This is a genomic window from Pseudoduganella namucuonensis, assembly GCF_900116645.1.
Classification (GTDB): domain Bacteria; phylum Pseudomonadota; class Gammaproteobacteria; order Burkholderiales; family Burkholderiaceae_D; genus Rugamonas; species Rugamonas namucuonensis.
In genome coordinates, this window is the sequence record NZ_FPBO01000016.1 from 57,105 (window position 1) to 164,386 (window position 107,282).

The 107,282-nt window shown below is 65.5% G+C and carries 114 protein-coding genes and 1 tRNA gene (1 of these 115 only partly in view); 22 read left to right on the forward strand and 93 right to left on the reverse strand.

The genetic code is table 11. The annotated features are described in order from the left end of the window. On the reverse strand, nucleotides 1–68 hold the 5' end (the start) of the coding sequence (locus BM436_RS17545) for an endonuclease/exonuclease/phosphatase family protein (RefSeq protein ID WP_093556823.1). 742 nt of this gene lie to the left of the window's left edge; 68 of the gene's 810 nt are visible here — the first part of the coding sequence; the start codon lies at nucleotides 66–68; its stop codon lies off the left edge, out of view. Nucleotides 69–272: 204 nt separating this feature from the next. Between BM436_RS17545 and BM436_RS17550 the strand changes: the two genes are divergently transcribed. From BM436_RS17550 to BM436_RS17560, 3 genes are read left to right on the forward strand one after another with little or no spacing between them, the layout of a single operon-like run. Beyond that, nucleotides 273–1,289, forward strand: a complete 1,017-nt coding sequence (locus tag BM436_RS17550) for a hypothetical protein (protein ID WP_143133207.1) — start codon at nucleotides 273–275, stop codon at nucleotides 1,287–1,289. After that, nucleotides 1,286–2,647: an adenylate/guanylate cyclase domain-containing protein gene (locus BM436_RS17555; protein WP_143133209.1), complete on the forward strand. Its 1,362-nt coding sequence runs from the start codon at nucleotides 1,286–1,288 to the stop codon at nucleotides 2,645–2,647. The genes BM436_RS17550 and BM436_RS17555 overlap by 4 nt, the downstream gene beginning before the upstream one ends. 54 nt (nucleotides 2,648–2,701) lie before the next feature. After that, nucleotides 2,702–3,079: a cupin domain-containing protein gene (locus BM436_RS17560; RefSeq protein ID WP_093556826.1), complete on the forward strand. Its 378-nt coding sequence runs from the start codon at nucleotides 2,702–2,704 to the stop codon at nucleotides 3,077–3,079. 8 nt (nucleotides 3,080–3,087) lie between these two features. Here the strand turns inward: BM436_RS17560 and BM436_RS17565 are convergent, their stop codons facing one another. From BM436_RS17565 to BM436_RS17630, 14 genes are all read right to left on the reverse strand, one after another. Continuing rightward, nucleotides 3,088–3,669: an NnrU family protein gene (locus BM436_RS17565; RefSeq protein WP_093556827.1), complete on the reverse strand. Its 582-nt coding sequence runs from the start codon at nucleotides 3,667–3,669 to the stop codon at nucleotides 3,088–3,090. A gap of 73 nt (nucleotides 3,670–3,742) precedes the next feature. Further along, nucleotides 3,743–4,204 carry a dihydroneopterin triphosphate diphosphatase gene (nudB, locus tag BM436_RS17570; protein ID WP_093556828.1) on the reverse strand — a complete coding sequence of 154 codons (462 nt, stop codon included), beginning with the start codon at nucleotides 4,202–4,204 and terminating at the stop codon, nucleotides 3,743–3,745. 48 nt (nucleotides 4,205–4,252) lie between these two features. Continuing rightward, on the reverse strand, nucleotides 4,253–6,058 hold the full coding sequence (aspS, locus tag BM436_RS17575; RefSeq protein ID WP_177307295.1) for an aspartate--tRNA ligase: 1,806 nt from the start codon (nucleotides 6,056–6,058) through the stop codon (nucleotides 4,253–4,255). A 30-nt stretch (nucleotides 6,059–6,088) separates the two neighbouring features. Then, nucleotides 6,089–6,676: a DUF502 domain-containing protein gene (locus BM436_RS17580; RefSeq protein ID WP_093556830.1), complete on the reverse strand. Its 588-nt coding sequence runs from the start codon at nucleotides 6,674–6,676 to the stop codon at nucleotides 6,089–6,091. Nucleotides 6,677–6,704: 28 nt separating this feature from the next. Further along, nucleotides 6,705–7,019 carry an FmdB family zinc ribbon protein gene (locus BM436_RS17585; protein WP_093556831.1) on the reverse strand — a complete coding sequence of 105 codons (315 nt, stop codon included), beginning with the start codon at nucleotides 7,017–7,019 and terminating at the stop codon, nucleotides 6,705–6,707. A gap of 65 nt (nucleotides 7,020–7,084) precedes the next feature. Then, nucleotides 7,085–7,690 (reverse strand): methyltransferase domain-containing protein, encoded by a 606-nt coding sequence (locus BM436_RS17590; RefSeq protein WP_093556832.1) that lies wholly within the window; start codon nucleotides 7,688–7,690, stop codon nucleotides 7,085–7,087. Beyond that, a complete protein-coding gene (gene ubiB / locus BM436_RS17595) occupies nucleotides 7,687–9,255 on the reverse strand; it encodes a ubiquinone biosynthesis regulatory protein kinase UbiB (RefSeq protein ID WP_093556833.1) in 1,569 nt (522 codons plus the stop codon). Before ubiB ends, BM436_RS17590 begins: the two co-directional genes overlap by 4 nt. Then, entirely contained in the window at nucleotides 9,252–9,902 is a 651-nt protein-coding gene (locus BM436_RS17600) for a ubiquinone biosynthesis accessory factor UbiJ (protein ID WP_093556834.1), read from the reverse strand. The genes ubiB and BM436_RS17600 overlap by 4 nt, the downstream gene beginning before the upstream one ends. 84 nt (nucleotides 9,903–9,986) lie before the next feature. Further along, nucleotides 9,987–10,955 carry a Tim44 domain-containing protein gene (locus BM436_RS17605; protein WP_093556835.1) on the reverse strand — a complete coding sequence of 323 codons (969 nt, stop codon included), beginning with the start codon at nucleotides 10,953–10,955 and terminating at the stop codon, nucleotides 9,987–9,989. Between the two features lie 14 nt (nucleotides 10,956–10,969). Then, nucleotides 10,970–11,704, reverse strand: coding sequence for a bifunctional demethylmenaquinone methyltransferase/2-methoxy-6-polyprenyl-1,4-benzoquinol methylase UbiE (ubiE, locus tag BM436_RS17610; RefSeq protein WP_093556836.1), 735 nt, complete (start codon nucleotides 11,702–11,704; stop codon nucleotides 10,970–10,972). 178 nt (nucleotides 11,705–11,882) lie between these two features. After that, nucleotides 11,883–12,299, reverse strand: coding sequence for a gamma-butyrobetaine hydroxylase family protein (locus BM436_RS17615; RefSeq protein WP_093556837.1), 417 nt, complete (start codon nucleotides 12,297–12,299; stop codon nucleotides 11,883–11,885). A 1-nt stretch (nucleotide 12,300) separates the two neighbouring features. Beyond that, complete coding sequence (locus tag BM436_RS17620) at nucleotides 12,301–12,729, reverse strand: HIT family protein (protein WP_093556928.1); 429 nt, start codon at nucleotides 12,727–12,729, stop codon at nucleotides 12,301–12,303. 56 nt (nucleotides 12,730–12,785) lie between these two features. Next, nucleotides 12,786–16,787 (reverse strand): DUF3683 domain-containing protein, encoded by a 4,002-nt coding sequence (locus tag BM436_RS17625; RefSeq protein ID WP_093556838.1) that lies wholly within the window; start codon nucleotides 16,785–16,787, stop codon nucleotides 12,786–12,788. Between the two features lie 218 nt (nucleotides 16,788–17,005). Continuing rightward, complete coding sequence (locus BM436_RS17630; protein WP_093556839.1) at nucleotides 17,006–17,497, reverse strand: YqaA family protein; 492 nt, start codon at nucleotides 17,495–17,497, stop codon at nucleotides 17,006–17,008. A gap of 157 nt (nucleotides 17,498–17,654) precedes the next feature. Between BM436_RS17630 and ilvA the strand changes: the two genes are divergently transcribed. The 5 genes from ilvA to rapZ all read left to right on the forward strand — a co-directional run bounded on the left by ilvA (nucleotide 17,655) and on the right by rapZ (nucleotide 23,089). Next, nucleotides 17,655–19,214, forward strand: a complete 1,560-nt coding sequence (gene ilvA, locus BM436_RS17635) for a threonine ammonia-lyase, biosynthetic (protein WP_259741436.1) — start codon at nucleotides 17,655–17,657, stop codon at nucleotides 19,212–19,214. A 169-nt stretch (nucleotides 19,215–19,383) separates the two neighbouring features. Next, complete coding sequence (gene queF / locus BM436_RS17640) at nucleotides 19,384–20,217, forward strand: NADPH-dependent 7-cyano-7-deazaguanine reductase QueF (protein WP_093556841.1); 834 nt, start codon at nucleotides 19,384–19,386, stop codon at nucleotides 20,215–20,217. A 380-nt stretch (nucleotides 20,218–20,597) separates the two neighbouring features. Next, on the forward strand, nucleotides 20,598–21,080 hold the full coding sequence (locus BM436_RS17645) for a PTS sugar transporter subunit IIA (RefSeq protein ID WP_093556842.1): 483 nt from the start codon (nucleotides 20,598–20,600) through the stop codon (nucleotides 21,078–21,080). Nucleotides 21,081–21,114: 34 nt separating this feature from the next. Then, nucleotides 21,115–22,050 carry an HPr(Ser) kinase/phosphatase gene (hprK, locus tag BM436_RS17650; RefSeq protein ID WP_093556843.1) on the forward strand — a complete coding sequence of 312 codons (936 nt, stop codon included), beginning with the start codon at nucleotides 21,115–21,117 and terminating at the stop codon, nucleotides 22,048–22,050. A gap of 175 nt (nucleotides 22,051–22,225) precedes the next feature. Continuing rightward, nucleotides 22,226–23,089, forward strand: a complete 864-nt coding sequence (gene rapZ / locus BM436_RS17655; protein WP_093556844.1) for an RNase adapter RapZ — start codon at nucleotides 22,226–22,228, stop codon at nucleotides 23,087–23,089. A gap of 7 nt (nucleotides 23,090–23,096) precedes the next feature. Here the strand turns inward: rapZ and BM436_RS17660 are convergent, their stop codons facing one another. From BM436_RS17660 to BM436_RS17715, 12 genes are all read right to left on the reverse strand, one after another. Further along, nucleotides 23,097–23,471, reverse strand: coding sequence for a VOC family protein (locus BM436_RS17660; protein WP_177307297.1), 375 nt, complete (start codon nucleotides 23,469–23,471; stop codon nucleotides 23,097–23,099). Nucleotides 23,472–23,557: 86 nt separating this feature from the next. Further along, nucleotides 23,558–24,019: an Lrp/AsnC family transcriptional regulator gene (locus tag BM436_RS17665; RefSeq protein ID WP_093556846.1), complete on the reverse strand. Its 462-nt coding sequence runs from the start codon at nucleotides 24,017–24,019 to the stop codon at nucleotides 23,558–23,560. A 3-nt stretch (nucleotides 24,020–24,022) separates the two neighbouring features. Then, nucleotides 24,023–25,108, reverse strand: a complete 1,086-nt coding sequence (locus BM436_RS17670; RefSeq protein ID WP_093556847.1) for an enoyl-CoA hydratase/isomerase family protein — start codon at nucleotides 25,106–25,108, stop codon at nucleotides 24,023–24,025. Between the two features lie 101 nt (nucleotides 25,109–25,209). Further along, nucleotides 25,210–25,782, reverse strand: coding sequence for a PEP-CTERM sorting domain-containing protein (locus tag BM436_RS17675; RefSeq protein ID WP_093556848.1), 573 nt, complete (start codon nucleotides 25,780–25,782; stop codon nucleotides 25,210–25,212). Between the two features lie 39 nt (nucleotides 25,783–25,821). Beyond that, nucleotides 25,822–27,324, reverse strand: a complete 1,503-nt coding sequence (locus BM436_RS17680; protein WP_093556849.1) for a PhoX family protein — start codon at nucleotides 27,322–27,324, stop codon at nucleotides 25,822–25,824. Between the two features lie 195 nt (nucleotides 27,325–27,519). Next, complete coding sequence (hpf, locus tag BM436_RS17685) at nucleotides 27,520–27,876, reverse strand: ribosome hibernation-promoting factor, HPF/YfiA family (protein ID WP_093556850.1); 357 nt, start codon at nucleotides 27,874–27,876, stop codon at nucleotides 27,520–27,522. A gap of 80 nt (nucleotides 27,877–27,956) precedes the next feature. Next, the gene (locus tag BM436_RS17690) at nucleotides 27,957–29,450 is read right to left on the reverse strand and encodes an RNA polymerase factor sigma-54 (RefSeq protein ID WP_093556851.1); all 1,494 of its coding nucleotides are present in this window, start codon (nucleotides 29,448–29,450) and stop codon (nucleotides 27,957–27,959) included. A gap of 14 nt (nucleotides 29,451–29,464) precedes the next feature. Next, entirely contained in the window at nucleotides 29,465–30,283 is an 819-nt protein-coding gene (lptB, locus tag BM436_RS17695) for an LPS export ABC transporter ATP-binding protein (RefSeq protein ID WP_229490442.1), read from the reverse strand. After that, on the reverse strand, nucleotides 30,280–30,840 hold the full coding sequence (gene lptA, locus BM436_RS17700) for a lipopolysaccharide transport periplasmic protein LptA (RefSeq protein WP_093556852.1): 561 nt from the start codon (nucleotides 30,838–30,840) through the stop codon (nucleotides 30,280–30,282). Before lptA ends, lptB begins: the two co-directional genes overlap by 4 nt. A gap of 30 nt (nucleotides 30,841–30,870) precedes the next feature. Further along, the gene (lptC, locus tag BM436_RS17705; protein WP_093556853.1) at nucleotides 30,871–31,473 is read right to left on the reverse strand and encodes an LPS export ABC transporter periplasmic protein LptC; all 603 of its coding nucleotides are present in this window, start codon (nucleotides 31,471–31,473) and stop codon (nucleotides 30,871–30,873) included. A 13-nt stretch (nucleotides 31,474–31,486) separates the two neighbouring features. After that, a complete protein-coding gene (locus tag BM436_RS17710) occupies nucleotides 31,487–32,026 on the reverse strand; it encodes a KdsC family phosphatase (protein WP_093556854.1) in 540 nt (179 codons plus the stop codon). 7 nt (nucleotides 32,027–32,033) lie between these two features. Further along, nucleotides 32,034–33,032: a KpsF/GutQ family sugar-phosphate isomerase gene (locus BM436_RS17715; protein WP_093556855.1), complete on the reverse strand. Its 999-nt coding sequence runs from the start codon at nucleotides 33,030–33,032 to the stop codon at nucleotides 32,034–32,036. Nucleotides 33,033–33,123: 91 nt separating this feature from the next. On the opposite strand from BM436_RS17715, the gene BM436_RS17720 reads away from it, so the two are divergent. Further along, entirely contained in the window at nucleotides 33,124–35,100 is a 1,977-nt protein-coding gene (locus BM436_RS17720) for a monovalent cation:proton antiporter family protein (RefSeq protein ID WP_093556856.1), read from the forward strand. Between the two features lie 59 nt (nucleotides 35,101–35,159). Here the strand turns inward: BM436_RS17720 and BM436_RS17725 are convergent, their stop codons facing one another. From BM436_RS17725 to BM436_RS17735, 3 genes are all read right to left on the reverse strand, one after another. Further along, on the reverse strand, nucleotides 35,160–36,302 hold the full coding sequence (locus tag BM436_RS17725) for a GGDEF domain-containing protein (protein WP_093556857.1): 1,143 nt from the start codon (nucleotides 36,300–36,302) through the stop codon (nucleotides 35,160–35,162). 23 nt (nucleotides 36,303–36,325) lie between these two features. Then, on the reverse strand, nucleotides 36,326–37,177 hold the full coding sequence (locus tag BM436_RS17730; RefSeq protein ID WP_093556858.1) for an MOSC domain-containing protein: 852 nt from the start codon (nucleotides 37,175–37,177) through the stop codon (nucleotides 36,326–36,328). 160 nt (nucleotides 37,178–37,337) lie between these two features. Continuing rightward, nucleotides 37,338–39,059, reverse strand: coding sequence for an NYN domain-containing protein (locus BM436_RS17735; RefSeq protein WP_093556859.1), 1,722 nt, complete (start codon nucleotides 39,057–39,059; stop codon nucleotides 37,338–37,340). 73 nt (nucleotides 39,060–39,132) lie between these two features. Between BM436_RS17735 and BM436_RS17740 the strand changes: the two genes are divergently transcribed. Further along, nucleotides 39,133–39,696 carry a nuclear transport factor 2 family protein gene (locus BM436_RS17740; protein WP_229490444.1) on the forward strand — a complete coding sequence of 188 codons (564 nt, stop codon included), beginning with the start codon at nucleotides 39,133–39,135 and terminating at the stop codon, nucleotides 39,694–39,696. Between the two features lie 149 nt (nucleotides 39,697–39,845). Here the strand turns inward: BM436_RS17740 and ychF are convergent, their stop codons facing one another. Continuing rightward, on the reverse strand, nucleotides 39,846–40,937 hold the full coding sequence (gene ychF / locus BM436_RS17745; RefSeq protein WP_093556861.1) for a redox-regulated ATPase YchF: 1,092 nt from the start codon (nucleotides 40,935–40,937) through the stop codon (nucleotides 39,846–39,848). A 94-nt stretch (nucleotides 40,938–41,031) separates the two neighbouring features. Between ychF and BM436_RS17750 the strand changes: the two genes are divergently transcribed. Next, nucleotides 41,032–41,478: an acyl-CoA thioesterase gene (locus BM436_RS17750; protein WP_093556862.1), complete on the forward strand. Its 447-nt coding sequence runs from the start codon at nucleotides 41,032–41,034 to the stop codon at nucleotides 41,476–41,478. A 10-nt stretch (nucleotides 41,479–41,488) separates the two neighbouring features. Here BM436_RS17750 and BM436_RS17755 read toward each other — a convergent pair whose 3' ends face one another. Both BM436_RS17755 and BM436_RS17760 read right to left on the reverse strand, forming a co-directional pair. Continuing rightward, entirely contained in the window at nucleotides 41,489–41,899 is a 411-nt protein-coding gene (locus tag BM436_RS17755; protein WP_093556863.1) for a type II toxin-antitoxin system VapC family toxin, read from the reverse strand. An 8-nt stretch (nucleotides 41,900–41,907) separates the two neighbouring features. Next, on the reverse strand, nucleotides 41,908–42,120 hold the full coding sequence (locus BM436_RS17760; protein ID WP_093556864.1) for a FitA-like ribbon-helix-helix domain-containing protein: 213 nt from the start codon (nucleotides 42,118–42,120) through the stop codon (nucleotides 41,908–41,910). A gap of 313 nt (nucleotides 42,121–42,433) precedes the next feature. Between BM436_RS17760 and BM436_RS17765 the strand changes: the two genes are divergently transcribed. Then, nucleotides 42,434–43,696, forward strand: coding sequence for a cyclic di-GMP phosphodiesterase (locus BM436_RS17765; RefSeq protein ID WP_229490446.1), 1,263 nt, complete (start codon nucleotides 42,434–42,436; stop codon nucleotides 43,694–43,696). On the opposite strand, the gene pth is transcribed toward BM436_RS17765, so the two are convergent. The 7 genes from pth to BM436_RS17800 form a co-directional block, all read right to left on the reverse strand. Next, nucleotides 43,682–44,266 carry an aminoacyl-tRNA hydrolase gene (pth, locus tag BM436_RS17770; RefSeq protein ID WP_093556866.1) on the reverse strand — a complete coding sequence of 195 codons (585 nt, stop codon included), beginning with the start codon at nucleotides 44,264–44,266 and terminating at the stop codon, nucleotides 43,682–43,684. The genes BM436_RS17765 and pth overlap by 15 nt on opposite strands. A gap of 106 nt (nucleotides 44,267–44,372) precedes the next feature. After that, complete coding sequence (locus BM436_RS17775) at nucleotides 44,373–45,002, reverse strand: 50S ribosomal protein L25/general stress protein Ctc (RefSeq protein ID WP_093556867.1); 630 nt, start codon at nucleotides 45,000–45,002, stop codon at nucleotides 44,373–44,375. A gap of 133 nt (nucleotides 45,003–45,135) precedes the next feature. Continuing rightward, nucleotides 45,136–46,086, reverse strand: a complete 951-nt coding sequence (locus tag BM436_RS17780; protein ID WP_093556868.1) for a ribose-phosphate pyrophosphokinase — start codon at nucleotides 46,084–46,086, stop codon at nucleotides 45,136–45,138. A 151-nt stretch (nucleotides 46,087–46,237) separates the two neighbouring features. Beyond that, nucleotides 46,238–46,314: transfer RNA gene (locus BM436_RS17785), tRNA-Gln, on the reverse strand. Between the two features lie 78 nt (nucleotides 46,315–46,392). Continuing rightward, the gene (gene ispE / locus BM436_RS17790; RefSeq protein ID WP_093556869.1) at nucleotides 46,393–47,289 is read right to left on the reverse strand and encodes a 4-(cytidine 5'-diphospho)-2-C-methyl-D-erythritol kinase; all 897 of its coding nucleotides are present in this window, start codon (nucleotides 47,287–47,289) and stop codon (nucleotides 46,393–46,395) included. After that, nucleotides 47,286–47,900, reverse strand: a complete 615-nt coding sequence (locus tag BM436_RS17795) for an outer membrane lipoprotein LolB (protein ID WP_093556870.1) — start codon at nucleotides 47,898–47,900, stop codon at nucleotides 47,286–47,288. Before BM436_RS17795 ends, ispE begins: the two co-directional genes overlap by 4 nt. A 1-nt stretch (nucleotide 47,901) precedes the next feature. Next, complete coding sequence (locus BM436_RS17800) at nucleotides 47,902–49,722, reverse strand: tetratricopeptide repeat protein (RefSeq protein ID WP_093556871.1); 1,821 nt, start codon at nucleotides 49,720–49,722, stop codon at nucleotides 47,902–47,904. Nucleotides 49,723–49,818: 96 nt separating this feature from the next. Here BM436_RS17800 and mutM point away from each other — a divergent pair, with 96 nt between their 5' ends. From mutM to mutY, 3 genes are read left to right on the forward strand one after another with little or no spacing between them, the layout of a single operon-like run. Next, entirely contained in the window at nucleotides 49,819–50,652 is an 834-nt protein-coding gene (gene mutM / locus BM436_RS17805) for a bifunctional DNA-formamidopyrimidine glycosylase/DNA-(apurinic or apyrimidinic site) lyase (RefSeq protein WP_093556872.1), read from the forward strand. 28 nt (nucleotides 50,653–50,680) lie between these two features. Then, on the forward strand, nucleotides 50,681–52,609 hold the full coding sequence (locus BM436_RS17810) for a dynamin family protein (protein WP_093556873.1): 1,929 nt from the start codon (nucleotides 50,681–50,683) through the stop codon (nucleotides 52,607–52,609). A 16-nt stretch (nucleotides 52,610–52,625) separates the two neighbouring features. Beyond that, nucleotides 52,626–53,777, forward strand: coding sequence for an A/G-specific adenine glycosylase (gene mutY / locus BM436_RS17815; RefSeq protein WP_093556874.1), 1,152 nt, complete (start codon nucleotides 52,626–52,628; stop codon nucleotides 53,775–53,777). A 62-nt stretch (nucleotides 53,778–53,839) separates the two neighbouring features. Here the strand turns inward: mutY and BM436_RS17820 are convergent, their stop codons facing one another. From BM436_RS17820 to BM436_RS17855, 8 genes are all read right to left on the reverse strand, one after another. Continuing rightward, complete coding sequence (locus BM436_RS17820) at nucleotides 53,840–54,976, reverse strand: deoxyguanosinetriphosphate triphosphohydrolase (protein WP_093556875.1); 1,137 nt, start codon at nucleotides 54,974–54,976, stop codon at nucleotides 53,840–53,842. Nucleotides 54,977–54,979: 3 nt separating this feature from the next. Continuing rightward, nucleotides 54,980–56,635 carry a bifunctional shikimate kinase/3-dehydroquinate synthase AroKB gene (gene aroKB, locus BM436_RS17825; RefSeq protein WP_093556876.1) on the reverse strand — a complete coding sequence of 552 codons (1,656 nt, stop codon included), beginning with the start codon at nucleotides 56,633–56,635 and terminating at the stop codon, nucleotides 54,980–54,982. An 11-nt stretch (nucleotides 56,636–56,646) separates the two neighbouring features. Then, entirely contained in the window at nucleotides 56,647–58,866 is a 2,220-nt protein-coding gene (locus BM436_RS17830) for an Ig-like domain-containing protein (protein WP_093556930.1), read from the reverse strand. 72 nt (nucleotides 58,867–58,938) lie between these two features. Beyond that, nucleotides 58,939–61,098 (reverse strand): type IV pilus secretin PilQ, encoded by a 2,160-nt coding sequence (locus BM436_RS17835; protein ID WP_093556877.1) that lies wholly within the window; start codon nucleotides 61,096–61,098, stop codon nucleotides 58,939–58,941. Continuing rightward, entirely contained in the window at nucleotides 61,095–61,631 is a 537-nt protein-coding gene (locus BM436_RS17840) for a pilus assembly protein PilP (protein ID WP_143133210.1), read from the reverse strand. Before BM436_RS17840 ends, BM436_RS17835 begins: the two co-directional genes overlap by 4 nt. After that, nucleotides 61,628–62,290 carry a type IV pilus inner membrane component PilO gene (locus BM436_RS17845; protein WP_093556879.1) on the reverse strand — a complete coding sequence of 221 codons (663 nt, stop codon included), beginning with the start codon at nucleotides 62,288–62,290 and terminating at the stop codon, nucleotides 61,628–61,630. Before BM436_RS17845 ends, BM436_RS17840 begins: the two co-directional genes overlap by 4 nt. A gap of 8 nt (nucleotides 62,291–62,298) precedes the next feature. Further along, the gene (locus BM436_RS17850; RefSeq protein ID WP_093556880.1) at nucleotides 62,299–62,925 is read right to left on the reverse strand and encodes a PilN domain-containing protein; all 627 of its coding nucleotides are present in this window, start codon (nucleotides 62,923–62,925) and stop codon (nucleotides 62,299–62,301) included. Then, on the reverse strand, nucleotides 62,925–64,004 hold the full coding sequence (locus BM436_RS17855; protein WP_093556881.1) for a pilus assembly protein PilM: 1,080 nt from the start codon (nucleotides 64,002–64,004) through the stop codon (nucleotides 62,925–62,927). Before BM436_RS17855 ends, BM436_RS17850 begins: the two co-directional genes overlap by 1 nt. A 374-nt stretch (nucleotides 64,005–64,378) precedes the next feature. Here BM436_RS17855 and BM436_RS17860 point away from each other — a divergent pair, with 374 nt between their 5' ends. Further along, complete coding sequence (locus tag BM436_RS17860; protein WP_093556882.1) at nucleotides 64,379–66,703, forward strand: penicillin-binding protein 1A; 2,325 nt, start codon at nucleotides 64,379–64,381, stop codon at nucleotides 66,701–66,703. 115 nt (nucleotides 66,704–66,818) lie between these two features. Here the strand turns inward: BM436_RS17860 and cyaY are convergent, their stop codons facing one another. Beyond that, a complete protein-coding gene (gene cyaY / locus BM436_RS17865; protein ID WP_093556883.1) occupies nucleotides 66,819–67,160 on the reverse strand; it encodes an iron donor protein CyaY in 342 nt (113 codons plus the stop codon). Nucleotides 67,161–67,201: 41 nt separating this feature from the next. On the opposite strand from cyaY, the gene lptM reads away from it, so the two are divergent. Both lptM and lysA read left to right on the forward strand, forming a co-directional pair. Beyond that, nucleotides 67,202–67,399, forward strand: coding sequence for an LPS translocon maturation chaperone LptM (gene lptM, locus BM436_RS38700; protein ID WP_371859649.1), 198 nt, complete (start codon nucleotides 67,202–67,204; stop codon nucleotides 67,397–67,399). A 3-nt stretch (nucleotides 67,400–67,402) separates the two neighbouring features. Beyond that, on the forward strand, nucleotides 67,403–68,680 hold the full coding sequence (gene lysA, locus BM436_RS17870; RefSeq protein ID WP_093556884.1) for a diaminopimelate decarboxylase: 1,278 nt from the start codon (nucleotides 67,403–67,405) through the stop codon (nucleotides 68,678–68,680). Between the two features lie 18 nt (nucleotides 68,681–68,698). On the opposite strand, the gene msrQ is transcribed toward lysA, so the two are convergent. The 5 genes from msrQ to BM436_RS17895 all read right to left on the reverse strand — a co-directional run bounded on the left by msrQ (nucleotide 68,699) and on the right by BM436_RS17895 (nucleotide 74,438). Continuing rightward, nucleotides 68,699–69,328: a protein-methionine-sulfoxide reductase heme-binding subunit MsrQ gene (gene msrQ / locus BM436_RS17875; RefSeq protein ID WP_093556885.1), complete on the reverse strand. Its 630-nt coding sequence runs from the start codon at nucleotides 69,326–69,328 to the stop codon at nucleotides 68,699–68,701. Between the two features lies 1 nt (nucleotide 69,329). Next, nucleotides 69,330–70,307 carry a protein-methionine-sulfoxide reductase catalytic subunit MsrP gene (gene msrP, locus BM436_RS17880; RefSeq protein WP_093556886.1) on the reverse strand — a complete coding sequence of 326 codons (978 nt, stop codon included), beginning with the start codon at nucleotides 70,305–70,307 and terminating at the stop codon, nucleotides 69,330–69,332. Between the two features lie 80 nt (nucleotides 70,308–70,387). Beyond that, nucleotides 70,388–71,536, reverse strand: coding sequence for a c-type cytochrome biogenesis protein CcsB (gene ccsB / locus BM436_RS17885; RefSeq protein WP_371859650.1), 1,149 nt, complete (start codon nucleotides 71,534–71,536; stop codon nucleotides 70,388–70,390). Nucleotides 71,537–71,559: 23 nt separating this feature from the next. Further along, nucleotides 71,560–73,653, reverse strand: coding sequence for a cytochrome c biogenesis protein ResB (locus BM436_RS17890; protein WP_093556887.1), 2,094 nt, complete (start codon nucleotides 73,651–73,653; stop codon nucleotides 71,560–71,562). Between the two features lie 125 nt (nucleotides 73,654–73,778). Then, nucleotides 73,779–74,438, reverse strand: coding sequence for a c-type cytochrome (locus BM436_RS17895; RefSeq protein WP_093556888.1), 660 nt, complete (start codon nucleotides 74,436–74,438; stop codon nucleotides 73,779–73,781). Nucleotides 74,439–74,613: 175 nt separating this feature from the next. Between BM436_RS17895 and yihA the strand changes: the two genes are divergently transcribed. Both yihA and hemB read left to right on the forward strand, forming a co-directional pair. After that, complete coding sequence (gene yihA, locus BM436_RS17900) at nucleotides 74,614–75,339, forward strand: ribosome biogenesis GTP-binding protein YihA/YsxC (RefSeq protein ID WP_093556889.1); 726 nt, start codon at nucleotides 74,614–74,616, stop codon at nucleotides 75,337–75,339. A 27-nt stretch (nucleotides 75,340–75,366) separates the two neighbouring features. Continuing rightward, the gene (gene hemB, locus BM436_RS17905) at nucleotides 75,367–76,383 is read left to right on the forward strand and encodes a porphobilinogen synthase (protein WP_093556890.1); all 1,017 of its coding nucleotides are present in this window, start codon (nucleotides 75,367–75,369) and stop codon (nucleotides 76,381–76,383) included. A gap of 4 nt (nucleotides 76,384–76,387) precedes the next feature. Here the strand turns inward: hemB and BM436_RS17910 are convergent, their stop codons facing one another. The 5 genes from BM436_RS17910 to BM436_RS17930 form a co-directional block, all read right to left on the reverse strand. Next, nucleotides 76,388–77,278 (reverse strand): hypothetical protein, encoded by an 891-nt coding sequence (locus BM436_RS17910; protein WP_093556891.1) that lies wholly within the window; start codon nucleotides 77,276–77,278, stop codon nucleotides 76,388–76,390. Between the two features lie 139 nt (nucleotides 77,279–77,417). Then, nucleotides 77,418–80,555, reverse strand: a complete 3,138-nt coding sequence (locus BM436_RS17915) for an efflux RND transporter permease subunit (RefSeq protein WP_093556892.1) — start codon at nucleotides 80,553–80,555, stop codon at nucleotides 77,418–77,420. Beyond that, on the reverse strand, nucleotides 80,552–81,742 hold the full coding sequence (locus BM436_RS17920) for an efflux RND transporter periplasmic adaptor subunit (protein WP_093556893.1): 1,191 nt from the start codon (nucleotides 81,740–81,742) through the stop codon (nucleotides 80,552–80,554). The genes BM436_RS17915 and BM436_RS17920 overlap by 4 nt, the downstream gene beginning before the upstream one ends. A gap of 10 nt (nucleotides 81,743–81,752) precedes the next feature. Then, on the reverse strand, nucleotides 81,753–83,120 hold the full coding sequence (locus tag BM436_RS17925; protein WP_177307299.1) for an ATP-binding protein: 1,368 nt from the start codon (nucleotides 83,118–83,120) through the stop codon (nucleotides 81,753–81,755). Further along, on the reverse strand, nucleotides 83,117–83,845 hold the full coding sequence (locus BM436_RS17930; protein WP_093556895.1) for a response regulator: 729 nt from the start codon (nucleotides 83,843–83,845) through the stop codon (nucleotides 83,117–83,119). Before BM436_RS17930 ends, BM436_RS17925 begins: the two co-directional genes overlap by 4 nt. Before the next feature lie 204 nt (nucleotides 83,846–84,049). Between BM436_RS17930 and BM436_RS17935 the strand changes: the two genes are divergently transcribed. Next, nucleotides 84,050–84,565 (forward strand): Spy/CpxP family protein refolding chaperone, encoded by a 516-nt coding sequence (locus BM436_RS17935; RefSeq protein WP_093556896.1) that lies wholly within the window; start codon nucleotides 84,050–84,052, stop codon nucleotides 84,563–84,565. 125 nt (nucleotides 84,566–84,690) lie between these two features. On the opposite strand, the gene dsbD is transcribed toward BM436_RS17935, so the two are convergent. Next, a complete protein-coding gene (gene dsbD / locus BM436_RS17940; protein WP_093556897.1) occupies nucleotides 84,691–86,478 on the reverse strand; it encodes a protein-disulfide reductase DsbD in 1,788 nt (595 codons plus the stop codon). Between the two features lie 132 nt (nucleotides 86,479–86,610). Here dsbD and BM436_RS17945 point away from each other — a divergent pair, with 132 nt between their 5' ends. Then, nucleotides 86,611–88,269 carry a M28 family peptidase gene (locus BM436_RS17945; RefSeq protein WP_093556898.1) on the forward strand — a complete coding sequence of 553 codons (1,659 nt, stop codon included), beginning with the start codon at nucleotides 86,611–86,613 and terminating at the stop codon, nucleotides 88,267–88,269. 106 nt (nucleotides 88,270–88,375) lie between these two features. Here the strand turns inward: BM436_RS17945 and rplQ are convergent, their stop codons facing one another. From rplQ to BM436_RS18110, 33 genes are all read right to left on the reverse strand, one after another. After that, entirely contained in the window at nucleotides 88,376–88,771 is a 396-nt protein-coding gene (gene rplQ, locus BM436_RS17950; RefSeq protein WP_093556899.1) for a 50S ribosomal protein L17, read from the reverse strand. Between the two features lie 121 nt (nucleotides 88,772–88,892). Continuing rightward, nucleotides 88,893–89,870, reverse strand: coding sequence for a DNA-directed RNA polymerase subunit alpha (locus BM436_RS17955; RefSeq protein ID WP_026354946.1), 978 nt, complete (start codon nucleotides 89,868–89,870; stop codon nucleotides 88,893–88,895). Nucleotides 89,871–89,971: 101 nt separating this feature from the next. Then, nucleotides 89,972–90,595, reverse strand: a complete 624-nt coding sequence (gene rpsD / locus BM436_RS17960; RefSeq protein WP_093556900.1) for a 30S ribosomal protein S4 — start codon at nucleotides 90,593–90,595, stop codon at nucleotides 89,972–89,974. 233 nt (nucleotides 90,596–90,828) lie between these two features. Then, a complete protein-coding gene (gene rpsK, locus BM436_RS17965) occupies nucleotides 90,829–91,233 on the reverse strand; it encodes a 30S ribosomal protein S11 (protein ID WP_008444339.1) in 405 nt (134 codons plus the stop codon). A gap of 14 nt (nucleotides 91,234–91,247) precedes the next feature. Further along, on the reverse strand, nucleotides 91,248–91,613 hold the full coding sequence (rpsM, locus tag BM436_RS17970; protein ID WP_093556901.1) for a 30S ribosomal protein S13: 366 nt from the start codon (nucleotides 91,611–91,613) through the stop codon (nucleotides 91,248–91,250). Nucleotides 91,614–91,640: 27 nt separating this feature from the next. Then, entirely contained in the window at nucleotides 91,641–91,754 is a 114-nt protein-coding gene (gene rpmJ, locus BM436_RS17975; protein ID WP_005663407.1) for a 50S ribosomal protein L36, read from the reverse strand. A gap of 33 nt (nucleotides 91,755–91,787) precedes the next feature. Beyond that, the gene (gene infA, locus BM436_RS17980) at nucleotides 91,788–92,006 is read right to left on the reverse strand and encodes a translation initiation factor IF-1 (RefSeq protein WP_005663428.1); all 219 of its coding nucleotides are present in this window, start codon (nucleotides 92,004–92,006) and stop codon (nucleotides 91,788–91,790) included. Nucleotides 92,007–92,025: 19 nt separating this feature from the next. Next, complete coding sequence (secY, locus tag BM436_RS17985) at nucleotides 92,026–93,360, reverse strand: preprotein translocase subunit SecY (RefSeq protein ID WP_093556902.1); 1,335 nt, start codon at nucleotides 93,358–93,360, stop codon at nucleotides 92,026–92,028. A gap of 31 nt (nucleotides 93,361–93,391) precedes the next feature. Beyond that, nucleotides 93,392–93,823, reverse strand: a complete 432-nt coding sequence (rplO, locus tag BM436_RS17990) for a 50S ribosomal protein L15 (protein WP_093556903.1) — start codon at nucleotides 93,821–93,823, stop codon at nucleotides 93,392–93,394. Nucleotides 93,824–93,852: 29 nt separating this feature from the next. Beyond that, nucleotides 93,853–94,029: a 50S ribosomal protein L30 gene (gene rpmD, locus BM436_RS17995; RefSeq protein WP_093556904.1), complete on the reverse strand. Its 177-nt coding sequence runs from the start codon at nucleotides 94,027–94,029 to the stop codon at nucleotides 93,853–93,855. 10 nt (nucleotides 94,030–94,039) lie between these two features. Continuing rightward, nucleotides 94,040–94,558 (reverse strand): 30S ribosomal protein S5, encoded by a 519-nt coding sequence (rpsE, locus tag BM436_RS18000; RefSeq protein ID WP_093556905.1) that lies wholly within the window; start codon nucleotides 94,556–94,558, stop codon nucleotides 94,040–94,042. Between the two features lie 10 nt (nucleotides 94,559–94,568). After that, complete coding sequence (gene rplR, locus BM436_RS18005) at nucleotides 94,569–94,931, reverse strand: 50S ribosomal protein L18 (RefSeq protein ID WP_028833785.1); 363 nt, start codon at nucleotides 94,929–94,931, stop codon at nucleotides 94,569–94,571. Between the two features lie 13 nt (nucleotides 94,932–94,944). Beyond that, complete coding sequence (rplF, locus tag BM436_RS18010) at nucleotides 94,945–95,478, reverse strand: 50S ribosomal protein L6 (protein WP_093556906.1); 534 nt, start codon at nucleotides 95,476–95,478, stop codon at nucleotides 94,945–94,947. 9 nt (nucleotides 95,479–95,487) lie between these two features. After that, a complete protein-coding gene (rpsH, locus tag BM436_RS18015; protein WP_093556907.1) occupies nucleotides 95,488–95,883 on the reverse strand; it encodes a 30S ribosomal protein S8 in 396 nt (131 codons plus the stop codon). A gap of 14 nt (nucleotides 95,884–95,897) precedes the next feature. Continuing rightward, a complete protein-coding gene (rpsN, locus tag BM436_RS18020) occupies nucleotides 95,898–96,203 on the reverse strand; it encodes a 30S ribosomal protein S14 (RefSeq protein WP_056404282.1) in 306 nt (101 codons plus the stop codon). Between the two features lie 6 nt (nucleotides 96,204–96,209). Then, nucleotides 96,210–96,749, reverse strand: a complete 540-nt coding sequence (rplE, locus tag BM436_RS18025) for a 50S ribosomal protein L5 (RefSeq protein WP_093556908.1) — start codon at nucleotides 96,747–96,749, stop codon at nucleotides 96,210–96,212. A 6-nt stretch (nucleotides 96,750–96,755) separates the two neighbouring features. Continuing rightward, nucleotides 96,756–97,070, reverse strand: coding sequence for a 50S ribosomal protein L24 (gene rplX, locus BM436_RS18030; protein WP_093556909.1), 315 nt, complete (start codon nucleotides 97,068–97,070; stop codon nucleotides 96,756–96,758). 11 nt (nucleotides 97,071–97,081) lie between these two features. Next, nucleotides 97,082–97,450, reverse strand: coding sequence for a 50S ribosomal protein L14 (rplN, locus tag BM436_RS18035; protein ID WP_050409761.1), 369 nt, complete (start codon nucleotides 97,448–97,450; stop codon nucleotides 97,082–97,084). Nucleotides 97,451–97,708: 258 nt separating this feature from the next. After that, on the reverse strand, nucleotides 97,709–97,981 hold the full coding sequence (gene rpsQ / locus BM436_RS18040; RefSeq protein ID WP_093556910.1) for a 30S ribosomal protein S17: 273 nt from the start codon (nucleotides 97,979–97,981) through the stop codon (nucleotides 97,709–97,711). After that, nucleotides 97,978–98,169 (reverse strand): 50S ribosomal protein L29, encoded by a 192-nt coding sequence (rpmC, locus tag BM436_RS18045; protein WP_093556911.1) that lies wholly within the window; start codon nucleotides 98,167–98,169, stop codon nucleotides 97,978–97,980. Before rpmC ends, rpsQ begins: the two co-directional genes overlap by 4 nt. A 12-nt stretch (nucleotides 98,170–98,181) precedes the next feature. Continuing rightward, nucleotides 98,182–98,601 carry a 50S ribosomal protein L16 gene (gene rplP / locus BM436_RS18050; protein ID WP_093556912.1) on the reverse strand — a complete coding sequence of 140 codons (420 nt, stop codon included), beginning with the start codon at nucleotides 98,599–98,601 and terminating at the stop codon, nucleotides 98,182–98,184. Between the two features lie 2 nt (nucleotides 98,602–98,603). Next, on the reverse strand, nucleotides 98,604–99,404 hold the full coding sequence (rpsC, locus tag BM436_RS18055) for a 30S ribosomal protein S3 (RefSeq protein WP_093556913.1): 801 nt from the start codon (nucleotides 99,402–99,404) through the stop codon (nucleotides 98,604–98,606). A gap of 9 nt (nucleotides 99,405–99,413) precedes the next feature. Further along, on the reverse strand, nucleotides 99,414–99,746 hold the full coding sequence (rplV, locus tag BM436_RS18060; protein WP_177307311.1) for a 50S ribosomal protein L22: 333 nt from the start codon (nucleotides 99,744–99,746) through the stop codon (nucleotides 99,414–99,416). Further along, a complete protein-coding gene (rpsS, locus tag BM436_RS18065) occupies nucleotides 99,743–100,018 on the reverse strand; it encodes a 30S ribosomal protein S19 (RefSeq protein ID WP_093556914.1) in 276 nt (91 codons plus the stop codon). The genes rplV and rpsS overlap by 4 nt, the downstream gene beginning before the upstream one ends. Nucleotides 100,019–100,027: 9 nt before the next feature. Continuing rightward, complete coding sequence (gene rplB, locus BM436_RS18070; protein WP_093556915.1) at nucleotides 100,028–100,855, reverse strand: 50S ribosomal protein L2; 828 nt, start codon at nucleotides 100,853–100,855, stop codon at nucleotides 100,028–100,030. Next, nucleotides 100,855–101,172 carry a 50S ribosomal protein L23 gene (gene rplW, locus BM436_RS18075; RefSeq protein ID WP_093556916.1) on the reverse strand — a complete coding sequence of 106 codons (318 nt, stop codon included), beginning with the start codon at nucleotides 101,170–101,172 and terminating at the stop codon, nucleotides 100,855–100,857. Before rplW ends, rplB begins: the two co-directional genes overlap by 1 nt. After that, entirely contained in the window at nucleotides 101,169–101,789 is a 621-nt protein-coding gene (gene rplD / locus BM436_RS18080) for a 50S ribosomal protein L4 (RefSeq protein WP_093556917.1), read from the reverse strand. Before rplD ends, rplW begins: the two co-directional genes overlap by 4 nt. A 3-nt stretch (nucleotides 101,790–101,792) precedes the next feature. After that, the gene (gene rplC / locus BM436_RS18085; RefSeq protein ID WP_093556918.1) at nucleotides 101,793–102,449 is read right to left on the reverse strand and encodes a 50S ribosomal protein L3; all 657 of its coding nucleotides are present in this window, start codon (nucleotides 102,447–102,449) and stop codon (nucleotides 101,793–101,795) included. Nucleotides 102,450–102,674: 225 nt separating this feature from the next. Continuing rightward, complete coding sequence (creD, locus tag BM436_RS18090) at nucleotides 102,675–104,072, reverse strand: cell envelope integrity protein CreD (RefSeq protein WP_093556919.1); 1,398 nt, start codon at nucleotides 104,070–104,072, stop codon at nucleotides 102,675–102,677. A 74-nt stretch (nucleotides 104,073–104,146) separates the two neighbouring features. Beyond that, nucleotides 104,147–105,580, reverse strand: a complete 1,434-nt coding sequence (gene creC / locus BM436_RS18095) for a two-component system sensor histidine kinase CreC (RefSeq protein ID WP_093556920.1) — start codon at nucleotides 105,578–105,580, stop codon at nucleotides 104,147–104,149. After that, complete coding sequence (creB, locus tag BM436_RS18100) at nucleotides 105,577–106,278, reverse strand: two-component system response regulator CreB (protein WP_093556921.1); 702 nt, start codon at nucleotides 106,276–106,278, stop codon at nucleotides 105,577–105,579. The genes creC and creB overlap by 4 nt, the downstream gene beginning before the upstream one ends. 155 nt (nucleotides 106,279–106,433) lie before the next feature. Further along, nucleotides 106,434–106,751, reverse strand: coding sequence for a 30S ribosomal protein S10 (gene rpsJ / locus BM436_RS18105; protein ID WP_028101676.1), 318 nt, complete (start codon nucleotides 106,749–106,751; stop codon nucleotides 106,434–106,436). A 171-nt stretch (nucleotides 106,752–106,922) separates the two neighbouring features. After that, nucleotides 106,923–107,282 (reverse strand): EF-Tu C-terminal domain-related protein (locus BM436_RS18110; RefSeq protein ID WP_093556922.1); only part of this gene is annotated, 360 nt, incomplete at its 5' end.

A 107,282-nucleotide genomic window follows, 5' to 3' on the forward strand; every position in this document is an offset into this window, starting at 1 on the left:
TGCACCCGCGGATGGCTGCGGTATGACATGCCCTTGTGGATGTTATAGGTGGCAACACGGATTTTCATGAACCCATTCTAACCCCAACAGCTTGCTTGCCGTACAGCTATTGTGCGCGGGGGCTTCGGTGCGGCGGACCACAGACGCGGCCGGTCCGGCAAGCTAGGCGGCTCGCCCGCCACCCTGTGCGGCCTTGCAACAACGCCGCTATTTCTGTATGGAATTTCGCCTTCTTCATATATTCTAGATAAGTTGCCAAGGAGGAATCGCTTATGTGGGGTCGAAAAGCGCGCGCTTGCGCCATGGCGGCGATGGCCTTCGCCGCCAATCCGGCGCTGGCCGAGGATTACGCCGCGCACGGCTTCGCCCTGCGTTTCCCGGCCGCGCTGGCCAGGTTTTCGTCCTATGGCGACGTGGCCGGCTACGGCGGCGCCTCGGCCGGCAGCCGCTACCCCAGCAGCGTCAATCCGGCGGCCACGGACTGGATCGCGCCGCAGGGCGGCGGCTATGTGCTCAGCCCGCAATACAGCCGCCTGCGTTTCGCCAACGCGCCCGACCTGAAGATTTCCACCTTGTCCGCCGGCGCCAGCGTGCCGGGACTGGGAGGCTTCCAGCCCTCCTACACCCGCATCGCCAACGACGGCCCGCAGCGCGGCGATTTCCTGCTGCTCGACGGCCACGCTGCCCAACTGCAATGGGGCGGAAAACTCGGCGGGGAGCTGGCCCTGGGCGTCAACCTCAACACGTCCCGCTTCCGCAGCAGGGCCGGCCTGGGCGGCATGTTGCTGGCCGACGGCGCCACCGAGACCGACGGACTGAAGCTGGGTCTGCTGTGGGTCCCGTCGGCGCGGCTGTCGGCCGGCCTGATGGCCGATTACGCCCGCGCGCGGGCCGACACCGCCGCGCTCGATCCGGGCTGCCTGTGCAGCGTGCGGTTCAGCGACCGCAGCCACAGCCGCGCCGTGCGCGCCGGACTCAATTACGCGTACGACGGGCAATCATCGGTGTACGCCGACGTGCTGCGGGCGCGCTACACCGGGATCGACGGCGCCATGACATCGCGCATCCTGTTCGCCGGGCTGGAACAGCAGCTGCGGCCCTGGTTGTTCCTGCGCGGCGGCCTGGCCCACGACCGCGGCGGCCACACCGGCCAGACCCTGGGCCTGGGCCTGACGCCCGCCCCTTACCTCGTCATCGACCTGGCCTACCAGCGCGACATGTTCCCCGAGCTGCGGCCCGAGTTCGGACGCTCCAGCCTGTTCAACTTCTCGGTGGGGATACTCTGGTGAGGGACGAGCGCCCCACTCCGGACGAAGGCGCCGGGCCGGCCGGCGTGCCGCGGCAGGCGCGGCGCAGGCTGCGCTTCAGCGACCCGGCCTGGGAGGCGCTGTACCGCAAGGCGCAGCGGGAGGAGCTGGTCGCAGCCTCGCGCTGGGGCCTGCTGGTGGCGTTGATCCTGGCGCTGGCCTTCATGTGGCAGGACACGATGTTGTCGTCCAACGGCCACGTGGCCACCAACATCCGCATCTACCTGGTGGTGCCGCTGTGCCTGGGCACGTGGTACGCGCTCCGGCAGCGGCCGCTGTTGGGCTACGCGGAGCTCATCATCTCGAGCTTCCTGCTGCTGTATTCCGTGCTGATCGCGGCCATCTTCCTGGTGTTCGAGCCGGGCTTTTACGGCCTGTCCGGTTCGGTCGGCGAGGGCAACTTCATCATGATCATCCTGGCCACGTTCACGCTGTCCTGCCTGCGGCCGCCGTGGGCGCTGGGCGTGGCGGCCGCGGTGCTGGCGATCTACACGGCCGGCAACCTGCTGTGGACCGCCGTGGACACGGAACAGTTCCTGAACGGCCATTTCTCCAACGCGGTCATGACGATGGCGCTGGGCGCCGCCACCTGCTGCCTGTTCGACATGCTGCGCCGGCGCCAGTTCATCACGCTGCGCACGCTGGAGATGGAAAAGGAGCGCTACAAGGAGCTGCTGTACAACCTGGTGCCGCACAAGATCGCCACGCGCATCGAGGGCGGCGAGTTCCCCATCGCCGATTCGCACGCGGAGATCGCGGTGCTGTTCTCGGACCTGGTCGGCTTCACCACGCTCACCCAGCAGATCGCGCCGCGCACGCTGGTGCAACTGCTCAACGAGCTGTTCTTCGAATACGACCTGGCGGCCGAGCGCCTCGGCGTGGAAAAGATCAAGACCATCGGCGACGGCTACATGGCCGCCTGCGGACCGCCGGTGGCGGAGGAGCGGCGCACGGTGCTGATCGCGCAACTGGCGCTGGAGATGATCGAAATCACCCGCGCGGTGGCGCTCAAGTACAAGCTGCCGATCGGGGTCCGGGTCGGCATCCACAGCGGCAGCCTGGTGGCCGGCGTGATCGGCAAGAACCGCTACACCTACGACATGTGGGGCGAGTCGGTGAACATGGCCAGCCGGATGGAGTCCAGCGGGCTGCCGAACCGGGTGCAGGCTTCCGAATCCGCCTATCAGCGGCTGGCCGACCGGTTCGCCTTCGAGGCGCGCGGCGAGATCGAGGTCAAGGGCATCGGCCCGGTCCAGGCCTATCTGCTGACGGCGCCGCTGGCCCGGTCCGACGCCACGCCAGGCGGCCATGAAGAGCGCTCCCTGGCCAGGCATGGTTGAATATACCGGGCGGGAACGGGATGCTATAGTGTATCTTTTACCAACAGAGCAGCCATGAAAACTTTTGCGGAGTCAGTCGATCTTGCCGCCGCGTTCGGCACGGTGAACGAACTTTGGTCGCCGAAGGTGATCGCGCAGGTGAACGACCAATATGTGAAGCTGGCCAAGGTGCAAGGCGAGATCACCTGGCACAGCCACGAGCACGAGGACGAACTGTTTTACATCGTGCGCGGCCATCTGCGTATCCATTACGAGGACCGCGTGGTCGATTTGCCGCAGGGTTCGCTGCATGTGGTGCCGCGCGGCGTCCAGCACAAGCCCGTTGCCGACGAGGAGTGCTGGATCATGCTGATCGAAACCGTGACCACCAAGCACACGGGCGATGTTGATATGCCCTACACCAAGACGCTGGAGCAGCAACTCGCGGGTTGATGCGCTCGTCAGACCAGGAAGGGATGCACGCCGATGAGCTTGGCGTGCAGCCAGAAGGCGAACGCGGCCCAGGCGACGATGCCCGCCACGGCGGTGACGACGGTGCCGGAGACCGTGCCGGCGGGATAGACCGCGCCCGTGTGCCGGTCGCGCCGCCGCGCGGCGCGGAAGTCGAGCACGGCCCATAGCAGGAAGGCGCCGAACAGCACGATGTCGGCCAGGTTGCCGTTGGCCAGCAGGTGCGCCAGCGCCCACACTTTCACGCCCAGCACCATCGGATGGTGCAGCTTGGCCTTGATGCCGTTGCGCGGCACGTAGGCGGCCGCGATGAAGATGAAGGAGAACAGCGTCAGCAGCGCGGCCAGGTGGCGCATGCCCGTCGGCGGCACCCACACCACCACGGGCGCCTGCCGCGCCAGGCCGTAGCCCCAGACGATGAGCGCGAAGCCGGCGATCGAGACCAGCGAATACACGCCCTTCCAGCCGTTCTCGCCCAGGCGGGCGCGCATCCGCGTGCGCCAGGACTCGGCGAAGATGCGCACGGAATGCGCGCCCAGGAAGAGCAGCAGGCCAAGGATCAGGATGGTCATCGCGTCGTCTCGCAGAGGTGTGGGACTTTGACGATAAAGCAAAATGGCCAGGCCGGCAACCCGCGATCGACGCCTAGCGGAAGGACGCCAGCTGACGCGGCAGCTGCAGCACCGCCTCGGCGTTCGACGAGGAGAAGCACTGGTCGGCCGCCTCCAGGTAGGGCAGCCACCTGTATTGCACATGCTCGCGCGGACTGAGCAGGATGGGGATGTCGCGCGGCACCTCGACGCTGAACACGTGCTCGGTGTTCAGCGTCACGCCCGGCGCGTAACGGTGCCGCCAGACCGGGTAGATCTCGTAAATGTTGGACAGCTTCCAGTCGCGCAGGACGACGCGCTCGCCGTCGGCGACGATGCCGGTCTCCTCGAACAGCTCGCGCGTGGCCGTGGCCAGCAAGGGCTCGTCGACCGCGTCCAGCGAGCCGGTCACGGACTGCCAATAGCCGGGCTTGTCCGCGCGCTCGATCAGCAGCACCTGCAGGTCGGCGGTGTGGATCACCACCAGGACGGATTCGGGAATCTTGTAGGGCTTCATGCGTTCACATAAAAGAAAAGGCGCCGAGGCGCCTTTTCCATTGCTACATCAACCAGCCACTTTCGGCTCGGCCGCGCGCAGGCGGATGTGCAGCTCTTTCAGCTGCTTCTCGTCCACTTCCGACGGCGCCTGGGTCAGCAGGCACTGGGCGCGCTGGGTTTTCGGGAAGGCGATCACGTCGCGGATCGAATCGGACTTGGTCATCAGGGTCACGATACGGTCCAGGCCGAAGGCCAGGCCGCCGTGCGGAGGCGCGCCGTATTGCAGCGCGTCCAGCAGGAAGCCGAACTTCAGGCGGGCCTCGTCGGCGTCGATCTTCAGCGCGCGGAACACTTTCGACTGCACTTCCTCGCGGTGGATACGGATCGAACCGCCGCCCAGTTCCCAGCCGTTCAGCACCATGTCGTAGGCCTTGGCGATGCAGGCGCCCGGATTGGTTTCCAGCATGTCCTCGTGGCCGTCCTTCGGCGCGGTGAACGGGTGGTGGGTCGCGGTCCAGCGGTCCGCCTCCTCGTCGTATTCGAACATCGGGAAGTCCACCACCCACAGCGGCGCCCACACGTCGTCGAACAGGCCGGCCTTCTTGCCGAACTCGGAGTGGCCGATCTTCACGCGCAGCGCGCCGATGGCGTCGTTCACCACCTTGGCCTTGTCCGCGCCGAAGAAGATCAGGTCGCCGTCCTCGGCGCCGGTCAGTTCCAGGATCTTGGCCAGCGCGTTGTCGTGCAGGTTCTTGACGATCGGCGATTGCAGGCCGTCGCGGCCCTTGGCCTTCTCGTTGACCTTGATGTAGGCCAGGCCCTTGGCGCCGTAGATGGCGACGAACTGGGTGTAGGCGTCGATTTCCGAACGGGGCATGTCGCCGCCCTTCGGCACGCGCAGGCCGACCACGCGGCCGTTCGGCATGTTGGCGGCGCCGGCGAAGACCTTGAAGTCGACGTCCTTCATCACCTCGGTCAGCTCGGTGAACTCGAGCTTGACGCGCATGTCCGGCTTGTCCGAACCGTATTTGCCCATGGCCTCGTAGAAGTCCATCACCGGGAACGGGTTAGGCAGGTCGACCGACATGGTGTTCTTGAAGACCTTGCGGATCATGTCCTCGAACAGGTCGCGGATCTCCTGCTCGTTCAGGAACGAGGTTTCGCAGTCGATCTGGGTGAACTCGGGCTGGCGGTCGGCGCGCAGGTCCTCGTCGCGGAAGCACTTGGTGATCTGGTAGTAGCGGTCGAAGTTGGCCACCATCAGCAGTTGCTTGAACAGCTGCGGCGACTGCGGCAGCGCGAAGAAGTTGCCGGCGTTGACGCGCGACGGCACCAGGTAGTCGCGCGCGCCTTCGGGGGTCGACTTGGTCAGGGTCGGGGTTTCGATGTCGATGAAGCCCAGGTCGTCCAGGTACTTGCGCACTTCCATCGTGACCTTGTAACGCAGGCGCAGGTTGTTCTGCATTTGCGGACGGCGCAGGTCCAGCACGCGGTGGGTCAGGCGGGTGGTCTCGGACAGGTTGTCGTCGTCCAGCTGGAAAGGAACGGCCACGGAGGCGTTCAGCACTTCCAGTTGCGAGCAGACCACTTCGATCTTGCCCGATTTCAGGTTGGCGTTGACGGTGCCGGCCAGGCGGTCCTTGACCACGCCGGTCACGCGCAGGCAGTACTCGTTGCGCACCGATTCGGCGGTCTTGAAGACCTCGGCCTGCTCCGGATTGCAGACCACCTGAACCAGGCCTTCGCGGTCGCGCAGGTCGATGAAGATCACGCCGCCGTGGTCGCGGCGACGGTGTACCCAGCCGCACAGGCTGACGGTTTGTCCGAGCTGGGCTTCAGTGGTGAGGCCGCAGTAGTGAGTGCGCATAGACATGGTTTATTTCTCAGTTCAGGTTAATTTGGTTCATTCGGGCGCAACCACACCCATCGATACGATGTATTTCAGGGCGGCATCGACACTCATGTCGAGTTCGATGACATCTTTTTTTGCCAGCATCAGGAAGAATCCCGACGTCGGGTTCGGCGTGGTGGGCACGTACACGCTCACGTACTCGCCCTCCAGGTGGTTCTTCACGTCGCCGCCGGGCACCCCGGTCAGGAAGGCGATGGTGCGGCAGTCCTGGTGCGGATACGGGATCAGCACGGCCTTGCGGAAGGCGTTGCCGGACGAGCTGAACAAGGTGTCCGACACTTGCTTGACGCTGCCGTACAGCGAGCTGACGACGGGGATGCGGTGCAGCAGCTTTTCCCACAGGCGCACGATGTAGTTGCCGACCAGGTTGTTGGTCAGCAGGCCGGTCAGGAACACGATCAGCACGGTCAGGATGGTGCCCAGGCCGGGGATGTCAAAACCGATCAGGGTGCGCGGCTGCCAGCGTTCGGGCACGAACAGCAGCGACTGGTCCATGGTGCTGATCACCAGGCTCAGCACCCAGGCGGTGATCGCCAGCGGCACCAGGATCAGCAGTCCGGTAATGAAGTATTTGCGCATCGTGTTCCTCTAGTGTTCCTCTTGCCGCTCAGTCGGATTTGGTGGGCGCCGGCGTGGGCGCCGCCGCGGCGGCCGGGGCGTCCGCCTTGGGCGCGTCGGCTTTGGGCGCGGCGCCGCCGCCGGCCGGGGCGCCGGAGACCGCGGTGGTCGGGGCCTTGGCGCCGCCACGGAAATCGGTCACGTACCAGCCGGTTCCCTTTAATTGGAAGCCGGCGGCCGTCAGCTGCTTCTTGAACGCCGCCTTGCCGCAGGTGGGGCAGTCGGTCAGTTGTGGATCGGACATCTTTTGCAAGACATCCTTGCTAAAGCCACAATCATCGCAGCGGTAAGCGTAGATAGGCATCAATTACTCCGCAAAAATCATCAAAACCCTGAATTATAAAGCCTTTTCCCGGCCGTAACGCGATATCAGGTTCGACGCCACACCATCCAGCGCTCCTTGCCCTCGAACACGGGGATGGAATCGGTGACGGGCTCGTCCTCGACCAGGATGAAGGAGGCTTGCAGCAAGGCATCGAGCCGCTCGCGGGCGATGCCGAACGGCGGGCCTTTTTCGTTGTCGTCGAAGAAGAAGTAGCCAGCCAGCAAGGCGCCCGGCGCCAGCAGTTCCGCCCAGCGCGCGGCCACTCGCGGCCACATTTCCCGGGGCAAGGCGCACAGGAAGGCGCGTTCATAGATCAGCCGCAGCGGCGTCGACGGTTGCCAGGCGAAGAAGTCGGCCTCCACCACCCGCTCCTGCCATCGCGGACCGACGGCGGCTCGCGCGGCGGCCACGGCGGAGGGAGAGAAGTCGATGGCGGTGGCGCTCCAGCCCGATTCACTGAAGTGGGCCAGTTCCCAGGCGGAGCCGCAGCCGGGGATCAGCACCGCCGGCGGCTCGTCCGGGAATGACGAGTCGGCCACGAAGCTGCGCAGCCGCTCCGGCACCCCTCCCCTGTCCCACGGCGTGAACCGTTGTTCGAAGCGCTCGTCCCAGAACGCGGGCGACAGCGGGTCGCGGCTCTGGAAGTTCACAGCATCCCTCGCCACTGGAAGTACAGCCGCAGCCCGACCGCGCCGATCACGAAGGCGCCGGCGAAATAGATGACAAAGCTGAGCAGGCGGTTGGTGCGCTGCTGCTCGTCGATCAGCACGCGCAGCAGCTCGTTGTTCGTGTTGTTCGGTTCGCTGGCCACGGTCAGTGCTCGGTGCACCAGGCGCGGCAGCTGCGGCAGCACATGGGTGTAGCGCGGCGCCTCGGCCTTCAGGCGCTCCAGCATGCCCTGCCAGCCCACCTGCTCGGCCATCCAGCGCTCCAGGTAGGGCTTGGCGGTCTTCCACAGGTCCAGGTCCGGGTCCAGCTGGCGGCCCAGGCCCTCGATGTTGAGCAGCGTCTTCTGCAGCAGCACCAGTTGCGGCTGCACCTCGACGTTGAAGCGGCGCGAGGTCTGGAACAGGCGCAGCAGGATCTGGCCGAAGGAGATGTCCTTCAGCGGCCGGTCGAAAATGGGTTCGCAACAGGCGCGCACGGCGGACTCGAGCTCGTCGACGCGGGTCTCCTTGGGCGCCCAGCCGGACTCGATGTGGGCCTCGGCCACGCGCTTGTAGTCGCGCCGGAAAAAGGCCAGGAAGTTCTGCGACAGATAGTCCTTGTCGAAGTCGTTCAGGGTGCCGACGATGCCGAAGTCCAGCGCGATGTAGCGGCCGAACGTGGCGGGGTCGATGGACACCAGGATGTTACCGGGGTGCATGTCCGCGTGGAAGAAGCCGTCGCGGAACACCTGGGTGAAGAAGATCTCGACGCCGTCGCTGGACAGCTTTTTCAGGTCCACGCCGGCCTCGGCCAGGCGTTCGATCTGCGACACGGGAATGCCGTGCATGCGCTCCATGACGATCACGTCCGAGGAGCAATAGTCCCAGTACATCTCCGGCACCATCAGCAGCGCGCCCTCGGCGAAGTTGCGGCGCAGCTGGCTGGCGTTGGCCGCCTCGCGCATCAGGTCCAGCTCGTCGTGCAGGTATTTGTCGAACTCGGCCACGACCTCCCTGGGCTTGAGGCGCTTGCTGTCGGCCCAGATGCGGCCGATGAACTCGGCCGCCAGGTGCATCAGCGCCACGTCCTCGTCGATCAGCTTCTTCATGCCGGGACGCAGCACCTTGACGGCGACCTGCTTGCCGTCCTTCAGCGTGGCGAAGTGGACCTGGGCGATGGAGGCGGACGCCACCGGGATGCGCTCGAAGCTGGCGAACAGCTGGTCCGGATGGCCGCCCAGCGAGCGCTCGATCTGCGCGATGGCCAGGTCGGAATCGAAGGGCGGCACGCGGTCCTGCAGCAGCGCCAGCTCCTCGACGATGTCGAGCGGGATCAGGTCGCGCCGGGTGGACAGCACCTGGCCGAACTTGACGAAGATGGGCCCCAGTTCCTCCAGCGCCATGCGCAGGCGGCGGCCGCGCGGGGCGCTCAGGTCGCGCCAGAAGAACAGCTTGTCCATCAGCTTGGAGGTGCGCGGCACGTCCAGGCCGGAGATGGCGATTTCGTCGAGGCCGTACTGGATCGCGACCCGCAGGATACGTTGCAGGCGCAGGAATTTCAGGATCATGTCGGCTTTCCGTCGGCGTCCGTGGGGTTGGGCGCGCGCTGCGCCAGTTTCTTCTCGAGGTTGGCCAGGCGCTTGGCGAAGCGCTCGGCGTCGTCGCGCAGCCGGGTCACGCCGGCGCCGAATTCCCCCGTCACGACCGGGCGCACCAGCACCGGGTTCTCCTCCAGGAAGTATTCGGCGGCGTTCTCGGCCAGTTTGCGCTGGCCGGTGAGCAGCGCGCCGAAGGCGGCCCTGGCGCCGTCGACCAGGCGGCTGGCGGCGATCGGCCCGAACAGCTTCTCCAGGTCGTGCTCGGCCTCCCAGCGCAGCGACTTGGACAGCTGCGAGATCGTGTTGGCGAACTCGGCGTCGCCCTCGATCTGCACATAGGAGAAGGCGCGCTCGCGGTTTTGCGCGATCAGCGGCAGGTCCGACAGCTTGAGGCGGATGGTGACGTTGGCGGCGCCATCGCCCCCCTCGGCGGCCTCGGTCATGCCGTCGGCGGTCACCCGCAGGCGCAGCACGACCGGACTGGCTGCTATGCAGGCGACCTTGCCCGCGTGCAGGCGCAAGGCCTCGCGGGCCCAGGGCTCTTGCGCCAGCAAGTGGTTGATGGTGGCGGCGACGGGCGCCAGCGGCGAAGGCAGGTTCGGGATGGTGGATGACATGCGTGGACGCTTAAAAAAACAAAACCGCCCAGGCACACTGGGCGGTCTCGATCTTAGCAAAGACTAGGACTGATGTTCAGTGTCTCAGGCAAGTTGCTGGATGCCGGCCAGCAACCAGCCCTTGTCGCCGTGGATGGGCTTGGCCAGGTTCCACACTTCCTGGAACGGCTCGGCCAGCGCGTCCGGCGCGGGCTTCATGGTGCCGTAGAACTTCACGCTGGCCAGGTAGCTCTCGCCGTCGTTCTCGATGCCCAGCAGTTCGGCGTCGATGGTGACCACGTCGGTGTAATCGTTCTGGCCGTTGCGCTCCTGGATCTGCATGCGCATTTCAGCGAACACCTCCGGCGTGGTGAATTCGCGGATGTCGGCGGTGTCGCCCTTGTCCCAGGCCGCCTGCAGGCGGATGTAGTTGCTCTTCGCGTGGCGCAGGAAGGCCGCCGTGTCGAAGTCGGACGGCACGCCCCACGGGGTGTGCGCGGCGGGCGCCGCGCCCGGCTTGCTCAGGTTCAGGCCGGAAGCGGGCTGCAGCGGAGGCAGGCCGGAACCGATCTCCGGGGTGCGGGCGGCGGGTTGCTGCTGCCAGGCGTTGCCGCCGGCGCTGTTGCCCATGTTGCTGCCGAAGCCGGCCGGCGAGGCGGTGCGCGGCGCCATCTTGCTGCGCACCAGGCGGTAGATCAGGAAGGCCGCGCCGGCGATCAGCGCGATCGTCAGGATGGAGCCGATGGCGCTGGCCAGGGCGCCGCCGAGGCCGAAGTGCGACAGCAGCGCGCCCAGGCCCAGGCCCAGCAGCGCGCCGCCCAGGATGCCCTTCCAGGGGCTGGGCGGCTTGACCGGCATGCCGGCCGGCGCGTTCGGCGTGGCGGCCGGCGCGGCCTGGCGGCCCGGGGCGGGCGCGGCGACCGGCGGCGCCGGTTGCGGCGCCATCTTGCTCACGTTCTGCGACTGGCGGCCCACACTGCGGCCGCCGCCCATGGGACGGGCCAGCGCGTCGGTCATCATCGTGCCGACCATCAGCGCCAGGGTGGCGCCTATCATCAATTTTTTCATGTTCATGGCAGTTCCTGTCCTTACAGTTTGATACCAGTGTGCAAAGCGGCCACACCTGCCGTCAGGTTGTAATACTGGACCCGCTCCAGGCCCGCGTCCTGCATCATGGTTTTCAGGGTTTCCTGGTCCGGATGCATGCGGATCGATTCGGCGAGATAACGATAGCTCTCGGCGTCGTTGGCGATCTTCTGGCCCAGCCACGGCAGCACCGAGAACGAATACAGATCGTACGGCTTTTGCAGCGGCTCCGCCACTTTCGAGAATTCCAGCACCAGCAGCTTGCCTCCCGGCTTCAGCACCCTGCGCATTTCCGCCAGCGCCTGGTCCTTGTGGGTCATGTTGCGCAGGCCGAAAGCGACGCTGACGCGGTCGAAATAGTTGTCCGGGAACGGCAGTTTCTCCGCGTCACACAACAACGTGGGGGTGACCATACCACGATTCAAGAGACGATCGCGTCCCACGCGCAACATGGACTCGTTGATATCGGTGAGCCAGACCTCGCCGGTGGGGCCGGCCTGCTTGGCGAAGGCCTTGGCCAGGTCGCCCGTGCCGCCGGCGATGTCCAGGCACTTGAAGCCCGGGCGCACGGCCGCATTGGCGATGGTGAAGGTCTTCCACAGGCGGTGCATGCCGGCCGACATCAAGTCGTTCATCACGTCGTACTTGGCGGCCACGGAGTGGAACACCTTGGCGACTTCCTTCACTTTATCGTCTTCGTTGACGGTCTTGTAGCCGAAATGGGTGGTATTGGTCATGGATGGGCTGCCGGTTGATCTTCCCTCATTATACAAGCAGTACGTGTAACCATTAACCGGACCGTCCCTCGCTAGCGCGCCAGCAGGATGCCGCAAAGCGAACCGAGCCCCATTTGGGGCCTGGCCCCAAATGGGGCTCGGTTCGCCAGAAAAAATCCCGCTCGGGGCGGGATCGGGGTCAGTGCTTGTGGCCGCAGCCGTGGTTGGGCTTGGCCGAGGGCAGCGCGGCGCCGGATTCGCGGCCGCTGTCGCCGTCGAAACCGGCGGCGTGCAGGCGGTCCATGTAATCGCGCCACAGCGCTTCCTGTTCGGCGCCCAGCTTGTACAGGTAGTCCCAGGTGAACAGGCCGGAACTGTGGCCGTCCGTGAAGGTGGGCTTGACGGCGTAGTTGCCGACCGGGTCCAGCGCGCTGACGCCGACTTCGCGCTTGCCGACCTGCAGCACTTCCTGTCCCGGGCCGTGGCCCTTCACCTCGGCCGACGGCGAGTACACGCGCAGCAGCTCGAAGGGGATGTTGAAGCTGGCGCCGTCGTCGAAGCTCACTTCGAGGATGCGGGATTTGCTGTGGACCGTGAGGCCGGTGGGATTTTTCATATTATTTGTTCAGATTGGCCACGATCGCCGCCCGCAATCGCGGCAGCAGGGCGCGGCGCGCGGCCAGCCCCTGTGCATCGGGCTCGCGCTGGGCCGCGGCCCAGGTTGGATTCGGGAAGTGCGCGTCGTCCGCATAACGCGGGATCACGTGCCAGTGCACGTGCGGCGTCATGTTGCCGAAGCTGGCCAGGTTGACCTTTTCCGGCGCCATCACGGCGCGCTGCGCCTCCTCCACCTGCCACACCGCCCACATCACGTGCTCGCGGTCGGTGGCCGCCAGGTCCGTCATTTCCTTCACGTGCCCGTTCCACACCACGCGCGTGAAGCCGGGGTAGTTCAGCTCGTCGACGAAGACCACGGACAGCAGCGCGTCGCGCCAGACCAGCACCGGGCCGCCATCGGCGGCCGGCGGCGCGGACGCCGGCGCCACCACGGGGGTGGACAACAGCGCGCACAGGTCGCACGGCCTGGCCGGCGCGCCGGACGTCACACCAGCACCCGCTCGATGCCGCCGTTGTTGGCTTTCTCGACGTAGGCCGGCAGCCAGTTCTCGCCCAGCAGGTGCTTGGCGATCTCGACGACGATGTAGTCGGCCGTGGTGCCGGCGTCCTCGCTGTAGCGCGTGACGCCGCCCAGGCAGGCCGGGCAGCTGGTCAGCACCTTGACCTCGCCGGTGAAGCCGTCGGCGCGCAGCTTGTCCGCGCCCTTGACCATCTCCTCTTCCTTGCGGAAGCGCACCTGCGTCGAAATGTCGGGACGCGAGGCCATCAGGGTGCCGGAATCGCCGCAGCAACGGTCGTTCTTCTCGATCTTGGTGCTATCCACCGTCGTGATCAGGCCGTTCACCGTTTTCAGCGGGTCCTGCATCTTCATCGGCGTGTGGCAAGGGTCGTGGTACATGTAGCGGGTACCGTTGACGCCTTCCAGCTTGACGCCCTTCTCCAGCAGGTATTCATGGATGTCCATGATGCGGCAGCCGGGGAAGATCTTGTCGAACTCGTAGGTCGCCAGCTGGTCGTAGCAGGTGCCGCAGGAGACCAGCACCGTCTTGATGTCCAGATAGTTCAGCGTGTTGGCCATGCGGTGGAACAGCACGCGGTTGTCCGTCATCATCTTGTCGGCCTTGTCGAACTGGCCGGCGCCGCGCTGCGGATAGCCGCAGCACAGGTAGCCCGGCGGCAGCACGGTCTGCACGCCCACTTCCCACAGCATGGCCTGCGTGGCCAGGCCCACCTGCGAGAACAGGCGCTCCGAGCCGCAGCCGGGGAAGTAGAACACCGCTTCCGTGTCGGCCGTGGTGGCCTTCGGATTGCGGATGATCGGGATGACCTTGTCGTCCTCGATGTCCAGCAGCGCGCGCGCGGTCTTCTTCGGCAGGTTGCCCGGCATCTTCTTGTTGATGAAGTGGATCACCTGCTCGCGGATGGCCGGCTTGCCCAGCGACGGCGGCGGCGCCTTGGTCTGCTTCTTGGCGAACTTCTTCAACACGTCGTTGCCCAGGCGCTGCGCCTTGTAGGCCACGTTCTTCATCACCGCGCGGGTGGCGTTGATGGTCATCGGGTCGGTCGCGTTCAGGAAGAACATGGCCGCCGCCGTGCCGGGGTTGAAGGACTTCTTGTCCATCTTGCGCAGCAGGTTGCGCATGTTCATCGACACGTCGCCGAAGTCGATGTTGACCGGGCACGGCGTCAGGCACTTGTGGCACAGGGTGCAGTGGTCGGCCACGTCCTCGAACTCTTCCCAGTGCTTGATGGAGATGCCGCGCCGGGTCTGCTCCTCGTACAGGAAGGCCTCGATCAGCGACGAGGTCGCCAGGATCTTGTCGCGCGGCGAGTACAGCAGGTTGGCGCGCGGCACGTGGGTCGAGCACACGGGCTTGCACTTGCCGCAGCGCAGGCAGTCCTTGACGCTGTTGGCGATGGCGCCGATGTCGCTCTGCTGCATGATCAGCGACTCGTGGCCCATCAGGCCGAACGACGGCGTGTAGGCGTTGGACAGGTCGGCGTCCATGCCGGGCAGGTTCAGCAGCTTGCCCTTGTTGAAACGGCCTTCCGGGTCGATGCGCTTCTTGTATTCGCGGAACGAGCCGATCTCGTCCTCGGTGAGGAATTCCAGCTTGGTGATGCCGATGCCGTGCTCGCCCGAAATCACGCCGTCCAGCGAACGGGCCAGGGCCATGATGCGCGCCACGGCCTTGTGCGCCAGTTGCAGCATCTCGTAGTGGTCCGAGTTCACCGGCAGATTGGTGTGCACGTTGCCGTCGCCGGCGTGCATGTGCAGCGCCACGAACACGCGGCCGCGCAGCACGCGCTTGTGGATCGCGGCGGCCTCGTCCAGGATCAGCTTGTAGGCCGCGCCGCTGAAGATGTGGCGCAGCTGGGCGCGGATTTCCTGCTTCCAGCTGATGCGCACGGTGCGGTCCTGCACCACGTCGAACAGGGTGGCGTCGGGCTGGCGCGCGAGGCGCGCGTCGAAGGCCGCGTCCAGCGATTCCAGGCCGAGCGCGCGCAGTTGCTCGCGCAGCGAGGCCAGCGGGGTGTCCAGCTGCGCCAGCGTGACCTTCCAGCGTTCCTGCACCAGGTCCAGCAGCGCCAGCGCCTGTTGCGCGCGGTCGCCCAGCATCTCGGCGTCGCCGACCTTGTCGTCGGAGGCGTCGTCGCTCTTGCCGATCGGCAGGTTGCCGGCGGCGAAGAACTCGCGCAGCTCGGCCGCCAGCTGCAGCTTGTTGGTGATCGACAGCTCGACGTTGATGCGCTCGATGCCGTCGGTGTACTCGCCCATGCGGTTGAGCGGAATCACCACGTCCTCGTTGATCTTGAAGGCGTTGGTGTGCTTGGCGATGGCGGCCGTGCGGGCGCGGTCCAGCCAGAACTTCTTGCGCGCCTCCGGGCTCACGGCCACGAAGCCCTCGCCCACGCGGGTGTTGGCGATGCGCACCACCTCCGAGGCGGCCAAGGCCACCGCGTCCTCGTCGTCGCCGACGATGTCGCCGAACAGCGCCATCTTCGGCAGCACGCCGCGTTTCGACTTGGTGGCGTAGCCGACCGCGCGCAGGTAGCGCTCGTCCAGGTGCTCCAGGCCGGCCAGGCGCAGCGTGGCGAACTGCTCGCCCTTGGCGGGCAGGCCGTCCAGGTAATCCTTGATCTCGACGATCGACGGGATCGCGTCGCGGGCCTGGCCGAAGAACTCCAGGCAGACGGTGCGCGCGTGCTTGGGCATCTTGTGCAGGATCCAGCGCGAGGACGTGATCAGGCCGTCGCAGCCCTCCTTCTGGATGCCGGGCAGGCCGGCCAGGAACTTGTCGGTGACGTCCTTGCCCAGGCCTTCCTTGCGGAACACGCGGCCGGCGATCTCCAGGATCTCGGTCTTGAACGGCTCGCCTTTCGACTCGCCGCGCGCGTTCGGGTGGGTCCACTCGAGCTTGAAGCGGGCCAGCGGGGTGTCGTGAATCTTGCCCAGGTTGTGGTCCAGGCGGGTCACTTCCAGCCAGTCGCCGTTCGGGTCGACCATCTTCCACGAGGCCAGGTTGTCCAGCGCGGTGCCCCACAGCACGGCCTTCTTGCCGCCCGCGTTCATCGCGATGTTGCCGCCGATGCAGGAGGCGTGCGCCGAGGTCGGGTCGACCGCGAACACGAAGCCGGCCTTCTCGGCCGCTTCCGACACCTTGTTCGTGATGACGCCGGCGCCGGTGTAGATGGTCGCGTATTCGCGGTCCACGCCGGGCAGGGTCTTCATCTCGACCGGGCCCATGTTGAGCAGCTTTTCCGTGTTGATGACGGCCGACAGCGGCGTCAGCGGAATGGCGCCGCCGGTGTAGCCGGTGCCGCCGCCGCGCGGGATGATGGTCAGCCCGAGCTCGATGCAGCCCTTGACCAGGCCGGCCATCTCGTCCTCGCTATCGGGCGTCAGCACCACGAACGGGTACTCGACGCGCCAGTCGGTGGCGTCGGTCACGTGCGAGATGCGCTTCATGCCGTCGAAGCAGACGTTGTGCTTTTCCGTGTAGCGGCCCAGCACCTTGGTGGTGCGCTTGCGCAGGTCGTACATCTGGCGGAACTCGGCGCCGAAGTCGGCCACGGCCTGGTTGGCCGCCTTCAGCAGCTTTTCCACGTTCTCGCTGCGGGCCTGGTCGCCGCCGGCGTCCACCGCCAGGCGACGCTTGTCCACCTCGTGCAGGCGGTGGTGCAGGGCGTCGATCAGCTCCTGGCGGCGCTTGGGATTGTCCAGCAGGTCGTCCTGCAGGTAGGGATTGCGGCGCACGGCCCAGATATCGCCCAGCACCTCGTACAGCATGCGCGCGGAACGGCCGGTCTGGCGCGCGGCGCGCAGCTCGTCGAGCAGGCGCCAGGACTCCTCCCCCAACAGCCGGATGACGATCTCGCGATCGGAAAACGACGTGTAGTTGTAAGGGATTTCGCGCAGCCGGGTGGGCGCGGGACCGTTGGGCGACTCGGCGAGCAATGCTTGGATTTGTGCTGGGGCATTCATGGTTTGAGGGACTGCGGACTGACCATAAGGATGAACATTCTATCTTATTGCGCCGCACCACGTCCCATTAGCCTTCGGCGCCGCAAGGTTGCGCGAGGGGCCGGGCGCCGAAATTTATACGAAAAACGGCAACTTCCTAGCAATTTAATACCAATGGTGGCCATCCAGCCGTTTTTCCTTTGCCATTTGCGCCCCCAAGCAAAATAGCCCGACGACGCTCAGCCCAGCACGCGCGCGATGCTTTTCCAGACGCCGTCCGGCACATACAGCAACAAAGTGGTCATCGTCAGGTAGCGCGCCAGCTTGCCGACAGCCATGTAGGCGATGCAGGGCCAGAACGGCAGCTTGAGCCAGCCGCCCAGCGTGCACAGGGGGTCGCCGATGCCCGGCACCCAGGACAGCAGCATGGTTTTCGCGCCGTAGCGCGCCAGCCACGCGAACCAGCGGCTCTCGCGCTCCTTGGCGAAAGCCACCTTGGCGCGGTAGCCCAGCCAGTAGTCGACCGCGCCGCCCAGCGTGTTGCCGCAGGTGGCGACCGCGATCGCCGGCCAGAACAGCGCCCCGTTGGCCTTGATGGTGGCGAACACGACGGGCTCCGAGCCCAGCGGCACGAGGGTGGCGGACACGAAGCTGATGAGGAAAACCGAGGTCAGCCCGACTTCCGGCGCTGCCAGCAGGTCCAGCAGCCAGCGGATGGTGGATTCGATCATTCGTCCATTATAATGAAAGCGCATACCGCACGAGGTACCGCAGGGATAACCCATGCGGCGCCCGCTCAATCCCGCGCCACCCGCGCGGACGAAGGTTCGCAGCCCCATCGCGGTTACCCGCCGTTGAGAGCATGTCCTTGCAGCGCTTATCAGAGCCATCGGCCCCACTACATCGCAGACTATGACTATCGACTACCTGAAGAAGATCCTGACCGCCCGCGTCTATGACGTGGCCCACGAGACGCCACTCGAGCTGGCGCCGACCTTGTCGCAGCGCTACCAGAACCGAATTTACTTCAAGCGCGAAGACATGCAGGACGTGTTCAGCTTCAAGATTCGCGGCGCCTACAACAAGATGGCGCACCTGAGCGAGGCGCAGCTGAAGCGCGGCGTCATTTGCGCGTCGGCGGGCAACCACGCACAGGGTCTGGCCTTCTCCGCGGCGAAACTGGGCGTGCGCGCCACCATCGTGATGCCCACCACCACCCCGCAATTGAAGGTGGATTCGGTGCGCGCGCGCGGCGGCGCCAACGTGGAGGTGGTGCTGCACGGCGAGTCGTACACGGACGCCTACAACCACGCGCTGACGCTGGAAAAAGAGCAGAAGCTGACCTTCGTGCACCCCTTCGACGATCCGGACGTGATCGCCGGCCAGGGCACCATCGGCATGGAGATCCTGCGCCAGCACTCCGGCCCCATCCACGCCATCTTCGTGCCGATCGGCGGCGGCGGCCTGATCGCCGGCGTGGCGGCCTACGTCAAGCAGGTGCGCCCGGACATCAAGATCATCGGCGTGCACACCTTCGACTCCGACGCCATGGGCCGCAGCCTGAAGGCGGGCGAGCGCGTGACCCTGGCCGACGTCGGCCTGTTCGCCGACGGCACCGCCGTGCGCCTGGCCGGCGAGGAGACCTTCCGCCTGGCGCAGATGTACGTGGACGAGATCATCATCGTCGACACCGACGCCATCTGCGCCGCCATCAAGGACGTGTTCACCGATACCCGCAGCATCCTGGAGCCGTCCGGCGCGCTGTCGATCGCCGGCGCCAAGGCCTATGTGGAGCGGGCCGAGCTGACCAAGGAGCCGATCAAGAACGAAACGCTGATCACCATCGCCAGCGGCGCCAACATGAACTTCGACCGGCTGCGTTTCGTGGCCGAGCGCGCCGAGCTGGGCGAATCGCGCGAGGCGGTGTTCGCCGTCACGCTGCCCGAGCAGCGCGGCAGCTTCAAGCGCTTCTGCTCGCTGATCGGGCCGCGCAATGTCACCGAGTTCAACTACCGCATCAGCGACGAGCAGGACGCGCACGTGTTCGTGGGCGTGCAGATCTCGGACCGCGGCGAATCGGGCGCGCTGGCGCGCAACTTCGAGGCCAACGACTTCAAGACGCTGGACTTGACGCACGACGAGCTGGCCAAGTCCCACCTGCGCCACCTGGTGGGCGGCAAGAGCGCGCTGGCCAAGGACGAGCTGCTGTACCGCTTCGAGTTCCCCGAGCGTCCGGGCGCGCTGATGCGCTTCCTGGATTCGATGGCGCCGAACTGGAACATCTCGCTGTGCCACTACCGCTCGCAGGGCGGCGACGTGGGCCGCATCCTGATCGGCCTGCAGGTGCCGCAGGAAGAGATGGACGCCTTCGCCGGCTTCCTCGCCACCCTGGGCTACCGCTACTGGGACGAGACGCAGAACCCGGTCTACAAGCTGTTCCTGGGTTAATCCGCGCCGCCACTCGGGGGACAGACCCGCGACCGGCGCCGCCGACAGGATGGCGGTGTGTGGCGCGGATGGTCTGTCCCCGGTTTCACGCCAACCATGCGCGGACACATATGCCGGCGGGACGCATTTGCGCTACCATGCGTCCTTCGCCCCACGCTTCGATGCCGCCATGACCAATACCGCCGACCTGTCCCCGCTGGGCAAGAATTCCGCCTACCGCACCGATTACGCGCCGGAACTGCTGTTCCCCATCCCGCGCCAGGGTAAGCGCGACGAATTGGGCCTGACCGGCACCCTGCCCTTCTTCGGCGTGGACATCTGGAACGCCTACGAGCTGTCCTGGCTGAACATGCGCGGCAAGCCGCAGATCGCCGTGGCGCGCGTCACCGTGCCGGCCGATTCACCCAACATCGTCGAATCGAAATCGTTCAAGCTCTACCTGAACTCCTTCAACCAGACCCGCCTGGCCAACGCGGACGCGCTGAAATCGCTGCTGATCCAGGACCTGTCGGCCGCCGTCGGCGCCAATGTGCACGTGGCCATCACCCCGCAGGAGGAATTCGGCACGCTGGCGATGGGCGAGCTGGACGGCCTGCTGCTGGACCGCCTGGACATCGAGGTCGACAGCTACGCGCCGCAGCCGCACATCCTGAAGGCCAATCTCGACGACCTGCCGGTGCAGGAGACCTTCGTCTCGCACCTGCTGAAGTCGAACTGCCTGGTCACCGGCCAGCCGGACTGGGGCAGCGTGCAGATCCATTACGCCGGCCCGCAGATCGACCAGGAAAGCCTGCTGAAATACCTGATCGGTTTCCGCGAGCACAACGAATTCCACGAGCAGTGCGTGGAGCGCATCTTCGTCGACATCCTGCGCCAGTGCCAGCCGCAGCAACTGTCCGTCTACGCGCGCTACACGCGCCGCGGCGGGCTGGACATCAATCCATGGCGCAGCAACTACAGCACCGGGCAAAAGCCGTCCAACCTGCGCAACGCGCGCCAGTGATGCTCGGCGGCAACTGGGGTTTTCCTTCCTCCCGCGTTGCGCGGCGCAAACGTGTATCACCCGCCCGTTTTTTGTCTTACAATGAATCAATAACTGTTGCAGATTTCGAAGCTGCTGCCGTTAACCTTTTTAGACGTTGAAAAATTGGCGAAACTGCATTCTCTCAGGTAAATATCTGGCGTTTACCCTGAAAAGTGCGTGCGGCGAGCTTTTACCCCTGCCAGTGTGAATTTAACAACGTCACGATCCCGTCAAGCCGGAACGTGACGGATTGTGGAGCCAGCCTTGGCGCAAGCGAATTCATGTTACACGGCGAAAAAACAAGCCTATAATTCTGCTCGCAAGCCACCTTTGTGCGCCGCACCATTCCACGTCGCGTTATGAATAACCTGAGCAAAATCCTATCCCTCGAAAACGTCCAGCTGGATCTAGAAGTCTCCAGTAAAAAACGTGCTTTCGAGCAAGCCGGCCTGATCTTCGAGAACAACTGCGGCATCGCCCGCTCCACCGTGTCGGACAACCTGTTCGCGCGCGAGCGCCTGGGCTCCACCGGGCTGGGGCACGGCGTCGCGGTCCCGCACGGGCGCATCAAGGGCATGAAAAGCCTGAAGTCGCCGCTGGCGGCCTTCGTGCGCCTGGCCGAGCCCATCCCGTTCGAGTCGCCGGACGGCAAGCCGGTCAGCCTGCTGTTCTTCCTGCTGATCCCGGACCACGTGACGCAGCAGCACCTGGAAATCCTGTCCGAGATCGCGGAAATGTTCTCGGACGACGCCTTCCGCGCGGCCCTGCTGGCCGATCCGGATCCGCAATCGGTACATTCCCGTATCGTCAATTGGCAACCCAGCTTGCAAGCCGCGGGTTAAACTACGGACTTTCCCGTCCTAAACAACCACGCCCATGCTGCAAACGCCACTGACGATACAACGCCTGTATGACGATAATCGTGAAAGTTTGCAGCTGGGATGGTTCGCCGGTTTTCCGGGCGGCGAGCGGCTGATCTCGGGCGACGTGGCCTCGGCCGCCGACCAGGTCGGCCACTTGAACACCATCCACCCGGGCCGGATCCAGGTCTTCGGGCACCAGGAAATCAACTACTACCAGCGCCTGAAATCGCTCACGCGCGCCCACGTGATCGGCGAGCTGATCGCGGGCGGACCGCCGGCGCTGATCATCGCGCAGGGCCTGGAGACGCCGCCGGACATCCTGGCGATCTGCGACGAGAAGAACATCCCGCTGTTTTCCACGCCGCTGCCGGCCGCGCAGGTGATCGATTTCCTGCGCGTGTACCTGTCCAAGAAGCTGGCGCAACGCATCATCATGCACGGCGTGTTCATGGACGTGCTGGGTGTGGGCGTGCTGATCACCGGCGACTCGGGCCTGGGCAAGAGCGAGCTGGGCCTGGAGTTGATTTCGCGCTCGCACGGCCTGGTGGCGGACGACGCGGTGGAATTCGCGCGCATCGCGCCGAACATGATCGAGGGCCGCTGCCCCGCCCTGCTGCAAAACCTGCTGGAGGTGCGCGGGTTGGGGCTGCTGGACATCAAGGCCATCTTCGGCGAGACCGCCGTGCGGCGCAAGATGCGCCTGAAGCTGATCGTGCACCTGGTGCGGCGCTCGGCGCTGGAGGAGGAGGTCGAGCGCCTGCCCTTCCACTTCCCCACCGAGGACGTGCTGGGCCTGCCGGTGCGCAAGGTGGTGATCCCGGTGGCGGCCGGCCGCAACATCGCGGTGCTGCTGGAGGCCGCGGTGCGCAACACCATCCTTCAACTGCGCGGCATCGACACGCTGCAGGAATTCATGGAACGGCAGCGCCAAGCCATGAGTGGGGATTGAATCGCTGCCTAAGGAAATGCGCCTTGCAAGGCGCATCCGTTCCGCAGGCGCGGAGCTGCGCTCCACGAATTCCCTGCTACACCGTCAGCGCCAAGCAATGAGTGGCGATTAAGCGGCCCCCGGCCGCGATGGTGCGCCGCAACCATGCCGCAAGGTCTTGGGGTATTATCCACCTATGCGAATAGTGCTCATTACCGGTATATCCGGCTCCGGAAAATCCGTCGCCCTGAACGTCCTCGAGGACACAGGCTACTATTGCGTGGACAACCTGCCGCCCGCGCTGCTATCCCATCTCGTAACGCAGCTGACGGACGAGGGCGCGCAAGCGCTGGCCGTCGCGGTGGACGCGCGCAGCGCCGAGTCGCTGGGGAGCCTGCCGGGCGCGGTGCACCAGCTGCGCGAACAGGGACACGACGTGAAGATCATGTTCCTGACCGCGAACACCCATTCCCTGGTGGCGCGCTTCTCGGAAACGCGCCGCAGCCATCCGCTGTCGCACGAACTGAAACCGGGCCAGAACCCGGCCGCGCGCCGCACGCTGATCGAGTGCATCTCGGAGGAGCGCGAGCGCCTGTCCGCCATCGAGCAACTGGGCCACGTGATCGACACCTCCGAACTCAGCGCCAACAAGCTGCGCGCCTGGGTCAAGGACCTGGTGCAAAGCGAGAACGCGCCGCTGACGCTGTTCTTCGAATCGTTCGCCTTCAAGCTGGGCGTGCCGCTGGATGCGGATTTCGTGTTCGACGTGCGCGCGGTGCCGAACCCGTATTACGACCTGGCGCTGCGCCCGCTGAACGGCCGCGACGCGCCGGTGATCGCCTTCCTCGACGCGCAGCCCAGCGCCGAGGAGATGTTCAAGGACATCCGCGACTTCATCGCCAAGTGGCTGCCGTCGTTCAAGACGGACAACCGCAGCTACCTGACGGTGGCGGTGGGCTGCACCGGCGGCCAGCACCGCTCGGTGTACATGGCCGAACGCCTGGCACGCCATTTCCACCAGAGCGAACGCGTGGTGCTGCGCCACCGCGAACAGTCCTGAAGACCGTTCAGCGGCTCCAGTGCACGACCTCGATGCTGTGCGCGTCGGGGTCCTGGATCATCAAGCCGTAGTAGGCGTCGTTGATGTCGGGCCGCGGGCCCGGCTCGCGCAGCTTGCCGGCGCCCCTGGCCATCGCCGCCTCGTAGAACGCGCACGCGGCCTCGCGCGACGGCGCGGTGAAGGCGATATGCGCGCGGCTGCCCGCCAGCACGGCGTCCTGTGGCGCCGGATAGAGCGCGAAACTCCACCGCCCGTCCGCGCCGTAAATGGATTGCGACACGTCGCCGTGCTGCAGCGTATAGCCCAGGGTGGCCAGGCAGGCGGTGTAGAACCCGGTGGAGCGCGCCAGGTCGCGCGTGCCGATGGATGCGTGATCGATCATGATGATGTCCGATGTGGTTGCGTATGCCCACATCTTACGGACCGCGCGTGAGACGAATTCCCTGATTGCGGGGCGCGAACGGGAAATTATCCCAAGGGGACCCTGGTCTCGAACTTGGCGCAGTTCATCGCGAACAGACTCTTGTAGTTGCGCACGTTGTTATTGGACGTGAACACGCGGCGCGTGAACTCGTGGTACGACTCCATCGAGGCCGCCGTCACCACCAGCATGAAATCGAACTCGCCCGCCACCTCGTAGCAGGCCATCACGTCTTCCTCCGCGCGCATCAGCGATTCGAACATCTTCAGCAGCGCGGTGTTTTGCTGGTCCAGCACCACCGACACGAAAGCCGTCAGCGGCCTGCCCACGCGCACGCGGTCGACCAGGGCCACGTCCTTGATCAGGATGCCGCTGGCGCGCAGCTGCGCGATGCGGCGCTGGCAGGTGGCGACCGAGGCGTGCACCATGCCGGCCAGCGTGCGCAGGGGCACGCCGGCGTCGTCCTGCAGGATGTTCAGGATCTGCGTGTCGAGGCGGTCCAGCTCCATCGCTTACGACAGGTGGCGCAGCGGATGGGCGTAATCCGGCCACACGGGACGGAAGAAGCGCGCCACCATGTCGTCCGTGACCTGGTCCAGCGAGGCCGGCGACCATCGCGGCGCGTTGTCCTTGTCCACCACCAGCGCGCGCACGCCCTCCAGCACCTCGCCGTGTTCGAAGTTGTGGCGCACCACGGTGCGTTCCATGCGCAGGCAGTCCGCCACGTCCAGCGAGGCGCCGCGCTTCAGCAACTCCAGCGTCACGCACATCATCAGCGGCGAACGTCCCCGCATCGCCTGCAAAACCTTTTGCGCGAAGGCGCCGGCGTCGCCGGCCAGGGAGGCCACCATGGCCGGCACGCTGTCCGCGCCGAAGTGGCGGTCGATGACGTCGCGCTGCGCCTCCAGCTCGCTGGCGCCCGCCGCCGCGCGGAACGGCGCGGCGAAGGCGGCGACGGCCTCGCGCAGTCGCGCGCCCGGCGTGGCGTCCAGCAGCGCCGCCAGCGCGGGCAGCTCGGCCGACGGCACGTAGTGGTCGGCCAGGCCCACGTGGAGCGCGTCGGCCGCGCCGATGGTCAAGCCGGTCACGCCGAGGTAGCGCCCCAACTGGCCGGGCGCGCGCGACAGGAAATGGCTGCCGCCCACGTCCGGGAACAGGCCGATGTTCACTTCCGGCATCGCCATCCTGGTGCGCTCGGTGACGATGCGCACGCCGCAGCCGGGGCCGCCCTGCGCGACGCCCATGCCGCCGCCCATCACCACGCCATCCATCAGCGCCACGTAGGGTTTCGGGTAGTGGTGGATCAGGTGGTTGAGCGCGTATTCCTCGGTGAAGAAGTCCTCCAGCAGCGCGCTGCCGCCGGTGGGCGCGGCGCGGCCGGCGTCGTGGAAGAAGCGGATGTCGCCGCCGGCGCACAGCGCCTTGGCGCTGCTGCTGCGCAGCACCACGGCCGCCACGCGGCCGTCGTCGCGCCAGGCCAGCAGCGCGGCGGTGAGCGCGCGCACCATCTCCAGCGACAGGGAATTAAGCGCCTTGGGACGGTCCAGCGTGATGAAGCCGGTGCCGTTGCCGATGCTGGTGACGACGTGTTCGCTCATTGGTGGGGTGTCCCTCGTGTTGTATGCGTGTTGGATGCGATCTTGGACGCATATCATACCGTGGGGACCATGAAAAAAGGAGCGCCGCGCGCCCCCCCGCCTTATCCGCGGCGGCGCTTGTACGCCATCACGGCCAGGCCCGACAGCATCAGCGCGATGGTCGCCGGTTCCGGCACCGAGGTCGTGATCGAGAACGCGTCGCCCGCGCGCAGGCCCTGGGTCGACAGCAGCCAGTCGGCCGCGCCGCCGGCCGCCAGTGGATTGCCGAAGTGGAATTCGGCCCACTCGGGCGCGCTGAAATCGACGCTGGCCCGGTTGGCGCTGAACGCGGTGCCGCCGAGGACGCCGAAGGTCGGCGTCACGCTGCCGGCGCCGGCGAAGGCGATGCCGTCCAGCGTGAAGTTGAAGCGATCGAAACCGTGGCCGCTGAGGTTGCGCACGATGGCGTTCAGGCTCAGGTAGGGCAGCAGCAGGTCGTCGTCCTCGACGACGAAGTCGAGCCGGGTCTGGGAAAAGCTGGCCAGGTCCAGGTCGAACGACACCAGCGAGGCGCCGCTGTAGTCGGCGACGACGTTGGAGGCGGGGCCGGTGGAGCTGGTGAGCACGGCCGCGTTGGCGGCGCCGGAAATGGCCAGCGCGCCCAGCAGGGAGATCAATGGTTTGACGATGTTCATGGTGGTTTGCCTTGTCGGGGATCGGAGTCTGGCGGAGCGTTACAGCGGGCCTTGCGCCCAGGGCCCGGAAATGGCGAAGGTCACGCCCGGGGTCTGGATGTTGACGAACAGGTAGCGGCCGGTCGGATCGAAGCAGGCGCCGGCGAACTCGTTGCCGCGGTGGTCGCCTTGCAGGCTGGCCAGCTTGCCCGCGCCGTTCAGCTGGGCCGACGTCAGCACGATGTTGTTCTTGGCGAAGATGTAGGCGTCGCCCTGCCCCGTCACGCCCATCAGGCGCTGGCCGAAGCCGAAGGAGTCGGTGGCGGCGGTGGAGGCGTCCTCGCAGATCAGGATGGCGTTGCGCGGGCTGACCGTCAGGTTGTCGCCCATGTTGCCGATCACCATGTTGGGGCTGGAGTAGATGCAGCGCAGCACCTGCGTCGCCAGGTCCAGTTCCCAGATCGTGCCGCGCGAAATGGCGCCGCCGGCGGTGTCCATCACGAACATCTTGCCCTGGGCGTACCAGATGCCCTCGCCGCGGTTCATGCGCAGGCCGCCCTGGGTCCAGCCCTGGACGAAGGGACCGGCGGCGCCGCTGATGGCGATGCCGGTGGGGCCGGTGGCGTTGCCGCGGTTCTGGTCGGGATTGGCGATATTGACCCACTCCAGCTCGTAGGTCGCGTTCACCAGGGCCGTGGCCAGGTTGGCGTTGGCCACGCCCTTGACCTTGGCCATCTGCAGCACGCCGCCCTGGGCCAGCGAGCCGGGAGCGCCGGTGGCGATGTGCGGCACGTAGCGGTAGAAGCCGGACTTGCCCGAGCTGTCCTCGGTCTCGTAGACGATGCCGGTGGCGGGGTCGACGGCCGCCGCCTCGTGCGCGAAACGTCCCATGCCGATGATGGGCAGGCCGGTGGTCTGGGCCGGGTCGGCGGTCACTTCGAACACATAGCCGTGCTTCTTGCCGGCCGCGGTGACCGCGTCCGAGCCCACCTCCTCGCACGTCAGCCAGGTGCCCCACGGCGTGATGCCGCCGGCGCAGTTGGTCTGGGTGCCGCCCAGGCTCGGCGTCACGCTGACCCAGTTGCCATCGCGGAACAACAGGTTGGTGGTGCCGCCGCCGGATTTGTTGCTCGACGACCCGCTGACGTTGCCGCCGTCGTAGACGCCGGGCGCGTTGATGAAGTTGGCCGACGAGACGGCGCCGACTTCGTGGTTGCGCACCAGCACCAGTTCGGTGCCGCGGCCCACCTTGCGCGACACGATCACGCCCATGCCGTCGTGGCCCGCGGGACAAGGCAAGCCGTTGGTCATGGGGTCGCCGCGCCAGCCGAAGCTCTTGTAGCTGAAACCCGGCGGCAGTTGCAGCAGCGGCAGGCCGGTGGTCATGTCCTTGACCGGCGCGATCGGCCCGTACGGGCTGGCGATCAGCGTGGTGGCGCCGTTGGCGGCCGCCGCCTCGCGCGATTGCAGCGCCGTGAAGGCGCCGACGAACGGCAGGACGGACGCGCCCGCCAGGCCCTTGAGCAAATTGCGCCGGGACGCGGAAGTATCGTTGTTGTTCATGCTGACCCTTATTCAAAAAACGGATGAAGTGCCGGCACGCCGGCGCCAATGTTGCTGCTTGAATAAGTGCATTAAAACAAACAAAAACTACAGGGGGATGACAACCATATGACAAGTCACTTGCGGGGGAGCCGAATCGCGCGGGCGCAAAAAAGGGCGCCAGATGCGCCCTTTTCAGTCGTGCCCGGGACCGTCCTAAGCGGTGGGGGCAGGCTCGTAGTTGTCAGGAATGTGCTTGATGGCGTCGTGGCCATGCTCCTGGACTTTCGATTTGTATTTCATGACTTGGCGATCCAGCTTGTCGATCAGCGTATCGATGGCAGCGTACAGGTCTTGCGACAGGCTTTCCACGTACACGGTCTTGCCGGACATGCGTAGGTTGATCTCCGCTTTCTGCCTTTTTTCTTTCTCGGTGAGGTTATCTACGGTCAGGATGACAGCAATATCAATAACTTGATCGAAGTGGCGCTTTACCCGCTCCAGTTTGTTCTGTACGTATTCACGAATGGCCGGGGTCACTTCGAGATGATGTCCACTGATGGTGAGATTCATACACACTCCTAAAGATGAGGGTTCGTACGCCGTCCGGAGAGGAACTCGCTGGCTGGGGGCGCATGGGAACCCAAGTAAAACTACAAAGCTTTACGCAGACTTACGGGAGGGATTTTCAGCGCTTCGCGATATTTGGCAACAGTCCGTCGCGCAATTACCATGCCTTGTTCCCCCAGCATGTCCGCAATCTTACTGTCGGATAAAGGATTTTTAGGGTCTTCAGCTCCTGTCAATTGCACTATCAGCGCCCGTATCGCCGTCGAGGACGCTTCTCCTCCTGCTTCGGTGGCGACGTGGCTGCCAAAGAAATATTTCAACTCAAACATCCCATGCGGAGTCAGCATGTATTTCTGAGTTGTTACGCGAGAAATAGTGCTCTCGTGTAGACCCAGTGTATCAGCAATTTCACGCAACACAAGGGGTCGCATCGCAACCGCGCCGTGGGAGAAAAAGTTCTTTTGTCTTTCTACTATCGCTTGGGCGACGCGCAAGATCGTGTCGAATCGCTGGCGCATATTCTTGATCAACCACTTTGCTTCTTGCAGTTGCGCCCCCATCGCGGTCTCGCCCTTGCCGCTCTTGAGCAGGTTGGCGTACAGCGCGTTCACGCGCAGGCGCGGCATGACGTCGTTGTTCAGGCTGACCTGCCAGCCGTTGCGCGCCTTCTTGACGATGACGTCGGGCACCACGTAGTCGGACACGTCGGAGGCGAACTCGGCGCCCGGATGCGGGTTGCACTGGCGGATCACCGTCTGCGCCTCGCGCAGGTCCTCGTCGTCGCAGTCGAGCGCCTTTTTCAGCTTGTTGAACTCGCGCTGCGCGAACCAAGCCAGGTGCTTTTCGACGATGCAGATCGCCATGCGGCGGGTCACCAGCGGGACGCCCGGCATGCGCCTGATCTGCAGCGACAGGCACTCCGAGGCGCTGCGCGCGCCCACGCCGATGGGGTCGAAGCTTTGCAGCAGCGTCAGCGCCGTCCGCAGCTCCTCCAGCTCCACGTCGGCCTCCTCCGGCAGGCGGGCGTGGATCTCCTCCAGCGGCTCCTCCAGGTAGCCGTTCTCGTCCAGCGCGTCGATGATCAGCTCCATCAGCACGCGGTCGCGCGGCTCTTGCACCGTCACGCGCATCTGCTCCATCAGGTGGTCGCGCAGCGTGCACTGGCTGGCCTCGATCTGGGGCCGGGAATCCTCGTCGTCCGGCGCCTTGCCGCGGCCGGCGTCGCTCCAGTCGGAATCGGCGTCGTTGCCGCTGGCGCTCTCGCCGTCGGCGCTGCCGCCTTCGTAGGGCGGCTCGTCGGCCGGCGCGGCGGGGCCGTCCTGCTGCAGCGGCGCGGTGGTGTCCGGCGCGGCCTCGGCGCCGCTGGACGCCTGCTGGCTGATGGCCCCGTCGCCCAGCAGCCGCAGCGAGCGGTCCAGCGGGTCGTCCAGGCGCTCCAGCAAGGGGTTTTCACCGAGGATCTGCTCCAGTTCCTGGTGCAGTTCCAGCGTGGACAGTTGCAGCAGGCGGATGGACTGCTGCAGCTGCGGCGTGAGCGCGAGGTGCTGCGAAGTGCGGAGTTGCAGTGACTGTTTCATGGTTTGTTCATCGGCTACATGCGGAAGTGTTCGCCCAGGTAGACGCGCCGCACCGACTCGTCGGCGATGATGTCGTCCGGCCGGCCCGAGGCCAGCACCGATCCCTGGTTGATGATGTAGGCGCGGTCGCAGATGCCCAGCGTCTCGCGCACATTGTGGTCGGTGATCAGCACGCCGATGCCGCGCTCCTTCAGGAAGCGCACGATGCGCTGGATCTCGATCACGGCGATCGGGTCGACCCCGGCGAAGGGCTCGTCGAGCAGCACGAAGCGCGGATTGGTGGCCAGCGCGCGCGCGATCTCCACGCGGCGCCGCTCGCCGCCGGACAGCGATAGCGCCTGGTTCTCGCGCAGCTTCTCGATCTGCAGGTCGGCCAGCAAGCGGTTCAGGCGCTCGTCGATGTCGGCCTTCTTCAGGGCCTTGCCGTCGACCTTCTGGATCTCCAGCACGGCACGGATGTTCGCCTCCACCGTCAGCTTGCGGAACACCGAGGCCTCTTGCGGCAGGTAGGACAGGCCGAGCGTGGCGCGCTTGTGGATGGGCATGCTGGAGACGTCGGTGCCGGCGATGTCGATGCGGCCGGCGTCCGACGGCACCAGGCCGACGATCATGTAGAAGGAGGTGGTCTTGCCGGCGCCGTTGGGCCCCAGCAGCCCGACCACCTCGCCGCATTCGACCTGCAGCGAGACGTCGTGCACCACCTGGCGCTTGCCGTAGGATTTCTGCAGGCCGCTGACCACCAGCGTGCTGGCGCAGCCGGGCGCCGCGTTGGAGGTGGCCGGGCCGGTGGGCGCCGCGTTGACGGCCGCCGCGTTCAGGGTCGCCGCCGTCATTTGCCGGCCGCCTCGGGTGGCGGCTGCTTGCTGGACGGCTGGATCACCATGGTGCCGCGTCCGCCGCCGGGCTTGCTGTCGCCGTTGGCGGTGTTCTTCACGCTGAAGAATTCCCGGCGGCTGTCGTACTGGATGAACTCGCCATCGACCTCGTCGCTGGGCTTCTTGCCCTCCAGGCGGCGCACCTTGGCCTTGGAAAACAGCTTCACCAGTTCGACCTTGCCGTCGTATTCGATGCGCTCGGCCTCGCCCTCGATCCACTGCTCGCCCTCGCCGTCGCGCTTCTGGCGGAAGGTGGCCGGCTTGCCGGGCACGCTGGTCAGCGTGACGTACTGGTAGCCTTCCGGATCCTGCGTGACGACCGCCTTGGCGGACTTCATCAGCAGCGTGCCGCGGGTGAGCACGACGTTGCCGGTCAGGGTGCGGATCTGCTTCACGTCGTCCAGTTCGGCCTGGTCGAAGCTGATCTCGGTGGGCTTGTAGGAGTCGGCCTTCTCGGCCCGGGCCAGCCCCGCCGCGGACAGCAGCAGGACGGCCGATATCAGGAGTTTTTTCATCATCTATCCATTCGGTATATACGATCGATCTTATTGGCGCGGCTGCTGCGGCGGCGGGTACACGATGGTCCCGCGGCCGCCCAGCGACAGCTGGCGCGTGGCGTTGTTGGCCCGCAGGCCGACGCCGTCGGCGGTGGCGTTGCCCGACACCAGGCGCACCGGGCGGTCCGTCGTCATGCGGTCCTCGTCCGGGTACAGGGTCAGCGCGTCGGTGCGCATGTCCATGGCCGCGCTCTTGGCCGCGGCCGCGCGGTGGATGCGCACATTGCCCAGCAATTGCACGCGGGTGTTGTTCTCGTCGATCCGGGCGCGGTCGGACTTGATGTCCATGGGCGGATGTTCGCCGCCCAGATTGCGCACCACCGGCTTGTCGATGTCGGATGAGTCATCGATGGGGCGGTGCGTCAGCTTGTCGCCGGACACAATATAGCTTGGTTTGCCCTCGCCGGTCATGCGCACCACGCTGAACTGCTCGATGATGTAGTCCGGCTCGTTCAAGCGCTTGTCGGCTTGCAGCTCGTCGCCGCTGCGGTTGAGCAGCTGGAGCAGCCAGAACGAGCCGAAGGCGACCAGCGTCAGGGCCGTCAGGGTCAGGGTCAGGCGCAGGCGGTGCGCGCTACGTTCTTTACGCATGGCTACCCGTCCACTAAACCAGGAACTGCGCCATGACTTTGTCGTACTGGCCGGTGGCGCGCAGCACGAATTCGCACACCTCCCGCACGGCGCCGCGGCCGCCGTGGCATTCGGTCACGTGGTGCACGCGGCCGAGCACGTCGGCCCGGCCGTTCGGCACGCCGACCGCGAAGCCGACCCGGCTCAGGATGGGCAGGTCGACCACGTCGTCGCCGATGAAGCAGACCTGCTCCTCGGTCAGGCCGGTCTGGGCCAGCAGAGCCTTGAACGGGGTCAGCTTGTCGTGCCCGCCCTGGTGCACGAACTCGATGGCCAGGTCCCTGGCCCGCGCCACCACCTGCGGCGCGCGGCGCGCGCTGATGATGGAGGTCAGGATGCCCGCCTCCTGCACCAGCTTGATGCCCAGGCCGTCCTGCACGTTGAAGGTTTTCATCAGCTCGCCCTCGGCGCCGTAGTGCAGGCTGCCGTCGGTCAGCACGCCGTCGACGTCGAAGATCATCAGCTTGATCTTGGCGGCGCGCGCCACGTTTTCCAGGTTGCAGGACTTGTTCATTGGTTCCTCAGATTACTTTCGCGCGGGTCAGGTCGTGGATGTGCAGGGCGCCGGCCAGCTTGCCGTCGGCGTCCACCACCAGCATCTGGTTGATGCGGAACTGTTCCATGATGGCGACCGCGTCCACCGCCAGCTTGTCCGGGGTGATGCTGTGCGGGTTGGCGTGCATCACGTCGCGGATGACGACCTTGCCGAAGTCCTGCACCTTTTCGATCATGCGGCGCAGGTCGCCGTCGGTGAACACGCCGATCGGGCGGTTGTCGGCGTCGACGATGGCGGTCATGCCCATGCCCTTCTGCGTGATTTCCAGCAGCGCGTCCGGCAGGCGCGTGTCCGGTCCGACGGCGGGCACGGCGTCGCCGCTGCGCATCACGTCGCGCACGTGGGTCAAGAGGCGGCGGCCTAGCGCGCCGCCGGGGTGCGAGCGGGCGAAGTCCTCCTCCTTGAAGCCGCGCAGGTCCAGCAGCGCCACGGCCAGCGCGTCGCCCAGCGCCAGGGTCACGGTGGTGCTGGCGGTCGGCGCCAGGTTCAGCGGGCAGGCTTCCTTGTCCACCGCCACGTCCAGGTGCACGTCGGCCAGTTGGGCCAGGCTGGAGCCGGGCTTGCCGGTGATCGAGATCAGCGTGCCGCCCATGCGCTTGACGACCGGCAGGATGGCCATCAGCTCGGCGCTCTCGCCGGAATAGGAAATGGCGATGAAGGCGTCGTCCGCCGTCACCATGCCGAGGTCGCCGTGGGCCGCCTCGGCCGGGTGCACGAACAGCGCCGGCGTGCCGGTGGAGGCCAGCGTGGCGGCGATCTTGCGGGCGATGTGGCCAGATTTGCCGATGCCGGACACGACGACACGGCCTTTGCAATTCAGCAACAGGGCGACCGCCTTGCCGACGCTGTCGTCGGTGGCCAGGCGCGCGTGCAGGGCGGAGATGGCGTCCGCCTCGATTTGCAGGGTTTCGCGGGCCAGTTGCAGCGCGCGCGCCGCGGTATCGGTGTCAAAAGCTTTCAGCATGGGTTTTTCATCGGTTACACTCATGCCGGAAGTATAGCCGAATTGCGAAAGCAAAAAACTTGCCAGTCCAAACAAACAACGGAATCCATGCATGTTTTCACCGCTTGAACTGACCCTCTTGCTGCTAGGCAGCGCCGTGCTGGGCGTGGTCGCGTTCAGGATGATGCATCTTCCCCCCATGCTGGGCTACCTGGCGGTGGGCATCGTCATCGGCCCCCACGCGCTGGGGCTGGCGGAGCAAAGCGAGGCCAGCCACATCCTGGCGGAGTTCGGCGTGGTGTTCCTGATGTTCTCGATCGGGCTGGAGTTCTCGCTGCCCAAGCTGATGGCCATGCGCAACATCGTGTTCGGGCTGGGCATGGCGCAGGTGGGCATGACCATCGCCGCCACCATGGGCCTGGGCTGGCTGCTGACCACGCAGATGCCGGGCCTGAAGATCAGCTGGCAGGCCTCGTTCGCGCTGGGCGGCGCGCTGGCCATGTCGTCCACCGCCATCGTGGTCAAGATGCTGACCGAGCGGCTGGAGCTGGAAAGCGAGCACGGCCGCAAGATCCTGGGCATCCTGCTGTTCCAGGATCTGGCCGTGGTGCCGCTGCTGATCCTGATCCCCTCGCTGTCCAAGAACCCCGACGACCTGGTCGAAACGCTGGCCTGGGCGGCCGGCAAGGCCACGCTGGTGCTGGTGCTGCTGCTGTTCGTGGGCCAGAAACTGGTGCGCGGCTGGTTCGCCATCGTGGTCAAGCGCCGCTCGCAGGAACTGTTCATGCTGAACCTGCTGCTGATCACCCTGGGCGCGGCCTGGATCACCGAGAAGGCCGGCCTGTCGATGGCGCTGGGCGCCTTCGTGGCCGGCATGCTGATCTCGGAAACCGAATACAAGCACCAGGTGGAGGAGGACATCAAGCCCTTCCGCGACGTGCTGCTGGGGCTGTTCTTCATCAACGTCGGCATGCTGCTGAACCTGGGGCTGGTGGTGCAGCACTGGTGGCTGGTGCTGGTGCTGCTGGCGGGACCGGTGCTGCTGAAGTTCGCGCTGATCGCCGGCCTGGCCAAGCTGTTCGGCTCGTCCGACGGCGTGTCCATGCGCACCGGCCTGGCGCTGGCGCAGGCCGGCGAGTTCGGCTTCGTGCTGTTGAACCTGGCCGGCGGCATGGCCTTGATGGACCCGTTCATCATCCAGGTGGTGCTGGCGTCGATGGTGCTGTCCATGCTGCTGGCGCCGTTCATCATCGAAAAGTCCGACCAGCTGGTGATGAAGATCTCCAGCAACGAATGGATGATGCAGTCGCTGGCGCTGACCAAGATCGCCACGCGCACCATGTCGACCCAGAAGCACGTGATCGTGGCCGGCTTCGGCCGCAGCGGACAAAGCCTGGCCACCCTGCTGAGCGAGGAAAACATCGCCTACCACGCGCTGGACCTGGACCCGGAACGGGTGCAGGAGGCGCAGAGCGCGGGCGCCAACGTGTCCTACGGCGACGCCGGGCGGCGCGAGAGCCTGGTGGCGGCCGGCATCTACCGCGCCAGCGCGGTGGTGATCACCTACGCCAGCACGCCGTCGGCGCTGCGGGTGCTGCACCTGGTGCACGAACTGGCGCCGGCGCTGCCGGTGATCGTGCGCAGCCACGACGACACCGACCTGGACCGATTGAAGGAAGCCGGCGCCGCCGAGGTGGTGCCGGAACTGATGGAGGGCAGCCTGATGCTGGCCTCGCACGCGCTGGTGATGCTGGGCGTGCCGCTGCGGCGCGTGGTGCACCGGGTGCAGGCGGCGCGCGAGGCGCGCTACGCCTCGCTGCGCGGCTGGTTCCACGGCTCCAGCGACGCCGACGAGGACGGCGAGCTGGTGCGGCTGCATTCGGTCACGCTGGGCGACAGCGCCTCCTGCCTGGGCAAGCAGTTGAGCGACGTGGACGTGGAAGGCGCCGGCGCCGAGGTGACGGCGATCCGGCGCGGCAAGGGCCGGCTGGACGTGGCGCCGGGCACGGTGCTGGAAACGGGCGACGTGGTGGTGCTGCGCGGCACCGCCGACGCCGTCGCGCGCGCCGAGCACCAGCTGCTGGCCTGAGCGCAAGCGAGCTGAGCCCCATTTGGGGCCTGGCCCCAAATGGGGCTCAGCTCGCTCTATCAGGCCGCGGGGCGGAAGCTGACGATGCGGTTGCGGCCGCTGTCCTTGGCCTGGTACAGGGCCGAGTCGGCCTGCGCGATCAGTTCGGCGGCGGCGGCATCCACCGTGGCGCCGTTGTCGCGCCGGTCCAGGCAGGCCACGCCCACCGAGGCCGTCACCGACACCCGCACGCTGGGCGAGACCTCGATCATGCTGGCGGCGATGCTGGCGCGGATGCGCTCGGCCACGAAGGACGCGCTGTCCAGGTTGGCGTTGATCAGCAGCACCACGAACTCCTCGCCGCCGAAGCGGGCCAGCGCGTCCGACAGCCGCAGCTCGGCCTTGATGCGGGCCGCCACCTCGCGCAGCACCTCGTCGCCGCCGTGGTGGCCGACCGTGTCGTTGACGCGCTTGAAATGGTCGATGTCGAGGTACATCACGGAAATGTCGTAGTCCTGGCGCCGCGCGCGCGAAATCTCCTCCAGCAGACGCCGGTCCAGGTAGCGCCGGTTGTACACGCCCGTCAGCGAATCGGTCAGGCCGATGTACTTCAGCATCTCGTTGCTGATGACGTTTTCCAGGCAGATGGCGATGATGGACGCCATGTGCTCGACGAAATCCGTGCCAAGGCTGGGCGTGAAACGGGCCGGGTCCACGCTGCCCAGGTTGAGGCTGCCGATGATGCGCTTGTTGCGCAGCAGCGGCACCAGCGCCACGCTCTGCAGGCGCGCGGGCGCGTCGGGGAAGGCGTGGCAGTGCCTGGCCGGGTCGAACATGCACAGCTGCGGCTTGGGCGGCGGCGTGTAGGCGTTGCGGCGGCCCAGGTCGAATCCCAGCGCTTCCACGTTGTCGACGAAGGTCAGGTCAGGGAAGGCCGCGAAGTCCACGCCCAGCTTGGCCATCACGGTCATGATGTCGGCGCCCTCGTCCATCAGGGTCAGCGTCACCGCGTCCAGGTCGGACACGATGGGCAGGTTGCGGAAGATGGCGCCCACCAGCTCGGGGAAGGTGGACGAGCCGACGATTTCCAGGTCGAAGGCCTGGTGGCGCATCATGATGGAATGATTGCGCTCGGCCTGCTCCAGTAGGTAGGCCATGCGCGAACGCAGGGCCTGGTTCTCGGCCACCAGTTCGGCGAGTTCGGGCGTCGTGATTTGCGTCATGTCGATCCTGTAATGAAAGGAACTCAGAACGCCAGTGTAATCTCAATTTCCTGGCCCACGCTCAACTGCTGGCCCTCGCCCTCGATCAGGATGCTGTTCATGCCGAAACACAGGGCGCCGTCCAGCTCGGGCTTGGCGCGGTAGCCTTGCATGATGTCCAGCGGATCCGGCCCGAATTCGCCGGTGGCCTGGTCGATCGACGGCATCGGGCAGCGCGGGCAGGGCTTGACCGGCTTCAGCAGCGCGTCCCCCAGCCGGAAGGACTCGGCGTAATCCTCCTCGAAGGCCTCCACGCCGCTGACGACGAGGTTGGGACGGAAGCGGTTCATCGGCAGCGCGTCGCGGCCGGCGGCCACCAGCCTGGCGTTCAGATCGGCCAGCGAGGCGCTGCCCGCCACCAGCACCGGGTAGCCGTCCGAAAACAGGGTGGTGGCGGCCACGCCGCCGGTCCACTTGGCCGAGACGGCGCGGTGGGCGTTGGCGTGGAAGCGCACCAGGCGGCAGGGCACGCCCAGGTAGTTGCTGAACCAGGCGGCCGTGGTGGCGTCGCAGTCGTAGGCCAGCACGGTGTCGTCCCACACGCGCACGCTCAGTTTGGGCGCCAGTTCCGGGTCCGGCAGCCCCAGTTCCAGATCGAGGCGCAGCATGCCGGGGGCGCGCAGCTCCAGCGTGTCCGCCTTCAGGCGCGGCACGATCAGGGCCATGCGCGGATGCTCGCGCTGCGTCATGGCGACGCCGGCCTCGTCCACCACCATCCATTCGCGGTCGTAAATCTGTTCCGACATCAGGCCGGCGCGCGTCAGCGTCGCCGCGCGCAGCGCGATGCCGGCGCAGGATTTGATCGGGTAGAGGTTGATTTCGGAGAGGATAGCCATGCGCCGCTTTCCAGCAGCGGGGGAACACTGCCAAAATGTTATTCGAGTTGGCAGTATGGCAGTAAAGTGCCCGGCAGTAAATCCGCGGCCGGGCGGGCGCGGCACGCGTGCAACCGGGCGCCGGACGCGCCCGCCACGGCGCGCCGGCGGCGGGGACGGCTTAGCCGCCCTGCTTGGCGTCCGGCTTGCGCGGACGGCGCGGTCCGCGCGCGGCGGGCTTGCGGGCCGGCTTGGCGGCCTGGCCCTCGCCGCCATCGGCCTGGCCGGCGTCGGCGACGGCGGGCGCGGGCGCCGGCGCCGCAGCGGCGGCTTGCACGGCCTCCACCAGCGCCGGGGCCGGCGCGGCGGGTGCGCGGCGCTGGCGGCCGCTGTTCCGCGGCACCGGCGCCTCGGCGGCGGCGGCGGCTTCGGCGGTGGCACCGACGCGCGAGGCGCCGGCCTTGCCGCGGCCCTTGGCCGGGGCGCGCGCGCGGCCCTTGGCCGGCTTGGCGGGCGCTTCCACCACCTCGTCCGCCGACGCGGTTTCCGCCTCGGCTGGCTGTTGCTCGGAAACATCACTTACCGCCTCCAGCACCGGCTGGGCTTCCGGCGCAGGCTCGTGGCCGGCCGGGGCGGCCTCGGCGGCGGCCTGCTGGGCCGCCTTCAGCTTGGCGGCCTTGGCTTGGCGGGCCGGGATCTTCGGCGGCTTGCGCTTGGCCTGCTCCGCGGCGGCCGTGGCCCATGGGGACTGTTCCGGCTCGCCGCCCAGCAGTTCTTCCGACTCCGCCGGCTCGGCACCGGTCTCGGACTCGGCGGGCTGCTCGTCCTGCTGGTCTTGCGCGTAGGCCGCGTCTTCCGCCGCGTGCACCGCCTCGGCTTCCGAATAGGCGTTCTCGTCGTGCGCCAGGCGCAGCTCGGCCGCCACTTCCTCGGCCACCGCCTCGGCGGGCTGGTGACGCTCGCCACCGCGGTTGCGGCCGCGGCCGCGGCCGCGACGGCCCTCGTGGCGGCCCTCCTGCGCCTCAGGCGCGCCGCCGGACTCCACAACCGAGCCCAGCTGCTCGCCGCCCAGCGCGGACGCGCCGCTGCTGCGGTATACATAGGCACCGGATTTCTCGTCGCGGCCGAATTCGAGCAGGCCGCGCGCCTTGGCCTCCTCCAGCAGGTTGCCGAAGGTGCGGAAACCGTAATAGGACTCGCTGAAGTCCGGCTTGCGGCGCTTGATCGCCTCTTTCAGCACGGAGGCCCAGATCTTGCCGGAATCGCCACGCTCGGAAACCAGCGCGTCGAAGGTCTCGACCGCCATGTCCACCGCCTGGCTGCGGCGCTTGTCCATTTCCTCGCGGCGGCCTTTTTCCTCCTCGGGCGTGCGCTTGACGGCCGGCTGGCCCTCGCGCGTGTCGCGCTTGGCGGCCGCGCGGCGCACTTCGCGCACCAGGTCGTCGTAGAAGATGAACTCGTCGCAGTTGGCCACCAGCAGGTCCGACGTCGATTGCTTGACGCCGACGCCGATCACCTTCTTCGCGTTTTCGCGCAGTTTCGACACCAGCGGCGAAAAGTCGGAATCGCCCGAAATGATGACGAAGGTGTTGACGTGGGCCTTGGTGTAGCACAGGTCGAGCGCGTCCACGACCATGCGGATGTCGGCGGAATTCTTGCCGGACTGGCGCACGTGGGGAATCTCGATCAGCTCGAAATTGGCTTCATGCATGGGCGCCTTGAATCCCTTGTAGCGGTCCCAGTCGCAATAGGCCTTTTTCACCACGATGCTGCCCTTGAGCAATAAGCGCTCCAGCACCGGCTTGATATCGAATTTTTCGTAGTTGGCGTCGCGCACGCCGAGGGCGACATTTTCAAAGTCGCAGAACAGCGCCATGCTGACGTTATCGTTGGATGAAGCCATGTGTTGGTTCTTTTCAGTGATGTAGAGAAGGCTGGAGCGCGGCACGCCGGCAGCGGAACCAGACGATTATACAGTGCGTCGATGCCGGTGGATTGCACTGATGTATGATCGTTCCGCCACTCACCCGGGAGTCCCGATGAAAAAACTGTTCGCCAGCCTTTTCCTGCTGCTGTGCGCGGGCGCCGCCTGCGCGCAAAACGCGCTATCCGACGACGCCTTCCGCCAGCGCGTCCATGGCTTTGTCGATCAATGGCACGCCGACGCGGCCAGGGCCGATTCCGTGTATTTCGACAAAATGGCGCCGGCCGGCGTATATATCGGCACCGACAAATCCGAGATATGGACGAGAGAGGAATTCCGCGCCTGGGCCAAGCCGTTTTTCGACCGTAAGAAAGCCTGGGCTTTCACCGCCATTAAGCGCAATGTTTATTTCTCGCCAGATAAAAAGTACGCGTGGTTCGACGAGCAATTGAATACGCAAATGGGCATATGCCAGGCCAGCGGCGTCATCCACCATTCGGCCGATGGTTTTCAAATCGAACATTACCAGCTGTCGCTGGCGGTGCCGAATCCATTGATGGACAAATTCACCAAGGCCATCGCCGAATTCGAGGCCCAGCCCGTGCCGGCCAAGTAATACACGCTAACTTTTAGCGCGATCGCGCCAGAAATTGGCATGGAATGGGCATAGACCGCGCGGAAGGGGCCCGAACTCCTTTACTCCGGACGTAAAAAAAGCCGCGTCGCGCGCGGCTTTCGATATTCGGCGGCTGGGCCGCCGGATAATCAGACGTTGAACAGGAAGTTCAGCACGTCGCCATCCTTGACGACATATTCCTTGCCCTCGGCGCGCATCTTGCCCACTTCCTTGGCGCCGGCCTCGCCCTTATAGGCGACGTAGTCGTCATAGGCGATGGTTTGGGCGCGAATAAAGCCGCGCTCGAAGTCGGTGTGAATAACACCGGCCGCCTGTGGAGCGGTGTCGCCGATGTGAATAGTCCAGGCGCGCACTTCTTTCACGCCGGCGGTGAAATAGGTTTGCAAACCCAGCAGTTTATAAGCGGCGCGGATCAAACGGTCCAGGCCCGGCTCTTCCATGCCCATATCGGCCAGGAAGGCGGTTTTATCGGCGTCGTCCAGATCGGCGATTTCCGCTTCGATCGCGGCGCAAATGGCGACGATGGGGGCGTTTTGCGATTTCGCGTATTCGGTCAATTGATCCAACAGCGGATTATTGGTGAAACCGGTGTCCGACACATTGGCCACATACATGGCCGGTTTGGCGGTGATCAGGCACAGCGGTTTAATCAGCAGCATTTGATCCGCGTCCAGGCCCATGGCGCGCACCGGCTTGGCTTCATTCAATTGCGGAATAATCTTTTCCAGTAGCGCAACCAGTTTGGCGGCGTCCTTGTCGCCCGAACGGGCTTTTTTGTTTTCGCGGTGCAGCGCTTTTTCAGCGGTGCCCAAATCGGCCAGCGCCAATTCGGTTTGAATCACTTCGATATCGTCCAGCGGGCTGACTTTGCCGGAAACGTGAATCACGTTTTCATCCTCGAAGCAGCGCACCACGTTGACGATGGCGTCGGTTTCGCGGATGTGGGACAGGAACTGGTTGCCCAGGCCCTCGCCCTGCGACGCGCCCGCCACCAGGCCGGCGATGTCCACGAACTCCACGATGGCGTTGACCATGCGCTCGGGTTTGACGATGTCCGCCAGCGCGGCCATGCGCGGATCCGGCACCTCGACCACGCCGACGTTCGGCTCGATGGTGCAGAACGGATAGTTTTCAGCCGGGATGCCGGCCTTGGTCAGTGCATTGAAAAGGGTGGACTTGCCGACGTTGGGCAGGCCAACGATGCCGCATTGGAGACTCATGGAAAACCTTTAATGATGGTATTGTTTTGCTGCGCCGCTGGCAGTGGGTCCGGGCGCGTAAGGGGTCAATTGTAACCCAGAACGAGGAGCTTCCATGACGCTGCGCGACGCCGACCGCTCGCAATTCCCCCATTTCCAGGCCATCCCGACGCGCTGGATGGACAACGACATCTACGGCCATGTGAACAATGTCGTCTATTATTCCTACTTCGACACGGCGGTAAACCAGTTCCTGATAGAAAAAGGCGTGCTCGACATCCACCAGGGCGGCGTCGTCGGTTTCGTGGTCGACAGCGGCTGCGCCTATTTCAGTTCGATTTCCTTCCCGGACGTGGTCCACGCCGGCGTCCGCGTGGGCAAGCTGGGCAACTCCAGCGTGCGCTACGAGATCGCGCTGTACCGCAACGACGACGCCCTGCCCTGCGCGGCGGGGCATTTCGTCCACGTCTACGTCGAACGCGGCAGCAACCGCTCGGTGCCGATTCCCGCATCGACCCGCGCCGTGCTCGAAACCCTGAGCGGCGATACCCCTTCGCGATGAACCCGTGTTCCTAGCTAAAGGGGTTCAGCACACTGACGCCCGTGGCGGAAAAATCCTGGACATTGCGCGTCACAAGCTCGAGCCCGTATATCAATGCGATTGCGGCTATTTGCTTGTCGACGGGGTGGCTGGCCTGTGGTGACATCAGGCGCCCCCAAACCTGCGCGCAGTCCGCGTCGAAAGGCAAGATCCTATCGGCATATTCATCCAAGACCAGACCGAGCCAGTCCTCCAGCCGGGCGGCTTGTGTGCGATCGCCTCGTCCACGGATGTTCTCAATGCCATGCCGGATTTCTCCTACCGTTTGAACAGACAGGTGGCGTTCGCCGGCTTGCGTTGATTGAAAAAAGCGCCTCACCCCCGGATTGGCTTTCATCCCCTTACGCGCCTCGCTGATCACATTCGTATCGACCAGATACATGACCCGTCCTAGCCATTCCGCAGATTAAAATCGGCGTCCTCACCGACATCGGGCATGCTCGCGAGCACATCGGCGACACTGCGCCGGCGGGGCCGTTGCAGCACGGCTTTCAGAATCTCCCGGTGCTCCGCCTCGGCGCTCCGGCCATTGGCCGCCGCTCTTTGTTTCAAGGCGAGGGCAACCTCCTCATCGACATTGCGCACGACCAGATTCGTCGCCATGGCATTCTCCTATCTGCAATCATTGATTGCATCGTACGCCCACGCGGATGATGATGCAAATACCCGCTGTCAGACGCGTCGGGCGGCGGCCGGCCCGTGCTGGCAAGGCATCGCTTTCCTGGGCGCTGGCCGCGTAAGTTCCAAAAAAGCAACGGGTGCGGCGGACACGCCCCCGGCGTTCGGCGGAGCTTGTATTACACAGATGCCATCGGGACGGCGAACGTATACACTGGAAACCTGAACTGTTTCCTACGAATCATGTGTCCGGCAGTCCTTGGGAGATCCGCCGATGTTGGATGATGCGACTATCACCATGAAGCAGCTGCGGGTGGGCTTGTACATCGAGCTGGACCTGAAGTGGTTCGAGCATCCGTTCACCTTCAGCCGCTTCAAGATCAAGTCGGAAGAACAGATCAGCACCATCCGCGGCCTGGGCCTGGCGACCGTGCGCTACCATCCCGACCTGAGCGACGTGGCGCCGCCGCCGCCAGAGGGCGCCGACCGGGACGAGGCCGCGGCCGGCGCGGCGGAGGCGCCGCCGCCGGACGTGTCGCCCGCGCTGCTGGCCAAGCGCGCCATGATGGAGCGCCTGAAACGGCACCGCGAGGACACGGCCCGCATCGAGGGCGCCTTCGCCAGCACGGCCCGCACCATCCGCGAGATCGAAAAGAACCTGTTTTCCCGCCCTGAGGACGCCACCCGCCAGGCCACGGCGCTGGTCACGCACATCACCGACGCCATCCTGTGCGCGCCGGAACTGGCCATCCACGTGATGGGCGACAGCCTGGGCAACGAGGAGCTGTATTTCCATTCGCTCAACGTCACCATGCTGTCGATGATGATCGCGCGCGAGGTGCAGCTGCCGGCGGAACTGGCCAACGTGCTGGGCCTGGGGGCGCTGTTCCATGACATCGGCCGCAAGAACATCCCGGACAAGATCCTGACCAAGATCGATCCCTATTCCCAGTCCGAGCAAAACCTGTACGAGATGCACGCGCAGTACGGCATGGATATCGCGCAGCGGCTGCGGCTGCCGGCGGCGATCGGGGCCATCATCCGCGACCACCATGAACTGTTCGACGGCGGCGGCTATCCGGGCCGGCTGAAGGGCGAGGCGATCGGCGTGCTGGCCCGCATCGTCGCCATCGCCAACTACTACGACGAGCTGTGCAATCCGCTGGTGGCGGCGCAGGCGCTGACGCCGCACGAGTCGCTGTCGATGATGTTCGCCAAGCACCGCGCCAAGTTCGATCCCAAGCTGTTGCAGATGTTCATCCGCTGCCTGGGCGTCTATCCGCCGGGCACCATCGTGCAGCTGTCGAACGGCATGACCGGCATGGTGACGACGGTGAACACGGCGCTGCCGATGAAACCCATGCTGGTGATCCACGACGCCAGCGTGCCGCGCAACGAGGCCATCATGGTGGACATGGAGCGGGACACGGATCTGCAAATCGTCAAGGCGCTCCGCCCGGGGCAGGTGCCGCCCGAGGTGCTGGCCTACCTGAGCCCGCGCAAGCGGGTCAGCTACTATTTCGACACCGGCGCCAAGCCCAGCGAATCAAGCGGTGTGTAGCTGCGTGGTGGCGAGGGGGAACTTGCCTTCGCACAGCAGCGGGATGACGCGCAGGCTTTTCTCCACCGCCTCGTCGATCAGCAGCTGCTCGTCGCGGCGCGCGCGGTGCAGCACGAAGTCGGCCACGGGCTGGGCCAGGTTCAGGGTGCGCGGATGGCCGATGCCGATGCGCAGGCGCCAGTAGTCCTGGGTGCCGAGCGCGGAGGTGATGTCCTTCAGGCCGTTGTGGCCGCCCGAGGAACCGCCCTTCTTCAGCTTGGCAGCGCCGGGCGGCAGGTCCAGCTCGTCGTGCACCACCAGCACCTCGTCCGGATTGATCTTGTAGAAGCGCGCCAGGCCGCCCACCGACTGGCCGGAGCGGTTCATATAGGTTTGCGGTTCCAGCAGCCACACCTCGTTGCCGGCCACCGAGGTCTTCGCCACCAGCGCGTTGAAGCGCGACTCGCGCTGCAGGCGCGCGCCGGGCAGGCTGTTGGCCAGGTTGTCGACCAGCCAGAAGCCGGCGTTGTGGCGGGTTTGTTCGTATTCGGGGCCGGGGTTGCCGAGGCCGACGATCAGGCGGATGGACATGGGTGCGGACGCGTGTTCTGGTTCGGGAGCGGAGAGGATACAAAAAAACCCCGGCGAGCGGGGTTTTTTTCACCGGAAGGCCGCGTCGCCGCGGCCGTTTCAGCGATTACTTCTTGCCTTTGGCGGCTGGCTTGGCATCGGCCGCCGGGGCGGCGGCTGCGGCTTCAGCGGCGACGTGGCCGGCTGGCACCGAAGCGGTGGCGATGGTCAGGTTGGCGCCGTGGGTGATCGCGGTCACGCCTTTTGGCAGGGTCAGGTCGCCGATGTGCAGCGAGTGGCCGACGTCGATGTTGGACAGGTCGACGGTGATGAACTCAGGCAGGTCCGACGGCAGGCACGAAACTTCGATCTCGTTGGCCACGTGGCTGATGGTCGCGCCGTGCAGTTTCACCGCTGGCGATACGTCGGCGTTGGCGAAGTGCAGTGCCACTTTCATGTGCACCTTGGTCGACGCGTCCACGCGCTGGAAGTCGGCGTGCAGCACCAGTTGCTTGAACGCGTGCATCTGGAAGTCGCGCAGCAGCACTTTTTGCACGGCGCCGTCGATTTCCAGGTCCAGGATGGACGAGTGGAACACTTCTTTTTTCAGCGCGTGGTACAGCGCGTTGTGGTCCAGGGAGATCGTCACGGGGGCTTCGGTGCCGCCGTAGATGATGCCTGGGGTTTGGCCGGAATTACGCAGGCGGCGGCTCGCACCCGTGCCCTGCAGTTCGCGTTTGAATGCAACAACTTTCATTTGAGACTCCAATATAAACAGGGCTTGCACCCTGTGTGAAGAAGCGTCCCGCGACCAGGACGCTCCGGAAAAACAGCGGCGCAACCGGCAAAAACCGGTCGCGCCGCTGAAGAAATCGCTTTGTTTACGAAACTTAGTCGATAAACAGGGAGATCACGGAATCGCCCTTGATGATGCGTTTGAACGTTTCGGCCAGCAGCGGCGCGCAGGTCAGCTGGCGGATCTTGCCGCAAGCCTTGGCGGCGTCGGACAGCGGGATCGTGTCGGTCACGACCAGCTCGTCCAGCGAGGAGCCGGAAATGCGTTCGATGGCCGGGCCGGACAGCACGGCGTGCGTGCAATACGCCACCACTTTCTTGGCGCCGCGCGCCTTCAGCACCTCGGCGGCCTTGACCAGCGTGCCGGCGGTGTCGACCATGTCGTCCATGATGACGCAGTTGCGGCCCTCGACCTCGCCGATGATGTTCATCACTTCGGAGACGTTGGCTTTCGGACGGCGCTTGTCGATGATGGCCAGGTCGCAGCCCAGGCGTTTGGCCAGCGCGCGCGCGCGCACCACGCCGCCGACGTCGGGCGACACCACCAGCAGGTCCTCGTTGTCCTTCTTCTGCAGGTCGCCCAGCAGGATGGGCGAGGCGTAGATGTTGTCCACCGGGATGTCGAAGAAGCCCTGGATCTGGTCCGCGTGCAGGTCCATGATCAGCACGCGTTCGACGCCGGCGCTTTCCAGCATGTTGGCGATGACCTTGGCGGAGATCGCGACACGGGCCGAGCGCGGACGGCGGTCCTGGCGGGCGTAGCCGAAGTAAGGGATGGCGGCGGTGATGCGGCCGGCGGAGGCGCGCTTGAGCGCGTCGACCATCAGGATCAATTCCATCAGGCTGTCATTGGTCGGGGCGCAAGTCGACTGCAGCACGAACACGTCTTTGCCGCGGACGTTTTCATTGATTTCGACCATGATTTCGCCGTCCGAGAACTTCGAGACGACGGCCTTGCCGAGTGGAATGCCGAGGTTTTTTGCGACCCCCTCTGCCAGCGCAGGATTAGCGTTGCCGGTAAAAACCATCAGGTTTTCGTAAGCCATAGGGAGTCCCAGAGAAGTAAGCGTTGATTCTTGAAAATTGACAGCCAGGTTGCACCTGGCACTGAAAGCTTTGATTGCGGCAGCGATGCCGGCGGCATCTGTATTTTACCCCGGCTGGACGCTGACGCATCGACAGTTCCGGGAGAATTGGTGGCAGGGGAACAAGGATTCGAACCTTGGTATGCCGGAATCAAAATCCGGTGCCTTAACCAGCTTGGCGATTCCCCTACGCTTAAAACTTGCTGCTTGTCGTTACGACGGGCCGTATTATACAACCTATTTAACGCAAAGCAAAATCTTTTTTACTTACAACATCGCGGCGATTGGATGCCGCTTCAGCGCCCTGGCTTTCCATGCCGTCCAGGTTCCGCGTGCTTCATTCAGCACCGCGTCGGCCTGGGCTTCATTTTCAACGGCGCAAAACACACAAGCGCCGGAGCCAGTCATCCTGGCATCGCCAAAACTTCGCAGCCATTCTATCGCATGCGCGACCGGTGGATACAAACGCATCGCCACCTGCTGCAAATCGTTCCCGCCGAACTGCGTCGCATCGTTTCGATTCGCGTAGTGGCTGGAAAAGTCCGTTATTATGACGGGCGAAGTATTCCTTGTCAAATGCTCGGAACGGAATATTTCCGGGGTCGGCACCGAGACGCCCGGCTCGATGACGACATACCAGCAATCCGGCGCATCGACCGGGCGCAGCGTTTCGCCGACACCCTCGGCGAAGGCGGTCTCGCCAAAAATGAAAAAGGGAATGTCCGCGCCCAGCGGCAGGCCCAATGCCATCAACTCTTCGCGGTCCAGGCCGGCGTCCCACAGCTTGTTCAGCGCCATCAGCGTGGTGGCCGCGTCGGACGAGCCGCCACCCAGGCCGCCGCCCATGGGCAGCACCTTTTCCACCGTGATGTCGGCGCCGGGCGCCCGCGCCCCGCCCCGCTCGCCGCCGCGCCGCCGCAGCACTTCCGCCCGCAGCAGCAGGGCCGCGCGCACCACCAGGTCCTGCGCCTCCGGCACGCCGGGCACGTCGTTGACGCGGCGGACCAGGCCGTCCTCGCGCACGGTGAAATGCAGCAGGTCGGAACGGTCGATCAACTGGAACGCAGTCTGCAGCAGATGGTAGCCGTCGGCGCGGCGGCCGGTGACGTGCAAAAACAGGTTCAGCTTGGCCGGGGCCGGGCAATTCTTCAGGCTACTCGTCATGTTGCGGGGGAGTCGATCACGATACGGATGGTCATTTCGTCAAGCTGGCCGGTGGCGCCCCGCTCGACGTCGATGCGCTTGGGGCGCGGCGCGCCGGGGCTGTCCTGCCAGGACACGTAGGTCAGGCGCCAGCCGTCGGCGGTGGTCACCGTGTTGGCGGCGGGGCTGGCCGTGTAGCGCTTGCCGCCGGCGGCGGTGGCGTAGCCCTGCAGCCATTCGCGCAGGCCGGAGACCGGCAGGGTCCAGCCCAGCGCCTGCGCGCTGAGGGTGTCGATGTCGGCGGCGGTGCGCGGCGGCTTGCCGCTTTCGGTCAGCGTGGCCCGACCCGGCGCGACGCTGATGGTGGCCACCGTCTGGTTCAGCGGCGGCGCGGTGATGGTCACGTCGGTGCGGGCCGCGCTCTGCTGCCAGGCGAAGCGGCCGTACATGGACTCGCTCTTGCCGTCCTTGCTGTAGGTGACGGCCAGCTTGCCGGCCAGGTCCAGCGTGTCGCTGTAGGGCGCGACCGGGGCGGCGGATGGCGGGATGGCGGGGGTGGTGGCGCAGCCCGAAATGAGGGCGGCCAGCAGGACCGCCAGCAGCGCGGGGGCGCCCGGGAGTTTTCTCGTCATGTCACAAACCAGTGTTCAAGCGGGCCAGCGTGCTTTTCAGCACATCGTTTTGCGGATCCTTGGCGCGCGCCTCGCGCCACAGTTGATGGGCGCCGGCCTTGTCGCCCCGCTCCCACAGCACCTCGCCCAGGTGCACGGCGATCTCGGGATCGTTGCGCAGCTGGTAGGCGCGGCGCAGCAGCTCCTCGGCCTCCTTCAGGCGGCCCAGGCGGAACTGCACCCAGCCCATGCTGTCCATGATGAAGGGGTCGCCCGGCGCCATCTGCATGGCCTTCTCCACCAGCGAGTAGGCCTCCTCAAGGCGCTGGTTGCGCTCGGCCAGCGAATAGCCCAGCGCGTTGTAGGCGTGGTGGTTCTCCGGCGCGATTTCCATCACCTTGCGCAAACTGGTTTCCATCAATTCCAGCTTGCCGGCCTTTTCGGCGGCCAGCGCGAAATCGTACAGCAGGTCCGGGCTGTTCGGATAGCGCAGCACGCCGTCCTCCAGCACCGCATAGGCCTGGGCCGCGCTGCCAGCGTCGCGCAGCAACTGGGCCTCGGTCTGCACCACCTGGGCCAGCTCGGCCGGGTCCTCGCTCTTGATGTCGGCCAGCATCTTGCGCGCGCCGTCCAGGTCGCCCATGCGCGCGGACAGCTGGGCGCGCTTCAAGCGCACCGTCAGCATCAGGCGCGGCTCGGCGCCGTCCACCTGGTCCAGCCAGGCCTGGGCGGCGGCGTAGTCGCCGCGCTCCTCGGCGATCTGGGCCAGGATCAGCAAGGCCTTGGTGGGATCGCGGTCGTCGCCGGCGTCCTTGCCCAGCACGTCGACGAAACGCTTGAAATAGCCCTCGGCCGCGGGCGTGTCGCCGGACTGCATGGACATGATGCCCAGCGCGTACAGCGTGGCCGGGTGGTCCGGCTGCTGCTTGAGCAGCACCTGGAACTCGTCGCGCGCCTTGCCGTACTGCTTTTGCTCGACCAGCATGCGGGCGTGGGCGGCGCGCACCTCGCGCGCGTTCGGGTATTTGGCCAGGAAGCCGGTCACCAGCCTGGTCACGGCCTCCGGATCGGGGGTGACCTGGGCCATCGTCAGCAACGCCAGCTCGGAATCGGGCTTGATGCGCAGCGCCAGCTGCGCCTCGCTGGCGGCACGGGCGGCGTCGCCGTTCGAGTAGGCGCCCTGCGCCAGCACCAGATGGGTCTCCAGCTGCTGGGCGTAGGGCGCCAGCACGCGCTCCATCAGCGCGAACGCGGCGGCCTTGTCCTTGGCGCGCAGCAGGAATTGCTGCATCTGGAACATGACCAGGCCGCGGGTGCCGGCCGGACTCTTCTTCAGGCGCTGCACGAACACCTGCTCGGACTCGGCCAGGTCGTCGCCCAGCACGGAGAAGCCCAGGAAGTATTGCGCGGCCTCGTCGGAATCGGGCGCCAGTTCGCGCCACAGGCGGATCGCGGCCATGGCCTCGCCACCCTGCTTGGCGGCCAGCGCCATCTCGGCCGAGCGCTGCGCAAGGCGCGGGTCGCGGGTCTGCTGCGCCAGCACCATCATGGTCACGTAGGCGCTCTGCCACTGGCCGCGCTTGAAGTCCAGTTCGGCCTTGGTCAGCTTGTAGAACAGGTCGCTGGTCAATTCGACGGTGGGCAGCGGTTCGGTGGCCTGGACCGCGGCGGCGGCGGCCACGGCCTGGGTGGCGGGGGTGTCGCGGGTGTCATCGGCCGCGGCCGGCGCGCCTGGATTCGCGGACGCCGGCGCGGTCGCGGCGTCATCGGGTTGTTTTTGCGGCGCAACAGCGCACGCGGACAGCACAGCCGACAGAGTTACAATGACGAATGCGTTTTTCAAAGGATAGTCCTGGCTGGTCGGAAACTAACCCTGATTTTACGCCAACCCACCGCGCGCGTACGTTTGCAGGTGTAACAAGTTTTATTCGAGTCCGTCATGCCAGAATTGCCAGAAGTCGAAGTCACGCGGCGCGGTGTCGCGCCGCATATCGAAGGCCGCACCGTGCGGGCCGTGGTGCTGCGCCGCGCCGGCCTGCGCTGGCCCTTCCCCGCCGGCCTGGCCGAGACGCTGACCGGGCGCGCCGTCGCCGGCACCGGCCGGCGCGGCAAATACCTGCTGCTCAAGTTCGACAACGGCACCCTGATCATCCACCTCGGCATGTCCGGCCACCTGCGCGTGCTGCCGCCGGACACGCCGCCGCAAAAGCACGACCATTTCGACCTCGTCGTGGAGGACGCGGGCCTGCGCCAGGTGCTGCGCCTGACCGACCCGCGCCGCTTCGGCGCCGTGCTGTGGCACGCGCGGGAGGACGGCGAACTGGACGGCCACCTGCTGCTGCGCGGGCTGGGCGTGGAGCCGCTGGAGGCCGGCTTCACCGGCAAGCTGCTGCACCAGCACACCCGCCAGCGCGGCGCCGCCATCAAGCAGGTGCTGCTGGCGGGCGACATCGTGGTGGGCGTGGGCAATATCTACTGCTCGGAAAGCCTGTTCCGGGCCGGCATCAATCCGAAGACTCCGGCCCGGCGCATCAGCCTGGCGCGCTATGAAAAACTGGCGCGGGCGGTGCGCGACGTGCTGGCCGAGGCCATCGTGCAGGGCGGCAGCACGCTGCGCGACTTTATCAGCGTGAACGGCCAATCGGGCTATTTCCAGCAGAGCTATTTCGTCTATGATCGTACTGGCGTGCCCTGCCGCGTCTGCGGCACGCCGATACGGCAGATCAAGCAGGGGCAGCGTTCGACCTTTTATTGCGTGCAGTGCCAGAAATAATAAACAGGTAGACAAACAGGAAACTCGCATGGTCAGGGATCTCGAACAATACAGCGCGTGGCGCCAGGGCGTGGTGGTGGCCTTGCAGCAGTACCGGCACTGGGTGGCCGCGGCCGAACTGGCGGACGCCGCCACCGAGCAGCGTATCGCCCGCACGCTGGCGCGGCTGGCCGACGACAAGCTGTCGGTCGCCTTCGTGGCCGAGTTCTCGCGCGGCAAATCCGAACTGATCAACTCCATCTTCTTCGCCGACTACGGCCAGCGCATCCTGCCCTCGGCGGCCGGCCGCACCACCATGTGCCCGACCGAGCTGATGTACGACCCGGCGTGGCCGGCCTGCATCCGCCTGCTGCCGATCGAGACGCGGGCCGAAAACCTGTCCACCAGCGACTACCGCGACAACCCGGCCGCGTGGACCATGCTGCCGCTGGACCTGGCCGCGGCCGACGCCATGCACGAGGTGTTCAAGCAGGTCAGCCTGACGCGCCACGTCAGCGTGGAGGAGGCCAAGCGCTACGGCCTGTACGACGAGAACGACCCGGACATGCCGGTCACCCTGGACGACGACGGCCTGGTGGAGATCTCGCTGTGGCGCCACGCCATCATCAACTTCCCCCATCCGCTGCTCAAGCAGGGGCTGGTGATCCTGGACACGCCGGGCCTGAACGCGATCGGCACCGAGCCGGAACTGACGCTGAACCTGATCCCGCACGCGCACGCGGTGCTGTTCATCCTGGCCGCCGACACCGGCGTGACCAAGAGCGACATCGAGGTCTGGCGCAAGCACATCGGCGGCGGCAGCGGGCGCCTGGTCGTGCTCAACAAGATAGACAGCATGTGGGACGAGCTGCGCAGCGACCAGGAGGTGAACGCCGAGATCGCGCGCCAGCAGGAGCACGCGGCGCACATGCTGGCGCTCGAGCCGCGGCAGGTGTTTCCCGTCTCGGCGCAGAAGGCGCTGGTGGGCAAGATCAACGGCGACGCGGCGCTGCTGGAAAAGAGCCGCCTGGGCCTGCTGGAGCGGGCCCTGTTCGACGAGCTGATCCCGGCCAAGAAAGACATCGTGCGCAAGCAGCTGGCGCGCGACCTGAACGCGCTGAGCGGCGCGCAGCAGGCCATGGTGGCGGCGCGCATGCGCGGCATCGTCGAGCAGCTGCACGAACTGAAAAGCCTGCGCGGCAAGAACCAGAGCGTGATCGCGCACATGATGCGGCGGGTGGACGCGGAAAAGAAGGAGTTCGACAGCAGCCTGTTCAAGCTGCAGGCCACGCGCGCCGTGTTCACGCGGCTGTCCACCGAGTTGTACACCAGCCTGGGCATGGACGTGCTGCGCGACCACGTGCACGAGGTGCGGCGCGCCATGGACGGCAGCCGCTTCTCGACCGGCATGCGCGAGGTGGTCAAGGCCTTCTTCGAGGACATCCGGCGCGACCTGCGGGTGTCCGAGCAGAAGACCACGGAGATCCGCGACATGATGGACGTCATGTACCGCAAGTTCTCCAGCGAGCACGGCCTGACGCTGGCGCCGCCGATGGCCTTCACCCTGGACAAGTACCGCGACGAGATCGCCGACATCGAGGAGGTGTACGACAAGCAGTTCGGCACCGTGACCCTGCTGATGACGCGGCGGGTGGTGCTGATCGAGCGCTTCTTCGACTCCATCGCCTCGTCGGTGAAGCGCTGCTTCAAGGCCGCCAACGCGGACGCCGAGGCATGGCTGAAGGTCATCATGGCGCCGCTGGAGGCGCAAATCCGCCAGCACAAGGACCAGTTGAAGCACCGGCTGGCGTCGATCCAGCGCATCCACGACGCCACCGACAGCCTGGAACAGAAAATCGAGGCCTTCGAGCAAAGCCAGGCCGAGCTCGAACAACAGAAGGCGCGGCTCACCGAGCTGGCCGGCAACATCAGCATCGCCATCAACGCCGAGTTCGTCGCGCTGGAAGCGGCCGCATAAACAGCACAGGAAGCACATGAAACGCCTCACCCATCCGCTCGCGCCCGAAGGCGCGGCGGACTACGCCGATCCCACTTTTTCCGCCACCCTGATCGCCTGGCAGCAACAGCACGGACGCCACACGCTGCCGTGGCAGAACACGCGCGACGCCTACCTGATCTGGCTGTCCGAGATCATGCTGCAGCAGACCCAGGTCTCGGCCGTGCTCGGCTATTACGCGCGCTTCCTGGAGCGCTTCCCCACCCTGCGCTCGCTGGCCGGGGCGCCGGTGGAGGACGTGATGGCGCAGTGGAGCGGCCTGGGCTACTACACCCGCGCGCGCAACCTGCACCAGTGCGCGCGGCGCGTGGTGGCCGAATACGACGGCGTGTTCCCGTCCGACCCGGCGCTGCTGGCCGAGCTGCCGGGCATCGGCCGCTCGACGGCGGCGGCCATCTCCGCGTTTTCCAGCGGCACGCGCGCCGCCATCATGGACGGCAACGTCAAGCGCGTGTTCGCGCGGGTGTTCGGCATCGACGCCTATCCGGGCGAGAAAAAGGTGGAGCAAGCCATGTGGCTGCGCGCCGAGGCGCTGCTGCCGGAACAGGGCGTGGAGTCGTACACGCAGGGCCTGATGGACATGGGCGCCACCCTGTGCACGCGCAGCAGCCCGGATTGCGCGCGCTGCCCGATGCGGCCGCGCTGCGTGGCGCACGCCACCGGCCGGACCAAGGAGCTGCCGGTGCGCAAGCCGAAGAAGGCCTCGCCGGAAAAGCACGCGGCCATGCTGGTCGTCATCGACGGCGGGCAGGTGCTGCTGGAGCAGCGTCCGGCCAGCGGCATCTGGGGCGGCCTGCTGTCGCTGCCGGAGCTGGACGGCCACACGCCGGCCGGGGACGACGAGATTCCGGAAGTGGATGCGGCGGCGCTGGCGCGGGCGGTGCTGCCGTTCGGCGACATGGAGTCGCACGAGCGGCTGATGACGGTGACGCATGTGTTCACGCACTACAAGCTGCACATCGCCCCGCTGCTGGTGACCCTGGCGCGCCGGGCGCCCTTCGCCGGGGAATCGCGTTACACCTGGCTGGACGGCGGCCGCGTTGCCGACGCAGCCCTGCCCGCGCCGGTCAAGAAACTGCTGCTGGAATTGATGGGGGACAGCGGCGCCGCGCAGGCGCGGATGTTCTAGCCCGGAGCGCTTGACGCGCGCCGGCACCGTAGGGCGGAATAGCGCGTATGCGCTATTCCGCCCTACAGTTCGTCCAACGAGAACAGGCGGCGGTGTTCGCGGAAGGCGTAGCGGTCGGTCATGCCGGCGATGTAGTCGGCGATCTTGCGCGCCTGCGCCGTCACGTCGCCGGAGCCGTCCTGGTAGTCGGGCGGCAGCAGCACGGGGTCGGTCATGAAGGCCTCGTACAGCTCGCGCACGATGCGGCTGGCCTTCACCCGCATGCGGTTGACCTTGTAGTGCGTGTACAGGTTGGCGCGCAGGAAACGCTTGAGTTCGGTCGCGTCCTTGCGCATCGCCGGCGAGAAGCGGATCAGCGGCGGCGCGGCGCGCACCTCGTCCGCGCTCTTCGGCGCGGCCTCGCGTATCAGCTCGCCGGAGGTGGCCAGCAGGTCGTCGGCCAGCGCCGTGATCACGCGGCGCAGCGTCTCGTAGATGGCGCGCCGGCCCGCCAGGCCCGGATGGGCGCGCTGCACGTCGCGCCACAGGCGGGCGAAGAAGTCCACCTGCTCCAGCTGTTCTATCGTGATCAGCCCCGAGCGCAGGCCGTCGTCGATGTCGTGGCTGTTGTAGGCGATCTCGTCGGCCAGGTTGGTCAGCTGCGCCTCCAGCGAGGGCTGGGTGCGGTCGATGAAGCGCCGGCCCACCGCGCCCAGCTGCCGGGCGTTGGCCAGCGAACAGTGCTTGAGGATGCCCTCGCGGGTGGCGAACATCAGGTTCAGGCCGTCGAAGCCGCCGTATTGCTGCTCCAGCTCGTCCACCACGCGCAGGCTCTGCAGGTTGTGCTCGAAGCCGCCGTGCTCCCTCATGCATTCGTTGAGCACGTCCTGGCCGACGTGGCCGAAGGGGGTGTGGCCCAGGTCGTGCGCCAGCGCCACCGCCTCCACCAGGTCCTCGTTCAGGCGCAGGTTGCGCGCCAGCGAGCGGCCGATCTGGGCCACTTCCAGGCTGTGCGTGAGGCGGGTGCGGAACAGGTCGCCCTCGTGGTTGAGGAAGACCTGGGTCTTGTATTCGAGCCGCCGGAAGGCGGTCGAGTGGATGATGCGGTCGCGGTCGCGCTGGTACTGGCTGCGCGAGGCGTGCGGGGCCTCCTCGTAGCGGCGCCCCCCGCCCTGGTCCGAACGCACGGCGTAGGGGGCGAGGTGCGCTTCGCTGGACATGGCCTAGGCGGACCGGACGACGTTGGCGGCCAGCGTGGCCAGCAGCAGCTCTTGCGGCGCGTTGGTGATCTTCGGCGCGCCCAGCGGCTTGAGCAGGATGAACTTGATCGCCCCGCCCTCGTTCTTCTTGTCCACTTCCATCAGTTCCAGCCAGCGCTCGGCGCCCAGGTCGGGCGCGGCCACCGGCAGGCCGGCCGCCGCCACCAGCGCGCGCAGGCGCTCGACGGTTTCGGCGTCGATGTAGCCCATGCGCTGCGACAAGTCGGCCGCCATCACCATGCCGCAGCCGACGGCCTCGCCGTGCAGCCACTCGCCATAGCCCAGGCCGGCCTCGATCGCGTGGCCGAAGGTGTGGCCGAAGTTGAGGATGGCGCGCAGGCCGCCCTCGCGCTCGTCCTGGCGCACCACGTCGGCCTTGATTTCGCAGGAGCGGGCGATGGCGTAGGCCAGCGCGCCCTTGTCGCGGCCCACCAGCTTGTCGATGTTGGCCTCGATCCAGTCGAAGAACTCGGCGTCGATGATGGCGCCGTGCTTGATCACCTCGGCCAGGCCGGCCGACAGTTCGCGGTCCGGCAGGGTTTCAAGGCTGGAGGTGTCGGCGATCACCACGCGCGGCTGGTAGAACGCGCCTATCATGTTCTTGCCCAGCGGATGGTTGATGCCGGTCTTGCCGCCCACCGAGGAGTCGACCTGCGACAGCAAGGTGGTCGGCACCTGGATGAAGTCGACGCCGCGCATGTAGCTGGCGGCCGCGTAGCCGGTCAGGTCGCCGATCACGCCGCCGCCCAGCGCCAGCAGCGTGGTCTTGCGGTCGGCCTTGTGCGCCAGCAGGCTGTCGAACACCTGCATCAGGCTGGCCCAGTTCTTGTACTCCTCGCCGTCCGGCAGGATGATCTCGATGACTTCCTTGCCGTTGGCCCGCAGCGCGTCGCGCACGGTGTCCAGGTACAGCGGCGCCACCGTGGTGTTGGTGACGATGGCGACCTTGTTGCCGACCGCGTGGCGCGCCAGCAGCGCGCCGTCGTTCAGCAGGCCGGGGCCGATGGAAATGGGGTAGCTGCGCTCGCCGAGGTCGACGTTCAGGAGGATGGTGGTTTGTTCGCTCATCGATGGTTGTGCCTGTGTGACACAGTTGGACGCGGCCTGGCAGGCCAGGACGTCCAGCTGGTTCAGAATTGTGTGAACCATCGATTGTACGTTAGGTCGGCCGGTGTCGATGACGATGTGGGCCATTTCCTCGTACAGGGGTTCGCGCTGGAGCATCAATTCCTCCAGTTTTTTGCGCGGATCGGCCGTTTGCAGCAGCGGCCGGTTTTTGTCGTGCGCGGTGCGCTGCAGGATGCTGGAGACGCTGGCGCGCAGGTAGATCACGGTGCCGCGCTCGCGCAGCAGCGCGCGCGAGTCCGGGTCGAGGATGGCGCCGCCGCCGGTGGCCAGCACGATGCCCTGCTGGGCGGTGAGGTCGCGGATCACCTCGGCCTCGCGGCGGCGGAAGCTCGGCTCGCCCTCGATTTCAAAGATCCACGGGATCGACGCGCCCGTGCGGGCCTCGATCTCGTGGTCGGAATCGACAAACTGCAGGCCCAGCTTGCGGGCCAGGAGGCGGCCTATCGTGGTCTTGCCCGCCCCCATCAGCCCTACTAAAAACACATTCGGCATTACATTCCCAGTTAATTCGGGTTGGAACAGGAGGAAGACACGCCATAAGGGCTGTTCCGGCCAGGCGGTGACACACCCGCATCGCCATAGTCCGTCGCCAACCCGGGCAGCCGCACCAAGCCATTGTAACGCGCTTCCGTGCCCGACACTTGGCCGCGGATGGTCAGGTCCACGTCCAGCCAGTTGGCACGGTCACGGGCGTAGGTCAGCGACACGAGGGCCTGTCCGCCGGCGTCGGTGGTGACGGCCGGGGTGACGATGACCGGGATGCCCGGGTCGAGCACGCCGTTGCCGTTCAAGTCCTCGCCGCCGCTCAGGATACCGTCACTGTCCACGTCCTCGTTGGCGCAGGACGCCGCCGGCACGCCAAGGCCGCCGGTGTACTGCCATGGGCCGTCCAGGCCGATATAAGTCAGCGTGCCCTTGTGATAGGTGCGTGGGCGCACCGAACCGGTGACGTTGACGCCGGGCACCGGGTTGCCGGCGGCGTCGGTGACGAACACCGAGTAGTCGAGGCGGTAGGTCGAGCTGTTCGGGGTAGCCACGGTGGCGCCCGTGCCGGCGCTGATGAACAGCGACTTCCTGGCCACGGTCAGGCGGGCGATGGCGGAGGCGTTGACACCCTGCACCCGCGCCTGGATCTGCACGCCGTCCAACTGGGTGGCGGTGGTGCCGGCGATGTAGCTGACGGAAGCCGAACCGTCGCTGCCAGTGGTGACCACCGACGGTTGGGTCAGGGTGCCGCCGCTCGGGTCGGTCAGGATGGAGAACGTCACCTGCGCGTTCTTGACCAGGTTGTTCTGCGCCGTGCCATCGCGCACCAGCGCGCGCAGCGTGGTCTGCTGGGCGGTGCTGCCGGCGGTGTTGGCGCCGACCACGGCCGGGTCGGCCTGTATGCTGACGGTGGAGGCGGCCGTCAACGGCGCCACGAATTCGATCACGCCCTGTACCGTCACGCCGTTGGCCGAGGTGGTGGCGTTCAGCGTGGCCACGCCCGGGCCGGTGGCGCGCACATAGCCGGTGGCGTTGCCGTTCACCAGGGTCAGCGGGCCGTTGAGCAGGGTGGTGCAATTGGCGTCGCTGTAGACGTCGCCGCGCGAAGTGCTCAGCGCCACGTTGCCGGTCTGCGCCACGCCGCCGGTGTCACTGTGGATGGCGACCATGTGGCAGGTGTTGATGGCGGCCAGGGTCTGCACCACGCCGCCGGACACCACCGCCACCGAGAAGTTCGCGGAGCTCACCGAGATCGCGAAGGTCGCGGTTTCGCCCAGCGAGCCGACGGTGATGGTGTCGGCGCCGGCCGCGCCGGTGGCGGTGTAGCTCAGGGTCAACTGGCCGCCGGTGTTGGTGACGGCCGCGCCGCCGCCCTTGACCGTCAGGCGGCCGGCCACGCTGGAGCCGAAGGTGACGGGCTTGCCCACCAGCGCGTTGCCGGCGGAGTCGACCACCTTCACGGCCACGTCGGTGACGGACCCGACGTTGACGATGCTGCTGGAATTGACCTGCACGCGGGTGCCGACCACGTTGACCGTGGTGGTGACCGGCTGGGTGCCCGTCACCTTGGCGGTGACCTTGATCGCGCGCGAGGTCGGATCGCCGCCGGTGCTCAGTTTCTCGGTGACCTTGCCGTTGGCGTCGGTGATGCGGGTGCCCAGGGTCAGGCTGCCGGAATCGGCCGACAGGTCCACCTTCACGCCCGGCACCACGTTGTTCGAGGCGTCCTTGACCAGGGCCGTCAGCGTCACTTCCGCGCCGGCCGCGCCGGCCGACTGCAGCACGCCGGCGTCGGCGGTCAGCGACAGCACCGGCATGGCGGTCACCACGTTGATCTTGATCGGCGCCGAGGTCACGCCGCCGCTGGTGGCGGTGACGGTGATGGTGCGGTTGCTCGGATCGCCCTTCACGCTCAGCTTCTCGGACACCGCGCCGCTGGTGTCGGTGGTCTTGGCGCTGCTGCTGATGCTGCCGGAATCGGCCTTGAACACCACGGTCTGCTCGGACATCGCCGCGTTGTTGGCGTCCTTGACGATGGCCGTCAGCGTCACCTCGGTGCCGTCGGCGCCGGAGGAGTCGATGGTGGCCGCGCTCGCGGTCAGCACCACCGAGGTCACCTTGGCCGGGTTGTTGCTGCCGCCGTTGTTGGTGCTGCCCGGGTTGCCGCCGCCGCCGCCGCAGGCGGCCAGCAGGCTGGCGCACAGGGACAGGGCCATCCATTTTTTGAATTTGTTCATGTAGCCGTTTTCCGTTGTAAACATGGGGGATCCTTTTTCACGCTCGCAGGGGGCTCGCCGCGCGAGCCGGCATTATCGGGCTGAAAGCCGCTCGGCGACAATCTTCGGGGTGATAAACACCAGCAATTCGGTCTTGTCGTTGGTGCGGCCGGTATTGCGGAACAGGTAGCCCAGCACGGGCACGTCGCCCAGCAGCGGCACCTTGCTGACCGTGCTGCGCTCGATCTGCTGGTAGATGCCGCCCAGCACCACGGTGCCGCCGTTCTCGACCATGACCTGGGTTTTCACGTGCTTGGTATCGATCGCGAAGCCGGCCCGGGTCTCCTGGCCGACGCTGTCCTTGTTGACGTCGACGTCGATCACCACGTTGCCGTCCGGCGTGATCTGCGGCGTCACCTCCAGGCGCAGGTTGGCCTTGCGGAACACGATGGAGGTGGCGCCGCTGCTGGTGGCCACCTGATAGGGCAGTTCCAGGCCCTGTTCGATGGTGGCGATGGCCTTGTCGGCCGTCACCACGCGCGGGCTGGAGATGATCTTGCCGGTGCCGTCGGCCTCCAGCGCCGACAGTTCCAGGTTCAGGAAGCGGTTGGCGGCCGACGAGAACAGGCTGATCGCCAGGTTGCCGGCCGACAGGCCGTTGATGGGCGCGGCCGGCAGGTTGATGAACTGGGTGTTGTTGAAGCTGTTCTGCGACTCCGACACCTGGCCGGTGGTCTCGCCCACGCCCTGCATGTTGCCGCCTATGCCGAGCCGGGTGTTGCTGTTGCCGATCTGGTAGCCGGAGTCGCCGCCGCGCAGCGTGCGCAGGTCGGCGAAGCCGAGCTTGGCGCCCAGGTTGCGGGTGAAGGAATCGCTGGCCTCGACGATGCGCGCCTCGATCAGCACCTGCTTGGAGGCGATGTCGGTCTTCTGGATCAGCTTGCGGATGTCCTCGATCTTGGAGGCGATGTCGGTGACGAACAGCTGGTTGGTGCGCGGCTCGATGATGGCGCTGCCGCGCTTGGACAGCACGCGGCTCTTGGTGTCGCCCGAGTCCAGCCCGAACACGCTCTTGAACGATTCGGCCTTCTGGTAGTTCAGCTGGAAGATCTCGGACTTGAGCGGCTCCAGGTCGGCGATCTGGGCGCGCTGCTCGAGCTCCAGCTTCTCCTTGGTCAGCAGCTCCTCCTTGGGGGCGATCCACAGCACCGAGCCGTTCTTGCGCATGTCCAGGCCCTTGGCCTGCAGCACCACGTCCAGCGCCTGGTCCCACGGCACCTCGCGCAGGCGCAGCGTCAGGTTGCCCGCCACGCTGTCGCTGGTGATGATGTTCAGGCCGGAGATGTCGGCGATCGCCTGCAGCGCCGCGCGCACCTCCACGTTCTGGAAGTTGAACGACAGCTTCTCGCCGCGGTAGCCCTGGGTGCCCTGGGTCAGCTTGTTCGGGTCCTCCTTGATCGGCTTCACGTCCACCACCAGCTGGGTGTCGCTCTGGTACACGCTCTGCTCCCACAGGCCCTTGGCCTCGATGGTCATGCGCGTGTTGTCGCCCTGCGGCACGGTGGTGATCTGCGACACCGGCGTGCCGAAGTCGGTCACGTCCAGGCGGCGGCGCAGCGTCTCCGGCACGCCCGTCTTGAGGAAGTCGATCACCAGGCCGTTGGCGTTGGGGCGCACGTCGACGGCGACCTGGCTGTTCGGCAGGTCCACCACCACGCGGCCCTCGCCGTTGGCGCCGCGGCGGAAGTCCATGTCGCGCAAGACCTGGCGGGCCGGCGCGGCCGCGGCGGCGGCGGCCCTGGCGACCGGCATGCCGGTGGAATCGACCGCCGTGGCCAGGCCGCCGGAACCGTCGATGGTGAGGATGATGGCGTTGCCGTCGATGGCGGTGGCGTAGTTCAGCGTGCGTTTCAGGTTGAACACCAGGCGCGAGCGCTCGCCGGCCTGCACCACGTTCACGCTGCGCAGGTCGCCCTGGTTCATCTCGTGGGTGTTCTTGCCGGTGAGGTTGACGGTGGCGCCGAAGTCCAGCGCGATGCGGGCCGGGTTGGTGATGGAAAAGCCGATCGGCAGCTTGTCCGGCGCGTTCCTCAGCGCGATCTTGACGATCACGTTGGCGCCCTGCTGGTTGGAGGTGATCGACTCGATGGCGTTGCCCTGCGCCTGCGCCAGCGCGGCCATGCCCAGCAGCAGCGCCGCAAGGAACGCCCGGCAGGCCGTCCGCAGCGTCGCGGGGGTGGTGTATGCGTTCATTGCGTGTTCTCCTTGCTTTCCTGCAACTCCAACTTCGATATGCGCTCGACCCAGTCGCCGGTCGCGTCCTGGACGATTTCCTTGACGGTGACGGCGTCGTCGCTGACGCTGGTGATCAGGCCGAAGTTCTGGCCCACGTGCTGGCCGGGGCGGACCTGGTACACCGAGCGGTCGACCTGCAGTAGCGCGTAGATGACCTTGGCCTTCTCCATCGTGCCCACCATCTTCACCGCGTCCAGCGGGAAGCTCTCCAGGAATTCCTTGCGGCGCGTGGTGTCGGGGCGCACGCCGCCGCCCGCGTTGGCCTGCTTGGCCAGCTCGGCCAGCAGCTTGTTGGCGCTGAACGGGTCGACCTCGGCGCCGGCCGAATAGGCGAAGGGGATGAAGGTCTTGGGCTCGGCGATCGGCGTCACGGCCACGTGGGCCTGGGCGTCGGTCGTCTTCATCCACTGCCGCACCTCCTGCACGTCGCTGTCGCCGCAGCCGGCCAGCGCCAGCGCCAGCAGCGCGGATGTCATGTGGCGGGCGCTCATTTCTTAGCCCCCTTCTTCTTGTCGGCGGCGGCCTTGCGCTGCGCCGCCACCTCCTCGGGATCGAGGTAGCGGAAGGTCTTGGCCACCGCGTCCAGCGTCAGGCCGCCCTCCTTGCCGGTGGTCAGCGCCATGTTGTTGAGCGTGACGATGCGCGGCAGGTTGGCCATGTCGCCGGCGAAGGCGCCGATGTCGTGGTAGCTGCCGGTGACCTTGATGTCGATCGGCAGTTCGGCGTAGTAATCCTTGACCACCACCTGGCCGGGCTTGAACAGTTCGAACTGCAGGCCGCGCCCCAGGCCGGCCTGGTTGATGTCCGACAGCAGCGCGGCCATCTCGGCCTTGCTGGGCAGCTGCTTCTGCAGGCGCTCCACGTACTGGTCGACCTGCACTTTCTGCTCGCGCAGCGCCGGCAGGTTGACCGCCTGCTGGGTCTTGGTGGTGTATTCGCCGCGTAGCCGGATCTCCTCGGCCGCGCCGGCCTCCTGGGCGTCGAACTGGCCGTCCCAGTAGCCGTACCAGCCCAGCGCCACCACGGCCGCCACCGCGCCGAGCGCGCACAGCAGGCGCGGCGCCAGCGGCCACTGGCCGGGATGGCGCCCCTTCAGGCCCTGGAACTGGGCGGAGAGGTCCGCGCTGAATTGTTTGAGGTCGGTCGCCATAGTCTCTCTCAGGGCCGCACCGCGGGGGCACCCGCGGCCATCTTGGCCGGCTTGCCATCGGCCGGCTTGTCCTTGTCGCGCGGACGCTTGATGCTGACGATCAGGTTGAACTCCACCACCTTCTTGGCGGTCTTGCCCTGGCCCAGTCCGGTGGATTTCACTTCGATCAGGTCCGGCTTCTCCAGCCACGGCGAGACGCCGGCCACGTTGCGCAGCAGTTCGGAGACCCGCTCCTGCGACTGCGCGTAGCCCTGGATGGAGACGCGCTGCCCCTCCTGCTTGAAGCCCTTCAGGTAGACCCCGGGCGGGGTCTGCTTGACCAGTTCGTCGAGCAGGTAGACCGGCTGGTTGCGGTCGCCCTGCAGGTCCTCCACGGCCTGCTGGCGCGCCTTGAGCGCCTCGATCTCGGTCTTCAACGTGGCGATCTCGGCGATTTTCTTGTCCAGCTCGACGATGGCGTCCTTGATGACCTTGTTGCGCTGGTCCTGGATGGCGATGGCGCGCGCGTTGTAGCCGCCCACCACCAGCACGATGGCCGCGCCGGCCAGCGCGCCCAGCACCATCAGCGCGTAGAACGCGGCCTTTTTCTGTTTGCGCTTTTCCTCGCGGTGCGGCAGCAGGTTAATCCGTATCATCAGCCAAACCTCCGCATGGCGAGGCCGCAGGCGACCAGGTAGGCCGGCGCCTCGGCGCGCAGGGCCTGCTCGCGCACGCCCGGGCCCAGCTGCATGCCCTTGAACGGCGAGATCACGGCGCTGTTGATCTTGGTGCGGCCGGCCACGATGTCGAGCAGGCCGGGCAGCAGCGCGCAGCCGCCGGCCAGGAACAGCTGGTCGACCCGCGTGTAGGGCGTGGAGGTGTAGAAGAACTGGATGGCGCGCGTCACTTCCAGCGCCGCGCCCTCGAGGAACGGGGCCAGGATGTCGGCGCCGTAGTTGTCGGGCAGGTCGCCGGACTTCTTGCGCGACTCGGCCTCCTCGAAGGCCATGCCGTAGGCGCGCACGATGTCCTGCGTCAGCGCGTTGCCGCCGAAGGGCTGCTCGCGCTCGTAGATGGCGGCGCCGTCCAGCAGCACCGAGATGTGGGTGACCTGGGCGCCGATCTGGAACAGCGCCACGATCTGGCCGGCGCCGGCGTCTGGCATCTGCGCGGTGACGCGGTCCAGCGCGGCGCGCGCGGCGTAGGATTCGATGTCCATCACGGTGGCCTTCAGACCGGAGGCCTCGGCGATCGCGACCCGGTCCTCGACCTTCTCGCGGCGCGAGGCGGCCAGCAGCACCTCGATGTCCTCCTCGGAGTTGGGCACCGGGCCCAGCACGTCGAAGTCCAGGCTGACCTCGTCCAGCGCGAACGGGATGTACTGGCTGGCCTCGGACTCGACCTGCACCTCCAGCTGGTCCTCGGACATGCCGGCCGGCAGGATGATCTTCTTGGTGATGACCGACGCCGGCGGCATGCCCAGCGCCACCAGCTTGGCGCGCGTGCCGCTCTTCTTCCAGACGCGGCGCAGCGCCTCCACCACCTGCTCCATGTTTTCGATGTTGCCGTCCACCACGGCGCCGCGCGGCAGCGGCTCGGACGCGTAGCGCTCCAGCCGCAGGCCCTCCTTGCCGGCCTGCGCCAATTCCACCAGGCGCACGCTGGAAGTGCTGATGTCCACCCCCACCAGCGGTGGATTGCCGCCGCCGAACAGCGAGCCCAGGTCCAGGTTCATGCGCCGTCCCCGCCGCCATGATTGGCGCCGCCGCAATGTTGCTGCTGGACACACACCGTTAGTGATTGCATATGGGAACTCGTTTGAAAACCAGCGTTTAGGGGGCGGAACTGAGACAGTACATTAAATCCTAGCAATAAGCCCGATGCAGTGTAAAGGTATTTCTACCGTGCACAAAACCGCGTTTGTGCGGGTTTAGCCACACTGGCCCTCCACTCTGTGGCACGTCGGATAACTAAGTTATTTAGTTGCTCACAGTAAATCTTTCGCGCCCGTTGCCTGTTTTGCCGGCGCGCCGCAGCCATCAGCGGTCGCTTATAATGAGCCCCGCCCGGCACGACCCGGCGCGCCCCGAAGACTGCGAAAGAATGCGCATGACCACAGCACAACCTGGAAACACCGGCCCCGCCCAACCCCGCAAGCTCCTGCTCACCGCCCTGGCCTCCGTGGTCGGCCTGGCCCTGGTGGGGGTGCTGCTGCTGGTGTTCGGCCTGGCCCTGGCCTACCCCAACCTGCCCGAGCTGGACTCGCTGACCGACTACCGGCCCAAGATGCCCCTGCGTATCTTCTCGGCCGACAACGTGCTGATCGGCGAGTTCGGCGAGGAGCGCCGCAACCTGGTGCACATCAAGGACATCCCCGACGTGATGAAGAAGGCCGTGCTGGCGATCGAGGACGACCGCTTCTACGACCACGGCGGCGTCGACTACACCGGCATCCTGCGCGCGGCCTTCCACAACGCCACCGGCGGGGCGCGCCAGGGCGCGTCCACCATCACGCAGCAGGTGGCGCGCAACTTCTTCCTGTCCAGCGAGCAGACCCTGAAGCGCAAGCTGTACGAGGTGCTGCTGGCCTGGAAGATCGAGAAAAACCTCAGCAAGGACCAGATCCTCGAGGTCTATATGAACCAGATCTACCTGGGCCAGCGCGCCTACGGCTTTTCCTCGGCCGCCCAGATCTATTTCGGCAAGAATCTGAAAGACATTAGCGTGGCCGAGGCGGCGATGCTGGCCGGCCTGCCGAAGGCGCCGTCGGCCTACAACCCGGTGGTCAACCCCAAGCGGGCCCGCACGCGCCAGCAATACATCCTGCAGCGCATGGCGCAGCTGGGCTACATCACGCCGGCCCAGTTCCAGGCCGCCAAGGCCGAGCAGCTGCGGGTCAAGACCGACAGCAGCGAGTTCGGCGTGCACGCCGAGTACGTGGCCGAGATGGCGCGCCAGCTGGTGTACGAGCAGTTCAAGGAGGACACCTACACCCGCGGCCTGAACGTGTTCACCACCATCACCAAGGCCGACCAGGACGCCGCCTACCTGGCGCTGCGCCGCGGCGTGATGGACTACGAGAAGCGCCACGCCTACCGCGGCCCGGAGGCCTACATCGACATCCCGGCCAACAAGGAGGAGGCCGACGACGCCATCGAGACCGAGCTGGCCTCGCACCCGGACAGCGACGACATCGTGGCCGCCATGGTGCTGCAGGCCACGCCGTCCAAGGTGACGGCGGTGACCGCGTCCGGCGAGGAGATCGCCATCACCGGCGCCGGGCTGGACATGGGCAAGTCCTGGCTGTCGGACAAGGCCGCGCCCAACAAGCGGCTGCGCCGCGGCGCGGTGATCCGCGTGCTGCAGGAGGGCAAGGACTGGCAGATCACGCAGATGCCGGAGGTGGAATCGGCCTTCGTCTCGGCCTCCACCGAGGACGGCGCGATCAAGGCCATGGTGGGCGGCTTCGACTACAACCGCAACAAGTTCAACCACGTGACCCAGGCCTGGCGCCAGCCGGGCTCCTCGTTCAAGCCCTTCATCTACTCCGCCTCGCTGGAGCGCGGCCTGTCGCCGGCCACCATGATCAACGACGCGCCGATCTCCTTCGACGCCGGCCAGACCGGCGGCCAGGCCTGGGAGCCGAAGAACTACGACGGCAAGTACGAGGGGCCGATGAGCATGCGGCGCGGGCTGACCAAGTCCAAGAACATGGTCTCGATCCGCATCCTGCACCGCATCGGCGCCAAGTACGGGCAGGAATACACGACGCGTTTCGGCTTCGAGGCCGACAGGAACCCGCCCTACCTGACCCTGGCGCTGGGCGCGGGCGCGGTCACGCCGCTGCAGATGGCCGGCGCCTACGCGGTGTTCGCCAACGGCGGCTACAAGGTCACGCCCTACCTGATCTCCAAGGTCACGGACGCCAACGGCAAGGTGCTGTCGCAGGCCGCGCCGGACAAGGCGGGCGACGCCGCCAACCGCGTGATCGACGAGCGCAACGCCTTCCTGATGGACAGCATGATGAAGGACGTGGTGCGTTTCGGCACGGCGACCAAGGCGCTGTCGCTGAAGCGCGGCGACATCGCCGGCAAGACCGGCACCACCAACGACTCGATCGACGCCTGGTTCGCCGGCTACCAGCCCAAGCTGGTGGGGGTGGCGTGGATCGGTTTCGACCAGCCGAAAAACCTGGGCAACCGCGAGACCGGCGGCGGGCTGGCGCTGCCGATCTGGATCGGCTACATGCAAAAGGCGCTGAAGAACATCCCGATCGAGGAGCGCGCCGTGCCCGAGGGCATGATGGTGGTCGACGGCGAATACTACTACGCCGAAAACCCGCCCGGCATGGGCGTGCAAAGCCTGGAAGGCGCCAGCCGCGGCACCCCGGCCGAGGAAAAAGCCAAGGACGCCGTCAAGAACGAGTTGTTCTAATTGCATCGGTGTCAGGCGCGACATTCGGACATTTTGTGCGCATAGCGCACGGAATGTCCGCTGCCGTTGAGGCCGTGTCCGAATGTCGCGCCTGACACCGATGTTAGGGTGCAACTTATTGCGGGTTGGGGGTGAGGACGACGGGGGCGCCGCCTTGCGCGGTGGTGATCTCGGACAGCACGGCGAACAGTTCGGAGCCGTCGCGCGTGTTGAGCCATTGGCCGTCCACGTGCCGGTAGTGGAAGCCGCCCGAGCGCGCCGCCACCCACATCTCTTGCATCGCCGCCTGGCTGTTGACGATGACCTTGGATCCGTTGTCGATGAACTCGATTTCCAGCACGTTGCCGCTGCGGCTGCATTCGACGTCGACCATGTCCTGCTCGTTCAAACGGTCCAGCGCGGCCTCGATGGCGTTCAGGGTGGCGTCGGCCAGCGCCAAAAATTCGGATTCGGTCATGCTACACTCCAGGATTCTCTTGTCAAACCGTGATTCTAATCGTGAAGTCCACTTTAGCGCTGCATATCTCCGCGGCGGCGTGCTGCGCCGCTCTGCTGGCGGGTTGCGGCCAGCCCGGTCCGCTGTACCTACCCAAACAGCCGGCCAAGCCCGCCTCCCCTGCCGCCACCCAAGGCAAGCCCGGCGTCGCGCCCCCTTCCGCCCCCGTACCGTCCACTCCTCCCGCTTCCCAACAATAATCCATGTCGCAATTCACTTATAACAACGGCGTGATGCACGCCGAGGGCGTGTCGCTGTCCGCCATCGCCGAACAATACGGCACCCCGACGTATGTGTACTCCAAGGCCCAGCTGCTGGCCAACTTCGATTCCTACGCCGACGCCTGCGCCGGCCGCGACGCGCTGGTGTGCTACGCCATGAAGGCGAACTCCAACCTGGCCGTGCTGGACCTGCTGGCCCGCCGCGGCGCCGGCTTCGACATCGTCTCCGGCGGCGAACTGCTGCGCGTGCTGGCCGCCGGCGGCGACCCGGCCAAGGTGATCTTCTCCGGCGTCGGCAAGACCGTCGACGAGATGCGCCTGGCGCTGACCCACGGCATCCTGTGCTTCAACGTGGAGTCCATCCCCGAGCTGCACCGCCTGAACGAGGTGGCGGCAAGCATGGGCAAGGTGGCGCGCGTGTCGCTGCGCGTGAACCCGAACGTGGACGCCAAGACCCACCCCTACATCGCCACCGGCCTGAAGGCCAACAAGTTCGGCGTGGCCTTCGACGACGCGCTGGACACCTACCGCGCCGCCGCCAAGCTGGCCAACCTGGAAGTGGCCGGCATCGACTGCCACATCGGCTCGCAGCTGCTGGACGACGCGCCGCTGCTGGAGGCGCTGGACCGCCTGATCGAGCTGATCGACGCGCTCGGCGCCGAGGGCATCCATCTGCACCACCTCGACCTGGGCGGCGGCCTGGGCATCGACTACGGCGACGAGGAGGACAGCGCGCCGGTGCCGGTGGGCGACTACCTGGGCCGCGTGTTCAAGCGCATCGACGGCTGGCGCGCCGAGCGCCACGGCGGCAAACCGATCAAGGTGATCTTCGAGCCGGGCCGCTCCATCGTCGGCAACACCGGCGTGCTGCTGACGCGCGTGGAATTCATCAAGAATGGCGAGGAGAAGAACTTCTGCATCGTCGACGCGGCCATGAACGACATGGCGCGCCCGGCGCTGTACCAGGCCTGGATGGACATGCAGCCCGTGGTCCAGGCCGACACGGGCGCTGCGACCTACGACGTGGTGGGTCCGGTGTGCGAGTCCGGCGACTGGCTGGCGCGCGACCGCGCGCTGTCGGTCCAGGCGGGCGACCTGCTGGCCATGAAGACGGCCGGCGCCTATGGCATGACGATGGCGTCCAACTACAACACCCGCGGCCGCGCCGCCGAGCTGATCGTCGACGGCGAGCAAGTGCACCTGGTGCGCCGGCGCGAAAACCCGGCCGACCTGTTCGCGCTGGAATCGTTGATCAAATAAGCCTCCCCCGCCGCCGTGTCACGCGGCGGCGCGCGTGCTGGCGGCCGCCTTGGCGCGGCTCCAGTACACCCGCACGCCCAGCAGCGCCAGCACGATCAGGCCGAACAGGATCGGCTGCGAGAAGTCGTGCTTGGCCGCCTTCATCCACCAGAAATGCAATATCCCCAGCGGCGCGACCACGTAGACCAGGCGGTGCAGCCATTGCCAGCGCTTGCCGCCCAACCGCCGCACCATGCCGTTGGTGCTGGTCAGCGCCAGCGGGATCAACAACACGAAGGCGGTGAAACCGACCGTGATGAAGGGCCGCTTGAGCACATCCTTCCACATTTCCGCCAGGTCGAAGAAATGGTCGAACCACAGGAAGGTGGTGAAGTGCAGCACGGCGTAGAAGAAGGCGTACAGTCCCAGCATGCGCCGCAGCTTGAGCACCCAGTTCCATTTGGTCAGCCGCCGCAGCGGCGTCACCGCCAGGGTGATGCACAGGAAGTACAGGGTCCAGTCGCCGGTGGCGCGCGTGATGTATTGCAGCGGCTCGACCAGCTGGTCGCTGGCGGTCAGCCACACCAGCTTGAAGAACGGCAGCAGCGACAGCGCGAACACCGCCGCCTTCAGCGCCGCGAGCTGCCTCGGTGTGGGATTGAAGGCCATGTCAGAAGAACTTCTTCAAGTCCATGCCGGCGTACAGCGGCGCCACGTCGGCGTAGCCGTTGAACATCAGCGTCTTGCGCTTGCGCGCCAGGAAGCCGTCCTCGCCGATGCGGCGCTCGGAACCCTGCGACCAGCGCGGGTGGTCGACGTCCGGATTGACGTTGGAATAGAAGCCGTATTCGGACGGGGCGGACACGTTCCAGGCGGTGCGCGGCTGGTCCTTCACGAAGCGGATCTTGACGATGGACTTGGCGGACTTGAAGCCGTATTTCCACGGCAGCACGATGCGCACCGGCGCGCCGTTCTGCTTGGGCAGCACCTCGCCGTACATGCCGACCGTGAGCAGCGCCAGCGGGTGCATGGCCTCGTCCATGCGCAAGCCTTCCACATACGGCCAGTTCAGCACGCGGCTGCCGACGCCGGGCATCTGGCCCTTGTCGGCCAGCGAGACGAATTCCACGTATTTGGCGTTGCCGGTGGGCTCGACCTTCTTGATCAGTTCGGACAGCGAATACCCCACCCACGGGATCACCATGGACCAGCCTTCCACGCAGCGCAGGCGGTAGACGCGCTCCTCCAGCGGCGCCAGCTTCAGCAGCTGGTCGATGTCCAGCGTCATCGGCTTCTTGACCTCGCCCTCGATGGACACCGTCCAGGGACGGGTGCGCAGCGTGTGGGCGTGCTCCGCCGGATCGCTTTTGTCGGTGCCGAACTCGTAGAAGTTGTTGTAGGTGGTCGCGTCCTTGTAGGCGGTCTGCTTGTCGAGCGCGGAATAGGCGGGATTGAGTTTGGCGGCCAGCTTGGGGTTGCCGCCCTGGGCGAAGGCCTCGCGGGTGGCCATCTCCAGCAGCGAACCGCCGGCGATGGCGCCGACGGCCACCCGCTTGATGAAGGCGCGGCGCGCTTCGTAGATTTCGCGCGGCGTGATTTCGGAAGAAAACGGCAGGTCGACGCCGTTCGGACTACGTTGGATCAGCATGGCAACTCCAGGAAAGGTGCGGGGTTGGGACTTGGTCGGCTAGCGTCCCGAAACCTTACACCTTTTTTCTGAAGTCCTGGTTAAAGCTTGCCGTAGGAGTGCAGGCCCGACAGGAACATGTTGACGCCCAGGAAGGCGAAGGTGGTGACCAGCAGGCCCACCAGCGCCCACCAGGCCGCCACGCGGCCGCGCAGGCCGGACATCAAGCGCATGTGCAGCCAGGCCGCGTAGTTGAGCCAGACGATCAGCGCCCAGGTCTCCTTCGGGTCCCACGACCAGTAGCCGCCCCAGGCCTCGGCCGCCCACAGCGCGCCCAGGATGGTGGCGATGGTGAAGAAGGCGAAGCCGGCCGAGATGGCCTTGTACATCACGTCGTCCAGCACCTCCAGCGACGGCAGGCGGTCGACCAGGTAGCCGGACGATTTGAGCAGGTAGGCGGTGGCCACCATCGCGGCCAGCGCGAAGGTGCCGTAGCCGATGAAGTTGGCCGGCACGTGGATCTTCATCCACCAGCTCTGCAGCGCCGGCACCAGCGGCTGGATGTCGGCCGCGTCGCGCGAGACCGTGTACCACAGCAGGAAGGCCACCGCCGCCGAGATCACCAGCAGCACGAAGGCGCCCAGCTGGCGGGTCTCGTAGCGCTGCTCGTAGTACAGGTAGAACATGGCCGTGATCAGCGCGAACAGGATGAACACTTCGTACAGGTTGGAAATGGGGATGTGGCCCACGTCGGCGCCGATCAGGTAGGACTCGTACCAGCGCACCAGCATGCCGGTCAGGCCCAGCACCACGGCCGCCCAGCACAGCTTGGAGCCGACCGTGAAGCCCATGGACGAGCGCGCCACCAGGCCGATCCAGTAGAACAGCGTGGACAGCACGAAGCACGTGCTCATCCACAGGATCGCCGACTGGCTGGACAGCATGTACTTGAGCCAGAATTTGGTGTTGGCCATCTCCAGGCCGCCGGCGTACATGGAAATCGCCCACAGCGACAGCAGCGCCGCCAGCGGCATCAGCCAGCGCACCGGCTTCCAGTGCCAGCCCAGCGCGGCGAAGGTGGGCGCGGCCGCCAGCAGGATCACCTTTTCGTAGATGTCCATGTAGGCGCCGTAGCGGCTCAGCGCGAACAGCGCGCCGCCGGCCAGCGCCAGCGCGAAGACCCAGTCCAGGGCGTTCAGGCGCTTGAAGTAGCCCGGCGCCTGGGTGTAGCTTTGTGTCATTTCCATCATCTGTCTCCGTGTCCGCCCACAGCTTACGCCGGTTGCGGCAGTTTTTGCTTCAGTTCCTCGAATTCCTTGTGGAAGTCCAGCGTCTTGCGCTGGGTGCTCATGGCCATCAGCGCGTGGCTGCCGCCTTCCCCGCCGTTGTCCCGTATCCAGATCCACAGCCGGCGCTCGCGGATGTAGAACATCGCGAACACGCCCAGCACCAGGAACAGACAGCCCAGGTACACCACGTTCTTGCCCGGCGACTTCGTCACCTGGAACACGGACGCCTTCACCTCAGTGTAGTCGTCCAGCTGCAGGTAGACGGGCGCGCCGTAAAAATAGCTGTCCGACAGGGCGTTGGTGGCCAGTTGCAGGAAGCGGCCGTGCTTCTCGTCCGCCTCGACCGCCGCCAGGCCAGCCTGCTCGCGCGCCGCCTGCCACAGTTCCCACATGCTGCCGTTCAGGATCTTCATGAAGATGTCGGCCGCCTTTTCCTGCTCGTCCTTGGGCACCTTCTCCAGGAAGGTGGAAATCGCCATGAAGCCGCCCTCCTTGCCCTCGCCCGCGAACAGGCCCAGGCTGCGCGCCGACGATTCCCGCAGCTGCGCGCGCAGCGGCTCGGAGGTGGGCGACTGCGGCATCGCGCGGCGCGCGTAGCGCTCGGCGGCGGCCGCGCGCAGGGCCGGGTCGTTCAGGGCCGCGCGCAGGCGCATCCATTCCTTGACGGTGTACCCGTCGTCCGCCGGGATGCGCAGGTAGCTGAACTGGTCGCTCGGATTGGCGCGCACGCCGGCCAGGAACACGGTGGCGCCGTCGATGGTCACCGGCTGCATGTAGTTCTGGTATTCGCGGGCCTGGCCGGTCTGGTCGCGCAGCTTGTACTGCACGCTGGGGCCGACGTTCTTCAAGTCCTTGTTGTTGGCGTTCTTGGCCGCCGAGCCGGTGTGCTTGTCCAGGCTGCGGGCGAAGCCCTCCTCCAGCTTCTCCCCCTTGGTGACGGCGCGCGCGTCCTGCGAGGCGATGTTTTCCACGTTGAACGGGCGGAAGCCGGACCATTCCACCGTGTATTTGTCGTCCAGCTTGGTGGCGTTGCCCACCTCGCCGGCGAAGGGGAAGCTGGCCGATCGCGTGCCGCCCATGGGCCAGCCGGTCAGTTTGAGCTTGCTGCCGCCGTCCTCGAAGCTGGACTGGTAGACCGCCAGGCCCTTGTAGATCAGCGGCTTGTTGACCTCGATGACGGCCTTGACGGTCTCGCCCGTCTCGTGGTCGCGCACCTCCACCTCGCTGGCGAACAGCTTGGGCATGCCGGTGCTGTAGAAGTCGATGTTGAACTTCTTCAGGTTGATGGTGAACGGCAGTTCCTGGATCAGCACGCCGTCCGCGCGCGGGATGATGGCGGTGTTGCTGGCCTGGCCCTCGGGGATGGCGGTGTTGGCGCGGTAGGTCGGGTTGCCCAGGCCCAGGCGGTGCTGGGCGGGGATGGCAGAGATCAGGCCGCTGCCGCCGAACGGCGTCTTGCCGAGGAACCACTCCTGGAAGCGGATCGGCATGTCCGAATCGAGCAGGCCGCCGACGCAGATCACCACGATGGCGCTGTGGGCGAAGATGTAGCCGAACTTGTTGCCGGCGCCGCGCTTGGCGGCCACCAGCGTCGCGTGTTCCTTTTCCACGATGCGCGACTGGTAGCCGGCGTGGCCCAGGCGCTGCGCCATCTGCTGCGCCAGCGCGGCGCGCTGCAGTGGCGACTGCCACTCGGCCTTGTCGTGGAAGTTCAGCAGCGATTGCTCGCGCACGTTCTCGCGCCAGGAGCGCATGTCCTTCATCATCTTGGGCGAGTTGCGGATGATGCACAGCGAGGTCGACGTCACCAGGAAGCCCATGATGGCGATGAACCACCAGGCCGAATACACGGCGTACAGGCTCATCTTGCCGAACACCTCGAACCAGAACGGGCCGAACTGGTTGACGTAGTTGCCCATGGGCTGGTTCTGCTGCATCACCGTGCCGATCACCGACGCGATCGAGATCAGGGTCAGCAGGCTGATGGCGAAGCGCATCGAAGACAGCAATTCGACCAGGCTGTCGAAGGCCGGGCGGCGGGTTTTGACGGTGATACCGGCGGTGCTGGTGGTGCTCATGCGCGACACTATCTCAAATTGGGGGGCGGAAGGGATGCCCGCAGGAGAATACCAATAAAAAAGGCAGCCTGCTTGCGCGGCCGCCCCTTTTTACCGCATCGCGCCCCGGGGGCGCGAACGCCGGCTTACTTCAAGCCTGCCACGTAGTCGGCCACGGCCTTGATTTCGTCGTCCGACAGGCGCTTGGCGATGGTGCTCATCTCGGCGCTGTTCTTGCGGGCGTCGGTGCGGAAGGTGGTCAACTGGGCCGCCGTGTAGTCCTGGTGCTGGCCGGCCAGGCGCGGGTACTGGGCCGGGATGCCGCCGCCGGCGGGGCCGTGGCAGCTGGCGCAGGCGGGCACGTTCTTCTCGGCGATGCCGCCGCGGTAGATCTTCTTGCCCAGTTCGATGGTGTCCTTGTTCTTGGCCGCGCCGGGTTTCTGCGCCTGGGTGCTCAGGTAGGCCGAGATGTTCTTTTTCTCTTCGTCCGTCAGCATCTTCGCGTAGGTCGTCATCACCGGGTTGTTGCGCGACGGCGTGGTGAAGTTCAGCAGCTGCTTGTACAGGTAGGCTTCCGGCTGGCCGGCCAGTTTCGGGTTGGCGGCGATGGTCGAGTTACCGGCGGCGCCGTGGCAGGAAACGCAGGCCGGCAGGCCGCGCGCGTTGTCGCCGTCGGCGTACAGGGTGGCGCCTTTGGCCGCGTCCGCCTTCGGCGCGGGGGCAGCCGTGGAAGCCGATGCGGAACCCGACACGGCAAGCACTGCAACGAGCAAGGACTTTACAAACGGAGAAAACGCACGATTCATTCAAACACCCTGAGCCTAGTGAAAAAAATGGTTGGATAACGCTAGCCATGCACGCTGAGTTTGTACGCGTCCATGCACTCTTATTGCTTTTATGCATAACAACAATTCGTAACCCCTTATTGTACAATAGCTTTTCTGCGTTATACCTCTCATTGTTGCATTTCTGCCCACCCCCATGTCCAAACTCTGGCAAGCCCGCTTCTTTACCACCGTCAATCATTTGCGCGACCTGCCCAAGACGACGGTGCCCGAAATCGCCTTCGCCGGCCGCTCCAACGCCGGCAAATCGACTTCGCTCAACATTCTGTGCAACCAGAAGGGCCTCGCCTTCGCGTCCAAGACGCCGGGGCGCACCCAGCACATCAATTTCTTCTCCATCGGCGGCGCCCACGTGGCCATGCACCGCAAGGACCCCACCAATGTGGACGAGATCCGCGCCATGCTGGTGGACTTGCCCGGCTACGGCTACGCGGAGGTGTCCGGCGACGTCAAACTGTACTGGCAGCGCCTGCTGGGCGACTATATCCAGCGCCGCGAGCAATTGGCCGCGCTGATCCTGATCATGGACTCGCGCCGCCCGTTCACCGACCTGGACATCCAGATGCTGGAATGGTTCGCCCCCACCGGCAAACCGATCCACTGCATCCTGACCAAGGCCGACAAGCTGACGCGCAACGAATCGACCACCGCGCTGCGCCAGGCGCAAGCCAAGCTGGACAGCTACGTCGACGAGGACGGCGAGGGCTTCCCCTTCACCGTGCAACTGTTCTCCGCGCTCAAGCGCATCGGCATCGAGGAGGCCACCGCCAAGATCATCGAACTGGCCGGACTGGACCAGGACGAGGCCGCCGAACAGGCCGAGCGGATCGACGGCGACGAAGACGGCGCGCCGCAAGCCTGATTACCCATCATTAAGGAACCGCAACCTATGGCCAACCACGGCACGCCCTTCCCCGCCATCCGCATGCGCCGCATGCGCCGCGACCCGTTTTCGCGCGCGCTGATGCGCGAAAACGCGGTGAACGCCTCCGACCTGATCTACCCGGTGTTCATCCTGGAGGGCGTGAACCAGCGCGAGCCGGTGCTGTCGATGCCGGGCGTGGAGCGCGTGTCGGTGGACCTGCTGCTGAAGGTGGCCGGCGAGTGCGTGGCGCTGGGCATCCCGGTGCTGGCCCTGTTCCCCGTGATCGACTCCGCCCTGAAAACGCCGGACGGGATCGAGGCGACCAATCCGGACGGCCTGGTGCCGCGCGCGGTGCGCGCGCTGAAGCAGGCCTACCCGGAGCTGGGCGTGCTGACCGACGTGGCGCTGGACCCGTACACCAGCCACGGCCAGGACGGCCTGATCGACGACAACGGCTATGTGCTGAACGACGTCACCACCGAGATGCTGGTGCGCCAGGCGCTGACCCAGGCCGACGCCGGCGTGGACGTGGTGGCGCCGTCGGACATGATGGACGGCCGCGTCGGCGCCATTCGCGCCGGGCTGGAGGAAAAGGGCCACATCCACACCCGCATCATGGCGTATTCGGCCAAGTACGCGTCGGCCTTCTACGGCCCCTTCCGCGACGCGGTGGGCTCGGCCAAGAACCTGGGCAAGGGCGACAAGAACACCTACCAGATGGACCCGGCCAACGGCGACGAGGCGCTGCGAGAGGTGGCGCTGGACCTGCGGGAGGGCGCGGACATGGTGATGGTGAAGCCCGGCATGCCCTACCTGGACATCGTGCGCCGCGTGAAGGACGAGTTCAAGGTGCCGACCTTCGCCTACCAGGTGAGCGGCGAGTACGCGATGATCAAGGCCGCCGCGCAAAACGGCTGGCTGGACCACGACAAGGTGATGATGGAGTCCATGCTGGCCTTCAAGCGCGCCGGCGCCGACGGCGTGCTGACCTACTTCGCGCTCGACATCGCGCGCAAGCTGAAGGCCGGCCAAGCCGGCTAAACGCCTACCGGCGGTAGTTGGGGAAGAATTCCTTCAACAGGAAGGCTTCCAGCTCCGCCTGGTATTGGCGGCCGGCGTTCATCGGCACCACGCGTCCCAGCCGGTGCGATTCCCACTGGAACTCGCCCGGCTTCTCTTTCCTGATCAGCTCGATCATCCGCTTGACGATGGCGGTTTCGATGTCGAGCTCCGATCCCAGTTCCACGTGCACCTGCTGCGACCATTGGCGCTTGAAGTTGGCGCTGAAGCCGCGGAACTTGATGTCCGCGCTGAGCGAACTCTTATTGATGATGGAGAACACGCCGCCAGTGTCCTCGCGCTCGCCGGCCGCGTTGCGGCCCTGCGCGCCCATGATGTTGGCGCGCGCCACGCGCAGCGCGCGGTCGTTGTCGCTCTCCTGCGGCTCCTGCTGCGGCTGCGGGTTGGCGTCGGCGCGGCGCTTGCGGGCCGCCTCCACGCGCGCCTGCATGTCCTCCTCCTGCACCGGGGTCGGCGGCTGCATGGTGGCCTGCACCGGCGGCACGAAGGTTTCCAGCTTGGGCGGCGCGGCCTTGGTGATGGCCCGGCTGTCGCGGCGCGGCTGCGGCTTGGCCCTGGCGGCCTCGATCGGCTTGGTTTCCAGCTTCGGCTTCGGGGTGGGCGCCGGCTTCGATTTCGGCAGCGGCGAGATGTACACCAGCTCGCCCTCTTTGGCGGGCGGCTTCAGCGTGATCTTTTCCTTGGGCATGAACAGCGCGTACACCAGCACCAGCACGTGCACCAGGATGGAGACCGCGATGCCGGCCCGGTTGTGCTTTTTCGGCCCGCCGTAGCCATAGCCGTCGCGTGGCAGCCGCTGGCCGCATGCCTCGCAGTACTCGTGGTCGCCCGAATGGGAATGGCTGAACTGGAACAAGATAAACGGACTTTCTGCACAAACGGTGGGCCACCAGAAGCCGCCAGCTTACCTGTAACTGGTCTTGACGGATGTAACTGTATGTATCACCGGGGAATCAAACGCGAACGGGCCGGGGGTATCCGGCCGCCGTATGATATCAGTGCTTGCCGAGGCTGACAGCTTTCAGTTCCACCGGCCCCTTGGCGGGCGCGCCGTCGCCGTCGGCCAGCTCGGCCTCGCCCATCGGGCCGCTGCCGCTGTATTTGTCGAGGAACAGGTAGATCACCGGGGTGATGTAGAGCGTGATCACCTGCGAGAAGACCAGGCCGCCCACCACGGCCAGGCCCAGCGGCTGGCGCAGCTCGGCGCCCGCGCCCAGGCCCAGCGCGATCGGCAGCGCGCCCATCAGCGCGGCCAGCGTGGTCATCATGATGGGCCGGAAGCGCAGGATGCAGGCGTCGCGGATCGCGTCCGCCGGCGCCATGCCGCGGTTGCGCTGCGCGTCCAGCGCGAAGTCGATCATCATGATGGCGTTCTTCTTGACGATGCCGATCAGCATCAGGATGCCGATGATGGCGATCATCGTCAGGTCCAGGTTGAACAGGCGCAGGGTCAGCAGCGCGCCCACCGCCGCCGACGGCAGGCCGGCCAGGATGGTCAGCGGGTGGATGTAGCTCTCGTACAGCACGCCCAGCAGCACGTAGATGACGCCCAGCGCGGCGATGATCAGGATCAGCTGGCTGCCCTGCGAGCTCTGGAACACGGCCGCGTCGCCGCCGTAGGTGGTGATGATGGACGCGGGCAGGCCCATGTCCACGCCCATCTTGTCGATCTTGCCGGTGGCCACGCCCAGCGGCACGTCCGGCGCCAGGTTGAACGACAGCGTGATGGCCTGCAGCTGGCCCTGGTGGTTGACCGAGGTCGGCCCCACGGTGCGCTCGACGGTGGCGAAGCTGGACAGCTGCACCCGCTGGCCGGCCTTGTTGCGCACCGAGATCTTGGTCAGCGCGTCGTCGAACTGGCGGTCCTCGGTGGCCGCCTCCAGGATCACGAAGTAGCTGGCGGCGGACGAGTAGATGGTCGAGACCTGGCGCTCGCCGAAGGCCAGGTACAGCGCGTTGCGGATGGCGCCCATGTCCACGCCCAGCGTGTTGGCCTTGTCGCGGTCTATCTTCAGCGACGCCTGCAGGCCGCGGTTCTGCGAATCGCTGGTCACGTCGCGGAAGGCTGGATCGGCGCGCATGCGCTCCTGGAACTTGCCGGCCCAGTCGCCCAGCGCGTCCGGGCTGACCGACTGCAGCGTGTACTGGTAGCGGCTCTTGCTGGGGCGCCCGCCCAGCTGCAGGTTCTGCGTGGGGCGCAGGTAGACCGACACGCCGGCCACCTGGCGCAGCGACTTGCGCAGGCTGTCCAGCACCTCGGGCATCTTGGCGCGCTCGCCGCGCGGCTTGAGCACCAGGAACATGCGGCCGGTGTTGCTGCCGCCCACGAAGGAGGTGACATCGCGCACATTGGGGTCGGCGCGCGCCACTTCCACCACCCGCATCTGCAATTCCATCATCGCGGCCGAGGAAATGTCCTCCGACGCCTCGGTGGTGGCCTGGATCTGGCCCAAGTCCTCCTCGGGGAAGAAGCCCTTCGGAATGTCGATGTACATCCAGATCGTCAGCGCGAAGGTGCCGACGGCGATGGCCAGCACCACGTGGCGGTGGCGCAGCGCCACGTCCAGCGTGCCGGCGTAGCCGTCGCGCAGGCGCGAGAAGCCGGCCTCGAACCAGCGGCCGACCAGGGAGGTGTCGCTCTCGGCGTGGTGCGCCTCGGCCGGCAGCAGGCGCGCCGCCAGCATCGGCACCAGGGTCAGCGACACCACCGCCGACACCAGCACGGACAGCGCCACCACCACGGCGAATTCGTGGAACAGCAGGCCGATCACGCCCGGCATGAAGAAGATGGGGATGAACACGGCCACCAGCGAGATCGAGATCGAGACGATGGTGAAACCCATCTCGCGCGCGCCCACCAGCGCCGCCTGCAGCGGCTTCTTGCCCATCTCGATATGGCGCACGATGTTCTCCAGCACCACGATGGCGTCGTCCACCACCAGCCCCACCGCCAGCGTGATGCCGAGCAGGGAAACATTGTCCAGGCTGTAACCGAAGGTGTACAGCAGGCTGAGCGCGCCGAGCAGCGAGATCGGCATGGTAACGGCCGGTATGAAGGTGGCGGCCGCCTTGCGCAGGAACAGGAAGATCACCAGCACCACCAGCACCACGGTCAGGGCCAGCGTCAGGTTGACGTCGTGGATGGCCTCGCGGATGGAGACGGAGCGGTCGTTGACCAGGTTGATCTTGACCGAGGCGGGCAGCTGGGCCAGGAAGCGCGGCAGCAGCGCGCGCACGCCGTCCACCACCTGCACCGTGTTGGCGTCCGGCTGGCGCTGCACCAGCAACACGATGGAGCGCTCGCCGTTGTAGCTGCCGGCCGCCTTGACGGACTGGAAGCTGTCCTCCACCGTGGCCACGTCCTTCAGGCGCACCGGCTGGCCGTTGCGGGTGGCGACGATCAGTTCGGCGAATTCGGACGCCTTCATCAGCTGGGCGTTGCCCTGGATGGTCAGGCTCTGGCTGGGGCCGTCGAGGATGCCCAGCGGGGTGTTGGTGTTGGCGGCGCGGATGGCCGTGGCCAGCTCGTCCAGCGTGAGGTCGCGCGCGTTGAGCAGGTCGGCCTTGGCGCGCACCCGCACGGCGAAGCGCTTCTGGCCGTTGACGGACACCTGGGCCACGCCCGGCAAGGTGGACAGGCTGGGCGCGATCAGGTTTTCCGCATAGTCGTTCAGTTCGGACAGCGACAGCGACGGCGACGTCATGGCCATGAACAGCACCGGCGCGTCGGCCGGGTTGACCTTGCGGTAGGACGGCATGTCCGTCATTTCCTGCGGCAGCGAGCGCTGCGCGCGCAGCAGCGCGGCCTGCACGTCCACCGCCGCCACGTTGACGTCGATGCTGGGGTCGAATTCCAGCGTCAGCGAGGTGTTGCCCTGCACGCTGGTGGAGGTGATGAGGCTGACGCCGGCGATGGTGGAGAATTGCTTCTCCAGCGGCAGCGCCACCGACGAGGCCATGGTGTCCGGGCTGGCGCCGGGCAGGTCGGCGCTGACGTTGATGACGGGGGTGTTATAGCTGGGCAGCGCGGCGACCGGGATGTGGGCATAGGCCAGCACGCCGGCCAGGATCAGGCTCAGCGACAGCAGCACCACCATCACCGGACGGCGTATGCATAGTTCGGACAGGTTCATACGCTATCCTTTTTGTCCTTCTTGTTGCCGGGGGGCTTGCCGGCCGCCTCCGCCACGCGCACCTTGGCGCCGGGGCGCAGGTTTTGCTTGCCCTCCACGATGACCTGCTCGTCGCCGTTCAGGCCGGACACGGCGGCGAACGCGCCGAACGAATGCAAGCGCTTGACGTCGGCCACCTTGGCTGTGTGATCGGAAGCCACGGTGTACACGAAGGTGCCCCGGGTGTTGCTAATGATAGCGTTTTGCGGCACGACAAGGGCGTCTTTCAGCGTCTGCACGGTGAGCTGGGCGTTGACGTACTGGCCGGGCCAGAGCCGGGTCTGGCTGTTGTCGAACTCGGCCTTCACGCGGATCACGCCGGCCACCGGATCGACCGCGTTGTCGATGAAGGTGAGGTTGCCCTGGAAGTCCTGGCCGCCGGACGTGACCCGCACCGGCACCTTGCCGGCCTGCTTGGCCGCCAGCAGCGCGCCCAGCGCGCTTTCGGGCAGGGTGAAGGCGACGTTGATGGGGTTGAGCTGGGTCACCGTGGTGAGCGAGGTGGACAGCTGCACCAGGCTGCCGGGATAGACGTTGATGGCGCCCACCCGGCCCGTCAGCGGCGCGCGGATGGTGGCGTAGCTGGCGTCCACCTTCACCGCCTGCAGGGCGGCCAGGTCGGACTGCAGCAGCGCGCGCGCCGAGTCCACCTGGCTGCGCAGCGTGTCCACGGCGCCCTGGGCGATGAAGTTCTGGGCCAGCAGTTCCTGGCTGCGCTTGTACTGGCGCTCCAGGTCGGCCAGGCCGGCGCGGTCGCGCATCACCTGGGCCTGGGCCTTGTCCACGTTGGCCGTTTCGCTGCGCGCGTCCAGCGTGAACATGGTCTCGCCCTGCTTGACGAACTGCCCTTCCTTGATGTGGACCTTGACGATGGTGCTGGTGGTCTGCGGATGCAGGTCCACCGTGCTGATCGGCGTGACGGTGCCGTTGGCCTGCAGCATCACGGCCACGTCCTGGCGCTTGGGCGCCACCACGTTGACGGAGGTGGGGCCCTGGCCGCCGTTCGGGCCGCCGGCGCCGCCCTTGCCGGGCGCGGCGGCGGAGGCGCCGCCGGACGCCGCGTCGGCCGCCGGTTTGTTGTAATACCAGGCGCCGGCGCCGATCACGGCCGCGGCGATTGCCAGGAGTACCAGAGAGGATTTCTTCATGATGTCGTTGTTATTTACCAGCGTAGTATTCGGGAACGACCAGCACCACTTCCAGGCCGCCGTCCGGGTGGTTGGCCAGCGCCAGGCTGGCGCCATGCTGCTCGGCGATGTTGCGGGCGATGGTCAGCCCCAGCCCGGTGCCGCCGGAGGCGCGCGAGCGGGAGCTTTCGATGCGGTAGAACGGTTCAAAGACCTTGGCCAGCTGGTCGACGGCGATGCCGGGGCCGCCGTCGCGGATGCTGATGCGGGCCGCGCCCGCCATCCGCTCCACCGTGACGCTGGCGCTGTGGCCGTATTTGACGGCATTGTCCAGCAGGTTGACCAGGCAGCGCCGGATCGCCAGCGGACGGGCCATCAGCGCCATGGCGGCGCGGCCCTTCAGGGCCACGTCCTGGCCGGCGTCGGCGGCGTCGGAGCACACGCTGTCGAGCAGCGAATCGAGGTCCAGCGCCTGCATGGTCTCGGTGCTGTCCATGCTGCGCGCCAGCTCCAGGCCCTCCTTCACCATTTGCTGGGTGGCCGACAGGTCGCCCAGCAGCTTTTCCCGCAAGTCCTCGTCGGCCACCTTCTCCAGCCGCAGCCGCATGCGCGTGAGCGGCGTCTGCAGGTCGTGCGTGATGGCGGCCAGCATCTGCGTGCGCTGGAAGATGTACTGGCGGATGCGGGCCTGCATGGCGTTGAAGGCGGCGGTGGCCTGGCGGATCTCGCCGGCGCCGCGCAGGGCCAGCGGCGGCCGGTTGAAGTCGTCGCCCAGGTCGCGCGCGGCCTGCGCCAGCCGCTTGAGCGGGCGCATTGTCATGCGGGTGACCAGGAAGGCCAGGCCGACCATGCTGAGCACGAAGGGCAGGATGGTGTAGATCTCGTTCTGGCCGGTGGGCGGCGGCGAGCGCGGCGGCAGCACGGTCAGGCGCAGCACCTGGCCGTCGCGCATGCCCACGTTCATGGCCTCGCAGGTGCCGCGCCACTGGGCGGGGCCGAAGATGGAATTGATGCGGCGCGGTTCGTCGCAGGCGGCCGGGCGCTCGGGCAGCGGCGCCAGCCGGTAGCCCGGCCCGAGGCGCGCGGCCAGTTGCTTGGAGAAGTCGGTTTGCGCGTCGGCGCCGCCCGCCCTGGCGCCGATGGCGTCGGCGGACGGCTCCAGCCGCACGCTGCCCTTGCTGGCCACCTTCAGGTACACGCCGCGCGACTCCGGCCGCACCACATCGGCGATGGAAATGAGCTCCTCGGCGCGCTCCAGCGCGTGGAAATCGCGGTAGCGCTCGAGCGTGCGCTGGCGTTCGTTGACGGCCAGGTATTGCGTCAGCGCGGCGGAGGCGACGATGCCCAGCAGCAGGACGAAGAACACCCTGCCCGTCATCGAGGTCCAGAACGCTTTCACGGGCCCGGTTCCACGGCGACGGCGCCGGCCAGCACGTAGCCGCCGTTGCGCACGGTCTTGATGATTTGCGGCACGCGCGCGTCCTCGCCCAGTTTCTGGCGCAGGCGGCTGATCTGGATGTCGATCGAGCGGTCGAAGGGGTCGGCGTCGCGGCCCTGGGTCAGGTTCAGCAGCTGGTCGCGGTTCAGCACGCGGTTGGGGTGCTCGAGGAACACCTTCAGCAGGCGGAACTCGGCGCCGGACAGCATGATGACGATGCCGTCCGGGTTCAGCAGGTGGCGCGCGGTCAGGTCCAGGGTCCAGCCGGAAAAGCGCATCCGCTGCACCTTGTCCGAGCCGGTGTTGGACGGCATCGCGTGGCTGCGGCGCAGCACGCTACGGATGCGCGCCAGCAGCTCGCGCGGCTCGAAGGGCTTGGGCAGATAGTCGTCGGCGCCCATTTCCAGGCCGAGGATGCGGTCCAGCGGCTCGCTGCGGGCGGTCAGCATGATGACCGGCAGCGACGAGGTGGCGCGCAGCTTGCGGCACAGGGTCAGGCCGTCGTCGCCGGGCAGGTTCAAGTCCAGCACGATCAGGTCGGGACGGGCCTCGTCCAGCTGCCTCCACATGGCGGCGCCATCGGCCGCGCACTGGGCGCGGTAGCCGTTGCCTTCCAGGTAATCCGCCAGGAGGGAGCGGATATCGCGGTCGTCGTCGACGATCAGGATGGTAGAAATGGGTTCCATGGCCTCGATTATCCTTAGTTCGACTGGCTAAGGCCAATGACCGTTTGTATCGTCTTGTATATGAAGGAAAAAACGCCCGCGGGGAAACAGTTTGATACAAAGTCCGGCGCCCGGGACATGCGGCGGCAACACCGGGGCGCCAAGATGGCTTCATGTGCACCGCACATCGATCAATCCCACTTCCACTTAGACGAAGGAAACACCATGAACACGATACGCAAATCCCTGATGGTAGCCATGACCGCGCTGAGCCTGGGCACGGTGGGCGTCGTCGCCCACGCGGCGGACGCGCAGGGCCGCCATGGCCACGCGTTGACCCAGGAACAGCGCGCCGCGAAGATGGCTGAGCATAAGGCCAAACTTGCTGAAAGGATAGCTAAACATCAGCAGGCGCTGCACGACAGCCTGAAGCTGACCGCGGCGCAGGAACCGGCCTGGGCGGCGTTTGTGTCCGCCACCACGCCCACCCTGGCGCATCCGGCCGTGGACCGCGCCGCGCTGGCCCAGCTGAGCGCGCCGGAACGGATGGAGAAACGCCTGGAGCTGCACAAGCAGCATCTGGTCAAGCAGGAAACCCGCCTGGCCGCCGTCAAGACCTTCTACGCGCAACTGACGGCCGAGCAGAAGAAAACCTTCGACGCCGCCACGCACCGCATGCACGGCCGCGGCCACGGCGGCCACGGCGGCCACCATATGGGCGGCATGCACCGCGGCGTGTAAGCACCGCGACGTGTAAGCACCCAGACCTGCGGCAAAGGCCGGGGGGGGAGAATGGCCCCAGTGGGGCCATTCCCGATTCCGAAGGAACAGACCTTCCGTTGATGTCCCCAGGTTTCGCCCCTGGTTTAAGGTTGCAGCCTGGCCAGCGACTTCAGGAAGGTGTCCGCGTCCTGGAAGCCGATCACGCGCGCGTCCGCGATTTCCCGGCCCCGGGCATCGAACATGATGATGCCCGGCGGCCCGAACAGATTGAAACGTTTCAGCATGGCCTTGTCGTCCTCGTCGTTGGCCGTCACGTCCACCTGCAGCAGGATGGTGTCGGCCAGCTTGGCCCGCACCTCCGGCTTCACGAACGTCAGCTTTTCCATCTCCTTGCAGGACACGCACCAGTCGGCGTAGAAGTCGAGCAGGACGGTCTTGCCGCCGGTCTGCGCCAGCGCCGCGTCCAGCTGGGCGACGGTCTTGATGCGCTTGAACTCCAGTCCCCGGTGCGCGCCGCCCGTCAGGTGGGCGATGGGCGCCAGCACGTCCGTGCCGCCGGTGGCCACGCCCACCAGTTGCAGGCCGCCGAACAGGAAAAACACGGCGGCGGCCAGCTTGCCGCCCAGGCCGGCGCGGCTGGAGGCGAAGGCGATCAGGTACACGCCGTAGCCCATGCCCAGCAGCGCGAAGCCGGCCATCGCCAGCCACGCCGGTAGCACCGGCGACACCAGCCACAGCGCCATGGCCAGCAGCAGCACGCCGAAGAACCGCTTGACGTTTTCCATCCAGCGGCCCGCGCGCGGCAGCAGCGCGCCGGCCGACACGCCCACCAGCAGCAGCGGCACACTCATGCCGACCGCCATGGCGAACAGGGCGCCGCCGCCGATCAGCACGTCGCGCGTCTGGCTGATGTAGACCAGCGCCCCGGCCAGTGGCGCCGCCACGCAGGGGCCGACGATCAGCGCCGAGATCGCGCCCATCGCGAACACGCCGGCCAGCTTGCCGGAGGATTGGCGGTTGGACGCGGTGCTCAGCCGGCTTTGCAGCGCGGCCGGCACCTGCAATTCATAGAAGCCGAACATGGACAGCGCCAGCGTCGCCATCAGCAGGCCGAAGGCGCCCAGCACCCAGGGGTTTTGCAGCGCCGCGGCCAGGCCTTCGCCGATCAGGCCGGCGGCGACGCCCAGCCCGGTGTAGACGATGGCCATGCCCAGCGCGTACGTCACCGACAGCAGCAGGCCGCGCGCGCGGCTGGTGCCGGCGCCCTCGCCCACCACGATGGACGACAGGATCGGCACCATCGGCAGCACGCAGGGCGTGAACGACAGGCCCAGGCCCAGCAGCGCGAACAGCGGCAGGATCACCAGCAGGCGGCCGCCCTTCAGGGCCGATTCGATGCGGCCAAGTTCGCTGCCCTGGTCCGGGCTGGCGACATTGGCCGCGGCGGCGGCGCCATCCGATGCGGAGCCCCCCCCGTCCGCGGCGTCCAAAGCCGTCGCCGCGACGGCGCTGCCGCCGGCGCCCGTCAGCCTGGCCCGGGCTTCCTGCGGCGAATAGCACAAGCCCTTGTCCGAGCAGCCCTGCGAGGTGGCGGTCAGCGTGAAGGCCCCGGCCGTGTCGACGGGGATGGTGATGACGACCTGCTTGCGGTAGGTCTCCACTTCCTTGTTGAAGGTCTCGTCGAACTTCACCTTGCCGGGCGGGATGTCGGCCTTGCCCAGCGTGGCGCCCTGGGCGGCGAAGGCGAAGCGCTCGCGGTACATGTAATAGCCGTCGGCGATGTCGTAGGTGACCGCGAGCGTCTTGTCGTCCACCATGCGGGCGGAAAACCTGAACGCCACTTCCGGGTTGAGGAACTCCTCCTCCGCGTGGGCCGGTATGCCCAGCATGAGGATCAACAGCGCGAACAAGCGTGCAAAACGATGGAACATGACAGCCTTTTCAAAATCAAACGATGCAACCGCGACCGGAACCGGATATGGTACACCCGGCATCCTTATCGCGCCTCATGTGCCGGGGAAATATGCGAAACTGGCCGCCTCGCAACCCGACCGGACACCGATATGGCAGTATTCCGTCCCTCCCTGCTCCCCATACTCGCGCTGGCGGCGAGCCAGGCCTCGGCCCAGGCCCCCGCCGCCGCGCTGGGCGCCATCTCCGAACAAGGCCTGCTGGGCCACATCAGGACGCTGGCGTCCGACGAGTTCGAGGGCCGTTCGCCCGGCTCGGCCGGCGAAGAAAAAACCGTGGCCTACCTCGAACAGCAATTCCGGAAACTGGGCCTGAAGCCCGGCAATCCCGACGGCACTTACGTGCAGCAAGTGCCGATGCGCGGCCTGACGCCCACACCCGCCTTCAGCTACCAGATCGGCGGCAAGACCGTGCCGCTGCGCTTCCCGGACGACTACGTGGCCCATTCGACGGCGCCGCGGACCAGCGTCCAGGTGGCCGATTCGGAGATCGTGTTCGTCGGCTATGGCGTGGTCGCGCCCGAATACGGCTGGGACGACTACAAGGGAATGGACGTGCGCGGCAAGACCCTCCTCATGCTGATCAACGACCCCGCCATCCCGGACCCGCGCGATCCCGCGCAGCTGGACAAGTCCATGTTCAAGGGCGCGGCCATGACCTACTACGGCCGCTGGACCTACAAGTACGAGATCGCCGCCAGGCTGGGCGCCGCGGCCGCCATCATCGTGCACGAGACCAAGCCCGCCGCCTATCCCTACGAGGTGGTGAAGACGGGCGGCACGGGCGAGAACTTCAGCCTGCTGCGCGACGGGCCGGACCCGGACGCGCCCACCATCCCCGGCTGGATCCACCTGGACCGCGCGAAGGACATGATAGCGGCCGCCGGCCACGATTTCGACATGCTAAAGCAGGCGGCGCTGAAAAAGGATTTCCGCCCCGTGAGCCTGAAAGCGACGGCCGCCTTCCAGGTCGAGAACGTCGCGCGCACGGTGCGCTCGCGCAACGTGGTGGCGATGATCGAGGGCTCGGACCCGAAACTGAAGCACGAGTACGTGGTGTACACGGCGCACTGGGACCATTTCGGCATCGACGAGAAGCTGCCGGGGCCGCGCGGCAAGCAGATCTACCACGGCGCGCTGGACAACGCCTCCGGCACCGGCGCGCTGCTGGAGCTGGCCAAGGCCTACAAGGCGCTGCCGAAGGCGCCGAAACGGTCCATCGTGTTCATCGCCACCACGGCCGAGGAACGCGGGCTGCTGGGGGCGAAATACTACGCCCGGAACCCGCTGTACCCGCTGGAGCGCACCCTGGCCAACATCAACATCGACGGCGTCAACGCCTGGGGCCGGACGGCGCAGATCGAGAACGTGACGTCCGGCCATTCAACGCTGGACGAGCTGCTGGAAAAGTACGCGAAAAAGCAGGGGCGCAGGATGGAGCCGGATTCGCGGCCCGAGCTGGGCAGTTTCTACCGCGCCGACCAACTCGAGTTCGCCCGCGTCGGCGTGCCGGTGCTGTACACCAAGGCGCGCAGCAACTACATCGGCAAGCCGGCCGGCTACGCGCGCGAGGTGGTGGACCACTACGTGGCGCACGACTACCACAAGGTCAGCGACGACGTGCGCGGCGACTGGGACTTCAGCGGCGGCGTGCAGGACATCCAGCTGCTGTTCCAGGTCGGCTACGACGTCGCCCAGGGCAAGACCTGGCCCCAATGGAAGCCCGCCTCGGAGTTCAAGCGCCGGCCGTAGGCGGGGTTGCCGGGCGCAGCCAAGGCCAGGCCGGCCAAGCGCTTTCCCCACGCGGGGCGAAAAAAAAGCCAGGCTGAGCCTGGCTTTTTTTCATGCACGCCGTTGATTACTCGGCGGTTGGAACTTCCGCGGTATCGCTGACTTCTGGACGGTCCAGCAATTCGACGAAGGCCATGGGAGCGTTGTCGCCCACGCGGAAACCCATTTTCAGGATGCGCAGGTAGCCGCCGTTACGCGCAGCGTAACGTGGGCCCAGTTCGGCGAACAGCTTTTGCACGATTTCGCGGTCGCGCAGACGGGCGAAAGCCAGACGCTTGTTGGCCAGGGTGTCGGTCTTGCCCAGGGTCAGGATCGGCTCGACCACGCGACGCAGTTCCTTGGCTTTAGGAACGGTGGTTTTGATGGCTTCATGACGCAGCAGGGAAACGGTCATGTTGCGCAGCATAGCCAGGCGGTGGGACGAGGTGCGATTCAGCTTACGGAGGCCGTGACGGTGACGCATGGTACTTCCTTTCGAGTGTGTTTAATGCCGAGTTCTTCGATCGCCAGAGACTTTCGCCGAGGCGCGGACCGGTTCATAAGGGTTGAACGTCCGCGGCACATGCCGCGGACGGGTGCTGCAATTACTTCTCCAGACCCGCCGGCGGCCAGTTCTCGAGCTTCATGCCCAAGGTCAGACCGCGCGAAGCCAGCACTTCCTTGATTTCGTTCAAGGATTTGCGGCCCAGGTTCGGCGTCTTCAGCAGTTCGTTTTCCGAACGCTGGATCAGGTCGCCGATGTAGTAGATGTTTTCCGCCTTCAGGCAGTTGGCCGAACGCACGGTCAACTCCAGGTCGTCCACTGGACGCAGCAGGATAGGATCGACCAGCGGAGCGCGCGATGGCGCTTCGGCGGCCGCTTCCGTGCCTTCCAGGGCGGCGAACACGTTCAGTTGATCAACCAGCACGCGGGCCGACTGGCGGATCGCTTCCTCGGGCGTGATCACGCCGTTGGTTTCGATGTTGATGATCAGCTTGTCCAGGTCGGTGCGCTGTTCCACGCGGGCCGATTCCACCGCGTACGACACGCGGCGCACTGGCGAGAACGACGCGTCCAGGATGATGCGGCCGATGGTCTTGTTGGTGTCTTCGGACAGGCGGCGGACGTTGCCCGGCACATAGCCGCGGCCTTTTTCCACCTTGATCTGCATGTCCAGCTTGCCGCCCGCGGTCAGGTGGGCGATCACGTGGTCCGGGTTGATCAGCTCGACGTCGTGCGGCAGGTCGATGTCCGATGCCAGGACGGCGCCTTCGCCTTCCTTCTTCAGGGTCAGGGTGACGGAGTCGCGGTTGTGCACCTTGAACACCACGCCCTTCAGGTTCAGCAGCAGGTCAACCACGTCTTCCTGCACGCCGTCCAGGGACGAATACTCGTGCACTACGCCGGCGATCGTCACTTCGGTCGGCGCGTAGCCGATCATCGACGACAGCAGCACGCGGCGCAGCGCGTTGCCCAGAGTGTGGCCATAGCCGCGCTCGAACGGCTCCATCACGACCTTCGCGTGACCGGCGCCCAGGGCTTCTACATCGATGATACGTGGTTTCAACAAACTGTTTTGCATGAAATGTCCTTTTCAATACCCTCGGCTCATTACACCGATAAGGCTGATGGCATTAGTGAAAACGCCCACTCCGGGGAGTGGGCGGGTTATTACGACTACGATTAACGCGAGTACAGTTCGACGATCAGCGATTCGTTGACGTCGTGGGCGATTTCGTTACGCTCTGGCAGGGACTTGAAGGTGCCTTCCATTTTCTTGGCGTCGACCGACACCCAGGCTGGCATGCCGACTTGTTCGGCCAGCGACAGCGCTTCCAGGATACGGGTCTGTTTTTTCGCTTTTTCGCGCACGGCGATCACGTCGTTGGTCTTCACGACGTAGGAGGCGATGTTCACGACGTTGCCGTTCACGGTGAAAGCCTTGTGCGACACCAGCTGACGCGCTTCAGCGCGGGTCGAGCCGAAGCCCATGCGGTAGGCGACGTTGTCCAGGCGGGTTTCCAGCAGTTGCAGCAGGGTTTCGCCGGTGTTGCCCTTGCGGCGGTCGGCTTCGGCGAAGTAGCGGCGGAACTGGCGTTCCAGGATGCCGTACATGCGCTTCACTTTTTGCTTTTCGCGCAGCTGGTTGCCGTAGTCCGAGGTGCGGGCGCCGGATTTCACGCCGTGCTGGCCTGGCTTGACATCCAGTTTGCATTTCGAGTCCAGCGAGCGGCGGGCGCTCTTCAGGAACAGATCGGTGCCTTCACGGCGGGACAGTTTTGCTTTTGGTCCGATATAACGTGCCACGGTGATTTCCTTTAATGATGATGACGCCCCAGCCGCATCGGAATGCGGTTAGGCGCTAGTCCAGCCCACTTTCGGCTTGGACGGTGGCTCAAAACGAAAAACCCGCCGAAATCATTCGACAGGCGAGAACAGCCGGACAGTATAGCCGTTTCCGGCCCACTGTTCCAGCGGTTTTTACTTCCAGCAGGAAGACGCCGGGAGGCGGGGACAACCCCCACCGCCGGCAAGCGCCATTAGATGCGACGACGCTTAGGAGGACGGCAGCCGTTGTGCGGCACTGGAGTCACGTCCTGGATCTCGGTGATCTTGATGCCCAGGTTGTTCAGTGCGCGAACAGCGGATTCGCGGCCAGGACCGGGGCCCTTGATACGCACTTCCAGGTTCTTCACGCCGCATTCCACAGCCACTTTGCCGGCGGCTTCAGCAGCAACCTGCGCCGCGAACGGGGTCGATTTACGCGAACCCTTGAAGCCAGCGCCACCGGACGTCGCCCACGACAGGGCGTTGCCCTGGCGGTCGGTGATGGTGATGATGGTGTTGTTGAAGGAAGCGTGCACGTGTGCGATGCCTTCAGCGACGTTCTTTTTGACCTTCTTACGAACGCGTGCTGCTGCTGCGCTGCTTTGTTGCTTAGCCATAGTAGTTTCCTAGATTATTTCTTCAGCGATTGAGCGGCTTTGCGCGGGCCCTTGCGGGTACGTGCATTGGTGCGGGTACGCTGGCCGCGGACCGGCAGGCCCTTGCGGTGACGCATGCCGCGATAGCAACCCAAGTCCATCAGACGCTTGATGTTCATCGACAGTTCGCGGCGCAGATCGCCTTCAACGACGAACTTGCCGATCTCATCACGCAGCTTTTCCAGTTCGCTGTCGTCCAGGTCTTTGATCTTCTTGTTGGTTGGTACACCCGTCTGGGCGCAGATGAACTGCGCGCGCGGGCGGCCGACACCGTAGATGGCCGTCAGGCCGATAACGGTGTGCTGGTGATTTGGGATGTTAACCCCTGCAATACGTGCCATTCGTTATTCCTCGATAAATAACGGTTATTAACCTTGACGCTGCTTGTGACGCGGTTCGACGCAGATTACGCGGACCACACCTTTGCGCTTGATGATCTTGCAGTTGCGGCAGATGCGCTTGACTGAAGCGTTAACTTTCATTTTTGCACTCTCTTCTAGTACGATTTTTTAAATTTACTTGGTCCGGAACACGATGCGGGCCCGGCTCAAATCATAAGGTGTCAGCTCGACCGTCACCTTGTCGCCAGGAAGGATGCGGATGTAGTTCATCCGCATTTTACCCGAAATGTGCCCTAGTACCACGTGGCCGTTTTCCAGCTTCACTCGAAATGTTGCGTTGGGGAGATTCTCCAGAATCTCGCCTTGCATTTGTATGACGTCGTCTTTTGCCATTTTCGTTAGTTTGCTCCGCTTATCGCGTCGGAATTCCGCCCTTGAAGTTCGCCTTGCGCAGCAGCGATTCGTATTGCTGCGACATCACGTAGTTCTGGACCTGGGCCATGAAGTCCATGGTCACCACCACAATGATCAGCAGCGAGGTGCCGCCGAAATAGAACGGCACCTTCCACTGGGCTTGCATAAATTCCGGCAACAAACACACCAGCGTGATGTAGACGGCGCCGGCCAATGTCAATCGCGTCAGGATCTTGTCGATGTAGCGGGCAGTCTGCTCACCGGGACGAATCCCTGGCACAAAGGCCCCGCTCTTCTTCAAGTTGTCCGCTGTTTCCTTGCTGTTGAACACCAGCGCGGTGTAGAAGAAACAGAAGAACACGATTGCCACGGCGTACAACAATGCATGTATAGGCTCGCCGGGTGCCAACGAGGCGGACAGGTCCTTGAGGAACCGCACCACCGGGTTGGACGAATCAGCGCCCTTCGAGAACCAGTCCACGATGGTAGCCGGGAACAAGATAATCGACGATGCGAAGATCGGCGGGATCACGCCAGCCATGTTCAGCTTCAGCGGCAGGTGGCTGGTTTGGCCACCGTAGATCTTGTTGCCGACTTGACGCTTGGCGTAGTTGACCAGGATCTTGCGCTGGCCACGTTCCACGAACACCACCACGTAGGTGACGACCGCCACCAGTGCCACGATGATGATGGCCGAGAAGCTGCCGATCGCGCCTTGCGACACCTGGGTGAACAAGCCACCCAGCGCGCCCGGCAGACCGGCGGCGATACCGGCGAAGATGATGATGGAGATGCCATTACCGAGACCGCGCTCGGTGATCTGCTCCCCCAGCCACATCAGGAACATGGTGCCGGTCAACAGCGTGACGACCGTGACGAAGCGGAAGCCCATGCCGGGTTCCAGGACCAGGCCGGCCTGCGACTCCAGCGCCACCGCGATACCCAGCGCCTGGAACAGCGCCAGACCCACGGTGAAATACCGCGTGTACTGGGTGATCTTGCGGCGGCCGGATTCGCCCTCCTTCTTGAGCGCTTCCATCTGCGGCGACACGATCGACAGCAACTGCATGATGATCGAGGCCGAGATGTACGGCATGATACCCAGCGCGAACACCGTGAAGCGCGACAGGGCGCCACCGCTGAACATGTTGAACATGCCCAGGATGCCGCCTTCCTGCGACTTGAACAGTGCGGCGAGCTGCACCGGGTCGATGCCCGGCACAGGAACGTGAGCGCCGATACGGTACACCACCAATGCGCCAAGCAGGAACCACAGGCGCCCCCAGGGGAAGCCGGCCGCGGCGCTCTTAGCAAGTTGTGGATTGGTCGCCAATTTTCGCTCCGATCAGGCTGTGTGCGTCAACTCAGGCGACCGAACCGCCAGCCGCTTCGATGGCCGCTTTCGCGCCCGCGGTGACTTTCAGGCCCTTGACGATGACTGCCTTGGTGATCTCGCCGGAGGCGATCACACGCACGTCGCGCGCCAGCACGCTCAGCACGCCGGCTTGCTTCAGCACCAGGATGTCGACTTCGCCCACGGCCAGGCCGTTCAGGTCGGACAGACGCACTTCAGCCTTGAAGGTGGCGTTGAGCGACTTGAAACCGCGCTTCGGCAGACGGCGTTGCAGAGGCATTTGACCGCCTTCGAAGCCGACCTTGTGGAAGCCGCCCGAACGCGATTTTTGACCCTTGTGGCCACGGCCGGCGGTTTTACCGAGGCCGGAGCCGATACCGCGGCCAACGCGACGCTTGTAGTGCTTGGCGCCTTCTGCTGGTTGAATGGTATTCAATTCCATGTATTTCTCCAGATCGCAAGCCCGGGGGCTTACGACACGACTTTCACGAGGTAGCTGACCTTGTTGATCATGCCGCGGACGGATGGGGTGTCCTGCAACTCGCGTACCGAGTTGACACGGCGCAGGCCCAGGCCGCGCACGGTCGCGCGGTGGTCTTCGCGGGTGCCGATCAGGCCCTTCACCAGTTTAACTTTGATAGTGCTCATGCGGTTCCCCTTAGGCCAGGATGTCTTCGACCGACTTGCCGCGCTTGGCGGCGATGTCGGAAGCGGTGCTCATCTTCGACAGGCCGTCGAGGGTGGCACGCACCAGGTTGTACGGGTTGTTCGAACCGGTGGATTTCGCCACCACGTCCGTCACGCCCATCACTTCGAAGATCGCGCGCATGGCGCCGCCGGCGATCACGCCGGTACCCGGTTTGGCCGGGCTCATCATCACTTTCGACGCGCCGTGACGGCCCGTGACGGTGTGATGCAGCGTGCCGTTCTTCAGCGGCACCTTGATCAGGTTGCGGCGCGCTTCTTCCATCGCCTTTTGCACACCGACCGGCACTTCCTTCGACTTGCCCTTGCCCATGCCGATGCGGCCATCGCCGTCACCAACCACGGTCAGCGCCGCGAAGCCCATGATACGACCACCCTTGACCACTTTGGTCACGCGGTTGATCGCGATCATTTTCTCGCGCATGCCGTCGTCCGGCTTGTCGCTTTGCATTTTAGCTTGCATTTTTGCCATGATCGTACCCTTAGAACTTCAGACCGGCTTCGCGCGCGGCTTCTGCCAGCGCCTTCACACGGCCGTGGTAACGGAAACCGGAGCGGTCGAACGCGACCTCGGTGATTCCTGCTTTCAGTGCCTTCTCCGCGACGCGCTTGCCGACCAGTGCGGCGGCGGCGGCGTTGCCACCCTTGCCCGATTTGCCGGCCAGTTCGGCGCGCACTTCCGCTTCCGCGGTCGAGGCCGAAACCAGTACTTTGGCATCCGGGGAGGTCAAGTTTGCGTAGATGTGCAGGTTGGTGCGGTGGACCGACAGGCGGTTCACTTTCAACTGTGCAATCTTGATCCGGGTTTGACGTCCGCGACGCAGACGAGATTCTTTTTTATCCATCGTCAGCCCCTAATTACTTCTTCTTGGTTTCTTTGATCTTAACCACTTCGTCCGAATAACGGACGCCCTTGCCCTTGTAAGGCTCGGGGGCGCGGTAAGCGCGAACTTCAGCGGCGACCTGGCCGACCTTTTGACGATCGATACCCTTGATCAGGATCTCGGTCGGGGTCGGGGTTGCCACGGTGATGCCTTCTGGCATCGCGTGCACAACCGGGTGCGAGAAGCCCAGCGACAGGTTCAGCTTGTCGCCAGCGGCTTGCGCCTTGTAACCCACGCCGACCAGGTTCAGCTTCTTCTCGAAGCCCTTGGTGACGCCGGTGACCATGTTGTTCACCAGGGCGCGCAGCGTGCCGGACATGGCGTTCGCTTCGCGGCTGTCGTTGGCCACGTCGAAGGACAGGGTGCCAGCGTTGTTTTCCACCTTGACCAGGCCGTTCAGGGCCTGGGTCAGGACGCCCAGCGGGCCTTTTACGGTGATCGCTGCTGCGGAGATGGCGACTTCAGCGCCAGCTGGCACAGCGATAGGCATTTTAGCTACACGAGACATTATTGCTCCTTACGCGACGTAGCAGATGACTTCGCCGCCCACGCCGGTGGCGCGCGCTTTGCGGTCGGTCATGACGCCTTGCGGGGTCGACACGATGGCAACGCCCAGGCCGTTCATCACGGTTGGGATCTCATCCTTGCCCTTGTACACGCGCAGGCCCGGACGGGACACGCGCTCAAGGCGCTCGATAACAGGACGGCCTACATAATATTTCAAACCGATTTTGAGTTCCGCTTTGCCACCGGCTTCGGCGACTGCGAAATCTTCAATGTAACCCTCGTCCTTGAGGACGTTGGCAATCGCTACTTTGACTTTCGACGATGGCATGGCCACGGTCGTTTTTTGAACGCCTTGGGCGTTGCGAATGCGGGTCAGCATATCGGCGATAGGATCGCTCATACTCATTGCTTGTTCTCCTATTACCAGCTGGCTTTAGTCATACCCGGAATCTCGCCACGCATGGCGAATTCACGGAGCTTGATACGGCCCAGACCGAATTTACGGAAGGTGCCGCGTGGACGACCGGTGACGGCGCAACGGTTGCGCTGACGGGTCGGAGCGGAGTTGCGTGGCAGCGCCTGCAGTTTCAGGCGGGCTTCGTAACGCTCTTCTTCCGTCTTCGACTGGTCGTCGATGATGGCCTTCAGCGAGGCGCGCTTGGCAGCGAATTTGTTTGCCAGGTCGACACGCTTCTGTTCACGGTTAATCAGTGCGAGTTTTGCCATGATCTATTAGTTCCTGAACGGGAATTTAAAGGCGGCGAGGAGCGCTTTGGCTTCGTCGTCGGTCTTCGCGGTGGTGGTGATCGAGATGTTCATACCACGCAGCGCATCGATCTTGTCGTACTCGATCTCTGGGAAGATGATCTGTTCCTTGACACCGATGTTGTAGTTGCCGCGACCGTCGAACGAACGACCGGACACGCCACGGAAGTCGCGCACGCGCGGCAGGGCCACGGTGATGAAGCGATCCAGGAACTCATACATGCGGGCGCCGCGCAGGGTCACCATGGTACCGATCGGATAGCCTTCGCGGATCTTGAAACCCGCGATGGCCTTGCGCGATTTGGTGGTCACTGGCTTCTGGCCGGCGATCTTGGTCAAGTCGCCAACGGCGTGCTCGAGCACTTTCTTGTCGGCGATCGCCTCACCCACACCCATGTTCAGGGTGATCTTGGTCAGGCGTGGCACTTCCATGACGGACTTGTAACCGAATTTCTCGGTCAGTTCGCCAACGATTTTGTCTTTATAGACTGCTTGCAGACGGGCCATTTCCCATTACCCTTTCACTACTTCGCCGGAGGACTTGAAGACGCGGACTTTTTTGCCATCCACTTCCTTGAAGCCCACGCGATCGGCCTTGCCGGTCGCAGCGTTGAACAGAGCAACGTTGGACACGTGAATAGGCATGGTCTTGTCGACGATGCCGCCAGTTACACCAGTCATCGGGTTCGGTTTGGTCGCTTTTTTAGCGACGTTGACGCCTTCAACCACGACGCGCTCAGCGTCTACACGCTGTTGCACGATACCGCGCTTGCCCTTGTCTTTACCGGTCAAAACGATGACTTCGTCGTTTTTACGAATCTTATCCATTTACTGACTCCTTACAGGACTTCCGGTGCCAGGGACACGATCTTCATGAACTTCTCAGTGCGCAGTTCGCGCGTGACAGGTCCGAAGATACGGGTACCGATCGGTTCCAGCTTGGCGTTCAGCAGAACGGCGGCGTTGCCGTCGAACTTGACCAGGGAACCGTCTTGGCGGCGCACACCTTTGGCGGTGCGCACGACCACAGCGTTATAAATTTCACCTTTTTTGACACGGCCGCGTGGCTGGGCAACCTTGACGGTCACCTTGATCACGTCGCCAATGCCTGCATAACGGCGCTTGGAGCCGCCCAACACCTTGATGCACATGACTTCCTTGGCACCGGTATTGTCGGCCACTTCGAGCCGGCTTTCAGTTTGAATCATAGTATTCTCTTTCCCAACTTAAGCCGAAGAATCCACACAATATGGACCTCTCGGTCAGTCTTGGTCCCGCCATTGCGCCATCGCTGGCACGCTGTTTGGGTGCTTGACCTTCATACAAGTACTGACCCGCGGTCCATGTCTGCGGAGAGACACTTTGCGGCGTTACATGAACGAAGCCCGCAAGTATTACACACAACCTGCGGGCTTGCAAGAACTAATTGAAAACCGCCCCCATCCGGGGACGGGGGCGGGGCTCAATTAAACGATTTGTGCAGCTTGCACTACACGAGTCACCGTCCACGCCTTCGTTTTGGAGATCGGACGACCTTCCTGGATCTCGACCGTGTCACCGGCCTTGACCTGGTTGGATTCGTCGTGCGCGTGGTATTTCGCCGAGCGCACGATGATCTTGCCGTACAGAGGGTGCTTCACGTGACGTTCGATCAGAACGGTAACGGTCTTGTCCATCTTGTCGGACACCACTTTACCGATCAGCGTGCGCTTGAGCGACTGTTTCACTGGTTGGTTCATTTGGCTTCCTTCAGATTCATTACCGTTTTTACACGCGCGATGTCGCGGCGTACCTTCTTGAGCTGCGAAGTGTTGCTCAGTTGTTGCGTAGCGGTTTGCATACGCAGACCAAACTGGGCCTTCAGCAGATCGTTCAGCTCTTTTTGCAGAGCTGCCTGGTCTTTGCCGCGGAGTTCAGATGCTTTCATATTTCACTCCTATTATTGGCCAACCTGGCGCACCACGAAGGTGGTAGCCAGCGGCAGTTTGGCAGCAGCCAGGCGGAACGCTTCGCGCGCCAGTTCTTCTGCGACGCCATCCATTTCGTACAGGACTTTGCCCGGACGGATTTCAGCGACGTAGTACTCTGGGTTACCCTTGCCGTTACCCATGCGGACTTCGGCTGGCTTGTTCGAGATCGGCTTGTCCGGGAAGACGCGGATCCAGATACGGCCGCCACGTTTGATGTGACGGGTCATGGCGCGACGTGCCGCCTCGATCTGGCGCGCGGTGATACGGCCGCGAGCGACCGCCTTCAGACCGAACTCGCCGAACGACACCGCGGTGCCCGCGGTGTGCGAAATGCCGGTGTTGCGGCCTTTCTGTTCCTTACGGTACTTCCTGCGTGCTGGTTGCAGCATGGTTATTCTCCTGCTTTCTCAGCCACCGCCGGCTTGGCGGCGCGGCGGGCGGCTGGCGCGCCTGGTTTGGCGCCTGGACCTGGACGTGGACGGCCGGATGGCTTGCCGTCGTCACGGCGTGGGCCGCGTGGTTTCTTCTCGTCCGCTGGGGTATCGATGACTGGCGCTTCGCCGGTCGGCGAGCGATCGCCTTTGTATACCCACACCTTGACACCGATGATGCCGTAGGTGGTCGAGGCTTCGGATGTGCCGTAGTCGATGTCGGCGCGCAGGGTGTGCAGAGGCACGCGGCCTTCGCGGTACCACTCTTTGCGCGCGATCTCGATGCCGTTCAGACGGCCGGACGACATGATCTTGATGCCCAGGGCGCCCAGACGCATGGCGTTCTGCATCGCGCGTTTCATCGCGCGGCGGAACATGATGCGCTTTTCGAGCTGCTGCGAGATCGAATCGGCGATCAGCTGCGAGTCGATTTCCGGCTTGCGGATCTCTTCGATGTTCACGTGGACAGGCACGCCCATGATCTTGGTCAGCGCGGACTTCAGAACCTCGATGTCCTCGCCTTTTTTACCAATGACCACGCCCGGACGCGAGCTGTAGATCGTGAAGCGGGCGTTCTTGGCGGGACGCTCGATGACGATGCGGCCGACGGAAGCGTTCTTCAGCTTCTTTTTCAGGAACGCGCGCGCCTTCAGATCTTCGTTCAGCATGGCGGCGAAGTTGCCGTTGCCGGCGTACCAGCGCGATGCCCAGTTACGGGTAACCGACAGACGGAAGCCGGTTGGATGAATTTTCTGACCCATCGTGGCTCCTTAGTTTCCGACGGTCACGTAAACGTGACAGGATTGTTTCGAGATACGGTCACCACGGCCTTTGGCGCGAGCGGTGAAGCGCTTCAGGATCGGGCCCTTTTCGACGTAGATCGTTTTCACGAACAGCTCGTCGATGTCGGCACCATCGTTGTGCTCGGCGTTCGCGATCGCGGACTCCAGCACTTTCTTGATGATGGCCGCGCCTTTTTTCGGGCTGAACTGCAGAATGTTCAGCGCAGCGTCAACCTTTTTGCCACGGATCAGGTCAGCCACCAGGCGGCCTTTTTGATCCGACAGGCGCACGCCTTTGAGGATAGCTTTGGTTTCCATTATTTCTTAGCCTTTTTGTCAGCAGCGTGGCCCTTGAACGTGCGGGTCAGCGCGAATTCGCCGAGCTTGTGACCAACCATGTTCTCCGAGACGTACACGGGCACGTGCACCTTGCCGTTGTGCACGGCAATGGTCAGACCGATGAAGTCAGGCATGATCGTCGAGCGACGGGACCAGGTTTTGATTGGCTTTTTGTCTTTGGTCGCTTGCGCGGCTTCGACTTTTTTCACCAGGTGGGCGTCGCAGAACGGCCCTTTTTTCAATGAACGAGTCATGGTTTATCCTTATTTCTTGCCGCGGCGCGAGACGATCATCGAAGAAGTACGCTTGTTGCTGCGAGTCTTCTTGCCCTTGGTCTGCTGGCCCCATGGGGACACTGGATGACGACCAGCCGCCGTTTTACCTTCACCACCACCGTGCGGGTGATCGACCGGGTTCATGACCACACCGCGAACGGTGGGACGAACACCGCGCCAGCGCATCGCGCCGGCCTTGCCGATCTTGCGCAGGCTGTGTTCGGCGTTGCCGACTTCGCCCACGGTCGCGCGGCACTCGATGTGCACGCGGCGCACTTCGCCCGAGCGCAGACGCACTTGAGCGTAGGTGCCTTCGCGGGCCATCAGCACGACGCCGGCGCCGGCGGTGCGGGCCATCTGGGCGCCCTTACCTGGCAGCATTTCGACGCAGTGCATCACGGTACCGACCGGGATGTTGCGGATAGGCAGGCAGTTGCCCGACTTGATAGGCGCTTCCGAACCGTTCATCACGCTGTCGCCGACGCTCATGCCCTTGGTGGCGATGATGTACTGGCGCTCGCCGTCGGCGTAGCACAGCAGGGCGATATTCGCGGTGCGGTTCGGATCGTATTCGATACGTTCCACTTTCGCTGGAATGCCGTCCTTCTGACGCTTGAAGTCGATCAGGCGATAGTGCTGCTTGTGACCACCGCCGATGTGGCGGGTGGTGATGTGGCCGTTGTTGTTACGGCCGGCGGTCTTCGATTTTTTCTCAACCAGGGCGGCGAACGGACGACCTTTGAACAGGTCGGCGTTGACCACTTTCACCATGCCGCGACGGCCTGGGGAGGTTGGCTTCATCTTTACGAGTGCCATTATTTAGCCTCCTCGGAGAAATTGATTTCCTGGCCAGGTTTCAGGCACACGAAAGCACGCTTGGTGTGGTTGCGGCGACCGATGAAACGGCCCGAACGCTTGACCTTACCTTCGCGGTTGACGGTCTGCACCGATTCCACTTCCACCTTGAACAGCAGTTCAACGGCGGCCTTGATTTCCGGCTTGGTCGCGTCAGGCAGAACCTTGAACACGATCTGCTCGTTCTTTTCCGCGACCATGGTGGCCTTCTCGGAAATTACCGGAGCTACCAGCACCTTCATCAGGCGCTCTTCGCTGTGTTTGATGACTGCGCTCATGCCAGCATCTCCTCAATCTTGGCCAGTGCCGCCTTGGTGACCAGGATCTTCTTGTAGAAGACCAGCGACATTGGATCTGCGTGACGTGGCTCGACAACCAGCACGTTCGGCAGGTTACGGGAAGCCAGCAGCAGGTTTTCTTCGATGTTGTCGGCGATAATCAGTACCGATTCCAGGCCCATGCTGTTCAGCTTTTGCGACAGCAGTTTGGTTTTTGGAGCTTCGATAGCGAAATCTTCAACCACGACCAGGCGCTCTTCGCGAGCCAGCTGGGACAGGATCGAGCAGATACCCGCGCGGTACATCTTCTTGTTCACTTTATGGGTGAAGTTCTCGTCGGGCGAGTTCGGGAAGATGCGACCACCGCCGCGCCACAGTGGCGACGACGACATACCGGCACGAGCGCGGCCGGTGCCTTTTTGGCGCCATGGCTTCTTGGTCGTGTGGTGAACTTCTTCACGGTCCTTCTGCTTACGGTTGCCGCTGCGAGCGTTGGCTTGGTAGGCGACCACGATCTGGTGGATCAGCGCTTCGTTGTAATCACGGCCGAAAACGGTGTCAGCGGCGGCGACGTTCGAGGAGGCTTGACCTTGAGCATTCAAGAGCTTGAGTTCCATCGTTTAAGCTCCCTTCTTTGCTTTAACTTTGACTGCGGGCGACACGACCACTTGGCCGTTCTTCGCGCCAGGCACGGCGCCTTTGACCAGCAGCAGCTGACGGTCGGCGTCGATGCGAGCGATTTCCAGGTTCTGGGTGGTAACGGTGACGTCACCCATGTGGCCGGTCATGCGCTTGCCTGGGAAAACACGGCCTGGATCCTGCGCCATACCGATCGAGCCTGGTACGTTGTGCGAACGGGAGTTACCGTGGGTCTGACGACCGGAAGCGAAGTTGTGGCGCTTGATGGTGCCGGCGTAGCCTTTACCGATGCTCACACCTTGCACGTCGATCTTTTGACCGACTTCGAACAGGGAGGCGGCGATGACTTCGCCAGCTTTCAGTTCAGCGGCCTTGGCTGCGTCGATGCGGAACTCTTTCAGCAGAGTACCGGCTTCGACACCAGCTTTGGCGTAGTGACCCGCAGCGGCTTTGGTCACGCGGGAGGCGCGACGTTGACCGAATACGACCTGAACAGCGGTGTAACCATCCGTTTCAGGAGTTTTGATTTGCGCAATACGGTTGTTGGACACGTCCAGCACGGTGACCGGGATCGAGTCCCCGTCATCGGTGAAGATGCGCATCATACCAACCTTGCGACCGAGGAGGCCTAGGCTCATTTTTTCTCCATTCCCACCTACGATTGGGCGGGGCTTTGTTGAACTACCAAAAAGTGATACGGATCAAATAAAAAGACGTATCCATACCGAAGCCAGCTAGTGTACTTCGCTTTGCCCCTTGACGCAACAACTTAGTACGAGGTATGGCAAATATTTCGGGCCGAACCAACAGCGACGTCCGGGGTCCGAGCCGGCGGGTCGGACCCCTGGTTTCGCCGCCGGTTTTCAGTCGCCGATCTGGTACCAATCGACCTTGCGGGTGGCCACCATCACGGCCGCCAGCGTGGCGAACAACAGCAGCGCGCCCAGCGCCAGCGCGTTGCTTTCCGAGCTGAGCAGGCCGTACAGCGCGCCGTAGAGCAGGGTCAGCGCGGCGCCGAAGGCGAGGCCCCGGCGCCAGTCGCGCAGCACGTGGGCCAGGTAGTAGCCGGTGAGCGCGATGCAGGCGCCGCTGGCCACCAGGTAGGCCGCGACGAAGGGGAAGTGCTCGGACAGGCTCACCAGCAGCAGGAAGAACAGCACCAGCGCCAGCCCCACCAGCGCGTACTGCACCGGGTGGATCGGCAGGCGCTTCAACACCTCGAACACGAAGAAGGCGGCGAAGGTCAGCGCCACGAACAGCAGGCCGTATTTGGTGGCGCGGTCGGCCTGGCTGTAGATGTTGACGGGCTCGACGAAGGCGACGCTGAAGTGGTCCAGTTCATCCGCGCCACCCGCGCGCGGCGCCGCCTGCGCGCCAGGCGTGCCCGGAGAGCCCTGCGCGCCGCCCTCGGCGTTCCAGCCCGCCTGCGCCATACGCGTCAGCTGCTGCTGCACGTTGCTGGCCAGCGAGGGCACGCGCCAGCGCGCCTGGAAGCCGGCGTCCGTCACGCTGCGCTGCTCCGGCAGGAAGCGGCCGCCGAACTGCGGGTGCGGCCAGCCCGAGGTCAGGCTGACGATGTTGTTCTTGCCGACCGGGACGAAATGCTGGCGCTCCATGCCCGCCAGGTTCAGCGCGAACGCGAACTTCACCTGCGCCGGCGCGGCCAGCGCCTGCTCGCCCAGCCGGGCGTGCAGCCCTTTCTGGAACTGGCCCAGCCGGGCGCCCTGCTCGAACTCCACCGGCTGGCCGTCCCAGTTGACGCGGGGGATGTCGCGCAGGCCGCGCACGTCCTCGATCGGCAGCGACAGATACGGCCGGCCGGCCAGCGCCACGCGCGCCTGCGCGTCGGCGCGCGGCAGGTCCGCCATGGTCGGCAGCGTGAAGTCGCCGCTGAAGTCGTACTGGCCGCCGTACACCAGCACCTGGTGGATGCCCCGGTAGCGCCGCTCGGTGCCCATCCTGCCCGTCACCCGCAGCTCGTTCGGGTAGACCAGGTGCTGGCGGCGCGTGGCGCTGGCGGTGACGGTCGGATTGCCGTTGCCATCCCGCCCGCGCACGTCCACCGTCTCGGTGTAGGGAATCACCAGCACCGGGCCGATCACCGTCTGCTGGCCGACGGAGTCGCTGGCGATGCTGCGCGCGGCCTCGTCGCGGTAGGCCATCCGCTCACGGATGGTGGCCTGTATCATCAGCAGCGGCACGCCGATCAGCAGCATCAGCGCGGCGATGATGGCCAGTTTGAATATCAGTTTCTTTTGCATGGCGCTTCCTTGGGTTGGGATGGCGCCAGTGTAAAAACCTTGTGTGCGGTGACGATGCGCCCTGTGTGAAGTCCCTACATCGAAAGCGGCAGCGGCAACGCCAGCGTGGCGCGGCAGCCGCCCTGCTCCGCGTTCTCCACCGTCACCGCGCCGCCGTGCAGCGCCGCGACCTCGCGCGCGAACGGCAGGCCCAGGCCCGTGCTCTTGCCGGAATCCGGCCGGGGCAGCGAATAGAAGCGCTCGAACAGCCGCGCCATCGCGTAGGCGGGGATGCCCGGGCCGTCGTCGCGAACGGAGACGATGGCCTGGCCGGCGTCGCGTCCCAGCTCGATGCGCACCGTGCCGCCCCGCGGCGCGAAGGCGATCGCGTTGTCCAGCAGGTTGCCCAGCGCCTGGCGCAGCAGCAACGCGTCGCCGCGCACCGTCAGCGCGGGACCGGCCACAATCTCCACGCGTTGCCCGCGCGCGGCCAGTTGCGGCGCGAAGTCGGCGGCCACCTGTCCTGCCAGCGCGCGCAGCTCCACCGGCTCGGCCACGTCCAGCCGCTGCCGCTGCTCGACCCGCACCAGCGCGAGCAGCTTGTCGATCAGCTGCCGCTGGCGGGCGTTCTGTTCCAGCACATTGCCGAGGAAGCGCTTGCGGTCCTGCTCCGGCATCTCCTCCCGCAGCAGCTCGGCCGAGGCCTGGATCGCGGCGATCGGCGACTTCAGTTCGTGGGCCAGCGTGTGCATCAGCCGCTCCGCGTATTCCTTGCCCTCCAGGCGCGTGCGCATCGCCTCCAACGCGCGGCCCAGGGTGGCGATCTCGTTGTTGCCCAGGTCCGGCAGCGCCGCCTTGCGGCCGGCCTCCACGTCCGCCACATAGGTCATCAGCTTGCCCAGCGCGCGCGACAACCACCAAGCCACGGCCACGCCGATCAGCAGCGACAGCGCCAGCAGCACGGCGCCCCGCCGCAGGATGTTTTGCTGGCCGCGCTCGACGAAGGCCTGCACGCTGGCGTTGGGCTTGGCCACGGTGAGCACGCCGATCACCTTGCCGCCGTCCAGGATGGGCGCGGCCACGTGCATGACGGTGCTGGCCTCGTCGTCCGGATCGGAGCGCGTGCTGCGGGCGCCGTACTTGCCGCGCAGGGTCAGGTAGACGTCGTTCCAGCGCGAATAGTCCTTGCCGACGTCGCGGCCGTCGCTGTCGAACAGCACGATGCCCTTGGCGTCGGTGATGTAGACGCGGTAGTCCAGGCTGCGCTTGGCCACGCCGCTGATGCTGGCGTCGATGTCGCGGCGCGCGTAGGCCCGCATGCGCGGCAGGATGGCCGACGATTGCAGCGTGCCGGCCTTCACGTCGTCGGCGAACACGGTGGCCAGCAGGTAGGCGGTGTCGACCAGTGTGTCCTCCTGCGTGGCGCGCACGCCCGGCTTCACCTCCGCCACGAACACATTGAACAGGAACCACGCCGCCAGGCCGACCACCGCGAGGTAGCCGAGCAGGATGCGCAGGCCGATTCTCATGCCAGGGCCAGGCTGTATCCCATGCCGCGATGGGTGTGGATCGGGTCGGCGTCCGGCGCCACGGCGCGCAGCTTGGCGCGCAGGGCCTTCACGTGGGCGTCGACGGTGCGGTCCAGCGTGTCCGGCGCGTCGGTCCAGACGCGGTCCATCAACTGCGCGCGCGACAGCACGTGGCCGGGATGCTCGATCAGGGTTTTCAGCAGCAGGTACTCGTAGCGGGTGAGGTCCAGCGGCCGGCCGCGGAACACGATGCGCGCCTCGTGCGCGCGCAGCTCGAACGCGCCGGCCGCGTCGCCGGCGCCCTGGGCTTGCGCCGGGCGTGGCGCGGGTGGCGCCATGCGGCGCAGGATCACGCGGATGCGCGCCACCAGTTCGCGCGGCGAGAACGGCTTGGTCACGTAGTCGTCGGCGCCGATCTCCAGCCCGACCACGCGGTCGATCTCGTCGCTGCGGGCGGTGAGGAAGATGATGGGGACGTCGGAGAACTGGCGCAGCCGGCGGCACACCTCCAGGCCGCCGATGTCGGGCAGGCCGATGTCGAGCACCACCAGCTCCGGCGCTTGCGGCGCGCGCATCGCGGCCAGCGCCTGCTCGCCCAGGGTCACGTGCAGCGGCGCGAAGCCGTCCGTGCGCAGCGCGTAGGCGATGCCGTCGGCGATCGCCTGCTCGTCCTCAACGATCAGGATGGTGCGGGCCATGGCGTTTCAAATGGTTCAACATGCCGCAAACTGTACCCATGCCGCCCCGCCCTGTCCAGCCATCATGGCCGGCGCAAAGAAAAAGGCCGGTCCGCGCGAGCGGCACCGGCCTTTCCTGGCGACCGCGGCGTGCGCCGCGGTCTGCCTGAAACCAATTATTGCAGTTTGATTTCGACGTCCACGCCAGCTGGCAGGTCCAGCTTCATCAGCGCGTCAACGGTCTTGTCGGTAGGATCGACGATGTCCATCAGGCGCTGGTGGGTGCGGATTTCGAACTGGTCGCGCGAGGTCTTGTTGACGTGCGGGGAACGCAGCACGTCGTAACGCTGGATGCGGGTTGGCAGAGGCACTGGGCCTTTTACCACGGCGCCGGTGCGCTTGGCGGTGTCAACGATTTCCAGGGCGGACTGGTCGATCAGCTTGTAGTCGAAAGCTTTCAGGCGGATACGGATTTTCTGGTTTGGTGCGGACATGGTATTTCCTTAAAAGAACGAACCGGCGCGGGGCGCGCGGCAATAAGTGAAAAGACTACCGGTACAGCTAAGAGGCGAGATGATACCACCGAAACGGCGGCCATGCTCGGCCTGGCGACAAAAAAAGGCAGCGCCGCGAACGGCACTGCCTTCTTGTCCAACCCGGGCTAATTAGGCCAGGATTTTTGCAACCACGCCGGCGCCGACGGTACGGCCGCCTTCACGGATGGCGAAACGCAGGCCTTCTTCCATCGCGATCGGGTTGATCAGCTTGACGGTGATCGACACGTTGTCGCCTGGCATAACCATTTCTTTGTCCGCTGGCAGTTCGATCGAACCGGTCACGTCGGTGGTACGGAAGTAGAACTGTGGACGATAGTTGTTGAAGAACGGGGTGTGGCGACCACCTTCGTCTTTCGACAGCACATAGATCTCGCCGGTGAAGTGGTTGTGCGGCTTGATCGAGCCTGGCTTCGCCAGAACTTGACCACGTTGCACGTCTTCACGCTTGGTGCCGCGCAGCAGCAGACC

What these genes read in the sequence shown, in the direction of transcription:
- rpsN (WP_056404282.1), bottom strand. Translation starts at nt 96,203, where the DNA reads ATGGCAAAACTCGCACTGATTAACCGTGAACAGAAGCGTGTCGACCTG.
- hprK (WP_093556843.1), top strand. Translation starts at nt 21,115, where the DNA reads ATGCTGCAAACGCCACTGACGATACAACGCCTGTATGACGATAATCGT.
- aspS (WP_177307295.1), bottom strand. Translation starts at nt 6,058, where the DNA reads ATGTCTATGCGCACTCACTACTGCGGCCTCACCACTGAAGCCCAGCTC.
- pth (WP_093556866.1), bottom strand. Translation starts at nt 44,266, where the DNA reads ATGTCCATCCGCCTGATCGTCGGCCTCGGCAACCCCGGCCCCGAATAC.
- rpsQ (WP_093556910.1), bottom strand. Translation starts at nt 97,981, where the DNA reads ATGAACCAACCAGTGAAACAGTCGCTCAAGCGCACGCTGATCGGTAAA.
- BM436_RS17850 (WP_093556880.1), bottom strand. Translation starts at nt 62,925, where the DNA reads ATGATACGGATTAACCTGCTGCCGCACCGCGAGGAAAAGCGCAAACAG.
- rplC (WP_093556918.1), bottom strand. Translation starts at nt 102,449, where the DNA reads ATGAGCCTAGGCCTCCTCGGTCGCAAGGTTGGTATGATGCGCATCTTC.
- rpsC (WP_093556913.1), bottom strand. Translation starts at nt 99,404, where the DNA reads ATGGGTCAGAAAATTCATCCAACCGGCTTCCGTCTGTCGGTTACCCGT.
- BM436_RS17710 (WP_093556854.1), bottom strand. Translation starts at nt 32,026, where the DNA reads ATGAACAAGTCCTGCAACCTGGAAAACGTGGCGCGCGCCGCCAAGATC.
- ispE (WP_093556869.1), bottom strand. Translation starts at nt 47,289, where the DNA reads ATGACGAGTAGCCTGAAGAATTGCCCGGCCCCGGCCAAGCTGAACCTG.
- BM436_RS17550 (WP_143133207.1), top strand. Translation starts at nt 273, where the DNA reads ATGTGGGGTCGAAAAGCGCGCGCTTGCGCCATGGCGGCGATGGCCTTC.
- ubiE (WP_093556836.1), bottom strand. Translation starts at nt 11,704, where the DNA reads ATGACCAATACCACCCATTTCGGCTACAAGACCGTCAACGAAGACGAT.
- BM436_RS17935 (WP_093556896.1), top strand. Translation starts at nt 84,050, where the DNA reads ATGAACACGATACGCAAATCCCTGATGGTAGCCATGACCGCGCTGAGC.
- BM436_RS17895 (WP_093556888.1), bottom strand. Translation starts at nt 74,438, where the DNA reads ATGAATCGTGCGTTTTCTCCGTTTGTAAAGTCCTTGCTCGTTGCAGTG.
- BM436_RS17645 (WP_093556842.1), top strand. Translation starts at nt 20,598, where the DNA reads ATGAATAACCTGAGCAAAATCCTATCCCTCGAAAACGTCCAGCTGGAT.
- lptC (WP_093556853.1), bottom strand. Translation starts at nt 31,473, where the DNA reads ATGCGTAAAGAACGTAGCGCGCACCGCCTGCGCCTGACCCTGACCCTG.
- BM436_RS17600 (WP_093556834.1), bottom strand. Translation starts at nt 9,902, where the DNA reads ATGTCATCCACCATCCCGAACCTGCCTTCGCCGCTGGCGCCCGTCGCC.
- rplQ (WP_093556899.1), bottom strand. Translation starts at nt 88,771, where the DNA reads ATGCGTCACCGTCACGGCCTCCGTAAGCTGAATCGCACCTCGTCCCAC.
- rplP (WP_093556912.1), bottom strand. Translation starts at nt 98,601, where the DNA reads ATGCTGCAACCAGCACGCAGGAAGTACCGTAAGGAACAGAAAGGCCGC.
- ubiB (WP_093556833.1), bottom strand. Translation starts at nt 9,255, where the DNA reads ATGATCCTGAAATTCCTGCGCCTGCAACGTATCCTGCGGGTCGCGATC.
- BM436_RS17565 (WP_093556827.1), bottom strand. Translation starts at nt 3,669, where the DNA reads ATGACCATCCTGATCCTTGGCCTGCTGCTCTTCCTGGGCGCGCATTCC.
- creB (WP_093556921.1), bottom strand. Translation starts at nt 106,278, where the DNA reads ATGGCCCGCACCATCCTGATCGTTGAGGACGAGCAGGCGATCGCCGAC.
- rpsK (WP_008444339.1), bottom strand. Translation starts at nt 91,233, where the DNA reads ATGGCTAAGCAACAAAGCAGCGCAGCAGCAGCACGCGTTCGTAAGAAG.
- cyaY (WP_093556883.1), bottom strand. Translation starts at nt 67,160, where the DNA reads ATGACCGAATCCGAATTTTTGGCGCTGGCCGACGCCACCCTGAACGCC.
- BM436_RS17615 (WP_093556837.1), bottom strand. Translation starts at nt 12,299, where the DNA reads ATGAAAAATCCCACCGGCCTCACGGTCCACAGCAAATCCCGCATCCTC.
- ychF (WP_093556861.1), bottom strand. Translation starts at nt 40,937, where the DNA reads ATGAGTCTCCAATGCGGCATCGTTGGCCTGCCCAACGTCGGCAAGTCC.
- lptB (WP_229490442.1), bottom strand. Translation starts at nt 30,283, where the DNA reads ATGACGGCGGCGACCCTGAACGCGGCGGCCGTCAACGCGGCGCCCACC.
- aroKB (WP_093556876.1), bottom strand. Translation starts at nt 56,635, where the DNA reads ATGCCGAATGTGTTTTTAGTAGGGCTGATGGGGGCGGGCAAGACCACG.
- BM436_RS17680 (WP_093556849.1), bottom strand. Translation starts at nt 27,324, where the DNA reads ATGAACAACAACGATACTTCCGCGTCCCGGCGCAATTTGCTCAAGGGC.
- lptA (WP_093556852.1), bottom strand. Translation starts at nt 30,840, where the DNA reads ATGAAAAAACTCCTGATATCGGCCGTCCTGCTGCTGTCCGCGGCGGGG.
- BM436_RS17810 (WP_093556873.1), top strand. Translation starts at nt 50,681, where the DNA reads ATGGTCAGGGATCTCGAACAATACAGCGCGTGGCGCCAGGGCGTGGTG.
- BM436_RS17775 (WP_093556867.1), bottom strand. Translation starts at nt 45,002, where the DNA reads ATGAAAGTTGTTGCATTCAAACGCGAACTGCAGGGCACGGGTGCGAGC.
- rplR (WP_028833785.1), bottom strand. Translation starts at nt 94,931, where the DNA reads ATGGATAAAAAAGAATCTCGTCTGCGTCGCGGACGTCAAACCCGGATC.
- BM436_RS17630 (WP_093556839.1), bottom strand. Translation starts at nt 17,497, where the DNA reads ATGATCGAATCCACCATCCGCTGGCTGCTGGACCTGCTGGCAGCGCCG.
- BM436_RS17660 (WP_177307297.1), bottom strand. Translation starts at nt 23,471, where the DNA reads ATGATCGATCACGCATCCATCGGCACGCGCGACCTGGCGCGCTCCACC.
- rapZ (WP_093556844.1), top strand. Translation starts at nt 22,226, where the DNA reads ATGCGAATAGTGCTCATTACCGGTATATCCGGCTCCGGAAAATCCGTC.
- BM436_RS17670 (WP_093556847.1), bottom strand. Translation starts at nt 25,108, where the DNA reads ATGAGCGAACACGTCGTCACCAGCATCGGCAACGGCACCGGCTTCATC.
- BM436_RS17675 (WP_093556848.1), bottom strand. Translation starts at nt 25,782, where the DNA reads ATGAACATCGTCAAACCATTGATCTCCCTGCTGGGCGCGCTGGCCATT.
- ccsB (WP_371859650.1), bottom strand. Translation starts at nt 71,536, where the DNA reads ATGATGGAAATGACACAAAGCTACACCCAGGCGCCGGGCTACTTCAAG.
- creD (WP_093556919.1), bottom strand. Translation starts at nt 104,072, where the DNA reads ATGCAAAAGAAACTGATATTCAAACTGGCCATCATCGCCGCGCTGATG.
- BM436_RS17765 (WP_229490446.1), top strand. Translation starts at nt 42,434, where the DNA reads ATGAAGCAGCTGCGGGTGGGCTTGTACATCGAGCTGGACCTGAAGTGG.
- BM436_RS17955 (WP_026354946.1), bottom strand. Translation starts at nt 89,870, where the DNA reads ATGCAAAACAGTTTGTTGAAACCACGTATCATCGATGTAGAAGCCCTG.
- mutM (WP_093556872.1), top strand. Translation starts at nt 49,819, where the DNA reads ATGCCAGAATTGCCAGAAGTCGAAGTCACGCGGCGCGGTGTCGCGCCG.
- BM436_RS17580 (WP_093556830.1), bottom strand. Translation starts at nt 6,676, where the DNA reads ATGCGCAAATACTTCATTACCGGACTGCTGATCCTGGTGCCGCTGGCG.
- dsbD (WP_093556897.1), bottom strand. Translation starts at nt 86,478, where the DNA reads ATGTTCCATCGTTTTGCACGCTTGTTCGCGCTGTTGATCCTCATGCTG.
- rpsS (WP_093556914.1), bottom strand. Translation starts at nt 100,018, where the DNA reads ATGACTCGTTCATTGAAAAAAGGGCCGTTCTGCGACGCCCACCTGGTG.
- BM436_RS17735 (WP_093556859.1), bottom strand. Translation starts at nt 39,059, where the DNA reads ATGGCTTCATCCAACGATAACGTCAGCATGGCGCTGTTCTGCGACTTT.
- rpmD (WP_093556904.1), bottom strand. Translation starts at nt 94,029, where the DNA reads ATGAGCACTATCAAAGTTAAACTGGTGAAGGGCCTGATCGGCACCCGC.
- BM436_RS17945 (WP_093556898.1), top strand. Translation starts at nt 86,611, where the DNA reads ATGGCAGTATTCCGTCCCTCCCTGCTCCCCATACTCGCGCTGGCGGCG.
- rplD (WP_093556917.1), bottom strand. Translation starts at nt 101,789, where the DNA reads ATGGAACTCAAGCTCTTGAATGCTCAAGGTCAAGCCTCCTCGAACGTC.
- hpf (WP_093556850.1), bottom strand. Translation starts at nt 27,876, where the DNA reads ATGAATCTCACCATCAGTGGACATCATCTCGAAGTGACCCCGGCCATT.
- BM436_RS17750 (WP_093556862.1), top strand. Translation starts at nt 41,032, where the DNA reads ATGACGCTGCGCGACGCCGACCGCTCGCAATTCCCCCATTTCCAGGCC.
- msrP (WP_093556886.1), bottom strand. Translation starts at nt 70,307, where the DNA reads ATGCTGATCCAACGTAGTCCGAACGGCGTCGACCTGCCGTTTTCTTCC.
- rpsJ (WP_028101676.1), bottom strand. Translation starts at nt 106,751, where the DNA reads ATGTCCGCACCAAACCAGAAAATCCGTATCCGCCTGAAAGCTTTCGAC.
- rpsM (WP_093556901.1), bottom strand. Translation starts at nt 91,613, where the DNA reads ATGGCACGTATTGCAGGGGTTAACATCCCAAATCACCAGCACACCGTT.
- BM436_RS17855 (WP_093556881.1), bottom strand. Translation starts at nt 64,004, where the DNA reads ATGAACCTGGACCTGGGCTCGCTGTTCGGCGGCGGCAATCCACCGCTG.
- BM436_RS17830 (WP_093556930.1), bottom strand. Translation starts at nt 58,866, where the DNA reads ATGAACAAATTCAAAAAATGGATGGCCCTGTCCCTGTGCGCCAGCCTG.
- nudB (WP_093556828.1), bottom strand. Translation starts at nt 4,204, where the DNA reads ATGAAGCCCTACAAGATTCCCGAATCCGTCCTGGTGGTGATCCACACC.
- rplE (WP_093556908.1), bottom strand. Translation starts at nt 96,749, where the DNA reads ATGGCCCGTCTGCAAGCAGTCTATAAAGACAAAATCGTTGGCGAACTG.
- rplX (WP_093556909.1), bottom strand. Translation starts at nt 97,070, where the DNA reads ATGGATAAGATTCGTAAAAACGACGAAGTCATCGTTTTGACCGGTAAA.
- rpmJ (WP_005663407.1), bottom strand. Translation starts at nt 91,754, where the DNA reads ATGAAAGTTAACGCTTCAGTCAAGCGCATCTGCCGCAACTGCAAGATC.
- mutY (WP_093556874.1), top strand. Translation starts at nt 52,626, where the DNA reads ATGAAACGCCTCACCCATCCGCTCGCGCCCGAAGGCGCGGCGGACTAC.
- BM436_RS17890 (WP_093556887.1), bottom strand. Translation starts at nt 73,653, where the DNA reads ATGAGCACCACCAGCACCGCCGGTATCACCGTCAAAACCCGCCGCCCG.
- rplO (WP_093556903.1), bottom strand. Translation starts at nt 93,823, where the DNA reads ATGGAATTGAATACCATTCAACCAGCAGAAGGCGCCAAGCACTACAAG.
- BM436_RS17920 (WP_093556893.1), bottom strand. Translation starts at nt 81,742, where the DNA reads ATGAAGAAATCCTCTCTGGTACTCCTGGCAATCGCCGCGGCCGTGATC.
- infA (WP_005663428.1), bottom strand. Translation starts at nt 92,006, where the DNA reads ATGGCAAAAGACGACGTCATACAAATGCAAGGCGAGATTCTGGAGAAT.
- BM436_RS17585 (WP_093556831.1), bottom strand. Translation starts at nt 7,019, where the DNA reads ATGCCTATCTACGCTTACCGCTGCGATGATTGTGGCTTTAGCAAGGAT.
- yihA (WP_093556889.1), top strand. Translation starts at nt 74,614, where the DNA reads ATGTCCAAACTCTGGCAAGCCCGCTTCTTTACCACCGTCAATCATTTG.
- BM436_RS17755 (WP_093556863.1), bottom strand. Translation starts at nt 41,899, where the DNA reads ATGTATCTGGTCGATACGAATGTGATCAGCGAGGCGCGTAAGGGGATG.
- rplB (WP_093556915.1), bottom strand. Translation starts at nt 100,855, where the DNA reads ATGGCACTCGTAAAGATGAAGCCAACCTCCCCAGGCCGTCGCGGCATG.
- BM436_RS17725 (WP_093556857.1), bottom strand. Translation starts at nt 36,302, where the DNA reads ATGACGCAAATCACGACGCCCGAACTCGCCGAACTGGTGGCCGAGAAC.
- BM436_RS17625 (WP_093556838.1), bottom strand. Translation starts at nt 16,787, where the DNA reads ATGAATGCCCCAGCACAAATCCAAGCATTGCTCGCCGAGTCGCCCAAC.
- hemB (WP_093556890.1), top strand. Translation starts at nt 75,367, where the DNA reads ATGGCCAACCACGGCACGCCCTTCCCCGCCATCCGCATGCGCCGCATG.
- BM436_RS17690 (WP_093556851.1), bottom strand. Translation starts at nt 29,450, where the DNA reads ATGAAACAGTCACTGCAACTCCGCACTTCGCAGCACCTCGCGCTCACG.
- rpsH (WP_093556907.1), bottom strand. Translation starts at nt 95,883, where the DNA reads ATGAGTATGAGCGATCCTATCGCCGATATGCTGACCCGCATTCGCAAC.
- BM436_RS17860 (WP_093556882.1), top strand. Translation starts at nt 64,379, where the DNA reads ATGACCACAGCACAACCTGGAAACACCGGCCCCGCCCAACCCCGCAAG.
- msrQ (WP_093556885.1), bottom strand. Translation starts at nt 69,328, where the DNA reads ATGGCCTTCAATCCCACACCGAGGCAGCTCGCGGCGCTGAAGGCGGCG.
- BM436_RS17715 (WP_093556855.1), bottom strand. Translation starts at nt 33,032, where the DNA reads ATGCTGAAAGCTTTTGACACCGATACCGCGGCGCGCGCGCTGCAACTG.
- rpmC (WP_093556911.1), bottom strand. Translation starts at nt 98,169, where the DNA reads ATGAAAGCATCTGAACTCCGCGGCAAAGACCAGGCAGCTCTGCAAAAA.
- BM436_RS17605 (WP_093556835.1), bottom strand. Translation starts at nt 10,955, where the DNA reads ATGAACATGAAAAAATTGATGATAGGCGCCACCCTGGCGCTGATGGTC.
- BM436_RS17930 (WP_093556895.1), bottom strand. Translation starts at nt 83,845, where the DNA reads ATGGAACCCATTTCTACCATCCTGATCGTCGACGACGACCGCGATATC.
- lysA (WP_093556884.1), top strand. Translation starts at nt 67,403, where the DNA reads ATGTCGCAATTCACTTATAACAACGGCGTGATGCACGCCGAGGGCGTG.
- BM436_RS17720 (WP_093556856.1), top strand. Translation starts at nt 33,124, where the DNA reads ATGTTTTCACCGCTTGAACTGACCCTCTTGCTGCTAGGCAGCGCCGTG.
- rplF (WP_093556906.1), bottom strand. Translation starts at nt 95,478, where the DNA reads ATGTCTCGTGTAGCTAAAATGCCTATCGCTGTGCCAGCTGGCGCTGAA.
- BM436_RS17760 (WP_093556864.1), bottom strand. Translation starts at nt 42,120, where the DNA reads ATGGCGACGAATCTGGTCGTGCGCAATGTCGATGAGGAGGTTGCCCTC.
- rplN (WP_050409761.1), bottom strand. Translation starts at nt 97,450, where the DNA reads ATGATTCAAACTGAAAGCCGGCTCGAAGTGGCCGACAATACCGGTGCC.
- BM436_RS17840 (WP_143133210.1), bottom strand. Translation starts at nt 61,631, where the DNA reads ATGAGCGCCCGCCACATGACATCCGCGCTGCTGGCGCTGGCGCTGGCC.
- BM436_RS17845 (WP_093556879.1), bottom strand. Translation starts at nt 62,290, where the DNA reads ATGGCGACCGACCTCAAACAATTCAGCGCGGACCTCTCCGCCCAGTTC.
- BM436_RS17915 (WP_093556892.1), bottom strand. Translation starts at nt 80,555, where the DNA reads ATGAACCTGTCCGAACTATGCATACGCCGTCCGGTGATGGTGGTGCTG.
- BM436_RS17795 (WP_093556870.1), bottom strand. Translation starts at nt 47,900, where the DNA reads ATGACGAGAAAACTCCCGGGCGCCCCCGCGCTGCTGGCGGTCCTGCTG.
- BM436_RS17820 (WP_093556875.1), bottom strand. Translation starts at nt 54,976, where the DNA reads ATGTCCAGCGAAGCGCACCTCGCCCCCTACGCCGTGCGTTCGGACCAG.
- BM436_RS17780 (WP_093556868.1), bottom strand. Translation starts at nt 46,086, where the DNA reads ATGGCTTACGAAAACCTGATGGTTTTTACCGGCAACGCTAATCCTGCG.
- rplW (WP_093556916.1), bottom strand. Translation starts at nt 101,172, where the DNA reads ATGAGCGCAGTCATCAAACACAGCGAAGAGCGCCTGATGAAGGTGCTG.
- creC (WP_093556920.1), bottom strand. Translation starts at nt 105,580, where the DNA reads ATGAGAATCGGCCTGCGCATCCTGCTCGGCTACCTCGCGGTGGTCGGC.
- BM436_RS17730 (WP_093556858.1), bottom strand. Translation starts at nt 37,177, where the DNA reads ATGGCTATCCTCTCCGAAATCAACCTCTACCCGATCAAATCCTGCGCC.
- rpsE (WP_093556905.1), bottom strand. Translation starts at nt 94,558, where the DNA reads ATGGCAAAAATGCAAGCTAAAATGCAAAGCGACAAGCCGGACGACGGC.
- BM436_RS17560 (WP_093556826.1), top strand. Translation starts at nt 2,702, where the DNA reads ATGAAAACTTTTGCGGAGTCAGTCGATCTTGCCGCCGCGTTCGGCACG.
- queF (WP_093556841.1), top strand. Translation starts at nt 19,384, where the DNA reads ATGACCAATACCGCCGACCTGTCCCCGCTGGGCAAGAATTCCGCCTAC.
- BM436_RS17835 (WP_093556877.1), bottom strand. Translation starts at nt 61,098, where the DNA reads ATGAACGCATACACCACCCCCGCGACGCTGCGGACGGCCTGCCGGGCG.
- BM436_RS17665 (WP_093556846.1), bottom strand. Translation starts at nt 24,019, where the DNA reads ATGGAGCTGGACCGCCTCGACACGCAGATCCTGAACATCCTGCAGGAC.